Genomic DNA, 83,338 nt, shown 5'->3' with positions numbered 1-83,338 from the left:
AGTCCGGCCAGAACGTCGAGCGTCGTGGCGCGCGGGTTCTCGTCGATATCGACTATGATATCGCCCTTGCGGGTCTTGATCGTCACCGGCACGATTTCGGCCTTGAACCGACCGTCCGCAATTGCGGCGGCAGCCTTGGTCTGCGAGGCCAGTGCGAAAGCGTCCTGTTCAGCGCGGGTCAGTGCATATTTCTCAGCGACGTTTTCGGCGGTGATGCCCATGTGGTAGTCGTTGAAGGCATCCCACAAGCCGTCCTTGATCATCGTGTCGACGAACTCGGCCGAGCCCATCTTGACGCCTGTGCGCAGGACAGCGGCATGCGGGGCAAGGCTCATGTTCTCCTGGCCGCCGGCCACCACCACATCGGCATCGCCGGCAAGGATCGACTGGGCGCCGAGGGCAACCGCACGCAGACCCGAACCGCAGACCTGGTTGATGGTGAGTGCCGTGGCACTCATCGGAATGCCGGCGGCAACGGCTGCCTGACGGGCGGTGTTCTGGCCCTGGCCGGCGCTCAGCACATGGCCGAGCACGACATCGGAAACGGCGGAGGCTTCAAGCTTGGCCCGTTCGAGAGCTTCGCGGATGACGATCGAGCCAAGCGCGCTTGCGGGAAGGGTGGAAAGCCCACCCATGAACTTGCCGATTGCCGTGCGGGCGGCAGAAACAATTACGATATTGCTCATGGTTTTTCCAATCCTGCCGCATGAGTTCGTGACCTTCCGGCCTTCATCTGCGGCGAAAGAGAGAAGATGGCGCAGGAGATCCACGCCTCGATTACGGTGGCTCGATGAGAGCCGGAATAAAGCGGGAGGGACGACGGAGGAGGATACGCCCCTCCCGCAAACCGATAGTTCAGGCTGCGATGCCCATCACGCCTGGAACCTTCGGCATTAACAGTTTGGCTTCCGACGCAGCGACAACCTGATCGACTGTCACGCCCGGAGCAGTTTCGAGAAGCACAAGCCCTTCTTCGGTCGGCTGGATCACGGCCATTTCCGTGACGACCAGATCGACACGGCGAACGGAGGTGAGAGGCAGGGTGCACTTCCTAATGATCTTTGGAGCGCCCTTGGCGGTGTGGGTCATGGCGACGATGACGCGCTTGGCACCTGAAACAAGATCCATTGCGCCGCCCATACCCGGCACCATCTTGCCGGGTACCATCCAGTTGGCGAGCTGGCCTTCTTCGTCCACCTGCAATCCGCCCAGCACGGTGACATCGAGATGGCCGCCTCGGATCAGTGCGAAGGACATGGCGCTGTCGAAGGCACAGGCTCCCGGCAAGGCACCGATCGGCGAACCGCCGGCATCGGTCAAGTCGGTGCCGGCAAGTCCCGGATCGGGCAGGGCGCTCATGCCGATAATGCCGTTTTCCGACTGGAAGGAGATGCCGGCATCAGAAGGTAGATAGTTCGCAACCATGGTCGGCAGGCCGATCCCGAGATTGACCAGATCGCCGCGCTTCAGTTCCAGCGCGACGCGCCGGGCGATGATTTCTTTCTCGTTCATTTCTCGGCTCCCTTCGCGACGATCACGTCGACAAGCACGTGCGGGGTAACAACGGCATCGGGTTCGATGCAGCCGACGGGCAGGATCTCGTTCGGTTCGGCAATCACCAGTTCGGCGGCAAGTGCCATCAACGGGTTGAAGTTACGCGAGGTCAGCGAGTAACGCAGGTTTCCGGAATAATCGGCGCTACGGGCGGAGATTAGCGCGATATCGGCCTTGATGGCCTCTTCCACGAGATAGGTCGTGCCGTTCAGTTCGACGGTTTTCTTGCCCTCGCCTGCCGTTGTGCCGACACCCGTCGGCGTCAACACGCCGCCAAGTCCGGAACCGCCGGCACGGACCCGTTCGGCCAGCGTCCCCTGCGGAACGAGATCGACCTCGAGTTCGCCCGCGATCATCAGCTTCTGGGTTTGCGGGTTGGTGCCGATATGGCTGGCAATCACCTTCTTCACCAGACCGGCATCAATGAGCTTGCCGATGCCGATACCGGGGCGGGCGGTATCATTGGCGATCACGGTCAGGTTCTTTTTGCCCTGACGGACCAGTTCGTCGATCAGCAGCGGCGGGGTGCCCGCGCCCATGAAACCGCCGATCATCAATACCGCGCCATCCGGGATCTGCTCGACTGCAGCTGCGACGCTACTTACTTTTGACATGGATCTTTCCTCTTCGGGGGAGGTGGGGCAGCCCGCAAAATTCAGGCTGCCCGCACCTTTCACGCCTTAGTTCTTGGCCGGGATATCCATCGCGAGAAGCGCGGAGGCCAGGCATTTGCCGTGTGCATCAAGGGCAAGCGAGCGTGTGACGCCGCCGCCGAGAGCATCCTGCATGACGAAGTTGAGCGCGCCGAGCGTCGGGATTTCGTAACGAACGACCTCGCCGTTGACGATGCCTTTGAAATGCGCCTTGACCCGTTCGGGCGTAACGTATTCGCGGACGCGTTCGTAATCCTTCTGGTCATAGACAATGACGGAGATGTTGGAGATGTTGCCCTTGTCGCCGGTGCGGGAATGGGCGATGTCGAAGAGTTTCATGGTGTTAAGCCTCCAGATATTCGATGACGGGAACTACCTTGTCGCGCGGGAAAAGCGCGGAAAGCATCGCAACCACCTGCTTGGCCGATTTCGTGGCACCGCCACCGCTGGCAGGACCGTTGGTGTAGAGCGTCTCAACTTCATTGCCGATGCGCACGGCTTCCTTCATGCTGTCGCAACGGCCGGTGACACGAACACGAACTTCGGTCGGTTCGGGAGCAGGTGCCAGAACGTCGGCGTGGATCGAGTTGACGCCGATAAGGTCGAAACGCAGCTCGTTTGCCTTGACGCCGGTGATCTTCAGTCTTTCTCTGACGATATCGAGGGCCAACTGGGCACGGGCCAGCGCACCGGGACCGGCATAGGAAATCTGGCCTTCGCCCATGTAGCCGTCGTTATAGCCTACTGAAACCTTGAAGGTGTCCGTGCGAGCACGGCCTGTTACGCCACCGACCTTGATGCGATTGGGCGCGATCTCGGTGAAGGTGATCTGCGAGAAGTCGGCAGTCACATCCGGTGTCAGGTAGGTCTTCGGATCATGAACCTCATAAAGGATCTGTTCCTTGCAGGTGTGCTCGGTAACCTTGCCACCCGAACCTTCGACCTTGGTGATGACGATTGCGCCGTCTTCGGAAACTTCCGCGATCGGGAAGCCGAGGCGGGCGAGGTCGGCAACGTCTTTCTTACCGGGCTCGGCGTAATAACCGCCGGTGACCTGGCCACCGCATTCCAGCAGGTGGCCAACGGCCGTACCCTTGCCGATCTTATCCCAGTCGTCCTGCGACCAGCCGAATTCATGGATCTGCGGAGCCAGGAACATGGACGGATCGGCAACGCGGCCGGTGATGATGACGTCGGCGCCGTTGGCAAGTGCCTCGACCATGGGAGCAGCACCCACATAGGCGTTGGCCGATACCAGCACGTCCGCCATGCTGGAAGCCGGGGCACCGGTTTCAAGGATCTTGGTGTCGCTGACCTTCAGGGCTTCAACGACATCGTCGCCGGAGATGGCCGCAATCTTGAGCTTGCCGAGACCCAGGCGAGTGGCAATCTCGCGAACCTTGGCGGCGCCGGCCTGCGGATTTGCCGCACCCATGTTGGTGATGATCTTGATGCCGTTCTTTTTGCAGATCGGCAGGACGGCTTCGAAACGTTCGACGAGCAGCGGGTCATAACCCTTGGTCGGGTCGTTCAGCTTGGCGTTCTGGGCGATCGCGATGGTGCGCTCTGCCAGGCATTCGAAAACGAGGTAGTTGATGTTGCCTTTTTCGGCGAGTTCCACCGCCGGCTCGATGCGATCGCCGGAATATCCGGCTCCGGATCCGATGCGAATAGTACGCATTATTATAACTCCTTATTTCAAATCAGGTGGGCGCGGCTCATCCGAACGGGGATGGGATGACACCCAGGATCACTGCGGTAATGGTCATCAGGACCGTGGCAGCGAAGAGGAATGGGATTGCCAGTTTCTGGTGTTCGCCGAGGCTGACGCCGGTAAGGCCCATGATCAGGAAGGTGGCAGGCGTCAGCGGGCTGACGGGGAAGCCGGTGGTCATCTGGCCGAGAATGGAGGCCTGAGCGACGTGGATCGGGTCACCGCCGAAGCTGTGATAGACATTTGCCAGAACCGGCATGACACCGAAGTAGTAGGAGTCGGGGTCGAACAGCAGGCTGAGCGGCATCGACAGGATACCGGTGATGAAAGGAATGGCCTGTGCATGGTCTGCCGGGACGTAAGTTGCGCCGGCTGCAGCCATGGCCTTGATCATGCCCGTTCCGCCCATGATGCCGGTGAAGGCGCCAGCGGCGAAGAGGATGGAAGCCATCATCAGCGCGGCCTTGGCATGGGCATCGACACGCGCCTTCTGGTCCTTGACCTTCGGATAGTTGATCATCAGGGCAAGCACGGTACCGATCATGAACATCGGTGCGGCATCGACATAACCCGAGATCATCGTGCCGAGGATCGCAAGCGCCAGCAGGATATTGACCCAGAACAGGTGAGGCCGGCGGATTTCCTTTTCTGCGTCGGTCAGTTCACGCTTGTAGGCGCCTTCCGAACCTTCGCCTGCTGCGGCAATCGTGGCACCTGCACCAAGGCCGAGGCGACGTTCTTCCCGCTTACCCATGTACCAGGCTGTGGCGAAGACGAAGACCAGGCCGACAATCTGCACGACGAAGAGCGGGGTGAAGATCGACGATACCGGAACGTTCAAGGCCGCAGAGGCGCGTAGAACCGGGCCGGTCCAGGGCAGGAAGTTGACACCGGCTGCCAGAGCGACGACGAGCGCCAGAATGCGACGCTGCATGCCCAGACGGTCATAAAGAGGCAGCATGGCCGGAATGGTGATGAGGAAGGTAACCGCGCCGGAACCATCGAGATGGATGATCAGTGCGAGCAGTGCGGAACCGACGACAATACGGGTCGGCTTCAGCCCGACGGCTTTCAGAATGCGGTCGATGATCGGGTCCATCATGCCGGCGTCGGTCAGGACGCCGAAGAAGACGATGGCAAAGACGAACATGGCTGCCGTCGGCGCGATGTTTTTGACACCGCTGACGATGAATGTCGCGGTTTCTGCACCGAATCCACCAATCAGCGATGCGATGATCGGGATCACGATGAGGGCAACCAGTGGCGACAACTTGTTTGTCAATATCACTATCAACAACACAAGGATTGTCACCAATCCAAGAATAGCTAGCATATCTGCTCTCTCCCAAGTAACGCTAAAATTAGAAAGGCGTTTACTTTTGAATTTGAATTGTATTTCCTCGGAGGGGCTTCCTTTGTTGTTGATAGGCACAACTGACCGAATGCGATATCTGACGATATTGCCTCAATAATCTGATCTGAATTTGCTTTTCACTTCTAAGGAAGCGCCTGAAAACTTTGTGGCAGAGATGTGACGTTTAAAGAATTGAATTTATCGGATCACTGTAATTATCAAACATAATAACAAGAAGGTTTTCCAGAAAACGTTATATTATCAATCGGTTGCCTTTGTCATTGAGATGGCTCCAAGCGAGTGTCGATCAAAATGTTGACGTTTTGTCGCATATTTCCGGGTGTGCAAAGTCGCCTTGGGAGTGGTTTCGGCTAATTTTGGCCTGAATTGTCTCGGGGGTGGAGAAGCCTTCGATCGGCTTTCCGGCGTTTGTATATGGTGGATCGCCTCTCAACGGACTGCATCACGTGGGCTTAAGTCCTGTTGCATATCCGTTCGCGCTTCCGAATTCTGACAAAGCTCTTTGCCCGGCACAGTGGGTGCTGCTGCCGCGCATCAAGCGAGCCGAACTCGGGTTTCAAGGAACGAAGCCTAATCCATGCCGATGAACTGAAGGCCTTACGCCTGCCCTCTCGACATCAGGCAGAGAGCAAAAAATAATAGCATATTCGAATGTCTGATTTGCCGAGCGAGTGGTTCAAGTGATCGCGGCAGGTCTAGGCGCCTTGCACCAAAGTGAGTTTTGTTCGATTTCGGCCAGCGAGTTTGGCGTCGTAAAGTAACCTGTCTGCCTGCTTGTAAAGCTCGGCGAAACCCGCATCTTCATCTGGTCGCGAGTTTGTCATGCCCATGCTGGCGGTGACAGCTTGCCCAAGTTCCGGCAGCGCAGCTGCGACTGCGGCAGTAATTGCCTGGCGCCGGCGTTCCGCCCGTAGCTGGGCGTCTTCGCCGCGCACGAGAAGTACGAACTCCTCGCCGCCCAGACGAAATGCGCGAACCTGAGGGTCCGCCTGCAGGGTCTCAGCCACTGCTTTCAGAACCTCGTCGCCGATCCCATGACCGTAAACGTCGTTGATTTTCTTGAAGTGGTCGAGATCAAGTACGGCAAGCGCGCGATATCCCTCGGCACGATACATTTCGAAATTCTGTTCTATTGCCCTTCGGTTGAGCAGTCCCGTCAGCGCATCGGATTCCGACAGGCGCTCGAAGACATCCGCCTCGAAGCGTGCGCTGTCTCTCTGGCGCCTGATCGCCATGAAGCGATCGGCAACCCCCAAGGTGGTGAATAAAACCTCACATGCGCACCCCATATAGAAGAGCAGCATGGCATCATTGCTCTCCAGCCAAGGAGTGATGCCGGTAACCAAACGCACCGATCCGGCCAAGATCACGGGCATGTAGCCAAGCGCCTGGAATTTGGCGGCACGGCTGCCTCGCCTCAACGCGTCGGCAACTGACAGTACGAAGATGACGAGAATCGGCGCAAAAGCCGCCGTATAGAGCGTCGACTGGATAGGGCGTGCTACGAAAGGGAATACAGCGTGAGAGATGCTCAAAAACATTGCCCAGACGGCGCAGTAAAGCAACGCTTGTCGAAGGGCGGGATGCAGGCGTTCCGGTTCGATAAAGCTATGGGTAAACATAGCCCCGGATGCTACGGTAAAACCGAAAATGATCGTCGTCATCCAGCTTAGTGTCATCGCCGGAAGGTCGAAGAGAACCGCTGCAAGTCCAGACGAAACCAGTATCGTCAGCAGAAGCGAGATTGTCAGCGTGGAATGCCACAGTACGAAAGGCTCGTTCAGGATCCGGTAGAAAGCAGCGTTGAAAATGAGCGGCATGGAAAGCATGCCGGCAAGGATGGCAAGAAGCAGAAATGATCGTAGAAGACTTCCACTTAACGGGAGGTCGGATTGTGACAGATACGCACGCTCCAGCGTCATCCGATGGCTTGGCAGATCAAATGCAGCTATGACGTATTGCGTGTTGCGCGTGACTTCAGGCAACGATGATTTGAAATACCCGCCACGAAGGGAGTTCGACAGGTCTCCTGAGGAAAATGAACTCTGGCGTATCGCGCCATCCCGGTCGATCGCCAACAGATGAACGGCCTGAAGTGCGCTTCTCCTGGAGAACAGATAGCGGGGAAGCGTGTCGTCGGGGCCGATATCGAAGCGTAGAAGCACCCTTTCGCCCTCGAGCGAATAGGTCTGATCCCCGCAAATCCAATGCTCAAGCGATCCTGCAAGTTTGACTATGTCGCTCGATAACCCGCTTGAGGTCCAGCAGGAGCTACTAATTTTTGAAGGTTCTTCCGCACGCAAAGGATTGGCAACCAGAGAGACCAGCGCCGCCAAGCCTAACATTGCTATAAAGAATAACTTTTGAACTCTGTCCCTCAGCATGTCTCGACGCTATACGCCAAACATTGCAATGAAGTTACACCAGTTAGGTGTGTTCTTGCGTATGTTGCCGCCCGCATGTGCGAGATTTTCGTGGCCGGCTGACCGTGTGCCACATTTGCAGAAGCCAACTAGTCGGTGTTCATGTTCGACGCCATACACTATCGCATGCGGCTGACCGTTTCTAGTTTCAGATCAAGATGTAGCGGCCACCGGCCATGGCAGGCCTCCGTGAACATGCCGGATGCAACGATCAGAGAGATATTGGTTGACGATGCTTCCGCCATTCAGCCAAAAGCGACCGACTGAAGGATGGAAGTCTTATGAACGAGTCCGTTTCCAAAACCACCCTCAATGGCTCGGATAGCAGGCTTGAAGCCCGAGATGTCACGTTGGTTTACGGCGAGCGGACCATTTCGCGCGATCTGCGCTTCAAGGTTCCGGACGGTCTTTTCACCGTCATCGTCGGTCCCAATGCCTGCGGCAAGTCCACGCTTTTGAGAGCGCTGGCACGGATCATCCGGCCGAATGCCGGTCATGTCGTTCTCGACGGCAAGCAGATCGAACGTATCCCGGCCCGCGATGTTGCCCGCACGCTCGGTCTTCTGCCGCAGAGTTCGGTGGCGCCTGACGGGATCACCGTTGCCGATCTCGTGGCGCGCGGTCGGTATCCGCACCAGTCTTTCCTGCAGCGATGGAGCCAGGTGGACGAGGATGCGGTCTCATGGGCGATGCGCACGGCACGGGTGGAAGAGCTTGCCGAACGAGCCGTCGACGAGCTTTCCGGCGGGCAGCGCCAGCGTGTGTGGATCGCCATGGTGCTTGCACAGGAAACGCCGCTTCTGCTGCTCGACGAGCCGACGACCTTTCTGGACATTGCCCACCAGATCGAGCTTCTCAACCTGCTGCGCGATCTGAACCGTCGTCAGGGCAACACGGTCGTTGCGGTCTTGCACGATCTCAACCAGGCCTGCCGTTATGCGGATCACATTGTCGCCATGCGTGACGGAAGCATTGTCGCGGAAGGAAATCCGCGCAGTGTCATGACCGCAGAGCTTGTGAAGGCGGTGTTCGGGCTTGCCGCGATCGTTATCGACGATCCGGTGACCGGCGATCCGATGGTTGTGCCGCTCGATGAAATGGCATCTTCGCAGTGACCTTGCGGTCAGCGCTGTTTTGATCGTGTGAGCAGCCACAGAAGATAGAGGCCGCCGACAAGACCGGTCGTCCGCCCGATGGGCAGGACAATATCTGCGGCGATGTACTGGGTCACAAGATCGGCGATGACCAGCAGGAAAGCCCCCATGGCTGCGGCGCTGAAAACCGGCATTCCGCGCGATGCGGTCAAGCGTGCCGCAAGCTGCGGAGCCGCCAGCGCCAGAAAGGCGATCGGTCCAGCCGCGCCGGTGGCGACACCCGCGAGAAGAACGGCGCAGGCGACCATGGCGAACCGCGTCCGCTCGACATTCACGCCCAGTTGGCGGGCCAGGTCGTCGCCCATCTCGATCATCCGCAGCCGTGTCGCGGCAAAGCCGACCAGCGGAATGAGCAGAAGCGCGCCGCCCATGACGGTCGATGCGTGATCCCAGTTGCGGGCATCGAGCGAGCCGGCAAGCCAGAGATTGGCGGCGATTGCATTGTCGAGGTCGCCCTTCACCAGCATCAGGCCATTGAGCGCATTGAGCGTCGCACCGGCACCAATGCCGATCAGAACGAGACGATAACCGCCGGTTACCCCCTGCCTGAATGAAAGGAGATAAACGAAGGTAGCCGTCACCAGTCCGCCGAGCATGGCCGACAGCGCCACGGCGAGCGGGCCGCCGCCGAAGATGACGATCTGCAACAGCGCGCCTGTCGCGGCACCGGTGGTAAATCCGATCACATCCGGCGAGCCGAGCGCGTTGCGCGACACGGACTGAAAAACCGCCCCTGAGACACCGAGGGATGCGCCGGCAAAGATCGCGACCAGCAGGCGCGGCAGGCGCAGGTTCATGATCACCTGTTGCCGCATGCCGCCGTCGCCATGTCCAAGAAGCGTTGCCACGACGTCCATAAGGGGAACCGAGACGCGCCCAAGCGTGATGGCAAAAAGTGCAGCGAGAAATGTGATAACCGTCAGGCAGAGCGTGATCGCGATCGGTCGTACGGTAATGGCAAAGGAGATGCGCCGGCTGCGCCAGACGAGCCGACGCGCGGTGCTGGTGGAACTCTGGGTGGATGCGCGGCTCATAGTTTCGATATCCGGTGGCGGCGAACGAGCGCGATGAAGAAGGGGCCGCCCATCAGCGCCACCATGATGCCGACGCCGACTTCCCCTGGCGGTGCGATGACCCGGCCGAGGGCATCGGCTGTGACCGTCAGGAGGGCGGCGATGGCCATGGCATAGGGCAGCAGCCAGCGATGGCCGGGCCCGGTTATCAGCCGGGCGATATGCGGTGCGGTGAGGCCGATGAAGCCGATCGGACCTGCAGCAGCTGTCGCGGCGCCCGAAAGAATGATCACCACAAGCGCCGAAAGGCTCCAGATATGCAATGGATTGCCGCCGAGCGCCTTGGCGAGGTCTGCCCCAAGGGCTGCCGTGTCCAATGCCTTGGTCAGAGGAAGAGCGATCAGAATTCCGACCGATGAAAGAGCGAATGCAGGCACGAGAACCGCATAGCCGCGTCCCTGTAGCGAGCCGACCGACCAGTTGCGAAACTGATCGAAGACCTGTTCGTCGCTGTTGACCAGAACGATCTGCGTCAGTGACAGAAGAACGACGGAAAGCGCTGCGCCTGCCAAGACGACACGCACCGGATCGCCATTTTGCCCGAGATTACCAAGCAGATAAACTGCAGCTCCGGCAAAGGCGGCTCCCGCTATGCCGAAGGCCATATAGGCCGCCACATCGGTTATGCCCAACACGACAATCGCGCCCGTGACGGCCATCGCCGCCCCGGCATTGATGCCGAGAATGCCCGGATCGGACAAGGGATTGCGGGTCAGCGCCTGCATGATCGTGCCGGCTGCCCCGAGCGCTGCGCCGACCACGACGGCGAGTAGCGTACGGGGAATACGCAGGAACTGAACCAGAAGATGATCGCTGTCGGCTGGATCGAAATGGGTGATCGCGCTCCAGGTTGTGGCAAGCGGGATGGGCCGGGCGCCAGCGACAATGCCGAACATGACCGCGATAAACAGCAACACGAAGAGCGCACAGAGCCCGACCGTCAGGCGGTTGTCACGCGTGCGGGGTGGCGGCGCCGTGCTTGCTGGTCCGTTGCTCAAGCCTCAGTTTCCGAACTTTGAGACGATACCGTCGACGATTTCCTTGCCGCTGTAATAGTCGATGCGGAAGGAATGAATACCAAGCCCGAAGACCTGGCCGTTCTTTACCGAGGGCAGGTTGGCGAGCACGGGATCGTTGCGGAACGCAGCTGCCTTGCTATCGTCTACCCGCAGGAGAAAGGTTGTTTCGGCCTTGAGGTCCACCAGACGCTCGTAATCGGCCCAGACGAAATCGTCGCGGCTTGCCGCCTGCGTGTGCCATGCCTGATCCGGGGCCTCTATGTCGAAGCCGAGCGCTGCGAGAAGGGCTGCATGCGGACCGCCCGGTCGCCCGATCGGGTTGCTCTGGCCGGCTCCGTTAAAGCTGATGATATTGGCCTTGCCCGCCGGGATTTTGATTCTGGCTTTCGCCGCCGCAACATAGGCGTCGAAATCAGTGATCGATGCTGCTGCCTCTTCTTCCAGCCCTGTCGCTGCGCCCAGTTCGGTTGCAAGTTCCTGCCAGGAAAGGGCGCCGTCATCGACGAGAATGGTCGGCGCGATCTGCTGGAAGGCGGCAAGCTGGTCCTTCGTCGAGCCTGCGCCGCTTGCCGTCACGACGATGAGATCGGGTTCGGTGACATAGACCGCTTCCAGATCGACCTTGCCGGCCGGCCAGGCATTTTCGATCTTTTGCTCTTTGGCCACCTTTTCCCACTGGGCGAAGAACTGGCCGTTGGCGGCCGAGCCGCTCGCAACAACCGGAGCCCTGATCGCCAGAAGCGTGCCGGTCAGCGTCACCGAGGTCGAGAGAATGCGTTTTGGCTTGGCCGGTATTTCGGTCTGGCTGCCATCCACATTGGTGAAGCTGCGCGGCCACGTCTCGGCGGCGGAGGCCTGCGACCAGAGTAACAGCGAAGCAATCGCCGCTATGGCGATTCGCGCCGCGAATCGGCTGATGATCGCAATTCTCATGGCTGCATTCTCCGCTGACGGCGTGGGAAGGGCAGGGGCCGTACCGTCCGCTCGCAGCCCGTGCGGGCGGCAGCATTAGCATCGCAGACCGGCGCTCGCTACCAAAACATGAGCGCATCGCGCAGGATTGTTCAGGCTGCTTCGTTCAGCCCTCGGCGGTGCCCGTCTGACGCCGTAGCGACGAAGGCGGATAGCCGAAATGCTTGCGAAAGGCGGTTGTGAAGTTTGACAGATGGACGTAACCGGCCTCGTAGGCGATATCGGAAATGCTGCGATTGCTGAACAGAAGCGCCTGGCGCGCCTCGGTCAGCCAACGGTTGCGGATGAACTCGTTGAGTGAGCAATGATGCGCCTTGCGCACCAACCGCTGCAGCGTCGCCTGGCTGGCGCCGAGTTCGTTCGCCATTTCGGTGACGGCGAGTTCCTGGGCCGAATGACGATCGATATACTGTACAAGCGCATAAATGCGCTGCTGTTCGGCTGCCGTCAGGTTTGTCGGCGGCATGACCGCGTCGGGATTGGAGCCGAAGGCTGCCGTCAGTGCTTCATAGACGATGGCAAGCGTATGGCTTTCCAGAAGTACGGCCGAAAATGGCGGCTTGCGGGCGGCGATATCGAACATCTGCCGGGCGAGGAACTCCACCTTGCGATTGGGCTGCCATTGCCAGAAACCGGGATCTCCGCCCATAAGCGCCTGGAACTTGTCGGGGGCCTCGCTTGTCTCGGAAAAGCGCTGCAGCCATTCGCGGGACATGCCGATGACCATCTTGTCGAGATACTGGCCCTTGCGTGCCCGCCGCCGAAGGCGCGCGCCGTTTTCGTGGGAAACGATAATTGCCGATGATTGCCAACGTCCCTGCGCCGTGCGTTGCGGCATGGGCATCGGCACGCCGTTCAGCGAGGCCTCGACGTAACCTTCCAGGAAGATCTTGATGCAGACCTGGGCGTCGAGCGACACTTCCATCTCGAGATCGTCGACCTGCATGCGACGGCCGAAATTGACGTGGATGCCATCCATCCGCACCTGCCCCACAAGGCCGCATGCGACAACTGCGTCGCCTTGATCACCACCATCGAGCACACGCACGCCGTTCTTGCGCAGCTCGCGCCGGGTCAGGACCGGGTTGGGATTGGCATGCACGGGCGGAAGGGGATCGACGGCGCTGTTCACACAGGTCTCCTGCATAAGTTTATGCGTGATTAACGAAAGCGGAGGTTTGCAAGACCACGTATAGGAATACATGAAATATGCACTCAAGAATAGCCGCGACGGGGGATGTCCGGCACTGTTTGCCGTGTGGGGCGCGACAATCGTGCGGAATGAACTGGTTGCCCAGGGGTATGGGAATGAACGGAAATAAGACAATCGTCCAGCGGCAGGCAATCGGGCGGCTGACGCGGATACTGCTCGCGACGACCGTGCTGACAGGCCTTGCTACTATGGCACAGGCGCAGGACGGCACCGACAATCAGGACAGCAGCACCGAACTGGCACCGATCGTGCTCGAAGGCGCGACCTACGAGACCGAAGGCACGAACAGCTATACGACGAAGGAAATCAGCGTCGGCGACAAGGACACGCGCACACTGCGCGAAGTGCCGCAGTCGACCACGGTCATGACGCGCGAACGTCTGGACGACGGCAATTTCTCTTCGCTCGATACCGTCATGCGCAAGACGCCGGGCGTCGTGGTTCTGACCAACGACGATGGTCGCTCCAGCCTTTATTCGCGCGGCTTCGAATATGACACACTCTACATGAACGGCCTTTCGACGCCGGTTTCCTCCATCTATGGCACACAACCGGACATGGTTGTCGTTGACCATATCGAAATCCTGCGTGGACCTTCCGGTCTTTTCGGCGGGGCAGGCGAGCCGGCCGGTGCCGTCAACATGCGCCTCAAGCAGGCTTCCGACGAATACAAGGGGAGCATCAACACGATTATGAGTTCGTGGGATGGCAAGCGGATCGAAGGCGACGTGACCGGACCGCTGACCAAGTCAGGCCGTGTGCGCGGTCGCTTAGTCGGCGCGCTTTCGACCAAGGACAGCTTTATCGATACCGTCGACAACAAGGTCGGCGTCATCTACGGCACGATACAGGCCGACATCACGGACAACACGACGGCAACGCTGAGCATCAACCACACTCGCCGCGACATCACGCCATTCAACGGCCTGCCGACCCTTTCGGACGGGACGCTGCTCGACGTACCGCGTTCGACCTATACCGGTGCGGACTGGAACAATTTCGAGAACAATGTCACGCAGTATATCGCCGAACTCGAACACCGTTTCGATGACGGCGGCCATGCGAAAATTTCGGCGCTCTATTCGAAGGTGGACGTCAATTTCCTTTATGCTTACGCGGCAAGTGCCGCATCGCCAACCGGCAATGTATCCGCGACTGCTGGAGGCATTACTGGCGGAACGCGCTGGCTGGCGCGCGACTATCAGCAGGATTCGTTTTCGCTAGATGCCCACATCAGCAAGCCCTTCGAATTTTTTGGCATTGAAAACAATATAATCGCTGGCGCCGACTATCGTGGTTCGGATGACAGCCTGCGGACGGCAACCGGCTTGATCGCAGGGGCGCAGAATATCTACGATTGGAATTCCAACGTCGCAAAGCCGACCGTCAATTTCGGTAGCCCTGCCGAAACGGAGACCGATCAATATGGTATCTATGGCCAGTGGCGCATCAAGCCGATCGACAAGCTGACGCTGATCGGCGGTGGTCGCTTTAGCTGGTACGATGCCCAGTCCGGAACCAGTGAGGTTAAGGTCAACGGTGAGTTCACGCCTTATGCCGGCGTCATTTACGATCTGACAGACCGGTTGTCTGCCTATGCCAGCTACACGGAAATCTTCCAGCCGCAGTCGGTCAGGGATGCGTCGGGCAAAATTCTCGATCCGCGCACCGGCGAGCAGTATGAGCTTGGCCTCAAGGCGGAAGTGACCGACGATCTCAACGCCTCGCTTGCATGGTTCGATTTGACAGACAAGAACAGAGCCGTCTCCAACCCGAGCAGCGTGGGTGACTATCTTGCTGGCGGTGAAGCGCATATGCGCGGCATTGAGTTCGAGATCAACGGCGAAATCTTGCCTAACTGGGAAGCGATGGCCGGCTACACCTATACAGATACCCAGTTCAAGAACACGACGCGTGCTGCAGGCTCCGAATTTTATACCCCGGAGCATATGATTCAGCTCTTTACCAAGTACACGTTCGATGGATCAGGCACCTGGACCGATGGCATTTTCGTCGGAGGTGGCGTGAAATTGTTCTCATCGTTTAAGAACATCTCACGTACGGCAGCAGGGGGAGCTACCACAATCGAAGCCCCCGGTTACGGCGTGGTCGATCTGCAGGCGGGCTACAAGTTCAATGAAAACCTGACGGCGAGCCTGTCGGTCAACAACGTGTTCGACAAGAAATATTACGAGCGTGTTGGCGGCACTTCGGTGTTCAACTTCTACGGCGAGCCGCGCAACGTCGTCTTCAAGCTCAACGCGACTTTCTGATTAAGCTATCGGCTAAAACCAATGAAGCGGCCCGGAGCGAATGTTCCGGGTCGTTGTCGTTTTCGTTTTAGAATCCACGTTTGAGGTGGAAAACTATGCCTCGCTGAAGGCCATTGCCTGCGCGCGCCGGACACCATGCAACAGCATGTCGAAATGGTCGTGATCGGCCGCGACAATCAGATCGACCTTCATGGCTGGATTGGCGCGCGCGATCAGGACCGCGGCTTCGGAGATATTGTCGACCATGGCCCGGCGAGAAAGGTGGTCCTGCCGCCCGACCGGCAGGACATGGGTTGCGTATTGCTCGTCCTTGCCGACGGTGATCACAAGCCGTTCGGCCGCTCTCGTTGCGGCATCCTCACGCATGCGGCGCATCATCAGCGCATCGCTGAACCAGAGCGACGGGCTTGCTGCCCAATATCGCTGGAAATGGCCGGGACAGTGCAACAGCGTGTGGACGGTAAAGAGCCCGCCATAGGAGAAGCCGAACAGGGTGTTGCGGGTCGGGTCCAGCGGGTAGAGCGCGGCAAGCGCGGGGCGCAGTTCTTCAACGAGGAAATACAGGAAATCCTTCGCGCCGCCGAAGACGCTGGAGACGATGTCGCCCGTCTCATGATCCGGCTGAGGCGTGTAGTTTCTCGATCGTGCGGGTGCATCGAATGGTGTGCCGCCGGGAAATCCGATTGCAACGGTGAGGCCGGCTGCGCGATCTGCCGATGCCGATGGAAACAGCCCGCCTGCAGGCTTGCTAAAGACAAGCGGAAAGCTCGCGTCCCCGTCCAGCATCCACAAAGCCGGATAGCCTGCCTGTGGGGGTGGCCCCAAGGGCGCGCGGACCAGGATTCGATAGATTTCACCCGTGCGTTGAGAGTGGATTTCGAATGTTTGTGCTCCAGGCAGGTTAACCGGCTGCCATTCGCTCATGCCTTGCGTAATAGAGGTCATTTTCGTCCGATGGCGTTATGCTGAGCCGCTTGGCAGAACACAGCTTGGCTCGACGAGAGCCTGAGGAAAATCTATCAGAGATCAGTAGTTTATGGTACCTCTCTATCGCATTGAAGCGCGTCGCTTCGGCAAAAATTTGCAACGAATCGGGCATGGGTCCGAAATCGACGCCCCTATGTATGTGTTTACTCTCGTCAGCGCGCGTATTGTCCCCGATACAATGCGCCTAAAGGCTTGGGGCTTCGTAGATCCTGTTGGCGGCAATCCTAGGCTTCTGGCCCAACTTGATCGCAAACAAAAATCATCAGGGCAGATATTCTGTGGGTTATTGGATGACAATTCACTCGGTTAAGACTAGCTGCGAAATTGTTGACGTTATCCGCGAGATGATCGTCGTTCCGTATGGTGCTTGATCACGAAGCTGAACTTCCGTGTCTGTAGCGCTCGCAATAGCTGGGCAATCAAAGTGTGAAGGCTTCGATGTTGCCTCTCTATCATCGCCAGGCTCATGAGGTTGGTTTGCTTGCAAGATATCATACGCGCAAGCCCATCGCGCGACATTCGCACGGACGACGGCCCCTGTTCCATTGGACCGTGTAAACCCTCATTAAGGCTCCGGCACCGAACAGGCTATGGGCTTCGTCTAATTTGCCTTCGTGATCGATGTTTCCACCCTTCGCATCGTCGGGTGATGAGTGAGCCAGACGGCACACGCAATTTTTGTCGCGATGTTCTGCGGCCCAATCCTCATAATCGACGTCCCGCTCAATGGCCGTCTCATGCCTCACTATTCCGAAAGGGGCGGATCGCCATTAAAGATTGTCTCGCGTCGTTCAAAGGTGTGAAAACCGCTTGCAAACGAACAATCCGTTGCTAACATACCGATATATCGGGTATCGGGTCCGATGCAGGGCCCAGGGAGTTTTTGATTGACGACCACCCCCTACATGCTTCTGACGGGCGCCAGCCGCGGCATCGGTCATGCGACGGTCAAGCTGTTCATGGAGCACGGCTGGCGGATCCTGACGGTTTCGCGCCAGCCCTTTTCCGAGGAGTGCCGCTGGCCGTCTGCCCGCGAAAGCCACATTCAGGCCGATCTCGCAGACCTTTCCAGCATCGATGCGCTTGCCGCGACCGTGCGCGAACGGCTGCCTGACGGGAAGCTTGCTGCGCTGGTAAACAATGCTGGGATTTCACCCAAGGGACCGGGTGGCAGCCGCCTCGGTGTCGCGGAAACGGATGCCGAAACCTGGATGAAGGTCATGAATGTTAACCTCATCTCGACGGCGCTTCTGGCGCGGGCGCTATTGCCCGAACTCGAAGCGGCCAAGGGATCGATCGTCAACGTTACCTCGATTGCCGGATCGCGCGTGCACCCGTTTGCCGGTGTCGCCTATGCCGCGTCGAAGGCTGGTCTTGCCGCCTTGACCCGCGAGCTGGCGCATGAATTCGGTCCACGCGGCATTCGCGCCAATGCGATTGCACCGGGCGAGATCGCCACCTCGATCCTGTCTCCCGGCACCGACGAGCTGGTCAAGGCCGAGGTGCCACTGGGCCGCCTCGGAACGACCGCCGAAGTCGCCAAGACCATCTATTTTCTCTGCACCGAACAGTCGTCCTACATCAACGGTGCGGAAATCCACATCAATGGCGGACAACATGTCTGACACTGTCATCTAAGGATAGACGCAGGCCAACTGCGCACCCTGCTGGAGGAAACGAAAGGATCCGTATCAACGTCCAAGGCCCAGGATAACAGTCCGGGCCCAATCAGGGGAACGAAATGAAAAATCTTTTCAAGACTGCAGCCTTCGGCATGTTCGCGCTGGCCTCCACGGCGCTTGTTGCGGGGCAGGCAAATGCACGTGACCTGACGATTGTCGGCTGGGGCGGCGTGGCGCAGGCGGCGCAAAGCGACGTCTATTTCAAGCCTTTCTCGCAAAAGTCCGGCAAGCCGTTCCTGGAAGAAAGCTGGGATGGCGGTTACGGCGTTCTGCAGGCCAAGATGAAGGCCGGCTCTCCGAACTGGGACGTGGTGCAGGTCGAGGCTGAAGAACTGGCGCTCGGCTGCGCCGATGGTCTCTACGAAAAGCTCGACTGGGACAAGATCGGCGTGAAGGACGAGTTCCTGCCGGAAGCCGTCAACGAGTGCGGTGCGGGCGTCTACTACTGGTCGCTGGCAATGGGATATGACGGCGACAAGCTCAATGACGGCCCGAAGAACTGGGTCGATTTCTGGGATACGACGAAGTTTCCGGGCAAGCGCTCGCTGCGCAAGGGCGCCAAGTACAATCTCGAATTCGCGCTTCTGGCCGATGGCGTGAAGCCGGCGGAACTTTATGACGTGCTCTCGACCGATGAAGGTGTCGACCGCGCCTTCAAGAAGCTCGACGAATTGAAGCCAAACATCGTCTGGTGGGAAGCCGGTGCGCAGCCAGTGCAGTATCTCGCGTCCGGCGAAGTTTCTATCGCTGCGGTCTATAACGGCCGCGTTACCGGTATCAACAAGGCGGAAGGCAAGAACTTCAAGCTGGTCTGGCCGGAAAGCATGTATGCGATCGACAGCTGGGTAATCCTCAAGGGCGCCGAAAACAAGGATGCGGCGCTGGATTTCATCGCATTCGCGAGCCAGGCTGAAAACCAGGCGAAACTGCCGCTGAAGGTGGACTACGGCATGCCGAACAAGAAGGCTGCAGCGACCATCCCGCCGGAGATCGACGCCAACCTGCCAACCTATCCGGATAACCTGAAACAGGCGATCCCGCTCAATGTCGATTTCTGGATCGACAATTCCGAAGCGCTGACGGCGCGCTTCAACGCCTGGCTGGCGCAATAATCAGGCCATTTTCCCGACGATCGGAAGGCTGCAGACACGCAGCCTTCCTCTCTAGCCGACATAACGGATGGATACGGTCAGTCATGCAAGTGCGACCGATCGGACAGCCGTATCCAGCGACTGAAAAGGGGAATGGCGTGGCCGAATTCCGCATACGCTTCGATGGAGTTAGCAAATATTATGGACAGCAATGCGTTGTCGACAAGTTGCGGCTGGATATCGAGAAGGGCGAATTCGTCAGCCTTCTCGGCCCATCGGGATCGGGCAAGACCACGCTTCTGATGATGCTGGCCGGCTTCGAGACGGCAACCGAAGGCCAGATCCTCGTCGACGGCTACAGGGTCAACGACGTACCGTCGCACAAGCGCGACATGGGCGTGGTTTTCCAGAACTACGCGCTTTTTCCGCATATGAGCGTCGGCGCCAATGTCGCCTTCCCCTTGCAGATGCGCGGGATTTCCAAGGCTGAAATCGCAGGCCGAGTAAAGACTGCACTCGACATGGTACAGCTCGGCGCATTGTCGGAACGCAAGCCGTCACAGCTTTCCGGCGGCCAGCAGCAGCGCGTGGCGCTCGCCCGTGCGCTCGTTTTCGAGCCGCGCGTGGTGCTGATGGACGAGCCGCTCGGAGCGCTGGACAAGAACCTGCGTGAGCAGATGCAGCTTGATATCCGTGCGCTGCATCAGCGGCTCGGGCTGACCATCGTGTTCGTTACCCATGATCAGGGTGAGGCGTTGACGATGTCCGATCGGATTGCCGTGTTCAACAAGGGCAAGATCGAGCAGATCGGCACGCCGCGACAGGTCTATGACGAACCGGCGACGCGTTTCGTCGCAGAATTCATCGGCGAGACGAACCTGATCGCCGGAACGGTAGAGGTGGTTGAGGCGACATCGGTTACCATTCGCATGAATGGTGGCAATATCGTGCGCGTTGCCGGCACGGATGGTCTCGCGGCAGGGCAGGCGGTGTCGGTGTCGCTTCGACCGGAACGCCTTTCGCTGACGCAGGTGTCCGGCACCGATGCGAGCCTGCCGGGCAATACCATTTCCGCGACAGTGACGGACTGCGTTTATCAAGGTGACCATCTGCGCGTGCAGCTCACCGGCGCCGGGGACGCGTCATATATCGTGCGCCTCGACCGCAGGTCAGCGGAGCCGCAGCGTGGTGCTCAGGTCACGGCATTTTTCAGCCCCGAGGATTGCAAGGTAATTGCGTCATGAGCGGCAAGAGCTTTCTGCAGAAAAGCGGGCCGCTCCTTTTGGTCGCGCCGCTTTTCCTGTTCATCTGCCTGTTTTTCATCTGGCCGCTTGGCTCCGTGCTGACCCAATCGGTTTCAGACAATGCAGTCGCCCGGCTTCTGCCCGAAACCGCCAAAGTCGCCTCATCCTGGGACGGGCAAAGCGCACCTGCTGAAGGCCTGCAAGCGGCATTCGTGACCGATCTGCGCGCCGCGACCGACGAACAGGCTGTCGGCGACATGGTGCGCAGGTTGAACAGCGCCCAGTCAGGTTTCCGAACGCTGATGAGCAAGACGCTCAAGGCGGTGCAGGACAAGCCGGAGGGGCCGATCGACCTTGTGGCGCTCGACAGGAAATGGAGCCAACCGCAATACTGGAAGGCGATTACCGACGCCCTTTCGCCAACGACCGATCGCTATCTTCTCGCCGCCGTCGACCTCATGCGAAACGATGCCGGTGAAATCATCTCGCAACCGCCCAAGCAGACGATCAACGTGGCGATCTTCGGGCGGACATTCTGGATTTCCGCAACGGTCACGATCTTCTGCGTCCTGCTCGGTTATCCCTATGCGCTGCTGATCACGGTTGCGACCGGCTGGAAAAAACAAGCGCTGCTCGCCGCGGTACTGTTGCCGCTCTGGACCTCGCTTCTGGTGCGCACCGCCGCATGGTTCATCCTGCTGCAGGAACAGGGCCTGATCAATTCGGCCTTGATGGATCTGAACATCATTGCCGATCCGCTGGCGCTGATCTTCAACCGCACCGGGGTGATCATCGCGATGACGCATGTCTCTTTGCCGATGATGGTTCTGCCGATCTATAGCGTGCTCCTGACCATTCCGAAAAATCTGATGCCGGCGGCGGCGTCGCTCGGGGCGCATCCGCTCAGAGCCTTCGTTCGGGTGCTGCTGCCGCTGAGCTTCGGCGGAATTGCCGCCGGCTCGCTGCTCGTCTTCATGTCGGCGATCGGATATTACATCACGCCAGCGCTGATCGGCGGGGCCGGCGATCAGATGATCAGTTCCTTCATCGCCTTCCATGCCCAGAATTCCGGAAACTGGGGTATGGCGAGTGCGCTCGGCATCGTGCTGCTTGTCGTCACCATCATCCTCTATGCCGTCTATGAACGGCTTGCCACACAGCGGGAAAGGAGCGCCTGATGCCGGCCAAAACACTGCAATGGCTCTTTGGAGCGCTGATGGCGGCATTCCTGATCGTACCGCTTCTGGTCATGATGCCGCTTGCCTTCACCTCGAGCCTGCTTCTCGTCTATCCGATACCGTCATTCTCGTTTCGCTGGTTTGTTGAACTATTCACCCTGCCTGTCTGGCAAAGGGCGATCGTCAACAGCCTGATCATCGGTTTTGGAACTACGGCGCTGGCGACTGTTCTCGGCGTGCTGGCGGCACTCGGTCTGCGGCGGCGCTTGCCGATGATCGGCGGACTGATCCGCACGCTGTTCATGCTGCCGATGGTGGTGCCGGCGGTGGTGCTCGGTATCGGCATGCAGATCCTTCTGGCGCGGATCGGGCTTGCCAATACGCATCTTGCCGTCATCATCGCGCATACGGTCGTGGCAGTGCCTTTCGTCATCGTCAGTGTTTCCGGGTCCCTGGCAGGCATCGACAGGCGGGTGGAGCTTGCCGCGGCAAGCCTTGGCGCTGCGCCGCAAAGGGTATTCTCCAAGGTGACCCTGCCGCTTGCCATGCCCGGTATCCTCACCGGCGCGGTTCTGGCATTTGCGACGTCGCTGGACGAGGTGGTGCTGACGCTGTTCGTCGCCGGGCCGAACCAGAGGACGCTGGCGCGCCAAATGTTTTCCACCATCCGCGACAATATCAGCCCGGCGATCGCGGCTGCGGCCTTCCTGTTCATCTTCGGCACCCTGCTGCTTGCCGCGGTGGTATTGATCGTCCGGCGCAAGAAGGAGGTCGCTACGATCTAGCGCCGCAATACGCTTCCGCAAGTCTACTGCTGCGTGTCGGCGCGGGTCTTCGGCACCCGCGGGGCGTCGCTTTGCGCGCAGGAACTGACGATATTCCTTGCAAACGCTGGAGAAGAGGCTAGGGAGAAGTCGCGATATATCGGTATGGCGCTAGCTGAAGACCATCATGGGAGGAGGGCCGACATGAACACGCGTTTGCAGCAGTCCGACTTCCTGCAGGCGAATGCCGCCGCTCAGCCCAAGGCGCTGACGGCCTATAACTACATCCGCCATGCGATCATCACGATGAAGATGGAGCCGGGCGCGACGATCAGCGAGAAGGAAACCTGCGCCGAGCTCGGCGTGTCACGCACTCCGATGCGCGAGGCGGTGTTGCGGCTTGCGCAGGAGGGGCTGGTCAATGTGGTGCCGAGCGGCGGCACTTTCGTCAACAGCATCTCGCTACGGGGCGTGATCGAAGGGCATCTCATCCGCTCCAGCCTGGAACTGCGGATGGTGCGGATTGCGGCGCGTTCCTATGACGCCGTTCGGGACCGGGATTTCGACCTTCTGATGTTCCTGCAGGGGGATGCGGCCAAGCGTCAGGACTACGACCAGTCCTTTGCGGTCGACAATGACTTTCATCGACTTATTTGCGCGATGGCCGGTTTCCCGGATGTCTGGCAGACTATTCATAATGCGACGGGGCAGCTTGACAGGATAAGGCGCTTCGCTATCCCGCGCTCAGGCTATTTCGATGAGGTCGAACAGGAACACCGGGCCATTTACGACGCAATCAGGGCTGGCGATGCCGATCGCGCCCATGAATTGTTGCGGCGGCATCTCGATGATATCGCCGCAGTCGTCGAATATGTCTTTGCGGATCGACCGGGCCTGATCGTGCAGGAGCCCGGCTTCGATCTGTCGACGCTGGAAGTGATGCTGGCGCCTGCGGCTCAATAGCCGCTTTCACGGCTGCCGGAATTGAGCGGCTCCCGTCCCGCCAGAACTCTTGTGGTATTCTCGAAAATCTGCGCTGCGACATCGCCCGGATTGGGCATGGATGCGATATGCGGCGTCGCGAAGATTTTGGGATGGCTCCATAACGGGCTTTCTTCGGGCAGCGGCTCCTTGAGGAAGACATCGAGGACCGCGCCACGCAGGTGGCCTGCGTCGATCGCAGCCAGAAGATCGGCCTCCACCATGTGCTCGCCACGCCCCATGTTAATGATCGCGGCACCCTGCGGCAGGTGGGCAAACAGACCGGTATTGAGTATGCCACGGGTGGCATCGGTGAGTGGAAGCAGGCAGATCAGCGCATCGCAGCCGGAGAGGAAATCCGGCAACTGCCCGTCGCCGCAATAGGTGGCGATCCCCGCTTCTTCCTTTTGTGAGCGTGCCCATCCGCGAACATTGTAGTTTAGAGCGCGCAGGCTGCGTCCGACAGTTCGTCCGATTGCGCCGAAGCCCAATATGCCGACGGTGTAATCCTGTGCTGCTTTCTGTGCCGGGCGCTCCCAGCGTTTGTGTGTAGCGTTTTGCAGGTGTCGGTCCATCTCCCGGTGGAACAGCAGCACGGACCAGATCGCATATTCCGCCATGCCAAGCGCATGCTGGCTGTCGACGACGCGGCAGACGGGGACGGGCGGGAGGTTCGGGTCGGCGAAGATGTTGTCCAGGCCCGCGGCAATGCTGTGGACCATTTTCACGTTCGGCATTTCAGCCAGAAGCCCATGCGGCGGGTTCCAGGCTACGGCGACATCGGCGCTCTCGAAGTCGGGCTCGGGGTAGATGCTCAACCGCACATTCAGGCCTGACGTCTCGAATGCGGTTTTCAGAAAGGTGAGATCGAGCGTGCTGCTGACCAGCGCGATGTGAGGGATCTTTGTGTCCGTCCGGCTCATCAATTCCATCTTAGTCGGGACCTCATTGCTGCTGCTTGTCTGTCTTCAAAGCATGTGGCGTCACGATTTTTTGCATGCTGATTATTTTTTGTGCGGGCGATTTTCGAGTTTAAGTTTTATGCAAAAAATCACCCGCCTTGCTTGACAGGTGCTAAAGGCCGGAGTCAAGATGATGTATCGATATATCGGTATATTGTTTACCTGATACGATCGCGAAGTGATGTCTGCACGCAAACGAAAATCCATAAGGGGAACTTCATGCGACGACTGATTTCTGCATCCCTAGCTCTTTTCATGACGACGACAGCGGCATTTGCCCAAGCCGTACCAGGTGGCAAACTGAACCTTATCGTTCAACCCGAACCGCCAAGCATCATGATCGGTACCACCACCAACGGCCCGGCTCTGCTTGTCGGTGGCAATATCTACGAGAGCCTGTTGCGCTATGACGAGAACCTCAAGCCCGAGCCGTCGCTCGCCAAATCCTGGACGGTTTCTGATGACGGTCTGACCTACACGTTCGCGCTGCAGGATGGCGTGAAGTGGCATGACGGCAAGCCGATGACCTCGGCCGACGTGCTGTTTTCCGCCAATGACTACCTGATGAAGATGCAGCCGCGTCATCGCAACCTGATGACCCACGTGGAAAGCGTCACGGCACCGGACGACAAGACCGTCGTGTTCAAGCTGAAGGAGCCTTTCGAAGCCTTCATCCGCGGCCTTGCCTTCTACACGATGCCGGTTCTGCCCAAGCATATCTATGAAGGCACCGACTACGCCACCAATCCGGCCAACGACAAGCCGATCGGCACCGGCCCGTTCAAGTTCGACGAATGGAAGCGCGGCAGCTACATCCATCTCGTCAAGAACCCTGACTATTATGTGAAGGGCAAGCCCTATCTCGACGAGCTGTATTATCAGGTCATTCCGGACGGCGCATCGCGTTCGGTCGCATTCGAGACCGGCAATATCGACGTGGTGCCGGGCGGCTCGGTCGAGAATTTCGACATCCCGCGGCTGAAGGATCTGCCCAATACCTGCACGACAGAAAAGGGCTGGGAATATTTCGCACCGCTCTCCTGGCTATGGCTCAACAACCGCAAGCCGCCGATGGACAATGTGAAGTTCCGTCAGGCGGTGATGTACGCGCTCGACCGCGAATTCGCCAAGGACGTCCTGTGGAACGGTTACGGCAAGGTTGCGACCGGGCCGCTGTCGTCAAAACTTCCCTTCTACAAGGACGTCGAGCCGCAGTACCCGCATGATGTCGACAAGGCCAAGGGACTGCTCAAGGAAATCGGCTATGACGGAAAGCCGCTGAAGCTCCTGCCGCTTCCCTATGGCGAGACCTGGCAGCGCTGGGCGGAAGCCGTGAAGCAGAACCTCGAAGAGGTCGGCATTCCGATCGAAATCGAAGCGGCCGATGTCGCCGGCTGGAACCAGCGTACATCCAACTGGGAATACGATATCGCCTTCACCTATCTCTACCAGAATGGTGACCCGGCAATCGGCGTGGACCGGAACTACAAGACTTCGCAGATCGCCAAGGGCAACCCGTTCAACAATGTCGAGGGATATTCCAATCCGGAACTCGACAAGCTGTTCGACGAGGCCGCCGTCGCCTATCCGGCGTCCAAGCGTCAGGAACTCTACGACCAGGCGCAGAAGAAGCTTCAGGAAGACGTTCCGGTCGCCTGGCTGCTCGAGCTCGGTTTCCCGACGATCTACAACTGCAAGGTTCAGGATATCGTGACGACCGCCTCCGGCCTGCCGGAATCCATGCGCGACGCCTGGATCAAGAAATAAGTCGATATCAGGCGGAGACACGTCTCCGCCTGGCCCATTCCTGACCTGAAAAATCTAGTCGGAGCCATGCTCATGCTGAGATTCATCTCGGGGCGGCTGCTGAAGGCAGTCGTGATCCTGATCTGTATCACCGTGCTCAATTTCTTCCTCATCCATGCCGCACCGGGCGATCCGGCAGCGGTCATGGCGGGCGAAGCGGGTGATGCCGATCCTGCTTTCCTGCAACAGCTCAGAGAACGTTTTGGCCTCGACAAGCCGCTTTATGTGCAGCTCTGGATCTATGTTTCCTCGGTGGTCCAGCTCGATCTCGGTTATTCCTATCGCCAGCAGTTGCCGGTGCTGCAGCTGATCGGCGAGCGTCTTCCGGCAACACTGCTACTTTCCCTTTCCGCCTTCGTAATCTCGCTCGGCCTTGGTGTTGCGGCCGGTGCCTTTGCCTCTGCACGCCAGGGAAAGTGGGCCGATACGATTATCTCGCTGGTCGCCCTAATCTTTTATGCGACGCCGCTCTTCTGGCTGGCGCTGATGGGCGTGCTTCTGTTTTCCGTCCAGCTCGGCTGGTTGCCCGGCTTCGGTTACGAAACTGTAGGCGCCAATTACACCGGCCTTGCCCGCGCGTTGGATATCTTCCTGCACCTGATCCTGCCAGCGATGACGCTTGGGCTGTTCTTCATGGCCGTCTATGCCCGCATGACCCGCGCCTCGATGCTGGAAGTCGGCAGGCTCGATTTCGTCAAGACCGCCAAGGCCAAGGGTTTGCGTCCCGGCGTCATCCAGCACCGGCATGTGCTGCGCAATGCGCTTCTGCCGGTAGTGACGCTTGCCGGCCTGCAGGCCGGGCAATTGGTCGGCGGCGCGGTGCTGATCGAGACGGTATTCGCCTGGCCGGGCATCGGCCGGTTGATGTTCGATGCCCTCTCGCAGCGTGACTACAATCTGCTGCTCGGCGTCTTTGTCGTCTCGGCCGCGATGGTGCTGCTCTTCAACCTCATCACCGACGTGCTTTACCGCCTCGTCGATCCGCGCATCAAGGTGGCGTCATGAAGGACTTCTGGAAACGTTTTTCGCAGAACCGCGGCGCCGTCGTTGGTCTGGTCATCCTGCTTCTGGTCGTCGTTCTGTCGATCGTCGCTCCGTTCATCTACACCAAGTCGCCCTGGGCTATGGTGCAGCGACCGTTCATTCCGCCTTTCACCATGGATGCCTTCGTGCTCGGCACCGATCCGATGGGACGCGATCTTGCAGCAGGCCTTGCCCATGGTGCGCGGGTGTCGCTTCTGGTCGGACTCGTTTCGACCGTCGTTTCGCTGCTGATCGGTATTCCGATCGGTGCCATCGCTGGTTATTTCGGCGGTTGGGTCGATGACCTGCTGATGCGGTTCACCGAATTTTTCCAGAGCGTGCCGAGTTTCGCGCTGGCTGTGGTCTTGGTAGCGATCTTCCAGCCGAGCATCTATTCGATCGTCATCTCGATTGCCGTAGTCTCCTGGCCGCCGGTGGCGCGCCTTCTGCGCGGCGAGGTGATGTCGCTCCGGTCGCGTGAATTCGTCGAGGCCGCCGTACTTTCCGGCCAGACGCATTCGACGATCATCTGGCGGCAGATCCTGCCGAACACGCTCTCGCCGATCATCGTGCTGGCCTCAATGATGGTGGCAGCGGCGATCCTGATCGAGAGTTCGCTGTCGTTCCTGGGGCTTGGCGACCGCAACATCATGTCCTGGGGCTATATCATCGGCGCCGGCCGCACGGTGATCCGTCAGGCCTGGTGGGTGAGCTTCTTCCCCGGCCTTGCAATCCTTCTGACCGTGCTGGCGCTCAATCTCGTCGGCGAAGGGCTGAACGACGCCCTCAACCCGCGCCTTGCGCGCAAGGGGAGGTAACCATGGCAGATACTATCGACACCAATGCCGTGACATCCGACGAAACCGCTGCCGCCGTCATACATCCGGGTGCGCTGAAGGAGGAGGGGCGGGGCGAACCGGTCGTTCATATCGACAGGCTGAGCATCGCACTTCCGGACGGCGCGGATCGCCCCTATGCGGTCGACCGCGTCAGCTTCAAGCTCTTTCCCGGCGAGATGCTGTGCGTGGTCGGTGAGAGCGGCTCGGGCAAGTCCATGTCGGCCAATGCGCTGATGGGGCTTCTTCCCGATACGGTGCGCGTGGCGCAGGGGCGTATCCTGCTTGGCGCTACCGATCTGATCACCATGCCGGCAGATGCACTTTACGCCATTCGTGGTCGCCGCGTGGCGATGATCTTCCAGGAGCCGATGTCGGCGCTGAACCCCCTGATGAAGGTCTCCGCGCAGATCGAGGAAGTGTTCGAGGCGCATGGCCTGCTGACGCCAAAGGAGCGCAGGCAAAAGGCGCTGTCGCTTCTGACAGAGGTCGGCCTGCCCGATCCGCCGCGGGCGGCAGACAGCTATCCGTTCCAGCTCTCCGGTGGCCAGCGCCAACGGGTGATGATCGCCATGGCGCTGGCGCTCGAGCCGGAAGTGCTGATCGCCGACGAGCCGACAACGGCGCTCGACGTGACGACCCAGGCGCAGATCCTGAAGCTCATCGCCAGGCTCCAGAAGGAGCGCAACATGGCGGTAATGTTCATTACCCACGATTTCGGCGTTGTTGCCGAGATCGCCGATTATGTGACGGTGATGCAGCTCGGGCGCATCGTCGAGCAAGGTACGGCCGAAGAAGTGCTGTTTTCGCCGCAGCACCCCTATACGAAGAAACTGATCGCTGCGATCCCGCGTCCCGGTGAAGGGCTGGCGCGTGTCGACGCCCGCGAGCCGTTGCTTGCCGTCGAGAAGCTGTCGAAAATCTATCGCATGGGCGGCGGGTTGTTCTCCAAGGCCCGTGAGGTTCATGCCGTCAAGGACGTGTCCTTCACGCTCGGCCGTGGCGAGACGCTGGGCATTGTCGGTGAAAGCGGATCCGGAAAATCCTCGGTCGGGCGCTGCCTCGTGCGGCTGCAGGATCCCGAGAGCGGCCGCGTTCTGCTCGGCGGTCAGGACATGGCGCATCTGAAGGGCGAGGAGCTGCGCGCCATGCGCCGGCGTATGCAGATGATCTTCCAGGACCCGTATTCTTCACTCAATCCGCGCGAAAAGGTCGGGCGCATCATCGCCTCGGGACCGATCGCCTATGGCGAGAACGAAAAGAAGGCGCTGGCCCGCGCCGCCGAACTGATGGAGATGGTCGGTCTCGATCCCAAAGGTACTAACCGCTTTCCGCACGAATTTTCCGGCGGTCAACGGCAGCGTATCGGCATTGCACGGGCGCTGGCGCTCGAACCCGAGATCATTATCGCCGACGAGGCGGTGTCCGCACTCGACGTTTCGATCCAGGCGCAGGTTCTGGAACTGCTGGGCCAGCTCAAGAAAGACCTCAACCTCTCCGTCGTCTTCATCACCCACGACCTGCGCGTTGCCGCCAAGATTTGCGACCGCGTGATGGTGATGCAGAAGGGTGAGGTCGTCGAACTCGGTACCGGCAGCGAGATATTCGACACGCCCCGGCACCCCTACACGAAGAGCTTGATCGAGGCCATTCCCGGTCGGGCAAAGGAAGCGCTGATGACGGCTTGAACCCGTCGGATATCAACCAATCTGGGCAACAGGGCCCGCTTATGGAGCTGCACATGACGATTATGCCGAACTCGGTCGAAGCCCGCGACATGGCCTATCAGATGCATCCGATGGTCAACCTTCGGAAATACGAAAAATCCGGTGGTCTCGTCATCGAGAGCGGTGACGGCATCTATGTCACCGACAATACCGGCAAGCGCTACATCGAAGGTCTCGCCGGTCTCTGGTCGGTCGCGCTCGGCTTCGGTGAAAAGCGTCTGGCGGAAGTCGCCAAGGCGCAGATGGAGAAGCTGCCCTATTACCACAGCTTCTCCTACAAGACGCATGGACCGTCGATCGATCTGGCCGAGATGCTGGTCAAGATCGCGCCGGTGCCGATGTCGAAGGTGCATTTCACCTCCTCCGGTTCCGAAGCAAACGACCTCGCCTGCAAGATGGTATGGTACCGCTCCAACGCGCTCGGCAAGAAGGACAAGAAGAAGATCATCGGCCGCATCAAGGGCTATCACGGCGTGACGATCGCCGCCGGCTCGATCACCGGCCTGCCGCGCAACCATGAAAGCTTCGACCTGCCGCTCGACCGGATGGTTCATACGTCCTGCCCGTCCTATGTGCATTTCGGCCTGGAAGGCGAAAGCGAAGCTGATTTCACCAAGCGCATGCTCAAGGATCTGGAAGACCTGATCCTGAAGGAAGGCGCGGAAACGATCGCCGCCTTCTGGGGCGAGCCTGTGATGGGCGCCGGTGGCGTGCTGATGCCTTCGGATGGATACTGGGCCGGCGTTCAGGCGATCCTGAAGAAATACGACATCCTTCTTGTTGCCGACGAAGTCATTTGCGGCTTCGGCCGTACCGGCAAGATGTTCGCCTGCGAGACGCTCGGCATCGAGCCGGACGTACTCGTCGTGTCGAAGCAGATCTCGTCATCCTACATGCCGCTTTCGGCGATCATCATGAACGATCATTTCTATCAGCCGATCGCCGATGAGAGCGACCGTATCGGCGTGTTCGGCCACGGTTTCACCGCTTCCGGTCATCCGGTTGCAACCGCCGTCGGTCTTGAAAACCTGAAGATCATCCAGGAGCGGGATCTGGTCGGCAATGCGGCACGTCTGGAAGAGAAGTTCCTCGGTGGTCTGGCGGAACTTGCCAAGCATCCGCTGGCGCATTCCTCACGTGGTATCGGCCTGCTCGGCGCGCTGGAAATCAAGCCGTGGGCGGATGCCAATGCCGGTGATGCAGCCGCAGCAATTGCTGCCGCTTGCCAGGACGAAGGCCTGATCATCCGCAATATCGGTGAAGCCATCTGCTTCTGCCCGCCGCTGATCATCACCGCCGAGCAGATCGACGACATGTTCGGCGCCGTTGCCCGCGCGCTCGACACGGTTCAGGCCGCACACGCCTAAGCATCAAGGATTGAGATCATGAACATGATGGAAAAGACCGATCTTGGCGAAATGACCGCGGCACAGCTTTCCGAGCTGTTCGCAACGGGCAAGGCCTCTCCGGTCGAAGCCACGAAAGCCTCGCTCGCACGGATCGAAAAATTCAATCCGAGCGTCAACGCTTTCGCCTATGTCGTGCCGGAACTGGCGCTGGCCGAGGCGAAGGCCTCCGAGGCACGCTGGAAGAAGGGCGAACCGCTTTCGCCCATCGACGGTGCGCCGACGACGATCAAGGAGCTGACGCCGGTCAAGGGTATTCCGTGGCGGCGCGGCTCGGCGCTCGGCGCCACGAGCCCTTCGGAGAAGGAGTTCCTGATCATGGAACGCCTTCGTGCTGCGGGTGTCACCATTCTCGGCACGACGACATCGCCAGAATTTGGCTGGAAGGGTGTCACTCATGGCCCCGCTTTCGGCAATACGCTCAACCCCTGGCGCACCGATCGCGCCTCGGGCGGCTCGTCCGGCGGCGCTGCCGTTGCAGCAGCGCTTAACATGGGCGTTCTGCATGAGGGGTCCGACGGTGCGGGCTCCATCCGCATCCCGGCCTCGTTTTCCGGTACGTTCGGTATCAAGCCGACCTATGGCTGGATCCCGGCTGATACGGCAACGACACTGTTCGAACTTGCCCATCGCGGTCCGCTGACGCGGACCGTCGAAGACGCCGCCCTGTTCATGAATGCAACGACCGGGCCAACGCCGAAGGCACTTTACGGCTATTGCCCGACGCCGGTTCCGAACTGGCTTGAAGGGGCCAAGGCCGCCACCGTCAAGGGCATGAAGATCGGCTATAGCCGCAATCTCGGTTATGCCGAGGTGCAGCCGGATGTCGCCGCCGCCGTCGAACGGGCCGCCAAGCGTCTGGCCGATATGGGGGCGATCATCGAAGAGGTCGATCCCGGCTTCTCCAATCCTCAGGATGCGCTTCTGGCACTCTGGTATGCGGCCGAAGCCCGTACCGTCGAGATGGTCAATCCCACGGACGAGCAGAAGAAGCTGATGGATCCGGGCCTGATCGGCATCTACGAAAAGGGCAAGGCCTATTCGGCTATCGATTACGTCATCGCCGAGCAGGTCAGGGCCGATCTCAAGGTGACGATGGCGCTGTTCCACGAAAAATATGACGCGCTGATGCTGCCGACCATGCCGACAACCGCAATCGAGGCCGGTGTCGATTTTCCGGGTGGGATCGAAGGCAAGGACTGGTCCGACTGGTCGCCTTTTACCTATCCGTTCAACATGACCGGACAGCCAGCCGTGTCGGTTCCCTGCGGTTTCGATGCCGGTGGTCTGCCGATCGGGTTGCAGTTCGTCGGCCCGCGCTATCGCGACGATATCGTGCTGGCGCTGGCGGCTGCCTATCAGGCGGCGTATCCGGAAGAGGTTCTGAGCGCACCGCGGGTCGCCTGAACCATAAAAGAGGTGCGGAGGCCCCGGTTTCCGCACCATAACAAACAACAGCAGAATCGGGATGGGAACATGGCCTCCACGGCAAGCCAAGGGGCGGCAAGCGGGCTTGGCGCAGAGCTGAAGACGGGTGCGACTGCCGTGCCTCCGGATCAGGCCGAGCGCATTGCGCGGGAAAAATACGGCCTTACCGGCAAGGCCGAATGGCTTTGGGGCGAGAAGGATAGCAACTACCGGCTGACGCTCGACGACGGAGCGGAATATCTCTTCAAGGTGCTCAATCCGGCCGAAAACCCGGCGATGACGAGCATGCACAGCCAGGCGCTCCTGCATGTGGAAGCTGCCGATCCCGGCATTCCGATCCAGCGGATCATCCGCACGCTGGACGGCGAGGCGGATTTCCGCATGACCGATGACGAGGGCGGCACGCGTGGCGTGCGCATGGTCACCTTCGCTCCCGGCATATCGCAGAAATCGCAACCGCATTCGGCGCTGCAGCGCTACCGTGTCGGCCTGCTGCTCGGGCGGATGCAGAAGGCGCTTGAAGGTTTCACCCATGAGGCCGCGAGCCATCGCATCACCTGGGACATGAAACATGCCGCCGGTATCCGCGATCTCTTCTCGGCATTCGATGACGCGGCGCAACGCGCGCGGCTCGAACGCGCCATGGACGATTTCGAAAACCTGATCGTGCCGCGCATGGCGGAACTGCCGGCGCAGGTGATCCACAATGACTTCAATATGGAGAATATCCTCGTTAGCGAGGAAGATCCGGACACGATCAGCGGCATCATCGATTTCGGCGACATGGTGCATGCGCCGCTGCTGTTCGACGTCGCAGTGGGCGCCGCCTACCAGATGGGCGATGCCGAAGATCCGGTTGAGGCGATGTGCGATTTCCTGAAAGGTTATGCGACAGAAAAGACGCTTTCCGACGAAGAGATTGCGCTGCTTTATCCGGCTGTCGTCACGCGCATGCTGATGCGGCTCGCGATACCGGAATGGCGCGCGAAACTGTTTCCGGAACATCGGGAACTCTACACACGCAACAGTCCTACGGTCTGGGCGCAGTTTGCCCGGCTCGATGCAATTTCAAGAGACGACGCAATCGCGCATCTGACAGCCGCTTGCCGCCTATAGCATCCCAAGGGGGAGAGAGACATGAACAAGCCAGCCACCACGATGATCAACGGTTTCGATGCGTCGCGCCTCAGCAGCCTGCCGGAGCGCGAGCGTTCGATGATCGAACGGCGCCAGGCGATGCTCGGCCCATCCTATCGGCTGTTTTACGAAAATCCGTTGCATCTGGTGCGCGGTGAGGGCGTCTGGCTCTATGATCCGGATGGAAACGCCTATCTCGACACCTACAACAACGTGCCCTCGGTCGGCCATTGCCATCCGCGCGTGGTCGCCGCGATTGCCGAACAGGCTGCGGTGCTGAATACGCATACGCGTTATCTGGACGAAAAGATCCTCGATTATTCCGAGAAGCTGCTGGCAACCTTTCCCAACGAGATGAACCGGGTGATGTATTGCTGCACCGGCAGCGAGGCGGTCGATCTCGCCATGCGGCTGGCCTGTTACTACACGGGCGGAACCGGCATCATCATCACCGAGAATGCCTATCACGGCACGACGGCGGCGGCGGCCGCCATCTCGCCGTCACTCGGGCCGAACATGCCGCTCGGCATGCATGTGATCACCGTGCCGGCACCTGATGCCTATCGCGCCGATGGCAAGGATGTCGGCGAGACGTTTGCGCAAGAAGTTTCCAAGGCGATCGCCTTCATGCAGCGCCATGGCATCAAGCCGGCAGCATTCATCGCCGACAGCATCTTTTCGACCGACGGCATTTTTTCCGAGCCGGCCGGCTTCCTGAAGAAAACGCTGGATGTGGTGCATGAAGCCGGTGCGCTCTATATCGCCGACGAAGTGCAGCCGGGTTTTGGTCGCACCGGCTCGCATATGTGGGGCTTCATGCGTCACGGCATCGTTCCCGACATCGCCGTAATGGGCAAGCCGATGGGCAATGGTCTGCCGATCGCGGCGGCGGTGATGAAGGGCGAGGTACAGGAACGCTTCGGCAAGGACATCCGCTATTTCAACACGTTCGGCGCCAATCATGTGTCGATCGCCGCAGCCAATGCCGTGCTCGACGTCATCCATGACGAAGACCTGATGGGCAACGCGCTTTCGACCGGCAACTACATGCTGGAAGGGATGCGCAAGCTGCAGCAGCATTTCGATTGCATCGGCGACGTTCGCGGCGCAGGCCTCTTCCTCGGGTTGGAATTCGTCAAGGACCGCCAGAGCCGCGCCCCGGACGGACAGCGTTCGCTTGCCGTCGTCAACCGCATGCGCGAGCGTCGCGTGCTGATCAGTGCCGCCGGCATTCATGGCAACACGCTGAAGATCCGCCCCCCGCTGCCATTTGGCAAAGATCACGCGGACATCTTCCTCAAGACCCTCGAAGAGGTGCTGCACGAGACGCAGTGACTGCATCCGTCTCGCCTCCCTGCCAATCCCTGCGTGTTTGCCAGCCAATGTCAAAGGATAGACCATGACCACCTCGCCGGAAATCAATGCCGAACGTCTCTGGGCAGATATCATGACGATGGGTGCGATCGGCGCGACCCAAGGCGGCGGCAGTTTCCGGCCGGCACTTTCGGATGCGGATCGCGAAGGACGCAACCTCTTCCGTTACTGGGCGGAGGAGGCCGGGCTGGCAGTGACTGTCGATGCGATTGGCAACATGTTCGCACGCCGGGAGGGGAGCGATCCATCCCTGCCGCCGCTGATGATCGGCAGCCATCTCGACACGCAGATGCCGGGCGGCAAGTTCGATGGGGTTCTGGGTGTGCTTGCCGGGATCACAGTCGTACGCGCGCTGAATGCCGCTGGCGTTACGACAAAACGGGCGATCGAGATCGCAAACTTCACCAATGAGGAAGGCGCACGCTTTCAGCCGGGCGTGATGGGGTCCGGCATCTTCGCCGGGCTCTTGGCCCTGGAAGATGCCCTGTCCCGCAAGGACGACGGTGGTGCGATTCTGGGCGACGAGCTTGCCCGGATCGGTTATGCCGGATCCTTGCCGGTCGGCGGGCGGGCGGTGCATAAATATCTCGAACTGCATATCGAACAGGGGCCGGAGATGGAAAAAGCCGGCGCGATGATCGCTGCCGTATCCAACAGTTCATGGGGTTGCAGCGGGTTCATCGATATCAGCGGCGAGAATGGCCATTCGCAGACGGCTGCAATGTCGACACGGCGCAACGCGCTTGTTGCTGCGGCGAAATTGATCCTCGAAATCGAGGCTATCGGAGCCGAGAACGAACCAGCGGGGATGGTCAGCGCCACGGTGATCCGTAACTGGCCGAACAACCGCGTGAACATTCCGCATCTGACCAAGCTTTCCTATGTCGCCGTTCATGCGACGGAAGAGGGGAGGGCAAAGATCATCGATCGCATCGAGGCTGCGGCCAGGCGGATCGCCGGAGAGACGGGGCTGGCTATTAATGCCACGACCTCGCACTATCGTCAGCGGCTCGACCTTTCACCGGAGCTTGCCGGGCAGGTTCTCGAAGTTGCGAAACGACTGGGCTACACATCGATGATGCTGCCGACACTGACCTCGCATGATGCGCTGTCGATGACCCATCTCTGCCAGACGGCGATCATCTTCGTGCCCTGCAGGCAAGGCATTTCGCATAGCGAAAAGGAATGGTGCGAGCCCGATCAGGTGACAGCGGGAGCGAAAGTGCTTCTGGAAATGGCGATGATCGCGGCGAACGAAGCATGATGCCCGCGCCCTCTTTATGCCGACGAAAGCAACTGCTTATAATGTAAGGAAGCTAAAACACGTAAAGCGAGCGAACGAGGCGCTGAGTGAATTCACACGCTAAACTTGCATTGGAAGACATGGGGGCAGGCCAGCCCAAGGCTGTCTGGGCGTATAATGTCATCCGCGATGCCATCATCACCATGAAGCTGGCGCCCGGCGAAACGCTGAACGAAAAGGAGACCTGCGCTGAGCTTGGCATTTCCCGAACGCCGATGCGGGAAGCCTTGTTGAGACTGGCGCAGGAAGGTCTGGTCAATATCGTTCCGAGTGGCGGCACGTTCGTCAACAAGATCGCCATGCGCAAGGTGATCGAGGGGCATCTGATACGTTCCAGCCTAGAAATGCGCACAGTGCGCCTTGCAGCCCGCAATTTCGATCCCGTCCACGAGAAGGACCTCGATCTGCTGATCTTCCGCCAGCAGGAAGCGGCCAAACGACGAGACATCGATGAGGCTTTCAAGGTCGACAACGAGTTTCATCGTCTCCTGTGCCGCATCGCTGGTTTTCCGAATGTCTGGCAGACAATCCACAACGCGACGGGGCAGCTCGATCGCGTACGACGGCAGGCATTTCCGAAGATCGGTTATTTTGAAGAGGTCCTGGATGAGCATGTGGCGCTCTATGCCGCGATCAAGGTGCATGACGAAAACGAGGCAGCAAGGCTGCTCAAGGAACATCTGGGCGGTATAAATGCCGTTGTCGAATATGTCCTGCAGGCTGATGCCGATATCATCACCGGTGAGGACGATATCGTCATGCTCAACGCTCTTTCGGACGTGTGAACCGGGCGCCCGAGAAAGGCTCCGCATCCAGCCACGATGCACGATGTCGTTAGCAATGGCGACAAGTGGGGTTCCGTTGCATTCAGTCGGGTGAGGGCTCTGCCACGGATCTGGCGGCGGGCAGGCTTTCCTCCTGCCAGAATTCTTCGGCGTGAAGCGGCGGTCCAACTACATCCCCGCGCTGCGTTCAGGTGAGTGCCGCTCGGACGGGTAGCAGGCGCGAGGGGTGGAGCAGCAAAAGGTGGACCTCGGACATTCCCGAAGATTGGAATGACAACGGTTTCCTGTAGATTTTTGATGATGTAGTTTGCGATAGCTTGGCGACTGAAACAAGTTCATCCGATGTGTGCGCTAGAGATGGCCGATTGGAACTACGTGCGCGAGGGGGCCGCGTTTCATGGACGAGAAACTAAAACGACCCTTACTTCTCGTCGCTGCCGTAGTTCTTGCCGGACTGGTCTTCACTTTCGATTCCGTAACAGACTTCGATTCCTCGGTCGCGGTCCTGTATCTTGCCGTACTTGTCATTGTCTCGGCTGCAGGTACAGGCAAAGACGTTACGCGGGCCGCAGAGCTTTGCATCGGGCTCACACTGCTCTCCTGGATTATCGTCCATCGCGATGATCCAACAGCATCGAGTGCAATGCGTTGTATTTTCGCTTGCATAGCGATTGGCGTTACGGGGGCACTTCTGATCAGCCGCAAGCGGCTGGTGGCCACAAAAGTGGAACTCGAGCGAAGCCGTTCAGAAGTGGAACTCTTTGCCAACTCTGTGCCATTTGTCCTTTGGCGCTCAAACCCTCGCGGCGAGATCGAGTATCTCAACGCCAGCTGGACTGCTGTAACCGGACTGGATCGCTGGTCGGTACTCGAAGGCCAACGCTACAATGACGTGGTGCATCCAGACGATATGCCATCGCTTGTTGAGACCGTATCGAAAGCTGTAGCGACCCGTACGACAACAGACCTCAAGGTGCGCGTTCGACAGAGCGACGGATCCTATCGTTGGATGCAGATCTACGACAATCCCGCATACTCTCCGCTAACCGAGCAGGTTGAGCGGTTCGGTGGCCTTTCCGATGTTCACGATGAAGTCGTGGCGAAGCAAGAGCTTGAACGGGTCCGGAGTGAACTTGAAATTAGTCGCACCGAATTGATAAATTTCACGGATTCCGTTCCACAAATTCTCTGGCGTGCCGACGCGTTGGGGAATATCGACTTTTTCAATCGCAGGTACGCCGAGGTTACGGGCCGCGACGTGGAATTGGCCCTTGATCGCCAAGACTTTGTCGATGACATCCACCCAGATGACCGCGAGGACTACTCGCGTCTGGTAGGGCAGGCATTCGCCTCGCGTTCGGAGTTGCGCGCTAGCTTCCGACTGCGTCATGCGGACGGAAGCTACCGTTGGATGTCCGTTGTGGGCCGCCCGGTCCGCCCAACGGATGGCTCCGACGATATCCGTTACTACGGGGGTGTTTCCGATATCCACGACGAGGTCACTTCACACCAAAAGGTGCGCGATCTCAATGAAACCCTAGAGCAACGCGTCGAGGAGCGTACGTCTGAGCTCTTACGCACCGAGCGCCGCTACGCCGGGCTGTTCGATGTCAGCAACATGACCTTTGCCGAAATGGATTTCAGCGCGGCCGAGGTGATGCTCGACAAGATAAAGGCGGCGGGAGTGACAGATCTCCGCGCCTACATGACCGTGAATCCGGAGGAATTGGAGCGGACGCTAGGTGCAATAAAAACCACTCGCGTCAATCGGGCTCTCGCCCGGATGATGGGGTATGATAGCGTTGCCGATCTCGTTGCGAACCCTCCCTCCCAGAATGCCGAAGACGGCTCCGAGGTCCTGCTGCGCCAGCTTGAGATGTACTACTACGGTGCCGACCATATCGACGGCCGGACTGTGCTCGTCGGCAAGAACGGTAAGCGGATTCCCGTCTACTTCACTGTTACCAGGCTATCCGACGGGCTGCATCTCTCCAGCCACGTCGATCTCTCGGACCAAGAGCGTATCGAGCAGATGCGTCAAGCTGCACAAGCCGAACTGGCCCGTGCCAATCGAATTGCGACGGTTGGCGCTTTCTCGGCGTCGATCGCGCATGAATTGAACCAGCCCATATCCGCCATGGTGATAGATGCGCGGACTGGATTGCGCCTTCTCGCCCGGGAGGGTCCCGGTATGGAGGCCGTGGACCGTATCCTTCAGCGTGTTGAGAAGAACGCCCAACGGGTGGCTGGTATCGTCCAACGAACCCGCGAAAACCTTGTTGCTCGGGGGCGAACAGGGAAGCTGATCGATCTCTTCCGTCTGGCATCGGAAACCCGCGATCTAATCGATCATGATTTGAAGCGGGCTGATGTCGAAATGGAGATTGTCTGCTCGAACACGTTATCATCGGTCATAGCCGACCCCGTCGAGCTTCAGCAGGTCCTTGTGAACTTGATAAACAATGCGGTTGACGCCATGCGCGGCCAGATAACGGAGCGCCGCATTACACTCGGGTTTGTCGAGAAGCAGACCACAGTCAGGGTCCGCGTGGCAGACACCGGGCCGGGTATCGCCGATGAGCATATCGAGAAGCTCTTCGACCCGTTCTTCACCACGAAATCGTCCGGCATCGGTATGGGACTACAGATCTGTCGATCGGCGGTTGAGGCCATGGGCGGCGAATTGACGGTGACCAATCAAGCAGGGGGAGGAGCGAGCTTCGAGTTCGATCTTCCGCTCGCGCAGGGGCAACCCAAAAGCGGAACGGAGGCCTCGTTCTCGGGAAGCCCAGGTTGATATCGGCCGAATGCCGAAAGGTCTGAAACGGAGCTTGATGAAGCGAGAGGCAACCGTCTGCCAACCTACCTAAACGGATAGGTATCGGCGGGACAACTCATGGTGTTAGCTCTTCGTCTCGGTACGTCTGGGCGGGAGGAAGTTCAACGATGTCGACCTATGAAGATCCGTGGTCGATCGATCAAGTTTCTCCGTCCGATGTACTCACCTCCGATAAATCGCGACCATGGTGGGTTTTCGGGCAGCTTTGGTATTGGACACTGACCGCAATGATTGGCGTCTCGGGTTCGTTGCTGTCTCGGTGGTGGCGCGGGTACGATCTGCAGCCTCGGGTTAATGGAGATGCTAGCGCGCGTCAGGAACTTGCCGACGCTTTGCCGCATGTGATCTGGGGAACAAGCACAGATGGCAAATGTGAATTCCTCAACGACCGTTACACCGAGACATTCGGCATAAACCGTTCGAATGCCATCAAGGAACAAACCTGGGTAGATCCAATACACCCCGCCGACCTTGAGAAAATGCAGAGCGCTTGGCGGAGCGCTATCGGCAGCGGTAATTCCTACTACTCCGCACTGGCGCGAATGCGGATGAACGATGGGTCGTATCGGTGGATGGAATCTATCGGGCGGTCGGTGAGATCCTTAAAAACGGGCGATACCCTGAAGTGGTTCGGCAGTTTGGTTGACGTCCAAAACCAGGTCGAAGATCGCGAGACCATTGCAAGGCTGCAGTTCGATCTTCAGGCGATTTCCGATGAGTGGGAACGCAAGTCGGGAGAATCTGACGCCAGGCTGAGGGCGATGTTCGAACCAAGGGAGGTCGGATGGATAGATTACGATGTCAATTCAGTCCGCAGTCTGTCCGAGTCATTGAGAACGCAGGGCGTCACAGACGTCGGCGACCATTTGGAGAAGCACCCGACCGACATCCTGGCACTATCGCGGGGTCTTCCGTTTCTCGATGCGAGCCAGCATATCGTATCGTTACTTGGTTTTGAGAGCTTCGAGAGTATGGTCGCAAGACGGGTGCGAAGCTCGCACACCGCGGGCGATGTCGAGATCGCGATCCTCACGGCTCTGGTCCACGGATCGGCAACGACCTGCGGTATCGCTAAACTTCCGGACGCCGGCGGTGTGATAAAGGTCTTTCCCTTCACGGTCTGCATTCTGGAAACGGGGGTGGCAAAAGTTCTGTTTCTTGACGCTTCGGTGTCGGAAGCGCACGCGGAGGCCGCCGGCAAGGCGCGCGTGGAGCTTGCAAGAGTGAACCGGGTCGCTGCCGCATCTGCATTGTCAGCCTCTCTTATACATCAGATCAGCCAGCCGATTACGGCGATCTCGCTGGATGTGGCGACGGCCACTAGGTTAATTGCGTCGGGTGAAAGCAAATCCCCTGCAGTCGGCAAGGTCATGGACCGCCTGAGATGGAATACGCAACGCCTTGCGGACGTCGGGACCTCAACTCGTGAAACGTTGAGGAGCGCGCCCCAAACTCTTGAGACAGTCGACATCGCCGATTTGGCGTTACGATCCTATCGACTTCTTCTTGATCCACTGGGCACCGACCAAGAAAGCCTGAAGATCGTGGCGAACGACGATCTTCCCGCGGTCGTTGCTGACCCCGTCGCCCTGCAGCAAGTGCTCTCCGCCCTTTTACAAAACTCACTAGACGCCCATAATTTGACAGGGGAGCCGCCGGATATCTCTGTAACGATTTTGTCCGGATCGCGATCGAGAGAAATCACGGTAGCAGTGGCGGACCGCGGGCCAGGGATAGACCGGGAGCATATCACGCTGGTCTTCGATCCGTTTTTCTCCACCAAGACCAACCGCCTCGGTTTCGGCCTCACCGTCTGCCAAAGCGTCGTTGAGGGGTTCGGCGGACAGCTGACGCTGACCAATCGGCCGGGTGGGGGTGCGTTAGCGCAGTTCACTATCCCACTGCGATAAAGGTGATGTCGTGGGTGATGAGCGACGCTCTGTAATTCGGGGCACCGCAGGTGTTTCAAGGGGCCATCAGGCGCGGTGGATGGCGAGGGCAAGCGCAAGCAAGCCCATGCTAAGGAAATAGAGCGCAAAGACGCCATGGAGGCTCGGCACGGCCCTAACGGCTGCTCGGGCCGCTGCCCGACGGCCTCTGGGAAATGGTGAACTCATCTTCATCGTAGAGCCTCCTTCCTGCTCGATACCGAGCCGCGTTCCACTCCCTTTCGTGTTTCCTTCAAAGTAGAACCGTGCTCGCTGTTGCGCGCATCCGAGGTCCTTTTTATCCGCGGGGTAGAGTTCGAAACAGTACGGTCCGGTTTTGCTTTCGGCACTGGGATGGTTTCAGGGAACACGAGGTCCGGAATCCAGATAGCGGATGCTTTGGCGGTCGGTGCGGTTGTCGCGATCACTGTCGCCATTATAGCGATGACTAAGCAACGTCTGTTATGCATGCTTTTTGGGGACATTCGCATTTCCTCTCTGTTGTGACGACAGGGGTCGAATTCGTCATGAGGGAAAGGATAATGACCCAAGCGAAGGTGCGGTATTCTATACAGGTTTCGTCTGGGTAACGCCTTGGTATTAGGCATTTAATCTTCACGGAGGCGTAACCGCCCGCACGGTCGTCTTCGATGCGCGGCTGCTGGTGCACGCGGCATAGACACCACTCTTTCCGTTGGCGAATTCTGCCGCTGTCCTACACGAGTGGCAGAAGCAAGTTCATCAGCAACACCATCACCAGGCTGACCACCGAAACGCCGAGCGTGACCATAGTGCGCCGCGCTTTCAGATCTAATTATCTCCACGAAAACGGACGCGCATCAGCGCCAGCGGCCTCTCTTCCGAGCCGCGCAGGATAACGTTGTGACCCCAAGGCCGTTTCTGGAAGAGGATATCCGTCCATTCACCCGGCTCCACATTGCCGAGATAAACCACGTGCCGGCAGGCAACCATTCTGGTGTGCTTTTCCCCCACTTGAAACAGGCCTCGATCCGCCAACGCGCTGTAGCTCGGAAAGTAGAGAAGTCCGGCGGCATTGAAGTCTGTCGCCGGGCACGGCAGGATCGTTTGCGCTCCTGACATTCCGGTGACTTTGAGGCCATCGCTGCGAATGTCACGCGTGATGGCGGAGGCCTGCTCGGCTATGCGACGGACGGCGAGCGGAGCCTCAGGCGGCATCGCCAGCGCTCGTGGGCTCCGCCTGACAACCGAGCGGTTGATGCCCGGTTCGGAGTGGCCCACAAAGGTTGAGACCAAAATCATGCGCCCAACAACATCGCCGTCTGATGTGATGCAGAGAAGTGACGCCAAGCGCCCGTGACCGACACGGTAAAGGTCCGCGGCCAGTGTTATCTCCCCGCCCAAGCGCGGCAGATGGGGCCTTGAGAGTTGTAGGCTCGTCGCGCAAAAGGCGGCATATAGGGGCTCACCTTCTGAGCAAGTGAAGACCGCATCCCGCTGCCCCATGGCTCGGGCGATAAGCTCCCAATGCAAGTCGCCGGCCCGTCGCTTCAACCATTGCTCCGACAGGCCGCGATAGCCCATTTCCGCCATCCCCAGGACGTGTTTCTCTACAAGTCCTGAGCCTTGAGACAATGGACGGGGAAGCGTGCTCATGCTGCCAGCTTGCCTTTTTGACGGGCGACGATCTGCTCTGTCAGATACCGGCTGTCCTCGTCGATCCCGAGAAACCGGCCGGATCCCCAGGTGTTCAGCCAGCCGAGGCCGATGAAATACAGACCGGGCACGTCGGTAACGCCGCGATTGAACAGCGGCTTGCCGCGTTCGTCGAGACAATCGACCTTCAGCCAGGAATAATCCGGTCGGAACCCGATCGCCCAGATGATCGAAGTGATGCCTGCCTCGCGAAGATCCACGCTGGTGGTCTCCCGTTCAGGTCGCCAGACTTTCTCGAATGCTGGTTCTTCCGGCGCATCGATGCCTTGAGAAGAAATCCACGCGTCGATCTGCTTTCGGATGCCAAGGTAGCTGCGATCCGCGTCGTCGATGTTCTTCTCCAGGTCAGGAAGAAAGGCCATGCTCGTCCCGTCAGCGCCGGCCACCGAACCGTAGAGGCTAACCCCTTCCAGTGCGTATTTGCGCAGATCGATCTCCTTGCCGCCGTCACGACCCGACATGTAATGGTTGGTCTGGGTCAGAGCCTTGATCGGATCGGGATGGCGATCGATGGTGACAGCATAGGTGCCGGCATCGTAAAGCCAGTCGGTTGCGTCCCTGCCGCGATATTTGCGCGGGCTGCGCGGAGCCGGGCCGACGGCGAGGTGAACGGACCGTCCCTCAAGATGGAAATCGTCCATGATCTGCACGCCTGACTGGCCCGTCCCGACGATCAGCGTTCCGCCTGCAGGGAGCTGCGACGGGCGACGATAGTCCCGCGAATGCATCTGGACGATCGACGCGTCGAGATTGTCGGCATACGGGGGAACGATCGGATTGTCGTATCCACCTGTGGCGATCACGACCTGATCGGCCGTCATCGTGCCCTCGGTGGTTTCAATCACGTATCCGCCGCCATCAAGGCGTGACACATGTGTGACGTCGACGCCTTCTCTCAGCGGGGCGTCGAAGCTTTCCGCAAAACCGTCGAGATATTCGACGATTTCATGCCTGAGCATGAAGCCGTGCGGGTCCTTGCCGCTATAGGCCCATCCGGGCAGGCGGCATTGCCAATTCGGCGTAACCAGAGAAAATGTGTCCCAGCGGTTGTTTCTCCAGCTTTCGAAACGGTGATGACGCTCGAGCACGACATGTTCGATGCCTTCGCGCGTGAGATACCAACTGACCGAGAGGCCGGCCTGACCGCCCCCGATAATGAGAACAGGCACATGTGCTGTTGCTGTGTCACTCATGGGAAGTCCTTTCACGTCATGGAGAGGCAGGTGACCTCTCCGTTCGCAGGTTGGAGCGAGGCGGTGCTTTCGATCTTGTTGAGCTGATCAAGTGCGGAGGAACAGGCGAAGCCGAACTTTTCCGCCACTCTGTCGGATGCCTCGTGCAGTCCGGTCCGGGCGCGTTCGACGAATTCGCCGAGTGGGTAGGTCCGTCCGGCTTCGAGATGACGTTTTATCGCCGTCGAAGGAGAGTAACAGCTTTCCTCCGCTCCATCAGGCCAGCGTATGCTGAAGCGTACCTCAGGCATGTGCGGTCTCCTTTGAAAGTGAGATGTAAGGGGTTTTCTCGTAGTCCCAGAACGTGGCGCGAGCGCCGCCACAGGTCAGATCGATCCTGCTGCTGTCCGTCGCACGGCCGATACAGGCTGCACTGATGTTGCGCGCGGCAAAAAGCGAACAGACACGCTGTGCCCGATCGGCGCGAACGGAGAGCAGGAAGCCGTAGCTCGGAAAAGTACGCAGCCATCGGCCGATTGCCACGCCGGACGGAAGTGGCAGCGCCGAAAGATCTATGTCGTAACCACAGAGCGAGGACTCGGCCAGCATCACTGCTGTCCCCACAATGCCGCCCTGGCTTATGTCCTTTCCGGCATCGACAAGCCCAGCTTCCGCGAGTTGCGGCAGAAGTTCGCAATCGCCGCGCAGCCGCTCATGCGGGGCATCGAGAGCCGCGCACCAGTTGTCGAAACGCGGCCGATATTGCCCCCGGTGATCGATCGCGGCGATCAGCACGTCGCCGGGCCTTGCCGCAAAGCTGGAGATAAGTCGTTCTGCCCGACCGGTAACCGAGACCGAAAGATTGAGCTCGCGGCTGTTCAGATTTGTATGTCCCCCGACGATCGGGATGCCATAGGCGCTTGCCGCAGCCTTTAGCCCCGACAAGAGGGGCAGGGCAGACGCGGCGTCCGGTGCCCAGATCGCATCGAGAAGAGCGGTGGTGCGTCCCCCCATCGCTGCTATGTCCGAAAGGTTGACCATCACGCCACACCATCCCGCAAACCACGGGTCATCCTGGACGAACTGGGGCATGAAACCCTCGCCAGCAAAGAGGTCCCATCCGCCTTGCCGGCTGGGGATCGCCGCGGCATCGTCGCCAGGCATTCCTGTCGTGCCGGCAGAAAGCGAAAGTGCCTGCGTCGTGGCTGCTATGTGCAGTTTGCTGCGGATCGAGGGGTGCGCCGCAAGTTCTTCCGTCAGGGCCGTCAGGTTCATCGCGGCCTCCGCGCCCTGGCAGACCAGCCGATGGTTGGATCGGATACGGGGGGATAATGGGATAACGAGGCAAGCATGTGCATGTGCCTCACGCCATGCAGTTCTATCTCGTCCAAGGGATCCCACTGCATGCGACGGAACAGCGGCACGTTCTGGAGTTGGACATGCGCGTGGAACTCTCGGCAGCCAAGGCCATTGGCGGTGCTGACGGCGAGACGGATAAGTTCGGCGCCCAGCCGTCCCACTTTTCGGTATGCCGGTGCAACGGCAAGTCTGGAACCCCACCATAGAGTGGGTGCCGGCTCGTGGATCCGAACCGTTCCGACAATCTCGGCGGGCTCGCCTGCCAGGGTCGCGATTGCGACGAGCGGGATCGCCGTCCTGTCGATCTCGTCGCGATCATGGTTCGTGAAGATGGATTGTTCCTCGACAAACACCTGATGTCTGAGGCGGGCGGCGCCGTCCAGCTCCCAGCTTTCGGATGCAGCGCGGATCAGAAATTCAGGGCTGATGAAAGCGGAGTGATCCATATGGCTCATGCCGGGATCCTCAGCTTTTCGTAGGTGGACAGTGCCGAGCAGGCACCGCATTTTCCGCAACCGGCCTTGATGTCCGAGGCCTTCAGTCCGCCATCGATGACAATCTGTGCCAAGGGAGCCAGGATGGAGGCCATGAAATCGGATTTCGGTGCGGGGTGACTTTCGAGCGGCGTTCCGGAGATCGGTACGAACGGAACGACGAATGGGTAGACGCCCATTGCAACCAGTCGTGTGGACATGTCGAGTATGGCTTCACGCGTATCGCCCAGGCCCGCGAGGATATAGGTCGAGACCTGGCCCCGCCCGAACACCTTCACTGCGGCCTCGAAGCTGGAGAAATACTTTTCAAGCGGAACGCTGGCCTTGCCAGGCATGATCCGTTCCCGGACTTCGGGTGTTACCGCTTCAAGATGCATTCCCAGCGCGTCTGCGCCCGCATCCTTCATCCGCTCGTGCCAGCTATCGTCTTCCGGAGGCTCGCATTGCACCTGGATTGGCAGGTCGACGACGGCCTTAACCGCGCGCGCGCTCTCTGCCAAAACGGCAGCACCACGGTCCTTGCCCGCAGGCGTGCCGGTGGTCATCACCATATGCTTTACGCCGTCGAGTTCGACGGCCGCCTTTGCGACCTCCGCCAGTTGCGAGGGAGTTTTGTGCGCGACAGTCCGGCCGGCTGCAAGGCTTTGGCCGATCGAACAGAACTGACAGGTCTTCTTGCGGCTTTCATAACGAATGCAGGTCTGCAGAATGGTCGTGGCAAGAACGTCGCGCGAATGAAGAACCGCGATCTTGTTGTACGGGATGCCGTCCGCCGTGGTCAGATCGTAAAATCGCGGCCGATTGGGAAATCGAATTCGGGCGACCTCTGATCCTTCCTTCGTGATGCGCGCACGGCCGTCGGCATCTGGCGCTTCCACCAGATAGGGACTGTCGAATGCGGGAGCGGTATGTACCGGTACCATGACGGTTGTGTCGCCGAAATTGACTGCCTTATGGTCCGAGGGGCCTGCGCCACCGCGCCTGCTTTCATGGCCGACACGCGGATCGACGAGACGCATTCCTCGTGTCTGGAGATCGTTGATGAGTTCCGGATCTATCGATGGTAGGTCACGCATCCTGAGCCTCCTCAAATGGCTTGTCTTGCTCTGCGTCGGAAAAATCGCCTGAAAGGCCGATCTGCTCGAGTGCGCGTGCGGGCCTTGTGTCATGGACAAGGTGTAGCAATTCCGGCCGTGCATAGTGTCCGACCGAATCCATCATCCGCTTGCGCTTGGTAATGAGCCGCATATCCAGGTCCCCGATCAGGATGCCTTCGCCCGATGTCAGAGGCGGTACGACATGGCGGCCTTCCGGCGTGATGATGCAGGTCATGCAACCGTCGCGCAGTCCCTTCTGCAAGGCAGGATCCGGGTGAATGGAAGCGATCTGCTCCTCGCTCAGCCAGCCGGTGGCATTGACCACGAAGCAGCCCGCTTCCAGCGCGTGGTGGCGCATCGTCACCTCGATCTGCTCGCCGAATATCGGACCGACCAGTGAGCCTGGAAAATGAGAGGCGTGAATTTCCTCATGCTGGGCCATCAATGTATAGCGGGCCAGAGGATTGTAGTGCTCCCAACACGCCAGTGCGCCCATGCGGCCGACGGCGGTGTCGACAACCTTCAGGCCGGCGCCATCGCCTTGGCCCCAGATCATCCGTTCGTGATAGGTCGGCGTGATCTTGCGGCGCTTGAGTTTCAGGCTGCCATCCGCGTCGAAGATCAGTTGAGTGTTGTAGAGGGAGCCGCGGTCGCGTTCATTCACGCCGAGCACGATAACTGCATTGCGCTTACGCGCGGCATCAGCGACAGCGCGCGTCTCCGCGGATGGCACCGTGACGGCTTCCTCATAAAGCCGCAGGTGCTCGGGGCCTTGCTGAACGGGCGGCAGAACGAAGCTGAAATAGGGGTACCAGGGTACGAATGTTTCAGGAAATACGATCAGCTCCGCGCCTTTGTCGGCGGCTTCGGCGATCGCATTCAGGACCCGCTCGACGGTGCCGGCGCGCGAGGTTAGGTCGGGCGCGATCTGGACGGCGGCGGCGCGCACTGTTTTGGGCATCACTGGCTCCTTCACATTGCCTGGAACGAGGCACCCCGTTCGCTGCGGAACGGGGTGCCGAGGTCAAATCAGACGGTCCATGTGTCGATGATCAGAGCGTTGGCCTTCTTGTGCAGAAGCACGCAGTCCAGCACGTCCTGAGGCAGGATAGGGACGATGCCGGGGATCAGAGCCGGTTCGCCATGCCCATAGAGAGCCTGCAGCGCGAAGCGACATGCGTAGACCTTGCCGCCTTCCTTCATGAAGCGCTCGAGGTTCTTGTTGAAGTTCAGATGACCCGGAAAGGCTTCATCGCCGAGCTTGGGGAAGCCGCGCTGGATCCCCAGTGTCACGCCCGGGCCGTAAAGAAGGATCGAAGTCTCGTAGCCTTTCCGCTGCAGGCGAATGGCATTGAGAATGTTCACAAGCCCGATGGAGCCTTCGAACGCCATCGTGTGGAAGGTTACGAGCGCCTTCTCACCAGGATCGGCCTTAACATCCTCGAAAACCTTGGACTCGTAGTCGACAAAGAAGTCACCATCCTTGTGCGGCTGCTGCGTTACTTCAGGCATGTCTGCATCTCCTTGCGGCGGGGTTGATGCAGAAACGATACGAGCCAAATTGTATGAATCAATAAGCAGTTTAATATGCATACAATTATTTCTTGATGAAACGCAATTTTGCATAATGAAGATGCGAATTGCCTAATTTCTGGCGAAGAAATCCCTTGCTTTGCACAAATAATGACCCGATCGAGTTCATGTTTTTACGGCTTGAATACCTGGATCGTGGTCCATACAATGCGAAACAATTATCTTTCTGGATTTGTGTGAAATGTTGAAATGGCTCCCGGAACTCCGCCCTGACGGCAAGCCTCGTTATCTCCAGATCGCGGATGCGATCGAGATGGCGATCAAGAGAGGCGATATCGCCGCAGGTGATCGATTGCCACCGCAGCGCAGGCTCGCAGAACGTCTTGGGATCGACTTTACGACAGTCAGTCGCGCCTATACCGAGGCGCATTCACGGCGCCTCGTGGAGAGCCATGTCGGAAGAGGTACCTTTGCGCTTGGCCGCCCGAAGGAGGAACATCGTATCGATCCGCGTCGAGCCGGAGACGAGGATCTGTCGATGAATATGCCTCCCGAGCCACAGGATCCGGATCTTGTGGCGAGAATGCAGGACGGGCTGCAGACTGTTTCAGCCAACCTCATCTCCCTTCTCCGCTACCAGTCGACGACGGGTGGAGATCAGGATAAGGCCGCTGCGTCTTCATGGCTTTCGAAAAGAGGCATGGTACCAAGTCTCGAGCGGATCGCGATCACGCCGGGGGCACATGCGACGATGACGGCGCTTCTTTCGACGATGACCCGACCCGGCGATGTCATCCTGTGTGAAGCCGTGACATATCCAGGACTGCGAGCGATTGCAGCGCGCATGGGGTTGCAGCTCGTGGGAATTCCGATGGACGCTTCCGGCATCCTCCCCGATGCGCTTGATGCAGCTATCCATTTGCACCAGCCGAAGGCTCTGTATCTCAATCCTACGGTCCAAAACCCCACCACGCTGACCATTCCACGCGAGCGGCGAATGGAGATCGCCGAAGTTCTCTTGCGACACAGGCTGCCGTTGATTGAGGATGACGCGTATGGCTTCATTCCTGCAGTCGCGCCCGTGCCGTTCGCTACGCTTGCTCCCGACCTCACCTGGCATATTGGGGGCTTGGCCAAATGTCTTGGCGCAGGCTTGCGCCTTGCCTACACCGTTTCCCCCAACGCCAGAGCTGCATATTCTCTCGCCCAGGCAATGCGGGCCAGTGCGGTTATGCCATCGCCGATCTGCATGGCGCTCGCAACAAGATGGATCGAGGATGGTACCGCTGACGCCATCCGGCATTTCGTCCGAGTGGAAAGCGCTTTCCGTCACAAGATTGCCGTGGATACTCTTTCAGGACTGGATATCAAGGGTGAGCCGGAAGCGTTCAATGTATGGCTGAAGCTGCCGAAGGGGGCGAGCAGGGCAGAGCTGATGGGACGAATGGCGGGACGACATGTGGGCTTGATGCCTTCCGATGCCTTCACGGTTTTGGGAAAACCCGATGAGCATATGAGAGTATGCCTTGGCGGCATGATCCAGCGCGAGCAGTTACAGGCCGGGCTTCTTTTTATGGCTCAGTCGCTTTCTGAGGCAGGTTGGATGGGCTAATGGCTTGAAGTGGAACGCCCGTACCGGAACGGGCGTTTTCCAGCCTGTTGTCCTATTACGGCCGTTGACTTGGATGAAAGGTGCCCGTAGCCGCTCGCCAATTCTTGTAAAATGCTGGCTTCATTGCCAAGCCGGGGGGGCTCATTGGCTGAAGCGATGCAGATCCTCGTCGCCACAGGTTTGCAGCCTGGAAGGTGGTCATCACCACCTAGCCATATCGTGTCGCCAGACAGCTCATCGGTTTGATGCCATTAAGGAGACGCTCCACCGGATTGCGCTGCCGGGGGAGCAACATTAAAGGTCGGGATCAAACGCCTACGCTAAGATCGCCTTCGGCTCCAAAAAGGCTTCTAGTCCGAATGGACCGAATTCGCGGCCGATACCAGATTGCTTCATGCCGCCAAATGGGGCCAACGGCTCGTGGGGTGCGGCATTGATGACGACGCGGCCGCAATCCAAGCTATCCGCAAGCACCTGCATCCGCTTGATATCCTTGCCGTGCAGGTAGGCCTGAAGCCCATAGCTAGTGTCATTTGCGATACGGATCGCGTCCTCCTCATCCCTATAGGTAAGGAGGGACAGCACGGGGCCGAAAATCTCTTCGCGTGCGATCCGCATGTCGTTCGTGACATTGGCGAAAACAGTGGGCTGCGAAAACCAGCCGTGGCTGATGCCTTGTGGGCGGCCGGGGCCGCCGGCGATGAGTTCTGCCCCTTCATCGAGGCCGAGTTTGATATAAGACTGCACCCGATCATACTGTTTCTGGCTGACCATCGGGCCGATCATTACGGTCGGGTCGGATGGCGCTCCTGGCTTGAAAGTTGCAATCTCAGCCCGCAGTCTATCGACTACTTCTGCCTTTCTTGCTTCAGACACAAGAATGCGGGTGCCGGCAATGCATGCCTGGCCACTGTTCATCAGTCCAACTCGCAAGACTGCGGGGATTGCCACGTCGAGCTCCGCGTCATCGAGTATGACGTTCGGTCCCTTGCCGCCAAGTTCCAGCGTTACCCGCTTCAGCGTTTCCGCACCGGTGCGCAAGATCTGTTTTCCCACTGCCGTCGAGCCGGTAAACGACACCTTTGCAATGTCCGGGTGCCGGCTGAATTCCGCTCCGACAAGATCGCCGCGGCCATTGACGATATTGAAGACACCTTTTGGCAAGCCTGCCTCATGCAGGCATTCTGTGAGCAACTGAGTCTGAATCGCGCTCATCTCGCTCGGCTTAATTACGATTGTCGTGCCCGCCGCGATTGCGGTTGCGAGTTTCGCGCAGATAAAACCGTAATTGCTGTTCCAGGGCGTTATCGCGGCTGTCACTCCGATCGGCTGCATCTTGACCTCGGCCCGCCCGATACGCTGTGTGAAGTCGTAGTCCCTAAGGACCTCCGCCATATGCCTAAAGCTGGAGGCCGCATGCGATACGGCAAAGCTGGTGAAATATTGTGGCGCTCCATATTCGGTTGCCATCGCATCGGTCAGTTCGGAGTCTCGCGCCATTACTGCATCACTGAGACGTTCTAGCATCCCCATGCGATCTTCCCTGGTGACGCGGGAGAAGGCCGGAAAAGCACGCTTTGCCGCAGCGATTGCGGTGCGGGCATCCTCGAGGTCTCCGAGACGCACCGTGCCGATCTTCTCTTCCGTCGAGGGATTGTAGAGGTCGGCAGTCTCCTCGCCATGTGGCGTGGTGAACTGGCCGTCGATGTAGATCTTGTCGATAATACGCATCTTCTTCTCCTTCAAAGCGATGCGCCTAATCTGGCAATCTTCAATTGATCTGATAAGTTGGTCAATGAAGGACGATATGATAAGGAAATACGGACAGTGCTGCGCGGTACGTTGGCGGAACTTGAAGCTGTTGTTGCTGTCTCTGTACATGGGGGATTCCGTGCAGCGGCCCGTGAACTCGACATATCATCCTCGGCGCTCAGCCAGCAGATCGCCGTCCTCGAAGCCCGCATCGGTGTTAGGCTCTTCAACCGAACGACGCGTAGCGTTGTTCTGTCCTCCGCTGGTGAGCAGTTCGTAGCGGAAATCACGCCTGCCTTGGCGGCAATCCGCAAGGCAGTTGACCTGGCGGATGAGCATCGCACCGAGCCGAGTGGCACCCTGCGTATCAATACCTCTGTCGGTGCGGCGCGCATGGTCCTGAACCCGGTCTTGCTGGAATACAAGCGGCGTTATCCACAAATGGCGGTTGAAATTGTCACAGAGGGCGCGCTTGTCGATATCAATGCGCAGGGTTTCGACGCAGGTATTCGCATTCGCGAGGCAGTGCCCTCGGATATGGTCATCCTGCCGATCAGCCGCTCCGTTCGCCCCGTGATCGTCGGTTCTCCCCGCTATTTCGAGCGCTTTGGCAGGCCGAGTGTGCCAGCTGATCTCATGGACCACGATTGCATTCGCGGGCGCATGGCGAGCGGCTCCGTCTATCACTGGGAGTTCGAGCGGCACGGCGAGACCTTCACCATGAATGTGCCTGGACTGCTCACACTTGACGAGAGCGACCTGATGTTACGAGCCGCAAGGGAAGGGGCCGGGCTTGCCTATCTCAATTCTTGGCAGGTCGGTCCGGATCTCGCCAATAATACGCTGATCGAGGTGCTTGAGGACTGGCTTTCCCCTTACCCGGGGCTCTGTCTCTATTATCCTGGCAGGCGGCACATACCTGCCAAGCTGCGGGCTTTGGTCGATTTGGTCAGAGAGGTGGCCTGGGATTAGGCCGAATGCGTTTAGTCCCGTTGTGGTCCTTGACGTTTGGTGGGGAAGGGATGCGCCCCGCCGATGCGAAAACAGGACTGGATCATCCAAGAAGTGCCGTTCTGACCGCGCTCTAGTTGTGAAAGATCAACGGAGCGTATGAACATGCACAGCGGACTCGAACAACAGACCGTACAAGTCAGGGACGGTGCTGAAAGCCTGCCGGAGTTCGCCGATATCGAACTCTTGCTTCCACAGAGGCGGAGATCGAACCCGGACGAATTACTCGACGAAGCGCTGATGGAAACCTTTCCTGCCAGCGATCCGATGGCATCCGGCAGAATGGACTAAGGCGTAGGTCCTGGTGGAGCGGCCGGGGGGACGAGGTCCTCGACCTCGCCAAATCCAACATTCGCTGGTGAACGGTTGAAATCGGCGGGTCAGCCAGAAGGGACAGCTCGTCGATCACCTAGTCGCATGCTACGGCGCTTGCCCGGTATCCGAAGCCGGCGGCAGGGGAAGAGAGATAATAAATGTCGCCCCGCGCCCTTGGTTGTTCCTGACATTCAGCGTGCCGCCGAAGCTTTCGATGATGGAGCGGCAGATCTGCAAACCCATGCCCATACCGCCCGACTTCGTGGAGAAAAACGGCTGGAAGACAAGCTTGAGGTTTTCGTCTGATATACCCGGCCCGTTGTCGCTGACCTCGATGGTGAGCCTCTGTTCAGTGGACCGATGGGATGCGATGGTGACGATGCGCTCGCATTCAACCTGCGCCATCGCGTCGGCGGCGTTGGTGATCAGGTTGATGAAAACCTGTTGGATATCGGTCCTGTCGGCCATGACTTCGATGGCGTCGTCATCGAGCGAGAGCTGCATTCGCGAGCGACGGGCAGCGAGATCACCTTCAAGGACGTAGCTCGTTTCCGTAAGGAGTTGCCTGAGGTCGACACGGCTGAGTTCCTTGGCACCCTTCACAAGCTTGTCTCGGGTGTTCCGGATGATCGCGCTCATCCTGTCGGCGTTGAGACGGATGCCTTCCAGGGAGCGGGCCACCTCCTCAAGTCGTGGCGGGGTCCTTTCCAGCCAACGCTCAGCACTCTTTGTCCCGAGACCTATCGCCAGCAGAGGCTGATTGAGTTCGTGCGACAACGTCGTGGATATCGCGCCGACTGCCAACGCCCGGCTAGCTCGAGCGAGGTCCTCGCGGGCGGACAGGATCGCCTCGCGATCCCGGAGCTGTTCGGTAATGTCGATATGGGTGGAGAGCGAAACGGACCAGTCGTCAGGCACATTTACTCCGACAGCTACAGTGACCTTCCGGTTGTCCTTCCCGATCAGGGTTGCCGTTGACGCGAAATGATGACGACCGTCAAACATCGCATGCAATTGCTCCTGCATGACGCGACGTGAGTCCACGGCGTTTTCCGTCGGCGGCTTCGCGACCAGCTCGGCATGATCGGCATATCCCATCATGTTAAGAAGAGCGTCGTTCACGCGATTGACCTTGACCGCTGCCAGGCATCGATCGATGAATTCGGGATTCTCGGCGGCCAGCCGCTCGAAGCTCGTAGCCCCGTTAGTCTTGGCCTCATCAATCATCCTCTTGGCTTCGCTGATGTCCTGCTCGGCGTGGGCGTGGTTCATGTCGGAGAACAGTGTCGCGTATCTCACCTCGCTCCTGGCGATTTCATCTGCGTAGGATCGAGCTTGCGACTCCATCCTTTCCGCGATTTCGCACGCTCTGTCAGTAGCTGCCAGACCATTTGCACGGATGTACGCGAAAGCAACGGCAATGCTCGCAAAAAGGATCGTGGTCACGAGTGTCTCGCCTAACCCGACACTGCCCGGTAAAGCGACCTGGACCATTAAAAGCAACACGACGCAGCCGACCGTCGAAAACAGCAAATGGCGTCTGATCGCTGTGCACCACAGCACAAAGCCCATGATGATCGCGGGAAACACCAACTGAGGCGCTGCGGGATGGAGCAATCCGAGCGAGACGGAAACAAGGACGACCAACAACCCAAAGCACCAAAGCAATCTTGGTCTTAGTAACTCGTCCACGCACGGTCTCCATGATCAGCGACATCAAATTTCTGATCCTGCATACCGTTGTCAATCAGCAATGTGCTGGCTGTCCGGAAAGAAACGCTTCGGCGCGGATGCAGCATCCTACAATAAAAATGGCCTCAAACCTGTTGGCTTTTCCAAACATCAGGAGAGCCTCATGACTGAAACTGCTTCGACGACCTCCACGAAATTCGCAGACCTCGGAGACCGGAAGATTGCCTACCGGAAATTTGGAAGCGGGACGCCGCTTGTCCTCAACATCAGGTTCCGCGGCACCCTCGATTCCTGGGACCCTTTGTTTCTCGATGAGTTGGCAAAGAAATTTACTGTCGTCATCTTCGACTATACGGGCCTCGGTGGATCCACCGGAACTCCGACCTATGACCGCGACTCCCTCGTGAAGGACGTCAAGGACCTCATCGACTTTCTCGGCTTCGAGAAGGTCGTCGTCGGCGGCTGGTCGCTCGGCGGCGTTGTTGCCCAAAAGTTCAGTGTCACTCACCCGGAGAAGGTCTCGCATACGATCCTCATCGGCACAGTACCTCCGGGCAAACCCGAGGTAAGCGGCGAACCACTCTTCATCAAGACCGCCATGCACCCTTTCAACGGCCTCGAAGACCAGACCATCCTGTTCTTCGAACCCGGTTCGGAACGGAGTCGCGACGCCGCCCGTCGGTCCTACGACCGTATCGAAAGCCGAGAGATCGATCGCTCCCCGGCCATTCCAGAGGCGGTTTTCATGAAGCTGCTCAGCGAAGCCAAGGACAAAACGACAATCTACCCCGACCCAGAGGGCGCGGATATGGCGGCCCTTTCTTCCGGCCTGCATCCACTTCTCGTGATCAGCGGCGATCACGACATCGCTTGCCCGATCGGAAATTGGCTGCCACTGACGACCAAGTGGAAGACGTTGCATCTCGTCACCGTTCCGCAAGCGGGCCATGGCCCCCATCATCAGGAGCCTGCATTCTGTGCTCAAACGATCGCATCGTTCGTAAAATCCGTAATCTGATATTGCTGGGCGAAATGGCCTCGGCGGCAACCGAGGCCACATTCCCTGGCCTGCCGTCGGGACGCTACTAGGCGAGGCGGCTTAGAAGCTGGAGGGCCAGCGGTTCGGCCAGCAGCACTTCGAAATGGGACTGCAGGGAGCGGAACGGAGCGGCGTTGCCGTGCGCGTCGAGCGCTGCGGCACTTTCCCAGGCTTCAATCATGATGAAGACAGAACCGTCACCCCGGTCCACGTGCAGATTGTAGGCAAGGCACCCTGGCTCTTTCCTGACGTCGGGAATTATCTCCTCGAGCCGACGGTGAAGTTCTCCGGCCTTGCCAGGCTTCGCCTTCAGTGTTGCGACGAGATGTACGGTCTGGTTGGCGTCCATTGATCTGCGCTTTCATGCTCTAGCCTACCGCCGCAACAGGCTGACGGATGGGCGACGTAAACAAAAAATGAAAGGCGGCCACCCGAGTGGCCGCCCGTGTTGCTCAGAAGCCCTCGAGAACGATCTTGCCCTTGGCCTTGCCGCTTTCGAGCGTGGCGTGGGCCTTCCTGAGGTTTTCCGCGTTGATCGGGCGGATGACTTCGGTAACGGTCGTTTTGATCTTGCCGCTGTCGATGAGGGCGGCCACTTCATTCAACAGCTTGCCCTGTTCGTCGATGTCGGCGGTTCCGTAGATGGAACGGGTAAACATCAGCTCCCAGTGGATGGAGACCGACTTCCGCTTGAAGCCTACAACATCGAGTGCCGCCGGGTCGTCGATAAGGCCGAACCTGCCTTGCGGTGCGATCAGCTCGATGATTTCGGCAATCTGCGTGTGAGTTTCGTTCGTCGAGAACACGAAGGCGGGCGCGCCGATGCCCAATGCTTCGATCTGCTTGGCAAGTGGCTTCGTGTGGTCCACGACATGGTGCGCGCCCAGCTCCTTAACCCATGCCTGCGTTTCTGGACGCGACGCTGTGGCGATCACGGTCACGTCGGTGAGTGCCCGCGCGAGCTGGATCGCGATCGAACCGACGCCGCCGGCACCGCCGATGATCAGGATCGCGTTCGCTGCACCCGGAACGGACTTGCGGATATTCAGGCGGTCGAACATCATCTCCCATGCGGTGATCGCGGTAAGCGGCAGGGCGGCCGCTTCGGTATCCGAGATAGACTTGGGCTTGGTGCCTACGATCCGTTCGTCGACGAGGTGATACTCGCTGTTAGCACCCTGACGGATAAGCGACCCGGCGTAGTACACTTGGTCGCCCACCTTGAAGGCACTGGCCTTATCACCAACTGCTTCGACGGTGCCGACCGCGTCCCAGCCGAGGACTTTCCAGTCTCCTTCTGCGGCGGAGACGTTCTTCCGGATCTTGTAGTCGACCGGGTTCACGGAAATGGCGCTCACCTTGACCAGGATGTCGTGACCCGTCGGTGTCGGCTTGTCCACTTCGATGTCGACGAGAGCTTCGGCGCGATCCAGCGCGCCCGCTTGCTTGTAACCAATGGCTTTCATGTTTGATGTCTCCAGTTGCGATGAGCTCGAAGTAGTCCTACATTCTCCGGTAGCCAATACGCACAACGAACGCACATAGTGTCAAAAAGGATACCGTCATGGGAAAGGTCCGCCATTCTCGTTTTGACTGCACCCCGGGATGCTCGGTGGAGGCGGCGATTGCCCTGATCGACGGCAAATGGAAATCCGTCGTGATGTTCCACCTGATGGACGGGACGCTTCGTTTCAACGAGATCCGTCGTAAGATTCCTGGTGTCACGCAACGCATGCTGACTAACCAGTTGCGTGAACTCGAGGAGGACGGGCTCGTGGTTCGCAAGGTGTATGCGCAGGTTCCGCCTAAGGTGGAGTACAGTCTTTCGGCGCTCGGTGTGAGCATGGGGCCTGTGCTTCTTGCGCTAAGAAATTGGGGAGATGCGAACATCGGCAGGTTCGGTAAACCGCACGTCGCCACCTCCACTGCAGACGAAGTAGAAACGCCTCCCGAGGTGGCGTAGGCGGGGTTGTCCGGTTCACTTGAACATCGAGAATTGGCCGCACGCATCATTGAAGTGTGACCGGAGTAACGAGCTCCTTTCCGTCAAAAAGAGCATCAAGGTTGGATTCCAACTGCGTGATCATTTTCGAGATCGCCTTCAACGTCGCGCCGCCCGTGTGTGGAGTAAGGATCACGTTAGGGACGTCGCGCCAACGGCCGGGGTCGGTTGGCTCCGTTTCGAAGACGTCCAGGGCCGCTCCGCCGAGCCTGCCTGATTTAAGATTGAGGATCAGGGCATCTTCATCGACCAAACTTCCCCGCGCGACATTGATCAGGAGACCATTTGGGCCGAGCGCATTCTGGACTTCGTCGGAAATCATGTGTCGATTGGCTCGCTCTGCGCGACTACACACGAAAAGGACATCGCTTGCCGCAGCTAAATCGGTAAGCGTTTCCCTGCGACGCAAATCGATATCCGGTTTTGGGTGAGGACCCCACCATTCAACATCAAGCTTAAACCCAACGCATCGCGCAGCTATGGCTTTGCCGATTGCGCCCATCCCAACGATGCCAATCCTAAGTTCCTCCATGGAGCGCGTCAGCGTCTTGCGCTCGGCGCTCCACTTTCCGCTAAGCACCGCTTGATTACCTTCGACCAAACCGCGTTCCCAAGCGATCATAAGGCCTAAGGCATGGTCAGCAACGTCATCGTGGTTCACTCCCACCGCGTGGGTTACATCGATACCGCGGCCTGCTGCCCAGGCGAGGTCGATCCCGTCGTAGCCCGAGGTGAGGCAAGCTATCAGTCTTACGTTCGGAAAGTCGGATACGATCGAGCGATCAAAAGCCGCTTCGCCGGCGACAACGAGCGCCTTAACGCTTGCTTGGTCGGCCGGAGCTATCGCTTCCCAAGCCTTGAACACGGAATATTTTGCCGAAAGCTTGCGTGCAACGAAATCTATGTGTTCGTTTACAATAAGCACACCTTGCGAATGGTCTCTCATAAAAGCACTCTTTAAAAATGGAGATCCGCCTATCGAGGCTTCCGAAGAACGCGGGACGTCGCACCGCTCGGAGCGAAGGCGCTAGCCACGCTAGCGGGAGCAGGACACCCAAACGTGTCCCGCTCGATCCGCCGCACGGGAAGGGCCGTGGTCTGAGTTTCTGAGGAGCAGCTCATATGGTTAGCCGCCCCTCCAGATATGTCGATTTACTTCGCTGCTGCGGCTTCTTCGATCACCTTGGCAACACGGTCAGGATGCGAAACCATCACGACGTGAGACGCACCCTTGACCACGACCGTATCCTTCGCGTTGGCACGTTCTGCCATCCATTTCATGGCTTCGGGTGGGATGTTCTTGTCAGCCGAGCCGTAGATCGACCAGGACGGAATTTCCTTCCAGCCCGCGTTCGTTGCAGCTTCTCCGAGAGCCACATCAGTGACCGGACGCTGCGACGCGGCCATCGCAAGAGCTGCCTTCTCGGGAACGTCTGCAGCGAATTGCTTGTGGAACTTGGCCTGCTGGATGTAGAGGTCCTTCACCCCGTTCTCCAGCTCGACGGGAGTGTCGAGTGTCGGGGGAAGCGTGCTGCCTGGGAACTTGCCCGTCAGCGCGAGCGAGGATTCGCCGATGTCCGGCGCGAAAGCGGAAACGTAGACCAGGGCCTTGATCTTGCTGTCCTTGGTCGCCGCTTCCGAAATCACGGCTCCGCCGTAGGAGTGACCGACCAAGACCACGGGCGTGTCCAGACCTGAAACGATCCTTTTCACGTAGGCGCTATCACTCCTCACACTACGAAGCGGATTGGCCACCGCGACGACCTTGTAGCCATCTTTCTCGAGCTTCGCGATAACCCCATTCCAACTGGAGCCGTCGGCGAATGCTCCATGAACCAGGATGATGGTGGGTTTCGTTTCGGCAGCAAAAGCCGCCCCAGCGCTCAACGTCGTCGCGAGCATGGCTGAGCCTACGATCGTTCTCAACATGGGATTTCCTCATCCGTTAATTGCTACGGATGCATGAAGCACCGTTCATGCAGGGAGTTATTGTATGATCGGGGAGTAATTTCGGATGAGACTACCGCCAAAGCTCGCACATCTCGGGCGCTCCATCGAGGATTCGCTCCGAGATCGCGAGATCAATCGCTGGCACTTCTGTGAATTCCCCAAGCAATCGGTCGACACGCAGACGGTCCTCGTCGAACGATGCGGCGGTGGCGAAAGTCGCAAGACTGTTGGCGCATCTTAGCTGCCACGTGCGCGCCGACTGGCGCGAAGCCAACTCGAAGCCCTGCGTCAGCCATCGACGCCCTTCGCTACTGCCGCGTTGCAGGAGCTTGATACCCTTGAGGCGAAGCAGTTCCGGCTCGCACCAGCCTGCTTCTCCCGATAATGCCATTTCGAGGAGATCGAGCCCGATACGTTCTCCGCCGATCGTTATCGTGTTCTCGAGTCTAGGCCCGTTGCCCGCGAGCCTCAAGCTGGCAAGGGCTGTAGAGGGTGCGACTATGTCGGTACCAAGGGCATAGTCGAAGCCATCGGCCCATTCCTGCCATCGCACGAGTGAGTTCCGGGTCGACGTGTCGCGAAGGACCTCAAGATAATATCGGCCCTTCTCGGTCATGCCGAGGCCGAAATACACCGGACACACACCGACCGAAAACGCGAGGCAAGTCGATATCGGGTGATCGACCGCCATGACGTCAGCCGTGAGCTCGTCTAACAGCTCGAGTGAAGTGGCGATTTCTCCGCGAAGGTAGGCCGTCTTTGCCATTATCATCAGGGAAAGGGTCTTCTGGCCAAAATTCGCACCACTCGTGAGCGTGCCTCTGACATTCACTCCGTTCGCATGAAGGGCCTTTTCAGCCATTCCGAAAGCGTCCGCGTGACTGCCGAGATAATGGCTATTGTGCGCCAGTATGCGATTGACGGTCGACTCTGCTGCCACTCCCAGCTCATCGCGTAACGTTAGCGCCAGCCCGTACGCCTCGCGATATCTTCCCTGTGTGGTCAGGACGGCGCAAACGCCGCTTCTGGCCCGCAGTATCTTTGTTGCGTCACCGAGGGTTCTGGCTGATGACGCGGCGAGATCGAATTGTCGTATCGCTTCCGCGTCGCCCGCGACGCTGTGAACGTTATAGGCGATAGCGCCGTATGCAGACCGGAGTTGCGTGTCGATAGCGGGATCGCGGGCGTCCGTCCGATCAAGGACCTCGATAGCCTTCTCGATATAAAGCAATTGCTCATTCATCAGGCCGAGCTGTGTCCAAAGCAAGCCCGAACACGCCACCAGTTTCAGGAAAAGCCCCGTGTTTCCAATTGCCTCGCAGAACGCGAGCGCCAACCGCAAATCGTTGATCAACTCACCGTAGCTAGTGAGCCACTGGTATGTCGCAAGCCTGTCCCATTCGAGCTCGGCATCCTGCAAGCGCGCGAGGACAAAGCGTGCGTGCGCGTCCCGAACCGGAGTTTCCCTCATGGAGGACAGCAGCTTTATGGACGCGTATTCCCTCGTTGTCTCAAGCAGTCGAAGGGCCGTCCCGGTTTCGGACCTGCTCAAGAGGGACTTCGACTGAAGACCCCATATCGCATCCTCGATATCGTCATTGTCGAGGAACGGACGGCAGACCAAGGCAGCGCCATCTCTGGAAAATGTTTGCGCGAAAACGGAAAGGGCCTGCAGGACAGTCTTCTCATTCTCCGTCAGGAATCCATAACTCCAGTCGAGAGTCGCCTGGAGTGTCTGCTGGCGATGAGGTGCGGTGCGGCGGCCTCGTCGTAGCACTGTCAGGGGCTGGTTCAGCGAGTTCAACAGCTGGTCGAGTCCAAGGTCGATAACCCGGGCGGCGGCGAACTCTATAGCCAATGGAATGCCGTCCAACTTCCGGACGATCGCCGCGACGCGCACAAGGTCGTCGATCTGGTTTAGGGACGCGATTTCCAATGAGTGCTCTACGCGGTCCATAAACATCGCCATGGCGGAGTAGCTGGCCGGGCTGGCCGGGCTCTCTCCTTCGGCGGGGATGTCGAGTGGGCCAAGGCGTCGGACCATCTCCGAGGGAATTCCGAGGGTTTCCCGGCTGGTCGCGACGATGAAAACGTTAGGGCAGGCGAGGCTCATTCTTTCAATCACCTCCGCGGCCTGCTCGATGACGTGTTCGCAATTGTCGAAGACAAAGATCATCTTGCTGTGCCCGATAGCGGCGATGATCCCTGGCATTGGGTCTGAACCATAGACCGACAAACCCATCAACGAGGCGAGCGTAGGCCCGATCCTAGCTCCGGATTTGAGTGCAGCGAGGTCCACGAAGAAGGCGGATTCGTACTCTTCGCGGATGGTGTTGGCGAATTCGATCGCAACGGTCGTCTTCCCGATGCCACCGGGACCGACAACACTCATGACGCGCGTCCTACGCGCTTCGAGACACCTCCGGATAAAGTCTCCCCGACCTATGATGCTTGTGTGCATACCGGGCAGATTTCCTCTGACTTCCAAGATGCGCGGTGCGGGGATTTCGACGGGTTTCTGGCGTTGAACGGAAGCGGACAGCAGGTATCCGCGACCTGCGACGCTCTGCACGAGGTCATCCGTTTCTCCCGTCGCGAGAGCCTTTCTGAGTGCCATGATCTGGACGCGCAGGGAGTTCTCAGCGGACGTGCTTCCTGACCAGACGGCATCGAAGAGCTCTTCTCGCGTGACGACTTCACCTGCTTTGGAAGCGAGTACAACAAGGATGTCCAGCGCCTTTGAGCCGAGTTTGACGGGGTTTCCCGCTCGCGTCAGGAGCCGTCGAGATTCATCGAGTTCGAATTCGAAAAATCTCAGCACAGCCATATAGTTCCCCTCGACCTCGCAGGAATTTGGACAAGAAAAGCAATCCATTCGGAACGCCTTGATCGCGTCATAACCCGTCGGGGGGCCGCGCTATACCTAGCCATAGGGTTAGCTTGATCAGACCCTTTTGCCCGTCATAACTGGACTGAGCATCGAAGGGGATGCCACCGGATGAAGATTGGTAACGCCGAGATCACTCGCATCGAGGAATATCACGGCTTGGGGTTCCCGCCGCAAGCGTTCCTTCCCGACTGGAGTGATGCGGCCGTAGAGAAACACCTGCACTGGATGGTTCCCGCCCACTATTCGCCTGAAGACGGGCGATTGATGGGATCGATTCACAGCTGGCTGATCAGGCTGCCGAACCTTACCGTTCTGGTTGATACATGCAGCGGCAACCACAAGAACCGACCGGACAGCCCGTTCTTTTCGATGATGAGTTCGCGGTATATGGAAAACCTCGCGGCAGCCGGTATAGACCCTGACGATATTGACATCGTCTTCTGCACACATCTCCACATCGATCACGTGGGCTGGAACACGCGCCTCGTGGACGGACGATGGGTACCGACGTTCAAGAACGCCAGATACATTGCATCCCGCTCCGAGTTCGAGCAGCTTTTGGCGGACGAGAGGGCACTTCCCGACAACGAGAACATGATCGTCGATACGATCCAGCCGATCACTGACAGCGACCAATGGCTCCTCGTCGATACGCCATACCAAATCTGCGACGAACTGCGCATTGAAGAGAGTCCCGGACATACGCTCGGGCACTGCCATTTGATTCTGACGTCAGGAGACGGCAAGGCTGTTTTCACTGGGGATATCGTCCACCATCCCATCCAGATCCACATTCCGACCTGGAGTTCGGCCGCATGTGCTTCCCCGGACCTTGCCGTTTCCACACGGCTCAGTTTGCTAGAAAGCCTAAGCGAGACCGGAACATGGTTGATGCCGGTCCATTTTGCCAAGCCATTTTGCTGCCGTGTAGGGAAGCCGGAAGACGGTGGGTTCGTTTGCCTTATGGCCTGAAGCAAGGATATCGCGGAATTCAGTTGTATCCTGCCTGATGGGGCTCAGATAAGTGAGCGGGCACACCAATTTCTTGGTATGCCCGCCCCAAAGTACGGTCGGCGACGTTACTGCATTAGCTCTTCACGAACGCCAGGAGGTCCGGGTTGATGACGTCTGCGTGCGTCGTCAGCATGCCGTGCGGGTAGCCTGGATAGACCTTGAGCGTCCCATTCTTGAGTAGCTTCACGGACAGCCGCGCCGCGTCGTCGATAGGGACGATCTGGTCATCGTCGCCGTGCATGACCAACGTGGGCACCGTGATCTTCTTGAGGTCTTCGGTCTGATCGGTTTCGGAGAACGCCTTGATGCCGTCGTAATGGGCCTTTGCGCCACCGATCATGCCCTGCCGCCACCAGTTCTGGATGACGCCCGGATAGACCTTTGCGCCGTCGCGGTTGAAGCCGTAGAACGGGCCGGAAGCAACGTCGAGATAAAACTGCGCTCGGTTGGCTGCCAAACCGTTGCGAAGGCCGTCGAAGACGTCCATCGGAAGGCCGCCGGGATTGGATTCGGTCTTGAGCATAAGCGGCGGAACGGCGCTCACCAGTACGGCCTTGGCGACGCGATTCTGGGGTTCGCCATACTTCGCGACGTATCGTGCGACTTCGCCGCCACCTGTCGAGTGGCCGATGTGGACTGCGTTCTTGAGGTTCAGGTGCTCATAAACGGCCGAGGCGTCAGCCGCGTACTGGTCCATTGTGTGACCATCGGCCACCTGGGACGAGCGCCCATGGCCGCGGCGGTCATGGGCGACGACGCGATAGCCGTGCTGGACGAAGAAAAGCATCTGGGCGTCCCAGTCGTCAGACGATAGCGGCCAGCCATGATGGAAGACGATCGGCTGGGCGTCCTTAGGACCCCAGTCCTTGAAATACAGCTCGACGCCGTCCTTGGTTTTTACGAAAGCTTCGGTCATTTCGAATTCTCCATTGTTGTCCGTGGTTCTCTTCTTGTCGGCTGCGTCAGCGACCGGCACAAACATAGAGAAAGAGACGGCTGCCCCTGCAATGAGTGTCTGTCGGCGGGAAAGGTCGTAGGTCACAAGGCGCTCCATTATTCGTGCCGGGTCTCGGCATGCACTGGAAGCTATAGGCAGCGAGGTTCGGATTATTGTAGGATTGGGCACGCCCGTTGCAGTCGGTGGACGCGGTGCAGGCCCCCTCTTTGCGTCCCGGCAGCCTTGGTTCGACGACGTCATCTCGGGACTTCAGCGATTGGCCGTATCACTTTGAGTTCTGATCGATCCCGGAAGGACGGATTGGAGCGCTATCTGGTTCACGTTTCGAAAGCCCTGAAACCTTGAGGACATCTATGAATGCCTTCAGACCCGGTGGGAGCAATCGCCTGCCCGGATAGTAGAGGTATATGCCGGGGTAGGGCGGGCACCATTCTTCCAGCAGCGAACTCAGCTGCCCGGAGCTCAGATATGGGGCCGCCATGATCTCCGGAACGAAAGCGATACCCATTCCGGACAACGCCGCCTTGAGCATGTGCTCTGTCCGGTTGAGTGTCAGCGTTCCCTGGACCTCAACGGGATGGGGGCGACCGGCTAATTCAAACTCCCATCGGTAGTTCCGGCCCGCAGGGGTTCGCGACCGGATGCAGTTATGCAGCGCGAGGTCATCAGGGGTCGCCGGGATCTCCCTACCATGCAGATACGCGGGAGAAGCGACCACAAGCATACGCGATGGCCCTCCGACGTGGATGGCTATCATGTCCAGCGGGACCGCTTCACCAAGCCGGAACCCAGCGTCGAAACCCTCGGCGACGATATCGACGAAAGCGGCCTCGGCAACCAGATCCACAGACATCTCCGGGTACTTCTGGAGGAAATGAGGAATGACGGTCTCCACGAGCATCATCGCAACCGTGTCGGAAGCCGTCAGCCTCAGTACCCCCCGCGGCAGGTCTTTTGAGTCGTTCACCTCTCTCAGCGCGGTGTCGAGTTCAAGAAGCAGGGGGCTTACGCGTGTCACCAGCCGCTCGCCCGATTCCGTCGGCGACACGCTACGGGTCGTCCGGTTGAAAAGCCTGGCTCCGAGCCGAGTTTCGAGGTCGCGGATGATATGGCTAAGCGTGGAAGGCGAAATCTCCAGCTCGTCCGCGGCCTTACGAAAACTGCGTAGCTTGTAAACAGTCGCTAGCGCGGTCAGCTCCGAGAGCGTCGGACGCTCATTCATGGCCATTTCCCCATTGGTTCGTGCGGGATTGCACAATTCTACCACGCAATGCAAATGCATATTGTCTTACGAGGCATTCCCAACAAGGAGATTTGCAATGTCGAAGACATGGTTCATTACAGGCATCAACAGCGGCCTCGGTCGCGAAATGGCGACACAAGCCCTTGAGAACGGTGACCGGGTTGCCGGCACGGTTCGGAAGCAGGGTTCGGTCGACGACCTCAAGGCGTGCTATCCCGATAGGCTTTGGGTTGCGCAGCTGGATCTCACCGACATCGAGGCGATCGAAGGCTGCGTGAAGGCTGCCTTCGCAAAATTCGGTAGCATTGACGTCATCGTCAACAACGCCGGATACGGGCTCTTCGGCGCGGCCGAAGGGCTTTCGACTGACCAAATACGGCACCAGATAGACACCAACCTCGTTGGCCCGATCGAGGTGACGCGGGTTGCCATCCCTTATCTCCGCCACCAGGGCGGCGGCCGCATCATCGCGATCTCCACCTATGGCGGTCAGGCGACGCATCCGGGCGCTTCACTCTACCACGCCAGCAAATGGGGCATCGAGGGATTCTTCGATTCACTTTCCCAGGAGCTCGCTCCGTTGAACATCGGCGTCACGATCATTGAGCCGGGTTCCGCCCGCACGACTTTCCGCGAAGCCGCCGCCGCCAACGCTGGTTCGGCGCCCGACGCCTACAACGGAACACCAGTGGGCATGGTGAAGGCCTTTCTTTCCGATACCTCGAGAATGCCTGTCGGGGATCCGGAGAAAATGGCGTCCGCCATTCTGGAAAGCGCGTGCGAGACACCAGCACCGCGTCGCCTTGTTCTGGGAAGCGACGCGTTTGCCGCTATCGAGAAGGCGCTCCAGGCACGCACGCACGAGCTCGAAACCAGCAGGGCAATCGCTCCGACCACCGACTTCCGCTAAGTCCTCTGCGCTATCAGGTGCGTGCCGCGCGGGAGCACTTTTCCGCGGCAGGATCGTTCAATATGCGCAACTGGCCCGCCGTTAACGTTCCGGCGGGCCTCATGACGAGACGTCAGGGCCGAATGCTTTCTGGGTCATGGCGGAATACCCCGCACAACCCGATGTATCGGAAAGGCGGGTCGCCGTGGGATTTACCCCGTGGAAGCTGACAGAAGAAAAGCGGCGAGTGCGAGTCGCGGTTCCGAGGCAGCATTTCTACCAGGACAACGAGCCTTTCGAGTACCCCGAAGGACAGCGCCCCGCTATCCCCGGCGCTCCAGGATTTCCGCCGCACCCGACGCGCCGACGCATTGTCTTTGCATTCACCTCAGTCCTCGTCGGAATCACCGGAGCGCTCGGAAACGCGATCGTCGCGGCCAATCTCCCGTATCTTCAGGGCGCGCTTGGTCTCGACCTCAGCGAGGCTGCTTACCTCTCCGTCGCCTACTTGGTGACGAACGCCATCACGGGTTGCGTGCTCGTGAAATACCGCCAGGAGTTCGGGATCAGGTCTTTCTGCATGATCTTCCTGACGCTGCAGGCCCTTCTGATCAGCTCTCACCTGTTCGTCCATGGGTTGGCGGGGGCCATCCTGGTGCGGGCGGCGAGTGGGATATCGGCCTCAGCGCTAACGACCCTCGGGGTGTTCTACATGATCCAGGCGTTTCCGGCGGCACATAGGCTCAAGGCCGTATGCCTCGGCATCGGGACGCCGCAGCTTTCCCTTCCTCTCGCCTGGCTTATACCAAAGGACTTCCTGGCCTTCGGAAACTGGAATGGGCTCTACCTTTTTGAACTTGGCCTGTCCCTTACGGTTCTCGGTATAGTATCTATCGTCCGCCTCCCGCCGAGCGTGAGATCCAAAGCCTTCGAGCCCCTGGACGTTGTCAGCTTCTCCCTATACGCGGTGGGCTTTATCTTGTTCGGGTCGGCCATGGGGCTCGGGAGCTATCTCTGGTGGACCAACGTGTCCTGGATTGGCTGGTTCTTCACGGCCTGCATCCCCTGTTTCGCGCTCTTCGTTTCAATCGAGGCGCATCGCAAGCGGCCATTGGTCGACGTGAAGTGGCTTTCGGCCGGAACGTTCGTCAGATGGGCGTTGATCGCCGTGCTCTGCAGGTTCGTGCAGTCTGAACAGACGATCGGAGTCCTGACGATGCTGCGCGATTTCGGACTTGCGAACGATGACATCATACCTCTGACGGGCGCTATCTTTGTCGGGGCGCTGCTGGGACTGACCGCTGCGGCTTTGACCGTTTCTCCGGCACGACTCTCCTATATGGTACTCGCTTCCCTCTTCATCGTCGTGGCGGCGACGTATCTCGACACCGGATCGAGCGTGTCGACACGCGTCCCGCAGTTACTGATCACGCAGGGAATGATGGGGTTCGCGGGGACGCTGTTCATCGGTCCTCTCTTTATCTTCGGCCTGGGAAGGGTTCTTGCCGACGGCGGGGTGCGGATGACGAGTTTCATCGCGCTCTTCAACGTGACGCAATCCGTCGGAACGCTGACGGGGAACGCCTTCACGCAAACCTACCTCTTCCACGCCCAGCAATACCACCTCGGGACCTACGCTGCCCAGGCGGCGAAATCCGAATCCGATGTGACGGCGCTGCTCTCCTCGCTTACCGCGCAATACTCCCCCCTGATAGCGGACCCCGTGCTGAGATCGGCAGAAGGTGTTGCCGCACTCTCTCAGCAAATCTCCCTCTATGCCCGTGTCGCCGGATACGTGGACGTATTCACCGCCATTTCGCTTGCCGCATCGGCCGGGATGGTCGCGCTTGCAGCCGTCATCGCGGTGAACGCGATCAAGCAATATTGGAGTAAAGCTTCATGAACGCGGTCTCCCCGATCCCCTCCGTCGCGACGTCGCGGGCAGCGGACGAAACCCCGCCTCAGCAGCAGCTATGGCAACCAAAGATCAGCAGTCTGTTGACGCGGGTCTTCGCCGTCGCCCTTGTGGGGGTAGGCATGGCTGCGATCTTGGCCGCTTGGCAGCTGCCACCTTTCTCCACAAGGGTGGTGAAAACAGACAATGCCTATGTCCGTGGACGGACGACGGTTATCAGTCCGCAGGTGACTGGATATATCCGGGAAATCTCGGTGAAGGACTATGCCGCTATCAAACAGGGCGATGTCCTCCTGCATATCGACGACCGGGTCTACCGGGCACAGGTTGCCGCCGCCCAAGCCGACCTAGACATCGCTAGTTCCAATCTGGCGAACAACAAGCAGACGATAGCCCAGAGAAAACTCGATATCGCGACCGCGGAAGCAAAGATTGCCAGCGCGAATGCTCAATTTATTAAGGCGGAGGCTGACTTCAAACGGGCGTCGCAGCTCGCGGGGCAGGGGTCAGGTTCTGTCAGCGCCGAAGACGCTGCCCGCGCATCGCGAGGTGTGGCTGTTGCGGCTGTCCAAGAGGCAGCCGCGTCTCGGGGCAGTGCGGAGCAGGCACTAAGGGCCGCCAGCGTGAATGAGAAGGCTCTCGAAGCGGACGTCGAGAGCACCAGGGCCAAACTGCAACTCGCAGAGATCGACCTCGGTTATACAGTCGTGAGCGCTCCCGAAGACGGGAAGCTTAGCGACGTGAGCGCCAGACAGGGCCAATATGTGACGAATGGCAGCCAGCTGATGTTCGTGGTGCCCAAGGCACGTTGGGTCATCGCCAACTTCAAAGAGGCACAGTCGGCGGCGATACGCCCGGGACAGCGCGCTTGGTTCTTTGTCGACGCATTGGCGGGGGTCCGCTTCGACGGGACAGTCGAGGACATTTCGCCCGCTGCCGGATCCGAATTTTCTGTTTTGCGCACCGACAATGCGATCGGCAACTTCACGAAGATACCGCAACGTATCGCTGTCCGCATCCAGATCGACGAGAACCAGCCAGATATCGAAAGGCTCGGCCCGGGAATGTCCGTGGAAGCCCATGTCGATACCTCATCTAACAACACGCCGTAATCAGCCATTCAGGAGGCAAGCATGGCGGATGCTCAACGATCCAACGGACCACCGGCCGCGAGATTGAAACGCCATGCCCTCCGCAAGGCACAATCGGCATGTGAAGTTTCCCGAGTACTAGGGATAAAATATGGGAAACGACTTCAAGCAGCCGGAAAGCACGGTGGAGATCACGTAGAAGGTGCCGCCGGAGATCACCGTGAGAGCGAGGAGCGGCCCGACATCCGCCAACGACGGGTTATCGTCGGCTGACGTAGCTTCGAATGTCTTGGCGCGGATGACATTGTCGTTCGCAGCGAGCATGCCCCGTGCGACCACTCGTGGCTTCGTCCGCCCTAGCGGAACCTGTCTGAAGATGCACGAAGTTTCTGAAAGCTTGAGAGCCATGTCGTCACCAATCGGTTCGAGTTGATCATCCCTCTCTGCTATGGGTAAACCCATGCCATGCGGGTCTATAGTACGATCGTTCTCTCTAGGGCTGCCCACCGAGGGAGCCACCGACGACCTCGGTGGCGACGGAATTCTACAATCGTCGTTGTGGTGCAGGGGGATGGTTGGCGGACATGAAAAAGAGCCCTTCAGCAATGAGACATGCCGATCCCGCGATGAGAGAATGTATCGAGAACTGCCTGTGCTGCTACAGCGTCTGCTTGTCCACGGCGCCTGGAGATGGGCGGGAAGCACACCGAGCCGGCCCACTTCATGCGGGAATGCGTCGAGGCGTGCCGCGTGTGCGCGAAAAGCTGCACCGAGATGGCTGCTTGAAACCATTATAACCGATGGTCCGTATATGCGGATCATCGGCTATTCCGTGCGTTGCTTGCCGAAGCTACGAAAGCGAAACTTCAAGGGGGATAGGATTTCGCATCGAGTTGGCGACCGGGGAGAAGTAGTTCGCCTGCCTGACAATCTCTTCCAATTCCTCGCGAGTGGCGTCGCCTTCGACATCCACCTTCACCCGGATCGCCTGAAAACCCATCTGCGAAGGCTCACGGGACGCGCCACCTGCGCCCCAGGCAGCGGTATTCCCAACATCCCCCTCGACATGAAGTTCGAGCCGAGAAAGCGGACATTCTTGAATGTGGCAACCGCAGTAATCCCGACGGCGAGGCATCCGCCTAGACCCGAAAGTACGATTTCGCCGGGTGCCGGCGCGGTGTCTTGGCCGAACAGATGCAGAGGCTCATCGACGATGACCGGATCGTGGTCGCCGACATAACTCAACGTACGATACTGCCCCTCACAGACCGTGTGAACTATGTTCGTACCGCGACGTTCGGGGTTCTCCCGGCCACTTTGGGCAAAGGTGATAAGGCCGTCCCGATCGATAGGGCGAAGATAGGCTTTGATGGTTTTTTTCAATTCGTGTTGCGACATCGCTGTTTCCTTCGAATTGCGCTTAGTGACGAGACATTGGTTAAGTGTGCAGGCAAGGTCCGCTTCCGCCTGAGAATGCTGATTGGGCTCGCCTAAAAGTCACGCCACAAGATTAAGCCGCTACAGGCCGTGCTCGAAGGAAGACGAAGCCGCGCTTTTTGCACGATCACTGGTGCTATCGATTGTTTGACCGAAGGCTGCGGTCAATTATGACAAGAGACCTGTCAGGCTGGATCTTGTAGGTCTCGGTGTAGTTCTGCAGCCCCGAGGTGAACTCATGGGTAAACGTACTGCCGGCAGGTGATTTTTGAAGGCGATGGGCAGGTTGACCCTGGTAGATGATACTGCCTGGGATTGGCTCAAGTGCGTATGCAAATGCGGATGACATAAAGAAGGCTGGGACGCCAAAGGCGGCAAGTGCGAGTTTCATTGTACGATCCTCAAGGTGGCCAGGGACTGTGCCCTGCATGAGGTGAATATGAGCGTCGCCGTGCCCTGCTTATTGTAGGATAACGCACTGGTCGGGCACCTTAAACGCACGATCGGACAATCTCCAAATCGCTTCGTGACAAATCCTATCACCGGAGTTCGGTTGATCGACACATTCGTGTCGAACTCGAGCGAGTGGAGGTAGTGAGATGGCGAATGTGCTTCCGGATATAGGCGAGGTTTCATATCTCGAAATCGACGGCGTCAACGTGCGTTTGGCAACTGGTGGGAGTGCTGACGGTATCCCCGTAATGATTTCCAGCCCCTGGCCGGAGAGTATCTACGCATTCAGGGGTATCGTGGAGCATATTGGTAAGTTTGCTCCATACGTCGCCATCGACCTTCCGGGCTTCGGGATGTCGCAGGGGCGCTCCGATCTGATGTCGCCGACCAGAATGGGCCATTTCATCGCCCGTGCGGCATGGAAACTGGGCATCAAGCGTATGCACGGCATCGGCCCCGATGTCGGCGCGCTTGCTATGCTTTCATCTGCCGCTGACCATCCAGCTCTGTTCGAGAGCCTTGTCGTTGGAAGCGGTGCGACAAGTGTCGAGCTTGCGGCCGGCGGACTTACCGACCTCATCTCGTCGCAGCCTGGGGCGTTCGCCGAGGAGGAGGGAGGTGATCTCGCAGTTGGTTTCGTCACTCAGTCCGCGGCTAATCCCACTCCCCCGGCTGTCATGGAGGACTACTGGCTATCGTCATCGGCAACACGCTTCGATCAAGCAGCGAATTTTGTCCGTTCATATCCGGAAGAGTTACCAACTCTCAAAGAACGATTGAGGGTGATCCAGTCCCCGGTACTTGTTCTCGCCGGCCGCGACGATCCTCTCGTCCCGCCTGCAAATGGGCAACTCCTTGTCGAACACATCAAGCACAGTCGCCAAGTCTTGCTCGAGGGCGGACACTTGATCTGGGAAGATGCAGCCTCACTGTACGGCGCGGCGATCGCTGACTGGATCAATGGAGGCTACAGCCACCTCGCCAATAATTACAGTGAGTCTTAATCACGTGGATAGAAAGGTGGGTGGTGCGAACAGGAGGCTCATTGGCTCCCCCGCGATCCGCCGCGAGAGCATGATCTTGCAATAAAGCCCCGGAGTTACGGGAGATAACGGCGGCTTCACGGGGTTCACGTCACGGCGCGCGGCCAGATTTCATGAGAGAAGAGACTGCGATGCGGGTTTTGGTTCTTTTTGCGCATCCGGCTCAGCGAAAGTCCAGTATCAACACTGCGATGGCCACGGCGGCGCGAGCGCTCAAGGGCGTAACTTTTGTCGACCTCTACGCTGAATATCCCCGATTTTCCATCGATGTCGATCGCGAGCAACGCCGACTGATGGAAAACGACGTTATTGTTTTTCAGTTTCCCGTCTTCTGGTATTCGACCCCGGCTCTTCTCAAGCAGTGGCAAGATTTGGTTCTGGAGTACGGCTTCGCCTATGGCCCACAGGGAAAAAAGCTGGGAGGAAAGCAAACGCTGGCGTGCGTGACGACGGGAGGAAGCAAGTCTGACTATTCGGACAACGGTGGCAATCGCCGCGCAGTCGAGCACTTCATGTATCCGCTCGAACAAACAGCCACCCTTTGCGGGATGGACTACCTTCCGCCATTTGTACTTTACTCCGCCAATCATCTCGACGACGAGAGCGCGCAGCATCACATTCGATCCTACCCTCAACTGCTGACCGCACTTCGCGACGACAGGCTCGACCTGGCGCGCGTTCGCACCCTTCCGACTTTCGGAAGCTCAGAACTTAATGATCTGATGAGGAATTGACCTTTGGAAGGCTTGGCTTTCTACGCACTCTGCTACCTTGCCGCGGCGGTCCTCGCCGTCATTGTCTCGCAACGTGTCGGCCTTGGGTCGGTCGTCGGCTACATCGCAGCTGGTGTTTTGATCGGCCCCGTCTTCCAGATTTCGGTTGCGGGGTCCGGCTACCTCGAACAGTTCTCCGAATTCGGAATCGTCATGATGCTGTTCCTGATAGGACTGGAGATCGACCCACAGATGGTGTGGCGTCTCAGGGACAAACTCCTCGGCCTCGGAGGGCTTCAGGTGGTCGGCACGATCGGTGCCATAACCGCTGCTGGTATCGGTTTGGGCTTTACCTCGCAGCAAAGCCTTCTTTTTGGTTTCGTCGCAGCCTTGTCCTCAACGGCAATCGTTCTTCAAACTCTGGAAGAGAAGGGCCTACTGAAATCTGATGGAGGACAGGCGAGTTTCGCGGTGCTTCTTTTCCAGGACTTGGCTGTCATTCCAATGCTCGCATGCATTCCGCTGATCGCCGGGAGCGGACAAGGAGATTCAGCGGGGCATGGCGGAACAGCATTGCTGACAGACCTCCCTGGATGGGCCTCAGCGGTCCTTACTCTCGCGGCTGTGGGTGTGGTCGTTGCAGCGGCACACTACCTTTCGCGTCCGATCTTCAGAACCATAGCTCTTCTCGGACTTCGCGAGGTATTCACCGCAGCCGCGCTTCTGGTGGTGGTCGGTATCACTGTCCTGATGTCCGCTGTAGGCCTTTCGCCAGCCCTCGGAGCATTCCTGGGTGGTGTCGTGCTGGCGAACAGCGAGTTCAAACACGAGCTACAGAACGATATCGAGCCCTTCAAGGGCCTTCTGCTCGGACTGTTTTTTATGACGATAGGCGCGAAGATTGACCCCGAGATCCTATTGGCAAATTGGTCGACGGTAGTCACCGCCACATTTGGCCTGATGGTAATCAAGGCGCTCGTCCTTCTGCCGTTGGCCTGGTTTTTCCGCGTCCGCGGTCCTGCGGGGTGGCTCTTCGCCCTCGGGCTCGCGCAGGCAGGGGAATTCGGCTTTGTCCTGCTGACAATCGGCGGAGATCGCGGACTGCTTTCACCCACGACCGTTTCGGTATCGGTGCTGATCATCACTTCCAGCATGGTTCTCACACCCGTTCTTTTCGCACTGTCCAACAGGATCGTGATCATGCTCGAAAAACGTGGGCGGAATCAGAGACGTGCCGACCAACCGGATCAGGGTACTGTAATCCTTGCCGGAGTGGGGCGCTTTGGACAGATCGTAAACCGGATGCTTCTCGCGAACGGGTACAAGCCTGTCGTCCTGGACTACAGGGCGGACGTTGTCGACAATGTCCGAAAGTTCGGCGTGAAGTCATTCTTTGGCGACGCGGGGCGGCCGGATCTGCTCGACTCGGCCGGGCTGGCCCACGCAGCGCTACTCGTTGTCGCCATAGACGACCCGGATAGAGCTACCGAAATCGTTGCCTACGCTCGTCGAAGTAATCCCGATATCCAAATCATCGTCCGAGCATACGATCGACTGCATCACTACAAGCTCTTGGATGCAGGAGCGGATCATATCGTCCGTGAGATGTTCGATGGTTCGGTGCAAGCTGCGGGCATGGCTTTGGAGTCTCTCGGCATGCATCCCTACGAGGTGGAAAAGCGCAAAGCCGTATTCGTCGAACAGGACACGGCGGGGTTGGCTCGGATGGCGAAGTTAGTTGACGTTGATACGCCCGCGGCGAGCAATCCCGATTTCGTCGCCGGGTTCAACGATATCGGCAAAGTAATCGAGAACGCCATGATGGGGTATCGTTCTGGATATGATGAGATGGTAGCGCGGGGTTGGAACGCACCTGACGCAGGCTCCATTCATGTACCGAAGAGTGCAGGGATCGATCTTCCTTCGTGAGTATCACGCGTCAACAAGCCAGAAATTTTCCTGCAGTGCAATTTGCGGTCATTAGGGGAAAGTATACCGACCCAGACGCCGTCACCCAGCCTCGCCCCGAAGACGCATGAGATCCTTTGAGGGTGGTAACCCGAACTGCCTTGCGTATTCTCGGCTGAACTGGTTCGGGCTTTCATAGCCAACGCCGAAGGCGACCGACGTTGCCGTTCCTTCTCCAGCCATCAAAAGCCTGCGCGCATGCAGCAGCCGGACCTGCTTCTGATATTGGATCGGGCTGAGCGCCGTGATTGCCTTGAAGTGTCGATGGAACGCCGAGACGCTTAGAGCTGCCATCTCCGCAAGAGCCTCGACCCTCAGTGGCTTGGCAAAGTTTTCCCGAATCCATTGGATCGCAACGCCGATGCGGGACAGTGCCGCATCGGGCGCGGCAATGTCGCGCAGCATCCAGCCCAGCGGGCCCTGCAGCACTCTGAACAGGATCTCACGCTCGTAGGCAGGCGCAAGCACGGCGACTTCGTCCGGACGGTCCATCAGCCGGAGCATCCGCACCCAGGCGTCGAGGAACTCGTCGTTGACCGGCGCGACGGAGAAGCCGGAGCCGAAGAGCTTGCTGCAGACCTGCACGGGCAGGTCGCTGATGAGAGCAGCGACCGTCGGCGGGTGGAGTGTCAGGCTGACCGCGAGATAGGGTTCTCCCGCCACCGAAGGGTGAACAGATCCTACCGCCGGAAGGTCGACCGACATGACGAAATACGTCGCCGGGTCGTAGGCAAAAGTCCGCTCGCCAACTGTCATCGTCTTCGAGCCCGTCAGGATCAGGTTGATCATCGGCTCGTAGACGGCCGAAAGCCGATGCTCCGGGATCTCGCCCTGGACCATCGCAACACGGGGAATTCCCGTTTCCGTGCGGCGGTTTTCCGCCATTAACGCGAGAGCGCGCAGTTCCTGAAGTTGCTTTTCCATGAAGGTGACCGTGACAGGGCAGGATCGCCTCTGCAACAGGGAAGCAGAAATAGGCAAGCTTCGGAGAGGAATAGGTGAGCGGGCGAGACCGCGCAGGCCTAGCTTCAGGTCACACCAAACGGACAGAGAAACAGCCATGAAGATCGTCATCGTCACTGGGGGAAGCCGGGGTCTCGGCGCCAGCACAGCCATCGAATGCGCGGCTAAAGGAATGGGCGTCGTCGTGACCTACAACAGCAACCCGGCAAAAGCGGATGATGTCGTGAAGACGATCATGGGGAACGGCGGCAAGGCCGTTGCCCTAAAACTCGACGTCGGCGACATCGGCGCGTTCCCGGCCTTCCGGGATACTGTTGCATCGAAACTGCGGTCCGTCTTCGGCCGGGGCGATTTCGACTATCTCGTCAACAATGCCGGATACGGCCTCTTCAATCCGATCGAGACTGTTACGGAAGAACAGTTCGACGGGCTGTTCAACGTCCATCTGAAGGGGCCGTTCTTCCTCACCCAGATCCTGCTCCCGCTGATGGCCGACGGCGGCCAGATCATCAACATCACCAGTGCGACCACGCGCGTGGCAACCGCAGGCGTCGCACCCTACGCGGCATTCAAGGGTGGTCTTGAGGTCCTGACCCGCTACATGGCCAAGGAGTTCGGCGAGCGGGACATCCGGGCAAACTCGATCGCGCCCGGCGCAATCCGCACGGAACTCGGCGGCGGCCTGAACGACGAGTTCGAGGCGATGCTTGCAGGCCAGACGGCACTTGGCCGCGTTGGCGAGTCTGAAGAGATCGGTGGCGTTGTCGCCAGCCTTCTGTCTTCCGAGAACCGCTGGATCAACGCCCAGAACATCGAGGTCGCAGGCGGCTACATCATCTGAACGAAGGAGAACGATATGCTCGACCATGTCTTCATTTCCGTCAGCGATATCGATCGCTCAATCGCCTTCTACGAGGCGGCGTTGGCCCCACTCGGCATCGTTCACGCCCACGACTACGAAGGCAAGGACGGCCCTCCCGGACATCCCGACCTGAAGGGGTTCGGCGCAAACGGCCGGGTATTTTTCTGGCTCCGCGAAGGCGTGGTCGAAGGCCGTGCCGCTCATATCGGCTTCGTCGCCGATGGCACCTCCCAGGTCGACGCCGCCTTCGCCGCCGCCATGTTGGCAGGCGCTTCGGAAATCCATCCGCCGGGAGCACAGCTCCACTACGACCCCCGCTATTACGCCGCCCAGGTCCGTAATCCGGACGGCTACAGCCTCGAATTCGTCTACAAGGAATGGCAGCACTAAAATGACAAAACTGATGATCTACGGCGCGACCGGCTATACCGGCCGCATGGCGGCTGAGCATGCGAAGAAAGCAGGCACGCCGCTTGTTCTCGCGGGCCGCAACGAAGCGACCCTTTCAACGCTTTCTGCAGAACTCGGCGTCGAATACCGCGTCTTTGGTCTCGACGATGCTGCAGCGATCGATGCCGATCTGGCAGGCACCTCCGTCCTTCTGAACTGCGCCGGTCCGTTTATGCGCACGGCCAACGCCCTGATGAAGGCGTCGATGCGCAACGGTGTCCACTATCTCGACACCGCCGCCGAACTCGACAGCTATCGTCTGGCCGAAACTTTGGACGACGACGCGAAGGCTGCAGGTGTCATGCTCATACCGGGCGGCGGTGGCAGTGTCGCCATGCTCGGCAGTCTCGCGGGACATGCGGCATCGCGTGTGAACGACCCTCGCAAGATCAGGATCGCGCTGCATGTGGCGGGCGGACTTTCGCGCGGATCGGCGATCAGCGCCATGGAGAACGTCACCGTCGAGACCCTGGCGCGGGTGGACGGCGAGCTTGTGGCCATTGCCGCCGACGGCATCCGGAAGTTCGATTTTGGCAGCGGTGCGGTCGACTGCTTCCCGGTGACGTTGCCCGATCTCGTCACCATCTGGCGGGCGACGGGTGTTCCCGATGTCGAGACCTTCGTGCATGTCACTGGCGACGGTTTCCCACAGGGTGATCTTTCGACACTTCCGGACGGCCCGAGTGAAGAGGAGAGACTGGCGAACCGCTATCAGGCGTCCGTCGAAGTCACCGGCGCGGATGGGAAGGTCACCCATTCCGTCCTCGATACGGTCAACGGCTACACGTTTACGGCGATGGCGGCAGCCGAGGCCGGCCGGCGCGTTCTCGGCGGCGAAGTCCGTCCTGGTTTCCAGACTCCCGCTACCCTGTTCGGCGCCGGCTTTGCGCAGACCATTGCCGACACCTCGATCAGCGATGGCTGAGGAACCGGCGATCATGCAAAAGCTTGTCGAATCCTTCATCGCGGCCGCCAATGCCTTCGACGTGGAAGGGACACTGTCCTTGTTCGCAACCGACGCCGTCATTGACGATGTCTCGGTCGGCGACGCCTTCATTGGCCACACTGGTGTCCGCCAATACCTCGAGCGGTTCTTTGTCGGCTACAGCACCAGCAGCGAGCTGCTGTCCGTGGAAGAACTGGACACCTTCCATTCGAGCGTCCGGCTAGATTTCACCGGCGATTTCGGACACGAGATCGGCATCCTGAAGATCGCGATCAATCCCACCGGCCTGATCGAGCGCATCGACGCCGATCTCGAATAGCAGACCCCACCAGTCCTATCGAACCAGAAACATCGGCGCCCAACGCGCCGATGCTGGGGACGGTCTGCATTCCGTAGGCCTCCGGCATGACAAGGAGCACGTTCATGACCATTTCACCATCATTCGCACAGGACGCAGCAGACAGACTAGCCGTCGTTGAGGCTCTCTATCGCTTTGCCGCCGGCATCGATTTTCGCGACAACAATCTCCTCTCGTCATCTTTGGCGGAGAATGCCGTCTCCGACTTCCGGCCGGCTGCCGCCAAGGCCGGATTCGACTATCCGGTCATCGAGGGCCGGGACGTCATCGTTTCCGCGCTGACGACATCGCTCGCCGCCCTGGATACGACGCATTCCGTCAGCAATCCGCGGGTGACCATCGACGGTGACACGGCACGCATGGAAGTTCTCGTCGAGGCGCAGCACGTTCCCCGCAGCGATCCCTCGCGTCACTACCTGATGAAGAACCGCTACGATGTCGAACTCAAGAGGAACGGCGACCTCTGGGTCATCACCCGCAACACGGTCGACAACGTCTGGCGCACCGGCGACATTGGAGTTCTCTCCGGCATCTAGCCTCCCATGTGTGCTCAAGGAGGGTGGCGGCGAGACATTGTTCGCCGCCCTCTCGATATTCCTGCGTTTAGTATCCAAACAGACGCTGCAGCAATCAGGGAGCAGGGCGGTTAAGCAGCCTATGGTGTGGCTAGGGGCTGCGCCGTGTCCGCTTGTGGCGCTTACCTGCCGTCAATGCTTCAGCGATAGCGTTCAGGACGGCCTACCGCACTTGGTCAAAGTACGAAAAAAAGCGCTCACAGTGGATCCTGTCCGTTCGCGGATGCAGGACCCTGCCGTTAAACATCGACTAAATGCAATCAAAGTGTTGTCGATCCCCGTGGGCATGCTTGCGGGGTTGGGAATCAATTACGCCTTCATCAGAAGCCCAGGTCCAAACCAAGCATGCTGCCAAGGACGAACGCGATGGTTCCCACGCCTAGTACAGCTAACAGGAAGACTGCGGCCATTTTGCCGACCGTCCCTAAAATGGCTCGCTTGTCCACCTTCTTCTCTTGATCATAGTGCCACTTAATGGCGAAAAACATCGCCGCACCTAAAGCGGCGACCTTAAACGTAACAAAGACTATAGGTACCCAATCCATAACCAAGACTCTCATTTGTTCCAGCTAAGCGCCGTGTGATCTTATCTGCAGCAAACGCCCCCACTTTTATTGTGCAATGCTGGCCTGGAATAGCTGGTGGTGATTTGCTGGGCTGTATCCTTGGGTCGCGAAGACGGCAACGCAGCGGATACCGGTGACTTCCGGATTGAACCGACATCAGACTTACCGGGAGAGAACGCGCCCAAATCGACGATCTCACAACTCTCAGGCCGATAGATGCCCCTTCGATCCGCTATTTTGTGAGCGACCGATTACTAAGGCATAATCTTCTGGCTATAGGACATATCAAGAATTCATTGGAGATGAAGCATGTTCACCCATGTCATGATTGGCAGTAACGATCTGGAGCGTGCCAGGAGGTTTTACGATGCCACGTTCCTCTCGTTGGACGGTTCGCCCGGTGAAATGGATGTGAGAGGAAGACTAATCTATACCCACGACGGCGGGCGATTGATGATCACAACGCCGATCGACGGCAACCCTGCAACGGTCGCGAACGGTGCAACGATTGGTATTGTCGCTAAAAGCCAGGGTCATGTTGTCGCTTGGCATACGGCCGGGGTCGCGCACGGTGGAACCTCGATAGAGAGTCCGCCAACCGAGCGGCCCGACGGATCGTTCGTGGCATATCTTCGTGATCCTGACGGGAACAAACTGACTGTCAGGACGCTCCCGACCAAGTGATATCGGCTCCAGGAGTTTGATTGCGGATGCACGGGCGGGCTAAAATATCGACCGAACAGCTGCGATTGTTTGGGTGGATCACTATCCTGGCGCCCAGTCCATTGTGTGGGGCGTTGGACGCGTCGACCTGAGGAGCGCCTGTAGCCGTCAAAAGGATCTGGGCATTCTCACTAATCGTCGGCAGCTGTGTTGCGGTCTTCCGTTGACGACCCAATCGGAACAGAGCCGATTGACAACCCATCCAGTTACTTCAACGCGAAGGTCTAAAGCCGCCAGCCGCTTCCAAGGCTTCGGGCGTGTCAACGTCGTACGAAGCCGCACGGCCAATCTCCACGTCGATCACGGGAATTTCGCTTGCCGCGATAAGCCCACGCGCGCCTGTGTCGCCTTCAAGCAGCGAGAGCTCCGAGAATAACGATCTTGGTAGAACGACCGGGTTTCCGGGTTTGCCGCATGCCGTAGCTCGCACCACTACACCACCCTCATTGCAAATAAATGCGTCGGATATCGCCGCTATATCGATTTCGGTGACGAGTGGCATGTCCGCCAGGTGGATGAGCACGCCAGCGCAGTCGTCCGGGATTACGCGCAACGCGGTTCGTATCGAAGACGAGAGTCCAGAAGCGTATTCGCTATTGTGAACGATTGTCACAGGAAAACCAGAGATCGCTTCACGGATCTCGTCAGCCATGTGGCCCGTTACGAGGAATACTGGACCTCGGCCAGCGGCGATCGCCTGGGTGATGGACAGCTGCACCAAAGGCACTTCTCCGAACCTGGAAAGGAGCTTGTTGAAGCTGCCCATACGGGTTGAACGCCCGGCGGCCAGTACCGCTATCGCAACCTTCATCCCCATCTGGATACCGCTCCCATGCGCTGACGCTACGCTAACGTATATCTAGCACTGGTGATTTTCTTGCAAATTCCGGCAGCCCATCAAGGTGCAGGTGATTCCGGATTGTCTCTTCTCTCCGGGATCCTCACCGCTCGCCCGCAGCCTCTCTAACGCGAGAGTCCCACCGGAAGTTAGATCGAGATCACGCTTTGGCCTGCCACGTCTAACCAGAAGGTATGGTCTCGACACACGGTGGTCCGAACAGATTTCAGAACCCCGGGGAGGCAACATCTGCTCATCGAAATTCAAATCACGGAGAGCACTGATGAGCGCCTATATCCCCACCAAGGACCACAAGATCATCGCAGCGGCATCGCTGGCAATCGTCTCGGATATCGATCTGTCGGCCGCGGTTCCCGCAGTCCCCCATGCCCCGATGGTGTTACCGGACCTGTCCTCGGAAGTCGTACAGCGTGACCGTCTGCTGCCCTGGCAGCGCCGCAAGATCATGCAGTTCATCGAAGAACACCTGACGGAGACGATCAAGGTCGAGGAACTGGCAGCTCTGACGAAGCTCAGCAAGACCTATTTCTCCAGGGTCTTCAAGACGGCGTACAATGAGAGCCCTTACACCTACGTCCTTCGCCGCCGCATGGAGCTGGCAAAAGAGCTTATCATCGAAACCGATGCAGCACTCAGCGAGATTGCCTTGGATTGCGGGATGGCCGACCAAGCCCACCTTTGCAAGACCTTCCGCAAGGTCTTCGGAACTACACCGAATTACTGGCGTCGCACTTTCAGCTCCATGAACCGCCCGGTCTCGGCAAGTCACTCTTCGTCCACTCGCCGGGAAGCGAA

The 83,338-nt window shown here is 58.9% G+C and carries 75 protein-coding genes (1 of these 75 only partly in view); 39 read left to right on the top strand and 36 right to left on the bottom strand.

What is annotated here, in order from left to right:
* From HNQ72_RS17630 to HNQ72_RS17600, 7 genes are all read right to left on the bottom strand, one after another.
* Window positions 1–686 (bottom strand): thiolase family protein (locus tag HNQ72_RS17630; RefSeq protein WP_281400783.1); only part of this gene is annotated, 686 nt, incomplete at its 3' end.
* Between the two features lie 169 nt (window positions 687–855).
* The gene (locus HNQ72_RS17625; RefSeq protein ID WP_183993699.1) at window positions 856–1,512 is read right to left on the bottom strand and encodes a 3-oxoacid CoA-transferase subunit B; all 657 of its coding nucleotides are present in this window, start codon (window positions 1,510–1,512) and stop codon (window positions 856–858) included.
* Window positions 1,509–2,168, bottom strand: a complete 660-nt coding sequence (locus HNQ72_RS17620) for a CoA transferase subunit A (protein ID WP_183993697.1) — start codon at window positions 2,166–2,168, stop codon at window positions 1,509–1,511. Before HNQ72_RS17620 ends, HNQ72_RS17625 begins: the two co-directional genes overlap by 4 nt.
* Window positions 2,169–2,234: 66 nt before the next feature.
* Complete coding sequence (locus tag HNQ72_RS17615) at window positions 2,235–2,546, bottom strand: AtuA-related protein (protein WP_139678196.1); 312 nt, start codon at window positions 2,544–2,546, stop codon at window positions 2,235–2,237.
* 4 nt (window positions 2,547–2,550) lie between these two features.
* Window positions 2,551–3,888: an acyclic terpene utilization AtuA family protein gene (locus HNQ72_RS17610; RefSeq protein WP_183993695.1), complete on the bottom strand. Its 1,338-nt coding sequence runs from the start codon at window positions 3,886–3,888 to the stop codon at window positions 2,551–2,553.
* A gap of 37 nt (window positions 3,889–3,925) precedes the next feature.
* Complete coding sequence (locus tag HNQ72_RS17605) at window positions 3,926–5,254, bottom strand: CitMHS family transporter (protein ID WP_183993693.1); 1,329 nt, start codon at window positions 5,252–5,254, stop codon at window positions 3,926–3,928.
* A 737-nt stretch (window positions 5,255–5,991) separates the two neighbouring features.
* On the bottom strand, window positions 5,992–7,461 hold the full coding sequence (locus tag HNQ72_RS17600) for a GGDEF domain-containing protein (protein ID WP_244654528.1): 1,470 nt from the start codon (window positions 7,459–7,461) through the stop codon (window positions 5,992–5,994).
* 539 nt (window positions 7,462–8,000) lie between these two features.
* On the opposite strand from HNQ72_RS17600, the gene HNQ72_RS17595 reads away from it, so the two are divergent.
* Window positions 8,001–8,834, top strand: coding sequence for an ABC transporter ATP-binding protein (locus HNQ72_RS17595; protein WP_183993689.1), 834 nt, complete (start codon window positions 8,001–8,003; stop codon window positions 8,832–8,834).
* 8 nt (window positions 8,835–8,842) lie between these two features.
* Here the strand turns inward: HNQ72_RS17595 and HNQ72_RS17590 are convergent, their stop codons facing one another.
* From HNQ72_RS17590 to HNQ72_RS31105, 4 genes are all read right to left on the bottom strand, one after another.
* Window positions 8,843–9,907: a FecCD family ABC transporter permease gene (locus HNQ72_RS17590; protein WP_183993687.1), complete on the bottom strand. Its 1,065-nt coding sequence runs from the start codon at window positions 9,905–9,907 to the stop codon at window positions 8,843–8,845.
* Window positions 9,904–10,944: a FecCD family ABC transporter permease gene (locus HNQ72_RS17585; RefSeq protein WP_244654527.1), complete on the bottom strand. Its 1,041-nt coding sequence runs from the start codon at window positions 10,942–10,944 to the stop codon at window positions 9,904–9,906. Before HNQ72_RS17585 ends, HNQ72_RS17590 begins: the two co-directional genes overlap by 4 nt.
* A 3-nt stretch (window positions 10,945–10,947) precedes the next feature.
* The gene (gene fepB / locus HNQ72_RS17580) at window positions 10,948–11,898 is read right to left on the bottom strand and encodes a Fe2+-enterobactin ABC transporter substrate-binding protein (protein ID WP_183993685.1); all 951 of its coding nucleotides are present in this window, start codon (window positions 11,896–11,898) and stop codon (window positions 10,948–10,950) included.
* Between the two features lie 145 nt (window positions 11,899–12,043).
* Complete coding sequence (locus HNQ72_RS31105) at window positions 12,044–13,069, bottom strand: AraC family transcriptional regulator (RefSeq protein WP_183993683.1); 1,026 nt, start codon at window positions 13,067–13,069, stop codon at window positions 12,044–12,046.
* 176 nt (window positions 13,070–13,245) lie between these two features.
* Between HNQ72_RS31105 and HNQ72_RS17570 the strand changes: the two genes are divergently transcribed.
* Complete coding sequence (locus tag HNQ72_RS17570) at window positions 13,246–15,423, top strand: TonB-dependent siderophore receptor (protein ID WP_183993681.1); 2,178 nt, start codon at window positions 13,246–13,248, stop codon at window positions 15,421–15,423.
* A gap of 93 nt (window positions 15,424–15,516) precedes the next feature.
* On the opposite strand, the gene HNQ72_RS17565 is transcribed toward HNQ72_RS17570, so the two are convergent.
* Window positions 15,517–16,347 (bottom strand): alpha/beta hydrolase, encoded by an 831-nt coding sequence (locus tag HNQ72_RS17565; RefSeq protein ID WP_244654531.1) that lies wholly within the window; start codon window positions 16,345–16,347, stop codon window positions 15,517–15,519.
* A gap of 968 nt (window positions 16,348–17,315) precedes the next feature.
* On the opposite strand from HNQ72_RS17565, the gene HNQ72_RS17560 reads away from it, so the two are divergent.
* The 6 genes from HNQ72_RS17560 (at window position 17,316) to HNQ72_RS17535 (ending at window position 23,332) form a co-directional block, all read left to right on the top strand.
* Entirely contained in the window at window positions 17,316–18,035 is a 720-nt protein-coding gene (locus HNQ72_RS17560) for an SDR family NAD(P)-dependent oxidoreductase (protein WP_183993745.1), read from the top strand.
* Window positions 18,036–18,184: 149 nt separating this feature from the next.
* Window positions 18,185–19,204 carry an ABC transporter substrate-binding protein gene (locus HNQ72_RS17555; protein ID WP_244654530.1) on the top strand — a complete coding sequence of 340 codons (1,020 nt, stop codon included), beginning with the start codon at window positions 18,185–18,187 and terminating at the stop codon, window positions 19,202–19,204.
* Window positions 19,205–19,341: 137 nt separating this feature from the next.
* Window positions 19,342–20,427 (top strand): ABC transporter ATP-binding protein, encoded by a 1,086-nt coding sequence (locus HNQ72_RS17550; protein ID WP_183993675.1) that lies wholly within the window; start codon window positions 19,342–19,344, stop codon window positions 20,425–20,427.
* Window positions 20,424–21,605 (top strand): ABC transporter permease, encoded by a 1,182-nt coding sequence (locus tag HNQ72_RS17545; RefSeq protein WP_183993673.1) that lies wholly within the window; start codon window positions 20,424–20,426, stop codon window positions 21,603–21,605. Before HNQ72_RS17550 ends, HNQ72_RS17545 begins: the two co-directional genes overlap by 4 nt.
* Window positions 21,605–22,390: an ABC transporter permease gene (locus tag HNQ72_RS17540; RefSeq protein WP_183993671.1), complete on the top strand. Its 786-nt coding sequence runs from the start codon at window positions 21,605–21,607 to the stop codon at window positions 22,388–22,390. Before HNQ72_RS17545 ends, HNQ72_RS17540 begins: the two co-directional genes overlap by 1 nt.
* Window positions 22,391–22,573: 183 nt before the next feature.
* Window positions 22,574–23,332: a GntR family transcriptional regulator gene (locus HNQ72_RS17535; protein ID WP_183993669.1), complete on the top strand. Its 759-nt coding sequence runs from the start codon at window positions 22,574–22,576 to the stop codon at window positions 23,330–23,332.
* On the opposite strand, the gene HNQ72_RS17530 is transcribed toward HNQ72_RS17535, so the two are convergent.
* On the bottom strand, window positions 23,326–24,273 hold the full coding sequence (locus HNQ72_RS17530; protein WP_183993667.1) for a 2-hydroxyacid dehydrogenase: 948 nt from the start codon (window positions 24,271–24,273) through the stop codon (window positions 23,326–23,328). The genes HNQ72_RS17535 and HNQ72_RS17530 overlap by 7 nt on opposite strands.
* A gap of 258 nt (window positions 24,274–24,531) precedes the next feature.
* Here HNQ72_RS17530 and HNQ72_RS17525 point away from each other — a divergent pair, with 258 nt between their 5' ends.
* The 12 genes from HNQ72_RS17525 to HNQ72_RS17470 all read left to right on the top strand — a co-directional run bounded on the left by HNQ72_RS17525 (window position 24,532) and on the right by HNQ72_RS17470 (window position 41,886).
* The gene (locus HNQ72_RS17525; RefSeq protein ID WP_183993665.1) at window positions 24,532–26,079 is read left to right on the top strand and encodes an ABC transporter substrate-binding protein; all 1,548 of its coding nucleotides are present in this window, start codon (window positions 24,532–24,534) and stop codon (window positions 26,077–26,079) included.
* Between the two features lie 72 nt (window positions 26,080–26,151).
* Window positions 26,152–27,123: an ABC transporter permease gene (locus HNQ72_RS17520; protein WP_183993663.1), complete on the top strand. Its 972-nt coding sequence runs from the start codon at window positions 26,152–26,154 to the stop codon at window positions 27,121–27,123.
* A complete protein-coding gene (locus HNQ72_RS17515) occupies window positions 27,120–27,959 on the top strand; it encodes an ABC transporter permease (RefSeq protein WP_183993661.1) in 840 nt (279 codons plus the stop codon). Before HNQ72_RS17520 ends, HNQ72_RS17515 begins: the two co-directional genes overlap by 4 nt.
* A 2-nt stretch (window positions 27,960–27,961) precedes the next feature.
* A complete protein-coding gene (locus HNQ72_RS17510; protein ID WP_183993659.1) occupies window positions 27,962–29,665 on the top strand; it encodes an ABC transporter ATP-binding protein in 1,704 nt (567 codons plus the stop codon).
* 53 nt (window positions 29,666–29,718) lie between these two features.
* Window positions 29,719–31,071 (top strand): aspartate aminotransferase family protein, encoded by a 1,353-nt coding sequence (locus HNQ72_RS17505; RefSeq protein WP_183993656.1) that lies wholly within the window; start codon window positions 29,719–29,721, stop codon window positions 31,069–31,071.
* Between the two features lie 18 nt (window positions 31,072–31,089).
* A complete protein-coding gene (locus tag HNQ72_RS17500; protein ID WP_183993654.1) occupies window positions 31,090–32,517 on the top strand; it encodes an amidase in 1,428 nt (475 codons plus the stop codon).
* 69 nt (window positions 32,518–32,586) lie between these two features.
* On the top strand, window positions 32,587–33,654 hold the full coding sequence (locus HNQ72_RS17495) for a phosphotransferase (protein ID WP_183993652.1): 1,068 nt from the start codon (window positions 32,587–32,589) through the stop codon (window positions 33,652–33,654).
* 21 nt (window positions 33,655–33,675) lie between these two features.
* Window positions 33,676–35,010, top strand: a complete 1,335-nt coding sequence (locus HNQ72_RS17490; RefSeq protein WP_244654526.1) for an aspartate aminotransferase family protein — start codon at window positions 33,676–33,678, stop codon at window positions 35,008–35,010.
* A 64-nt stretch (window positions 35,011–35,074) separates the two neighbouring features.
* On the top strand, window positions 35,075–36,313 hold the full coding sequence (locus HNQ72_RS17485) for a Zn-dependent hydrolase (protein WP_183993650.1): 1,239 nt from the start codon (window positions 35,075–35,077) through the stop codon (window positions 36,311–36,313).
* 86 nt (window positions 36,314–36,399) lie between these two features.
* On the top strand, window positions 36,400–37,137 hold the full coding sequence (locus HNQ72_RS17480; RefSeq protein ID WP_244654525.1) for a GntR family transcriptional regulator: 738 nt from the start codon (window positions 36,400–36,402) through the stop codon (window positions 37,135–37,137).
* A 397-nt stretch (window positions 37,138–37,534) separates the two neighbouring features.
* Complete coding sequence (locus HNQ72_RS17475) at window positions 37,535–39,934, top strand: ATP-binding protein (RefSeq protein WP_183993648.1); 2,400 nt, start codon at window positions 37,535–37,537, stop codon at window positions 39,932–39,934.
* A 149-nt stretch (window positions 39,935–40,083) separates the two neighbouring features.
* On the top strand, window positions 40,084–41,886 hold the full coding sequence (locus tag HNQ72_RS17470; RefSeq protein ID WP_183993646.1) for an ATP-binding protein: 1,803 nt from the start codon (window positions 40,084–40,086) through the stop codon (window positions 41,884–41,886).
* A 66-nt stretch (window positions 41,887–41,952) separates the two neighbouring features.
* Here the strand turns inward: HNQ72_RS17470 and HNQ72_RS17465 are convergent, their stop codons facing one another.
* From HNQ72_RS17465 to HNQ72_RS17425, 9 genes are all read right to left on the bottom strand, one after another.
* Window positions 41,953–42,099, bottom strand: a complete 147-nt coding sequence (locus tag HNQ72_RS17465) for a hypothetical protein (protein WP_183993644.1) — start codon at window positions 42,097–42,099, stop codon at window positions 41,953–41,955.
* Window positions 42,100–42,714: 615 nt separating this feature from the next.
* The gene (locus tag HNQ72_RS17460; protein WP_244654524.1) at window positions 42,715–43,539 is read right to left on the bottom strand and encodes a Pnap_2097 family protein; all 825 of its coding nucleotides are present in this window, start codon (window positions 43,537–43,539) and stop codon (window positions 42,715–42,717) included.
* Entirely contained in the window at window positions 43,536–44,792 is a 1,257-nt protein-coding gene (locus tag HNQ72_RS17455; RefSeq protein ID WP_183993642.1) for an MSMEG_0569 family flavin-dependent oxidoreductase, read from the bottom strand. Before HNQ72_RS17455 ends, HNQ72_RS17460 begins: the two co-directional genes overlap by 4 nt.
* 11 nt (window positions 44,793–44,803) lie before the next feature.
* A complete protein-coding gene (locus HNQ72_RS17450; protein WP_183993640.1) occupies window positions 44,804–45,082 on the bottom strand; it encodes an MSMEG_0570 family nitrogen starvation response protein in 279 nt (92 codons plus the stop codon).
* Window positions 45,075–46,046 (bottom strand): sll0787 family AIR synthase-like protein, encoded by a 972-nt coding sequence (locus HNQ72_RS17445; RefSeq protein ID WP_183993638.1) that lies wholly within the window; start codon window positions 46,044–46,046, stop codon window positions 45,075–45,077. The genes HNQ72_RS17450 and HNQ72_RS17445 overlap by 8 nt, the downstream gene beginning before the upstream one ends.
* Entirely contained in the window at window positions 46,043–46,585 is a 543-nt protein-coding gene (locus tag HNQ72_RS17440; RefSeq protein WP_183993636.1) for an MSMEG_0567/Sll0786 family nitrogen starvation N-acetyltransferase, read from the bottom strand. The genes HNQ72_RS17445 and HNQ72_RS17440 overlap by 4 nt, the downstream gene beginning before the upstream one ends.
* Window positions 46,582–47,700 carry an MSMEG_0568 family radical SAM protein gene (locus HNQ72_RS17435; protein ID WP_183993634.1) on the bottom strand — a complete coding sequence of 373 codons (1,119 nt, stop codon included), beginning with the start codon at window positions 47,698–47,700 and terminating at the stop codon, window positions 46,582–46,584. The genes HNQ72_RS17440 and HNQ72_RS17435 overlap by 4 nt, the downstream gene beginning before the upstream one ends.
* A complete protein-coding gene (locus HNQ72_RS17430) occupies window positions 47,693–48,682 on the bottom strand; it encodes a Nit6803 family nitrilase (protein ID WP_183993632.1) in 990 nt (329 codons plus the stop codon). Before HNQ72_RS17430 ends, HNQ72_RS17435 begins: the two co-directional genes overlap by 8 nt.
* A 68-nt stretch (window positions 48,683–48,750) precedes the next feature.
* The gene (locus HNQ72_RS17425; RefSeq protein WP_183993630.1) at window positions 48,751–49,233 is read right to left on the bottom strand and encodes an MSMEG_0572/Sll0783 family nitrogen starvation response protein; all 483 of its coding nucleotides are present in this window, start codon (window positions 49,231–49,233) and stop codon (window positions 48,751–48,753) included.
* A 262-nt stretch (window positions 49,234–49,495) separates the two neighbouring features.
* Here HNQ72_RS17425 and HNQ72_RS17420 point away from each other — a divergent pair, with 262 nt between their 5' ends.
* Entirely contained in the window at window positions 49,496–50,866 is a 1,371-nt protein-coding gene (locus tag HNQ72_RS17420) for an aminotransferase-like domain-containing protein (protein WP_183993628.1), read from the top strand.
* Window positions 50,867–51,181: 315 nt separating this feature from the next.
* Here the strand turns inward: HNQ72_RS17420 and HNQ72_RS17415 are convergent, their stop codons facing one another.
* On the bottom strand, window positions 51,182–52,597 hold the full coding sequence (locus HNQ72_RS17415) for an aldehyde dehydrogenase family protein (RefSeq protein ID WP_183993626.1): 1,416 nt from the start codon (window positions 52,595–52,597) through the stop codon (window positions 51,182–51,184).
* A 99-nt stretch (window positions 52,598–52,696) separates the two neighbouring features.
* Between HNQ72_RS17415 and HNQ72_RS17410 the strand changes: the two genes are divergently transcribed.
* Both HNQ72_RS17410 and HNQ72_RS17405 read left to right on the top strand, forming a co-directional pair.
* Window positions 52,697–53,590 (top strand): LysR family transcriptional regulator, encoded by an 894-nt coding sequence (locus HNQ72_RS17410; RefSeq protein ID WP_210319639.1) that lies wholly within the window; start codon window positions 52,697–52,699, stop codon window positions 53,588–53,590.
* 138 nt (window positions 53,591–53,728) lie between these two features.
* Window positions 53,729–53,920: a hypothetical protein gene (locus HNQ72_RS17405; RefSeq protein ID WP_183993623.1), complete on the top strand. Its 192-nt coding sequence runs from the start codon at window positions 53,729–53,731 to the stop codon at window positions 53,918–53,920.
* Between the two features lie 129 nt (window positions 53,921–54,049).
* On the opposite strand, the gene HNQ72_RS31100 is transcribed toward HNQ72_RS17405, so the two are convergent.
* Window positions 54,050–55,636 carry a sensor histidine kinase gene (locus HNQ72_RS31100; protein ID WP_183993621.1) on the bottom strand — a complete coding sequence of 529 codons (1,587 nt, stop codon included), beginning with the start codon at window positions 55,634–55,636 and terminating at the stop codon, window positions 54,050–54,052.
* A 163-nt stretch (window positions 55,637–55,799) separates the two neighbouring features.
* Here HNQ72_RS31100 and HNQ72_RS17395 point away from each other — a divergent pair, with 163 nt between their 5' ends.
* Window positions 55,800–56,654, top strand: a complete 855-nt coding sequence (locus HNQ72_RS17395) for an alpha/beta fold hydrolase (protein WP_183993619.1) — start codon at window positions 55,800–55,802, stop codon at window positions 56,652–56,654.
* A 67-nt stretch (window positions 56,655–56,721) separates the two neighbouring features.
* Here HNQ72_RS17395 and HNQ72_RS17390 read toward each other — a convergent pair whose 3' ends face one another.
* Window positions 56,722–57,024: a putative quinol monooxygenase gene (locus HNQ72_RS17390; RefSeq protein WP_183993618.1), complete on the bottom strand. Its 303-nt coding sequence runs from the start codon at window positions 57,022–57,024 to the stop codon at window positions 56,722–56,724.
* A 103-nt stretch (window positions 57,025–57,127) separates the two neighbouring features.
* Window positions 57,128–58,141, bottom strand: coding sequence for a zinc-binding alcohol dehydrogenase family protein (locus HNQ72_RS17385; RefSeq protein WP_183993616.1), 1,014 nt, complete (start codon window positions 58,139–58,141; stop codon window positions 57,128–57,130).
* Between the two features lie 98 nt (window positions 58,142–58,239).
* Here HNQ72_RS17385 and HNQ72_RS17380 point away from each other — a divergent pair, with 98 nt between their 5' ends.
* Window positions 58,240–58,638: a winged helix-turn-helix transcriptional regulator gene (locus HNQ72_RS17380; protein ID WP_183993614.1), complete on the top strand. Its 399-nt coding sequence runs from the start codon at window positions 58,240–58,242 to the stop codon at window positions 58,636–58,638.
* A gap of 46 nt (window positions 58,639–58,684) precedes the next feature.
* On the opposite strand, the gene HNQ72_RS17375 is transcribed toward HNQ72_RS17380, so the two are convergent.
* From HNQ72_RS17375 to HNQ72_RS17365, 3 genes are all read right to left on the bottom strand, one after another.
* A complete protein-coding gene (locus tag HNQ72_RS17375; RefSeq protein ID WP_183993612.1) occupies window positions 58,685–59,623 on the bottom strand; it encodes a 2-hydroxyacid dehydrogenase in 939 nt (312 codons plus the stop codon).
* 206 nt (window positions 59,624–59,829) lie between these two features.
* On the bottom strand, window positions 59,830–60,606 hold the full coding sequence (locus HNQ72_RS17370) for an alpha/beta fold hydrolase (RefSeq protein ID WP_183993610.1): 777 nt from the start codon (window positions 60,604–60,606) through the stop codon (window positions 59,830–59,832).
* A gap of 91 nt (window positions 60,607–60,697) precedes the next feature.
* Complete coding sequence (locus tag HNQ72_RS17365; protein WP_183993608.1) at window positions 60,698–63,454, bottom strand: ATP-binding protein; 2,757 nt, start codon at window positions 63,452–63,454, stop codon at window positions 60,698–60,700.
* Window positions 63,455–63,625: 171 nt separating this feature from the next.
* Here HNQ72_RS17365 and HNQ72_RS17360 point away from each other — a divergent pair, with 171 nt between their 5' ends.
* Window positions 63,626–64,489: an MBL fold metallo-hydrolase gene (locus tag HNQ72_RS17360; protein ID WP_183993606.1), complete on the top strand. Its 864-nt coding sequence runs from the start codon at window positions 63,626–63,628 to the stop codon at window positions 64,487–64,489.
* Between the two features lie 115 nt (window positions 64,490–64,604).
* Here HNQ72_RS17360 and HNQ72_RS17355 read toward each other — a convergent pair whose 3' ends face one another.
* Together HNQ72_RS17355 and HNQ72_RS17350 are read right to left on the bottom strand one after the other, a co-directional pair.
* Window positions 64,605–65,447 (bottom strand): alpha/beta fold hydrolase, encoded by an 843-nt coding sequence (locus HNQ72_RS17355; RefSeq protein WP_373289486.1) that lies wholly within the window; start codon window positions 65,445–65,447, stop codon window positions 64,605–64,607.
* A 307-nt stretch (window positions 65,448–65,754) separates the two neighbouring features.
* On the bottom strand, window positions 65,755–66,711 hold the full coding sequence (locus HNQ72_RS17350) for a LysR family transcriptional regulator (protein WP_183993602.1): 957 nt from the start codon (window positions 66,709–66,711) through the stop codon (window positions 65,755–65,757).
* Window positions 66,712–66,808: 97 nt separating this feature from the next.
* Between HNQ72_RS17350 and HNQ72_RS17345 the strand changes: the two genes are divergently transcribed.
* From HNQ72_RS17345 to HNQ72_RS17335, 3 genes are all read left to right on the top strand, one after another.
* Window positions 66,809–67,642 (top strand): SDR family oxidoreductase, encoded by an 834-nt coding sequence (locus tag HNQ72_RS17345; RefSeq protein WP_183993600.1) that lies wholly within the window; start codon window positions 66,809–66,811, stop codon window positions 67,640–67,642.
* Between the two features lie 184 nt (window positions 67,643–67,826).
* Complete coding sequence (locus HNQ72_RS17340) at window positions 67,827–69,524, top strand: MFS transporter (protein WP_183993598.1); 1,698 nt, start codon at window positions 67,827–67,829, stop codon at window positions 69,522–69,524.
* Complete coding sequence (locus HNQ72_RS17335) at window positions 69,521–70,648, top strand: HlyD family secretion protein (RefSeq protein WP_183993596.1); 1,128 nt, start codon at window positions 69,521–69,523, stop codon at window positions 70,646–70,648. Before HNQ72_RS17340 ends, HNQ72_RS17335 begins: the two co-directional genes overlap by 4 nt.
* Window positions 70,649–70,765: 117 nt before the next feature.
* Here HNQ72_RS17335 and HNQ72_RS17330 read toward each other — a convergent pair whose 3' ends face one another.
* The gene (locus HNQ72_RS17330; RefSeq protein WP_183993594.1) at window positions 70,766–70,951 is read right to left on the bottom strand and encodes a hypothetical protein; all 186 of its coding nucleotides are present in this window, start codon (window positions 70,949–70,951) and stop codon (window positions 70,766–70,768) included.
* A gap of 526 nt (window positions 70,952–71,477) precedes the next feature.
* Entirely contained in the window at window positions 71,478–71,762 is a 285-nt protein-coding gene (locus HNQ72_RS30565; RefSeq protein WP_244654523.1) for an OsmC family protein, read from the bottom strand.
* A 901-nt stretch (window positions 71,763–72,663) separates the two neighbouring features.
* Between HNQ72_RS30565 and HNQ72_RS17320 the strand changes: the two genes are divergently transcribed.
* From HNQ72_RS17320 to HNQ72_RS17310, 3 genes are all read left to right on the top strand, one after another.
* On the top strand, window positions 72,664–73,521 hold the full coding sequence (locus HNQ72_RS17320) for an alpha/beta fold hydrolase (protein ID WP_183993592.1): 858 nt from the start codon (window positions 72,664–72,666) through the stop codon (window positions 73,519–73,521).
* 152 nt (window positions 73,522–73,673) lie between these two features.
* Window positions 73,674–74,294: an NAD(P)H-dependent oxidoreductase gene (locus HNQ72_RS17315; protein WP_244654522.1), complete on the top strand. Its 621-nt coding sequence runs from the start codon at window positions 73,674–73,676 to the stop codon at window positions 74,292–74,294.
* A gap of 3 nt (window positions 74,295–74,297) precedes the next feature.
* Window positions 74,298–76,202, top strand: a complete 1,905-nt coding sequence (locus HNQ72_RS17310) for a cation:proton antiporter domain-containing protein (RefSeq protein ID WP_183993590.1) — start codon at window positions 74,298–74,300, stop codon at window positions 76,200–76,202.
* 81 nt (window positions 76,203–76,283) lie between these two features.
* Here HNQ72_RS17310 and HNQ72_RS17305 read toward each other — a convergent pair whose 3' ends face one another.
* Window positions 76,284–77,165, bottom strand: coding sequence for an AraC family transcriptional regulator (locus HNQ72_RS17305; RefSeq protein WP_183993588.1), 882 nt, complete (start codon window positions 77,163–77,165; stop codon window positions 76,284–76,286).
* A gap of 136 nt (window positions 77,166–77,301) precedes the next feature.
* On the opposite strand from HNQ72_RS17305, the gene HNQ72_RS17300 reads away from it, so the two are divergent.
* The 5 genes from HNQ72_RS17300 (at window position 77,302) to HNQ72_RS17280 (ending at window position 80,356) form a co-directional block, all read left to right on the top strand.
* Entirely contained in the window at window positions 77,302–78,045 is a 744-nt protein-coding gene (locus HNQ72_RS17300) for an SDR family NAD(P)-dependent oxidoreductase (protein ID WP_183993586.1), read from the top strand.
* Window positions 78,046–78,060: 15 nt separating this feature from the next.
* Window positions 78,061–78,456: a VOC family protein gene (locus HNQ72_RS17295; RefSeq protein ID WP_183993584.1), complete on the top strand. Its 396-nt coding sequence runs from the start codon at window positions 78,061–78,063 to the stop codon at window positions 78,454–78,456.
* Between the two features lies 1 nt (window position 78,457).
* Window positions 78,458–79,441, top strand: coding sequence for a saccharopine dehydrogenase family protein (locus HNQ72_RS17290; protein ID WP_183993582.1), 984 nt, complete (start codon window positions 78,458–78,460; stop codon window positions 79,439–79,441).
* A gap of 13 nt (window positions 79,442–79,454) precedes the next feature.
* A complete protein-coding gene (locus HNQ72_RS17285) occupies window positions 79,455–79,781 on the top strand; it encodes a nuclear transport factor 2 family protein (RefSeq protein WP_183993580.1) in 327 nt (108 codons plus the stop codon).
* Window positions 79,782–79,885: 104 nt separating this feature from the next.
* The gene (locus HNQ72_RS17280) at window positions 79,886–80,356 is read left to right on the top strand and encodes a nuclear transport factor 2 family protein (protein WP_183993578.1); all 471 of its coding nucleotides are present in this window, start codon (window positions 79,886–79,888) and stop codon (window positions 80,354–80,356) included.
* A gap of 359 nt (window positions 80,357–80,715) precedes the next feature.
* On the opposite strand, the gene HNQ72_RS17275 is transcribed toward HNQ72_RS17280, so the two are convergent.
* The gene (locus tag HNQ72_RS17275; RefSeq protein ID WP_183993576.1) at window positions 80,716–80,940 is read right to left on the bottom strand and encodes a hypothetical protein; all 225 of its coding nucleotides are present in this window, start codon (window positions 80,938–80,940) and stop codon (window positions 80,716–80,718) included.
* Window positions 80,941–81,270: 330 nt separating this feature from the next.
* Between HNQ72_RS17275 and HNQ72_RS17270 the strand changes: the two genes are divergently transcribed.
* Complete coding sequence (locus HNQ72_RS17270; RefSeq protein ID WP_183993574.1) at window positions 81,271–81,645, top strand: VOC family protein; 375 nt, start codon at window positions 81,271–81,273, stop codon at window positions 81,643–81,645.
* Window positions 81,646–81,895: 250 nt separating this feature from the next.
* On the opposite strand, the gene HNQ72_RS17265 is transcribed toward HNQ72_RS17270, so the two are convergent.
* Window positions 81,896–82,501 (bottom strand): nucleotidyltransferase family protein, encoded by a 606-nt coding sequence (locus HNQ72_RS17265; RefSeq protein ID WP_183993572.1) that lies wholly within the window; start codon window positions 82,499–82,501, stop codon window positions 81,896–81,898.
* A gap of 304 nt (window positions 82,502–82,805) precedes the next feature.
* On the opposite strand from HNQ72_RS17265, the gene HNQ72_RS17260 reads away from it, so the two are divergent.
* A protein-coding gene (locus tag HNQ72_RS17260) for a helix-turn-helix domain-containing protein (protein ID WP_183993570.1) crosses the window boundary here: on the top strand, window positions 82,806–83,338 show its 5' portion. The gene runs 19 nt beyond the window's last position; 533 of the gene's 552 nt are visible here — the first part of the coding sequence; the start codon lies at window positions 82,806–82,808; the stop codon falls past the right edge of the window.

The organism is Aliirhizobium wenxiniae (assembly GCF_014201355.1).
GTDB classification, from domain to species: Bacteria; Pseudomonadota; Alphaproteobacteria; order Rhizobiales; family Rhizobiaceae; genus Neorhizobium; species Neorhizobium wenxiniae.
The sequence above is the reverse complement of the archived record's forward strand: the minus strand, read 5'-3'. Positions and strand labels throughout refer to the sequence as shown.

Bases quoted from the DNA above. Each gene is read 5' to 3' on its own strand.
- HNQ72_RS17375 (WP_183993612.1), bottom strand. From the start codon at position 59,623: ATGAGAGACCATTCGCAAGGTGTGCTTATTGTAAACGAACACATAGAT.
- HNQ72_RS17365 (WP_183993608.1), bottom strand. From the start codon at position 63,454: ATGGCTGTGCTGAGATTTTTCGAATTCGAACTCGATGAATCTCGACGG.
- HNQ72_RS17415 (WP_183993626.1), bottom strand. From the start codon at position 52,597: ATGCGTATTATCGACAAGATCTACATCGACGGCCAGTTCACCACGCCA.
- HNQ72_RS17345 (WP_183993600.1), top strand. From the start codon at position 66,809: ATGTCGAAGACATGGTTCATTACAGGCATCAACAGCGGCCTCGGTCGC.
- HNQ72_RS17595 (WP_183993689.1), top strand. From the start codon at position 8,001: ATGAACGAGTCCGTTTCCAAAACCACCCTCAATGGCTCGGATAGCAGG.
- HNQ72_RS17560 (WP_183993745.1), top strand. From the start codon at position 17,316: ATGCTTCTGACGGGCGCCAGCCGCGGCATCGGTCATGCGACGGTCAAG.
- HNQ72_RS17425 (WP_183993630.1), bottom strand. From the start codon at position 49,233: ATGCCTGAAGTAACGCAGCAGCCGCACAAGGATGGTGACTTCTTTGTC.
- HNQ72_RS17540 (WP_183993671.1), top strand. From the start codon at position 21,605: ATGCCGGCCAAAACACTGCAATGGCTCTTTGGAGCGCTGATGGCGGCA.
- HNQ72_RS30565 (WP_244654523.1), bottom strand. From the start codon at position 71,762: ATGCCTCGCCGTCGGGATTACTGCGGTTGCCACATTCAAGAATGTCCG.
- HNQ72_RS17385 (WP_183993616.1), bottom strand. From the start codon at position 58,141: ATGAAAGCCATTGGTTACAAGCAAGCGGGCGCGCTGGATCGCGCCGAA.
- HNQ72_RS17335 (WP_183993596.1), top strand. From the start codon at position 69,521: ATGAACGCGGTCTCCCCGATCCCCTCCGTCGCGACGTCGCGGGCAGCG.
- HNQ72_RS17500 (WP_183993654.1), top strand. From the start codon at position 31,090: ATGAACATGATGGAAAAGACCGATCTTGGCGAAATGACCGCGGCACAG.
- HNQ72_RS17465 (WP_183993644.1), bottom strand. From the start codon at position 42,099: ATGAAGATGAGTTCACCATTTCCCAGAGGCCGTCGGGCAGCGGCCCGA.
- HNQ72_RS17590 (WP_183993687.1), bottom strand. From the start codon at position 9,907: ATGAGCCGCGCATCCACCCAGAGTTCCACCAGCACCGCGCGTCGGCTC.
- HNQ72_RS17525 (WP_183993665.1), top strand. From the start codon at position 24,532: ATGCGACGACTGATTTCTGCATCCCTAGCTCTTTTCATGACGACGACA.
- HNQ72_RS17620 (WP_183993697.1), bottom strand. From the start codon at position 2,168: ATGTCAAAAGTAAGTAGCGTCGCAGCTGCAGTCGAGCAGATCCCGGAT.
- HNQ72_RS17315 (WP_244654522.1), top strand. From the start codon at position 73,674: ATGAGAGAAGAGACTGCGATGCGGGTTTTGGTTCTTTTTGCGCATCCG.
- HNQ72_RS17475 (WP_183993648.1), top strand. From the start codon at position 37,535: ATGGACGAGAAACTAAAACGACCCTTACTTCTCGTCGCTGCCGTAGTT.
- HNQ72_RS17520 (WP_183993663.1), top strand. From the start codon at position 26,152: ATGCTGAGATTCATCTCGGGGCGGCTGCTGAAGGCAGTCGTGATCCTG.
- HNQ72_RS17280 (WP_183993578.1), top strand. From the start codon at position 79,886: ATGACCATTTCACCATCATTCGCACAGGACGCAGCAGACAGACTAGCC.
- HNQ72_RS17535 (WP_183993669.1), top strand. From the start codon at position 22,574: ATGAACACGCGTTTGCAGCAGTCCGACTTCCTGCAGGCGAATGCCGCC.
- HNQ72_RS17295 (WP_183993584.1), top strand. From the start codon at position 78,061: ATGCTCGACCATGTCTTCATTTCCGTCAGCGATATCGATCGCTCAATC.
- HNQ72_RS17470 (WP_183993646.1), top strand. From the start codon at position 40,084: ATGTCGACCTATGAAGATCCGTGGTCGATCGATCAAGTTTCTCCGTCC.
- HNQ72_RS17440 (WP_183993636.1), bottom strand. From the start codon at position 46,585: ATGAGCCATATGGATCACTCCGCTTTCATCAGCCCTGAATTTCTGATC.
- HNQ72_RS17455 (WP_183993642.1), bottom strand. From the start codon at position 44,792: ATGAGTGACACAGCAACAGCACATGTGCCTGTTCTCATTATCGGGGGC.
- HNQ72_RS17420 (WP_183993628.1), top strand. From the start codon at position 49,496: ATGTTGAAATGGCTCCCGGAACTCCGCCCTGACGGCAAGCCTCGTTAT.
- HNQ72_RS17360 (WP_183993606.1), top strand. From the start codon at position 63,626: ATGAAGATTGGTAACGCCGAGATCACTCGCATCGAGGAATATCACGGC.
- HNQ72_RS17530 (WP_183993667.1), bottom strand. From the start codon at position 24,273: ATGAGCCGGACGGACACAAAGATCCCTCACATCGCGCTGGTCAGCAGC.
- HNQ72_RS17285 (WP_183993580.1), top strand. From the start codon at position 79,455: ATGCAAAAGCTTGTCGAATCCTTCATCGCGGCCGCCAATGCCTTCGAC.
- HNQ72_RS17405 (WP_183993623.1), top strand. From the start codon at position 53,729: ATGAACATGCACAGCGGACTCGAACAACAGACCGTACAAGTCAGGGAC.
- HNQ72_RS17435 (WP_183993634.1), bottom strand. From the start codon at position 47,700: ATGCGTGACCTACCATCGATAGATCCGGAACTCATCAACGATCTCCAG.
- HNQ72_RS17305 (WP_183993588.1), bottom strand. From the start codon at position 77,165: ATGGAAAAGCAACTTCAGGAACTGCGCGCTCTCGCGTTAATGGCGGAA.
- HNQ72_RS17615 (WP_139678196.1), bottom strand. From the start codon at position 2,546: ATGAAACTCTTCGACATCGCCCATTCCCGCACCGGCGACAAGGGCAAC.
- HNQ72_RS17395 (WP_183993619.1), top strand. From the start codon at position 55,800: ATGACTGAAACTGCTTCGACGACCTCCACGAAATTCGCAGACCTCGGA.
- HNQ72_RS17270 (WP_183993574.1), top strand. From the start codon at position 81,271: ATGTTCACCCATGTCATGATTGGCAGTAACGATCTGGAGCGTGCCAGG.
- HNQ72_RS17355 (WP_373289486.1), bottom strand. From the start codon at position 65,447: ATGACCGAAGCTTTCGTAAAAACCAAGGACGGCGTCGAGCTGTATTTC.
- HNQ72_RS17605 (WP_183993693.1), bottom strand. From the start codon at position 5,254: ATGCTAGCTATTCTTGGATTGGTGACAATCCTTGTGTTGTTGATAGTG.
- HNQ72_RS17505 (WP_183993656.1), top strand. From the start codon at position 29,719: ATGACGATTATGCCGAACTCGGTCGAAGCCCGCGACATGGCCTATCAG.
- HNQ72_RS17460 (WP_244654524.1), bottom strand. From the start codon at position 43,539: ATGAGCACGCTTCCCCGTCCATTGTCTCAAGGCTCAGGACTTGTAGAG.
- HNQ72_RS17625 (WP_183993699.1), bottom strand. From the start codon at position 1,512: ATGAACGAGAAAGAAATCATCGCCCGGCGCGTCGCGCTGGAACTGAAG.
- HNQ72_RS17320 (WP_183993592.1), top strand. From the start codon at position 72,664: ATGGCGAATGTGCTTCCGGATATAGGCGAGGTTTCATATCTCGAAATC.
- HNQ72_RS17445 (WP_183993638.1), bottom strand. From the start codon at position 46,046: ATGAACCTGACGGCCCTGACGGAAGAACTTGCGGCGCACCCCTCGATC.
- HNQ72_RS17370 (WP_183993610.1), bottom strand. From the start codon at position 60,606: ATGTTGAGAACGATCGTAGGCTCAGCCATGCTCGCGACGACGTTGAGC.
- HNQ72_RS17610 (WP_183993695.1), bottom strand. From the start codon at position 3,888: ATGCGTACTATTCGCATCGGATCCGGAGCCGGATATTCCGGCGATCGC.
- HNQ72_RS17275 (WP_183993576.1), bottom strand. From the start codon at position 80,940: ATGGATTGGGTACCTATAGTCTTTGTTACGTTTAAGGTCGCCGCTTTA.
- HNQ72_RS17495 (WP_183993652.1), top strand. From the start codon at position 32,587: ATGGCCTCCACGGCAAGCCAAGGGGCGGCAAGCGGGCTTGGCGCAGAG.
- HNQ72_RS17330 (WP_183993594.1), bottom strand. From the start codon at position 70,951: ATGCTCGCTGCGAACGACAATGTCATCCGCGCCAAGACATTCGAAGCT.
- HNQ72_RS17450 (WP_183993640.1), bottom strand. From the start codon at position 45,082: ATGCCTGAGGTACGCTTCAGCATACGCTGGCCTGATGGAGCGGAGGAA.
- HNQ72_RS17565 (WP_244654531.1), bottom strand. From the start codon at position 16,347: ATGAGCGAATGGCAGCCGGTTAACCTGCCTGGAGCACAAACATTCGAA.
- HNQ72_RS17430 (WP_183993632.1), bottom strand. From the start codon at position 48,682: ATGCCCAAAACAGTGCGCGCCGCCGCCGTCCAGATCGCGCCCGACCTA.
- HNQ72_RS17290 (WP_183993582.1), top strand. From the start codon at position 78,458: ATGACAAAACTGATGATCTACGGCGCGACCGGCTATACCGGCCGCATG.
- HNQ72_RS17350 (WP_183993602.1), bottom strand. From the start codon at position 66,711: ATGAATGAGCGTCCGACGCTCTCGGAGCTGACCGCGCTAGCGACTGTT.
- HNQ72_RS17510 (WP_183993659.1), top strand. From the start codon at position 27,962: ATGGCAGATACTATCGACACCAATGCCGTGACATCCGACGAAACCGCT.
- HNQ72_RS17390 (WP_183993618.1), bottom strand. From the start codon at position 57,024: ATGGACGCCAACCAGACCGTACATCTCGTCGCAACACTGAAGGCGAAG.
- HNQ72_RS17545 (WP_183993673.1), top strand. From the start codon at position 20,424: ATGAGCGGCAAGAGCTTTCTGCAGAAAAGCGGGCCGCTCCTTTTGGTC.
- fepB (WP_183993685.1), bottom strand. From the start codon at position 11,898: ATGAGAATTGCGATCATCAGCCGATTCGCGGCGCGAATCGCCATAGCG.
- HNQ72_RS17515 (WP_183993661.1), top strand. From the start codon at position 27,120: ATGAAGGACTTCTGGAAACGTTTTTCGCAGAACCGCGGCGCCGTCGTT.
- HNQ72_RS17265 (WP_183993572.1), bottom strand. From the start codon at position 82,501: ATGGGGATGAAGGTTGCGATAGCGGTACTGGCCGCCGGGCGTTCAACC.
- HNQ72_RS17380 (WP_183993614.1), top strand. From the start codon at position 58,240: ATGGGAAAGGTCCGCCATTCTCGTTTTGACTGCACCCCGGGATGCTCG.
- HNQ72_RS17300 (WP_183993586.1), top strand. From the start codon at position 77,302: ATGAAGATCGTCATCGTCACTGGGGGAAGCCGGGGTCTCGGCGCCAGC.
- HNQ72_RS17485 (WP_183993650.1), top strand. From the start codon at position 35,075: ATGACCACCTCGCCGGAAATCAATGCCGAACGTCTCTGGGCAGATATC.
- HNQ72_RS17555 (WP_244654530.1), top strand. From the start codon at position 18,185: ATGTTCGCGCTGGCCTCCACGGCGCTTGTTGCGGGGCAGGCAAATGCA.
- HNQ72_RS17490 (WP_244654526.1), top strand. From the start codon at position 33,676: ATGAACAAGCCAGCCACCACGATGATCAACGGTTTCGATGCGTCGCGC.
- HNQ72_RS17570 (WP_183993681.1), top strand. From the start codon at position 13,246: ATGAACGGAAATAAGACAATCGTCCAGCGGCAGGCAATCGGGCGGCTG.